We start from the raw sequence: 115343 nt of genomic DNA, 5'->3' as shown, positions 1-115343 counted from the left end.
GCCGACGCCGACGCCACCGCCCATCACGATGCCGTCCATCAACGACACGTACGGCTTGACGAACCGGGCGATTTGGCCGTTGAGCAGGTACTCGCTGCGCCAGAACCGTCGTGCCGCGACCCCGTCCGCCCGGGCGCTGTGATAGATCGCCACGACATCACCGCCGGCGCACAGTCCGCGTTCCCCAGCTCCAGATAGCACCACCGCGTGCACCGCGTCGTCGTCTTCCCAACGGGTGAGTAGGGCGGTCAACGCGTCCACCATCTGCTGGTTCAGCGAGTTGATCGCCTTGGGCCGGTTAAGCGTGATAAGGCCGACGCCAGCCTCAACGCGGGCCAGGACCTCATCCGATTCGCCAGCCACGCCCTAACCTCCCGCTCATTGGAGAATCCGACCGAAAATGCTGCCCAACGCATTGATCAGCAATCTAGATCGTTGCTAGCTCGATGGTGCCCGCGGGTAAGGTTTATGTTTATCCAGACAACAACATACGAGCCCGGCAATATCGAAGAAAACTGCAGCTCGATGGGAACTCGGGCGAGCGATTGATCGTTGAAAGCTCGAAGCCACAGCCACAAGAGAGGATCCGACGGTGCGCGAGACAAGCAACCCGGTATTTCGTTCGCTGCCTAAGCAGAGGGGCGGATACGCGCAGTTCGGCACTGGCGCGGCCCCGATGCAGCAGGGGTACTACCAAGCCGATCCCTACGCCGCGGCTCCCTACCAGGAGACTCGTGCGGCTCGGGTCTCGCGGCCACTGACCATCGACGACGTCGTTACCAAGACCGGCATGACGCTGGCGGTGTTGATGGCCTCGGCCGTGGTCTCCTTCTTCCTGGTGGCATCGAATCTCGCACTAGCCGCCCCGCTCACCCTGGTCGGCGCTTTTGGTGGCTTGGCGCTGGTGCTGGTCGCCACCTTTGGGCGCAAGCAGGACAGCCCGGCAATCGTGCTCAGCTACGCCGTCCTCGAGGGATTGTTCCTCGGCGCGGTTTCGTTCCTCTTCGCCAACTTCCGGGTGTCGTCCGCCAGCGCCGGCGCGTTGATCGGCGAGGCCGTTCTGGGCACCTTCGGGGTGTTCTTCGGGATGCTCGTCGTCTACAAAACCGGGGCCATCCGGGTCACCCCGAAGTTCACCCGAATGCTGGTCGCAGGGATGTTCGGGGTGCTAGCCCTGATGCTCGGCAATTTCGTGCTGGCGATGTTCGGGGTGGGTGGCGGAACAGGTCTCGGCCTGCGCAGCGGCGGACCGGTGGCGATCATCTTCTCGCTGGTGTGTATCGGCATCGCGGCATTCAGCTTCCTGATCGACTTCGATGCGGCCGACCAGATGATCCGCGCGGGAGCGCCGGAGAAGGCGGCGTGGGGGATTGCTCTGGGCTTGACCGTCACGCTGGTCTGGCTGTACCTGGAGATCCTGCGTCTGCTGAGTTATCTGCAGAACGACTAGCGACCAAGGATCGCTAGCTGGCTGGCCCCGAGAGGATCGTGTACTTAGCGGTATTGCTGCGCTGGGCTGGTTCAGTTCCTGTGGTCTGTGAGTACAAGTAGGTTCCCGTGGTGCTGGTCGCGCACGTGAGGGTCTGCGTGTACTGCGCTGGCGTGCCATTGAAAACTTCTGACGCACTGATGACGCCGGCAATCGGTGACGTAGTTTGGTAAGTGTAGGTCCCGGCGTGCTGTGAGCCGTCGTTGAGGATTGTGTACTCGTACGTGCCATCCGGATGGAAGGTCATCTGCCACTGGGTGCCCGCATACGGATTCTCGGGCGTCTTGGTTGCATCGTCGTCGAAGAGGAACGTTACCTCGTCTAGGCTCTCCGGGACTGTGCACTGACTATTGGGATCGGCAATTACACTAGGCGCTGCTGCCATTGCGCCGACACCGAACATCAGAGCGGTCGCCGCCAGGGCATACCCGATCGTGGTCTTCCTTGTCGATTTCGTCTGCATGGACCACCGTAATACCATACCGCGCAGCATTACTTGACGGACCCCGAGCGCCAGATCAATGGGTGGAGTCCCGTAGATGCCGAGTGACCGGGCCCCTGAATTGGTCGCCGTGTTGTTGGTCCACGGTTATGAGAGTCGAGGGTAGAGTGATCATCAGGAGGTCACGCCCCGGATGTACTCGTCATCGGTGCGCCGGCGAATCGTCGCTCGGTCGCGATCGGGCGAACCGGTTGCCGAATAACAGGATTGGCGCGTTTCCTATTGCACTACCATCGGCGACGGCTGGTGTCGGATCGTGGGACGTGTCCGCGCCGCTCTGCTAGCCGACTACGACACGAACGTCAACCGCAAACTGGCCAACGCGATCATGTCCGAGCAGGTCGCTACGTAGTACCACGACCAGGACGCCGCACGCCCAACCTCATCCACGTGGATATTCCCGCGGACCTGATCAATCGGCAGTTCACCGCGACCCAGCCCAACGAGCTGTGGTGTGGACTGCTTCTCGCGGGTGATCGTGCGTGCGCGTTTTCTACTACCGTCGATACCGCGATGGTCAACAGTGCAGTCAGTATGGCTGTGTCTGCCAGGAAACGTTGGTGCACAACGGCTCTGCACGCTGGCCACGGAACACGAGTTCATGTCTTGGAGCTTTGGGGAGAAGTCTCAACGCACCTGGCTGCCGTCGAGACTGAAGCTAATATAGATTCTCAGCAATGTACACAGGCATCACGCGCGGCGTTTTCCCGGTAACCTTCGTTGAAACGCACCCAGGCTTCACGCGCTTCTCCGTCGAGCTGAGTGCGGAGCTCGCCCGCGACGTGCACGTCGGTGCCAGCGTGGCGATCGATGGCGTGTGCTGCACTGTCGTCTCGCACACGGCCACAACGCTTTCATTCGACGCGATGCAGGAAACGCGCTCACTTACGACACTCGGGGATTTGTCGGTCGGGCGCGGCGTGAGCGTTGAACGCTCCGCGCGCCACGGTGACGAACTCGGAGGACATGACGTGTATGGACACGTGATTGGCACGGGCACTGTGACGCGCGCTACCGCTGTCGGCGGCCAGCTGGATCTCACAATCCAAGTGCCGGCAGCGTGGATGAAGTACATTTTGTACAAAGGTTTCATCGCGCTCGATGGCTCAAGTCTCACGGTGGGACAGACGCGGAATGACGGAACATTCGACGTCCATCTGATCCCTGAGACGTTGCGCGTCACCAACTTCGCGCGCAAACAGGTCGGCGATCGCGTGAACGTGGAGCTCGACCCGCGCACCGTGGCGATCGTGGACACAGTTGAGCGCGTGGTGGCCGATCGCTTGCGCGACGAACACCTACCTCAACTACGCTAACCCCGATACCCGCCAGATGGTTGACGGGAGTCATTTATCCCACGATCGCCTGCGCCCATCAGCACACGACGAACGTCACACGCCACAGGGAGCTGGTTAGAGCCATCACCAGCTGGCTGCCCTATTCGTCGGACGCGGCGGCCCTAACTGAGCCGCTCGATCACCATCGCCATGCCCTGCCCGCCGCCGACACACATGGTTTCCAGACCCAGCGTCTTGTCGTAGCTGGTGAGGTTGTTCAGCAGCGTGGTAGCGATACGTGCGCCGGTCATGCCAAACGGGTGACCTAGCGCGATCGCCCCGCCCGACACGTTCAGCTTGTCTTCGTCGATTCCCAGCTCGCGGGCTGAGCCCAGGACCTGCACCGCGAAGGCTTCGTTGATCTCGACCAGGTCGATGTCGCTCACCGACATGCCGGCGCGTTGCAGCGCCTGCTTGCACGCCTCGACCGGGCCCAGGCCCATGATCTCCGGTGAGAGCCCGCTGACTCCGGTGGACACGATGCGCGCCAGCGGTGTCAGGCCCAGTTCCTTGGCTTTCGTGTCGCTGGTGATCACCAATGCGGCGGCACCGTCGTTGAGTGGGCAGGCGTTTCCTGCGGTGACGGTGCCATTAGGCCGGAACGCGGGTTTGAGCTCGGCGACCTTCTCGTAAGTAGTACCCGGTCGTGGCCCGTCATCGGTGCTCACCGTGCTGCCGTCGGGGAGGGTGACCGGGGAAATTTCGCGCTCAAAGAACCCGCTCTTGATTGCCTCCTCGGCCCGGTTTTGGCTGCGTACCCCCCAGCGGTCTTGGTCTTCACGGCTGATGCCGGTGAGTATGGCGACGTTTTCAGCGGTCTGGCCCATCGCGATATAGACGTCGGGCAGCTTGCCGTCGGTGCGGGGATCGTGCCATTCGTCGGCGCCCGCGGCGGCCGCTGCCGAGCGTTGCTGGGCCTCGGTGAAGAGCGGATTGTGGGTGTCCGGCCAGGAGTCGGAGTTGCCTTTGCCGAACCGCGACACTGTCTCTACACCCGCGGAGATGAACGCGTCGCCCTCACCGGCCTTGATCGCGTGAAAAGCCATCCGGGTGGTCTGCAGCGACGACGAGCAGTACCGGTTGACCGTGGTGCCCGGCAGGAAGTCATAGCCGAGTTCGACGGCCACCACGCGGGCCATGTTGAAACCGGACTCACCGCCTGGCAGGCCACATCCCAAGATGAGGTCGTCGATCTGGTGTGGGTTTAGCGCTGGCACTTTGTCGAGGGCGGCGCGCACCATCTGAACGGCCAGGTCATCGGGTCGCATACTGACCAGCGACCCCTTCATAGCGCGGCCGATCGGGGAGCGGGCGGTGGCAACGATGACGGCTTCCGGCATGGTGATTCCCTCCATTGGGGTGCAGGCTCACAGACAGGTGGTAGGCCACCGGCGACGAGCCGTAAGAAGACGTAGCTAAATCTAGTCGCTGCCCTCTGGTTCGGACGGCCCGGGCCGCAAGGGCGACTGCGGCACCGGGGGGTTGCTCTTGTCGCCCAGCGCGTCGCACAGCACCCGCAGCAGCTGGTCGGCCGCCAGCGCATATGCCGTCGCCGAGGGGTGGTAACCGTCGGCGGAAAACATCTGCTCGGGCGTGGCCCGGAATTGGGGGGCCAGCAGGTGCGCCAGCGGTACCGGCACACCGCCGGCTGCCCTGACGGCCGCGGCTTGGGCTCGGGCCAGCCGCAGCCCCCGAGTGCTTGCCAGCCAGCGCAGTGGCTGCGGGATGGCGGAGATGACCCCCAGATCCGGGCAGGTCCCAACGACCACCACCGCACCCCCGGTGTGCAATCTGTGCACCGCCAAGCCCAGCCGTCGCGCCGACTGGCTGACGCCGTTGAGTGCGGTGACGTCGTTAGCGCCGATCATCATCACCGCCACGTCCGGCGGCGGTCCCGCCACGAACATCGCATCGACTTGGCCGCACACGCCTTTTGAGGTGGCGCCGACAATAGCTTTGGTGCTCAGCCGGATCCGCTTACCGGTCTGCTCTGCCAGTCCGCGCGCGATGAGCACGCCCGGCACCTGCTCGGCGCTGCCGCAGCCATACCCGGTCGCCGTGGAGTCACCAAAAATCATGAGATGCAGGTCGGCAGGCACGCCGCGCTGCCAGCGCTGCCCGGGCCCGCCGTCGGGGGCGTACACGCCGTCGGCGCGTGGCGGGATATCCCAGGATTTAGGGATGACAGTGCGCGCGTGTGTCGCCTGGCCAACCAGCAGATTACGTGCGCCCAGATAGGCCGTGCCTGTCGAGGCGAGTGCACCCGCTGTGGCCAGAGCGATCATCGACCGCCGCGGCACCCTTACGGTCACGCCACTAGTTTAAGACGGCCACGATGACATTTGCTTGAGGAGCTGAGAAATAACGCGATTACGGTGTGGATCAATTGTGGTATCGAATCAGACTCTTCAAACGTTTTACTCAGAAACGGCTGGCAAGCTAAGTCCGAGAGGTTGGTTGAACGCCCCGGGGAGCGGTTTGAACCGGACGCTTAGCCGCCTCGTCACATAACTACAAAGGCGTAGGAAGTGTCGACATGACCGCACTCAGCAAGGTATCCGGCTCACCCCGTGATGCCATCCGCCCACATGAGGTATTCACGGCACGTAGAGTTGAGGCCCGCAGATTCGCGATCAGTGACGGTGCCCCGGTCGAGGTTCTCGAATCCGGGCCCAGCGTTGCTGCGCGAGTTGCCACGCTGGCGTCACGACTCACGATCCGGCCAGCTTTGGCGGTCGGCAGCTACATTCCTAGCGTGCCGTGGCCGTGGGGCCTCATCGATGTGGCGTCCAGCGTTCTGCTCCCCAGGTCCGCAGCCATTCGGGCCGCGGTGAGCTTGCCCAACGCGTCAGCTCAGCTAGTGCGAGCGCCTGGAGTGCTACCCGCGGACGGCAGCCGGCGGGTAATTATCTACTTGCACGGCGGTGCGTTCTTGACCTGTGGAGCAAACTCGCACGGCAAGCTCGTCGAGACGCTGTCGAACTTTGCTGACTCGCCGGTTCTTGTGGTCAATTATCGGCTGCTGCCTAAGCACTCGATCGGGATGGCCCTCGAGGACTGTTACGACGCGTACCGGTCGTTGCGGGTGCGCGGATACCACCCCGGGCAGATTGTGCTGGCTGGGGATTCCGCCGGTGGATATCTCGCGCTTGCGCTCGCGCAGCGGCTGCAGGACGAAGGCGAGGAGCCAGCAGCGCTGGTGGCTATCTCGCCACTGCTGCAGCTAGCAAAGGAATACAAACAGGCGCATCCCAACATTAAGAGCGACGCAATGTTCCCGGCAAGGGCATTCGACGCGCTTGTCGCATTGGTTGCTAGCGCGGCTGCGCAGTGCAAAGTCGACGGCAAGCCAGAAGAGATCTATGAACCCTTGGAACACATCAAACCCGGCCTGCCGCGGACTTTGATTCACGTTTCTGGATCTGAGGTGCTGCTGCACGACGCGCAGTTGGCCGCCAGCCGGCTGGCGGCGGTTGGTGTGCCGGCCGAGGTACGGGTCTGGCCTGGCCAGGTCCACGACTTTCAGCTGGCCGCGCCACTGGTGCCGGAGGCGGTCCGTTCGCTGCGCCAGATTGGCGAGTACATCCGCGAGGCCACCGGATAGCGGATCGGGGTGGCCCGCCATCACCCCGAGTGGTTGTCGGTGGCAAAAATTCGCCTGAGACGATGAACGCATGCGGATTGCGCAGCACATCAGTGACCTCATCGGCGGCACGCCACTGGTCCGCCTGAATTCCGTCGTCCCGGCCGGCGCCGGAACCGTGGCGGCAAAGGTCGAATATCTCAACCCCGGGAGTAGCTCCAAGGACCGGATCGCGGCCAAGATGATCGATGCGGCAGAGGCCAGCGGTCAGCTGAAGCCGGGTGGCACCATCGTCGAACCTACGTCGGGCAATACCGGTGTTGGTCTGGCTTTGGTCGCCCAGCATCGCGGGTATAAGTGTGTGTTCGTCTGCCCCGACAAAGTCAGCGAGGATAAACGGAATGTCCTGCTGGCCTACGGCGCAGAGGTCGTCGTGTGTCCGACGGCCGTCCCGCCCGACGACCCGGACAGCTACTACAGCGTTTCCGACCGGTTGGTCGCGGAGATCGACGGTGCTTGGAAACCCGACCAGTACGCCAACCCAGCAGGACCGGCCAGCCACTACGAGACCACCGGCCCCGAGATTTGGGCCGACACCGACGGCAAGGTCACCCATTTCGTCGCCGGCATCGGTACTGGCGGGACGATCACCGGCGCGGGCCGCTACCTCAAGGAGGTGTCCGGCGGATCGGTACGCATTATCGGTGCCGACCCGGAAGGGTCGGTGTATTCGGGTGGTACCGGCCGGCCATATCTGGTCGAGGGGGTGGGCGAGGACTTCTGGCCGGCGGCGTACGACCCGACGGTGCCCGATCAGATCATCGCGGTGTCTGACTCCGACTCGTTCAATATGACCAGGCGGTTGGCCCGCGAAGAAGCGATGCTGGTCGGCGGGTCGTGCGGCATGGCGGTTGTGGCCGCCTTGCAGGTGGCCGAGGAAGCTGGGCCGGACGCGTTGGTCGTGGTCTTGCTGCCGGACGGCGGCCGTGGCTACATGTCGAAGATCTTCAATGACGCCTGGATGTCGTCGTATGGGTTCCTGCGTAGCCGCCTGGACGGGTCGACCGAGCAGCCCACGGTGGGTGATGTGTTGCGCCGGAAATCGGGCGCGCTGCCCGACTTGGTGCACACCCATCCGTCGGAGACGGTGCGTGACGCCATTGGCATTCTGCGTGAGTACGCGGTCTCCCAGATCCCGGTTGTCGGCGCCGAGCCGCCGGTGATGGCGGGCGAGGTCGCCGGCAGCGTCTCTGAACGGGAACTGCTTTCGGCCGTGTTCGAAGGTCGTGCCAGCTTGGCCGACGCCGTCTCGGAACACATGAGCCCGCCGCTGCGGCTAATCGGCGCCGGTGAGTTGGTCAGTGTGGCCGGCAAGGCGCTGCGCGACTCGGACGCGTTGATGGTGGTGGAGAAGGGCAAACCGGTTGGGGTCATTACTCGATACGACTTGTTGGGTTTCCTCTCGGAGGGCGCGCCGCGACGCTAGCGGGGTGATCGGGCCGCAAATTAATTCGGCTACAAACAAATACGGCGACCGCTGATGCGCCGAAGCCCTCGCCCGCTCGCTGCGCGAACTCGTTCTCAGGTAGGGTAATGCGGCCTAGTTCAGCTCCTCCGCAGTGGAAGGTTGCCCATGACCGATCAACCGCCGCCTAGCGGGTCTAACCCGCCACCTGCTCCGCCCCCGCCTGGGTCATCCGGTGGGTATGAGGCTGCGCCTGCCCCGTCTGAGCCGGGCGCTGCCTACCCGCCGCCTCCGCCGCCCGGCGGTTCGTACCCGCCGCCTCCGCCACCCGCCGGCGGGTACGCGCCGCCCCCACCTGGACCGGCGATCCGCGCACTGCCTACGGAGGCCTACACACCCTGGATTACCCGGGTGCTGGCCTACATCATCGACAACATTCCGGCCGCGGTTGTGCTCGGCATTGGCCTGTTGATTCAGACGCTGACGATGCAAGAGGCGTGCGTCACCGACATCACGCAATACAACGTCAACCAGTACTGCGCCACCCAGCCCACCGGCATCGGCATGTTGGCGTTCTGGTTCGCATGGCTGGTGGCGATGGCCTACCTGGTCTGGAACTACGGCTACCGCCAGGGCACCACCGGCTCTAGCATCGGCAAGACGGTGATGAAGTTCAAGGTGGTCAGCGAGACCACTGGGCAGCCCATCGGTTTCGGGATGTCGGTGGTGCGCCAGCTGGCACACTTCGTCGACGCGATCATCTGTTACATCGGGTTCTTGTTCCCGCTGTGGGACGCCAAACGGCAAACCCTGGCGGACAAGATCATGACGACGGTGTGTCTGCCGATCTGATCGTCGATGAGCGAAGATCACCAGGGACACCACGGCAGCATCGGACTAGCCACCAAAGCTATCCATGCTGGCTATCGCCCGGATCCGGCAACCGGGGCGGTGAACGCCCCGATTTATGCCAGCAGCACGTTTGCCCAAGACGGCGTCGGCGGGTTGCGCGGCGGATTCGAATACGCACGCACCGGCAACCCGACTCGCGCCGCTTTGGAGGCATCCCTGGCCGCGGTCGAAGACGGCGCTTTCGCGCGGGCCTTCAGTTCCGGGATGGCCGCAAGCGACTGTGCTTTGCGGGCAATGCTGCGACCGGGCGACCACGTGGTCATCCCGGACGACGCCTACGGCGGCACCTTCCGGCTGATCGACAAGGTCTTTACCCAATGGAACGTCGCCTACACGCCGGTACCGCTACCTGACCTTGACGCGGTCCGCGCCGCGATCACGCCACGGACCCGGCTGATATGGGTGGAAACACCGACCAATCCGTTGCTGTCCATCGCCGACATCGCGGCCATTGCCGAGGTCGGCCGGAAAAATTCGGCAAAGGTGTTGGTGGACAACACCTTTGCGTCACCCGCGCTGCAACAGCCGCTGACGCTGGGGGCGGATGTCGTGTTGCATTCGACCACCAAATACATCGGTGGCCACTCCGACGTGGTGGGCGGCGCCCTGGTCACCAACGACGACGAGCTGGACCAGGCTTTCGGCTTCCTGCAGAACGGAGCCGGAGCGGTGCCAAGCCCGTTCGACGCGTACCTCACGATGCGCGGCTTGAAGACGTTAGTGCTGCGGATGCAGCGGCACAACGAAAACGCCATTGCGGTAGCAGAATTCCTGGCCGGGCATCCCTCGGTGAGCGCCGTGCTGTATCCGGGCTTGCCCAGCCATCCCGGCCATGAGGTCGCCGCACGGCAGATGCGTGGCTTCGGCGGCATGGTTTCGCTGCGGATGCGTGCCGGCCGGCAAGCCGCCCAGGATCTGTGCGCCCGCACCAAGGTGTTTATCTTGGCTGAATCCTTGGGTGGGGTGGAGTCGCTGATCGAGCATCCCAGCGCCATGACGCACGCGTCGACGGCCGGATCGCAGCTGGAAGTCCCCGACGACCTGGTGCGGCTTTCGGTCGGCATTGAGGATGTCGACGACCTGCTGGGTGACCTCGAGCAGGCGCTGAACCAACTGCGCCGACTGTGAACCTGACGACGCGACACGCCGCTTAGCCGTCGCAGGATTCACGCTCGCGGTACTTACGAGTGATACGGCTCCGCGCTGACCAACGTCACCTTGACGGTGTTGCCGTTGGGCACGGTGTAGCTGCGGGTCTCACCCACCTTGGCGTCGATCAGGGCGCCACCCAGTGGTGAGTTTGGTGAGTACACCTCGAGCTTGCCCTCGTTGACGCCCTCCTGGCGAGTGGCGATGAGGAATGTCTCGGTGTCGGACTTGTCGCCGTTGTAGTAGACCTTGACCACCGAGCCGGGCAGCGCCACGCCGGACTGCTTGGGTGCTTCGCCGACCTTCGCGTTGTTGAGCAGGTCCTGCAGTTGGCGAATGCGGGCTTCCTGCTGGCCCTGCTCCTCGCGGGCGGCGTGATATCCGCCGTTCTCGCGCAGGTCACCCTCCTCGCGGCGGTCGTTGATTTCCGCGGCGATGACCGGACGATTCGCGATCAACTGGTCGAGCTCGGCCTTGAGTCGGTCATGTGACTCCTGGGTCAACCAGGTCACCTGAGTATCCGTCATCTCGTCGCGCTCCTTGTGTTCTCGGCTCCGCGTAATTCGCGTAAGTATTTGATCCCCCGCTGCCCGGGACGTATCCGGGTCGCCCCGTGTGCCGCTGCTTCATTCCGCTCACGGCCACTAATGCAGCAATACACGGTCCCAGTAGGAACCGTGCATTTACTCATGTTACCACCGCGAAAATAGCTGGGTGACGTCATATTCGTCGGCTAGCATTTGTCGCTCGGTCAGGCTGGGCGCAGGTATCCCGGCACGTCGGTGCCGCAGCCATAGATATCGGCCATCACCGGTGGTCGGGCGGATTTGACCGTCGTCGTCACCTGCACCGTGGTCGCCTCGGATGGCGCGACCAGCACCTCACGCCTACCTGTCTCGCTGCCGTCTTTGGACCGAACCCGCACAATGCAATCCACCGGACGCGACGGGTCGGAGCGCGTCACGCTGATCGTCACCAACACCGTCTCGTCGTCGATCACTTGGTAGCCGGCCAGCGAGCCCGCGACGTCGCTGGTGCCGAGCCGTTGGTAGCCGATGACAGCGATGGCGGTGCCGGCAGTGACGGCCAACACGGCCAGGGCGATGACGCCGCGGCGCCGCGATTTGGCGGACAGTCGGGGACGTCCGTAACGGGTCTCGGGAAGCGGGAGGGCAGCTGGGTTCATCTGCGCCGCTCCTCTCCCCCGCAAGCGGGAGGTGCCCCCACATCGCTCTTTGCTCTGCATCGTCGTCAGCGCGGTTCATGGGTGGCTTGTCGGGTGCCGCACCCCTGCCGACGGGATGCATCGATCGAGAACTGGAATTATAGGCTCAGGCGGTCGACCGGCGAACGGACAAGGGGGCATGTGAGCGAACTGCGGTTGATGGCGGTACACGCCCACCCTGACGACGAGTCCAGCAAGGGCGCTGCCACTCTCGCCCGCTACGCTGACGAGGGTCATCGGGTGCTGGTGGTGACGTTGACCGGCGGCGAGCGCGGCGAAATTCTCAACCCGGCGATGGACCTACCCGATGTACATGGACATATCGCCGAAATCCGCCGCGACGAGATGGCGAAGGCAGCCGAGATCCTCGGGGTTGAGCACACCTGGCTGGGCTTCATCGACTCTGGCCTCCCCAAGGGCGACCCGCCGCCCCCGCTGCCCGACGACTGCTTTGCGCTGATGCCGCTGGAAGTATGCACCGAGGCGTTGGTGCGGGTGATTCGTGAGTTTCGTCCGCACGTGATGACCACCTACGACGAGAATGGCGGGTACCCGCATCCCGACCACATTCGCTGCCACCAGGTTTCGATCGATGCCTACGAGGCGGCCTGCGACTATCGGCGTTTCGGCGACGCCGGCGAGCCGTGGACGGTGTCCAAGCTGTACTACAACCACGGCTTTCTGCGGGCGCGGATGCAGGTGCTGCACGACGAATTCGCCAAGCATGGCCAAATTGGTCCATTCGACAAGTGGCTCGCGCAGTGGGACCCCGAGCACGACCCGTTTGAGTCCCGGGTGACGACGCGCGTCGAGTGCTCGGCGTATTTCAGCCAGCGCGACGACGCGTTGCGGGCGCACGCCACCCAGATCGACCCCAAAGCCGAATTTTTCGCGGCGCCGATCTCCTGGCAGCAGCGGCTCTGGCCGACCGAGGAATTCGAGTTGGCACGCTCGCGGGTCCCCACCCGGGTGCCGGAGCACGACTTGTTCGCCGGAATCGAGGCAGACGGGTGAGCCATATTTTTCTCACCGTGATTGCTGATGGCGCACCGCAGCACCACGGGCCCGATTTTGGCAAGGCAAGCCCGATGGGCCTGCTGGTTATCGTGCTGCTGTTGATCGCCACGTTGTTGCTGTTGCGGTCAATGAACCGGCAACTAAGAAAGGTCCCCAAATCGTTCGACCCTGAGCACCCTGAGCTTGATCAGGCCGCCGACGAGGGCACCGACCTGGGCGGTGAGCTTGGTGAAGAGCCCCCCGGCACCGATCGCAACGGATCCGCGCGACCACCGGGACCCGGCAATGACCCCGGCTGATTCGTCCCGCGCAAATACCCTGGGCCTGGCCGCCAGCCCATATTTGCGCCAGCATGCCGACAACCCGGTGCATTGGCAGCAATGGACGCCACGGGCACAGGCAGACGCCGCTGCGCGCGATGTGCCGATCCTGTTGTCCGTCGGCTACGCCGCGTGTCACTGGTGCCATGTCATGGCGCACGAATCGTTCGAGGACGACGAGGTGGCCGCCGCGATGAACGCGGGATTCGTCTGTGTCAAAGTCGACCGCGAGGAACGGCCCGACATCGACGCGGTCTACATGAACGCCACCGTCGCGCTCACCGGACAGGGTGGCTGGCCGATGACATGTTTTCTGACGCCCGACGGCCGACCGTTTTTCTGCGGCACTTACTATCCGAAAGCCGCTTTCTTACAGCTTCTTTCGGCTATTTCCGACACCTGGCGGGACCGCCGCGCCGACGTCGAGGAGGCGTCCGACCACATCGCCGGCGAGTTACGCTCGATGGCCGGGGCATTTGGAGCGCTCCCGGGGCCGCCCGACGGCGGTTCGGCGGTGACGTCGACGCTGTGCGACCACGCCGTGGCAGCCGTGCTGCGCGACCAGGACACCGTTCGTGGTGGTTTCGGCGGAGCGCCCAAGTTCCCGCCGTCGGCGCTGCTGGAGGCGCTGCTGCGAAGCTATGAGCGCACCGGGTCGCCGGCCGTGCTACAGGCGGTCGCACGTACCGGCAGCGCGATGGCCCGCGGCGGCATCTACGACCAACTCGCCGGCGGGTTCGCCCGGTACAGCGTCGACGACGCCTGGGTGGTGCCACATTTCGAGAAGATGCTGTATGACAACGCGCTACTGCTGCGCGCATACGCACACTGGGCCCGTCGTACCGGAGACCAGCTAGCTCGCCGGGTCGCCACGCAGACCGCCCGTTTTCTGCTCGACGAGCTGCGCTCCAACGTCGGAGCGGGAATGTTCACTTCGTCGCTGGATGCTGACGCCGACGGTCGCGAGGGTTCGACCTATGTTTGGACGCCGGCGCAGCTGACTGAGGTGCTCGGCGCCGAAGACGGCCGTTGGGCCGCGGACGTTTTCGCCGTCACCGGGTCCGGCACCTTCGAACACGGGACGTCGGTGCTGCAGTTGCATGGGGATCCGGATCCGCAACGACTGCAACGGATCCGGACCGCGCTGTTGGCTGCGCGGGGAACCCGCGCCCAACCCGGCCGCGATGACAAGGTCGTCGCGGCCTGGAACGGGCTGACGATCACCGCTTTGACCGAGGCCAGTGTGGCCTTGCAAAAACCCGAGTTGGCGCGAGCCGCGCGGGACTGCGCGACGGCGTTGCTGGACCTGCATATGGTCGACGGCCGGCTGCGGCGGACCAGCCTGGGCGGGGTGGTCGGTGACAGTGCCGCGATCCTGGAAGACCATGCGATGTTGGCCACCGGACTGCTGGCGCTCTACCAGCTGACCTCCGACAAGGTCTGGCTGGCGACGGCGACCGACCTGCTCGACACCGCGATGCGGCACTTTGCCGACGCAGCGCACCCTGGCCGCTGGTTCGACACCGCCGACGACGCCGAGCAGCTGATGCTGCGGCCTGCCGATCCGCAGGATGGGGCGACGCCGTCGGGGGCATCGTCGATCACCGAAGCGCTGCTGACCGCTGCGCACCTGACCGATGGTGCGCGCGCCGAGCGCTATTTGCTGGCCGCGGGTAACACGCTGAGCGCGCATTCGGTGTTGCTGGCGCGTGCGCCGCGCTCAGCCGGGCATTGGCTGGCCGTGGCCGAATCCGTGGTGCGCGGACCGCTGCAGATCGCGGTCGCCTGTAACCCCTCAGAACCCGAGCAGTCATCTCTGCTGGCTGACGCGCGCCGGCTGGCACCGGGCGGGGCGATCGTCGTGGGCGGCGAGATGAACTCGTCAACGCTGCTGGCTGGACGGGACCGCGTGAATGGTTCTGACGCCGCCTACGTGTGCCGCGGCCGGACCTGCGATCTGCCGGTGACCAGCGAAGTCGAACTCGCGGCGGCCCTGGGTGCGCCCGGATCGTTTGCATCGCGAGCGTGAAGCTGGCTTCACGCTCGACAGCCAACGTGAAGCTGGCTTCACATTGGCCGGTGAAGACCGCTCAGAAGACCACGAACCACATGGCGATGTAGTGGCAGATCGCCGCGATCGCGGTGCAGGCGTGGAAAAACTCGTGGAAACCGAATGTCGCCGGCCACGGGTTGGGCCAGCGCAGCGCGTAGAGAATGCCGCCGATGCTGTACAAGGCGCCGCCAACGAACAACAGCACCATGGCGGCCACCCCGGCGTTGTGCAGGATCGTGCCGGTGTACCACACCGCCACCCAACCCAGCAGCAGGTAGAGCGGCACCCCCACCCAGCGCGGTGCCGACGGCCAACACACCTTCAGCAAGATCCCGGCCAGCGCGCCGCCCCATACGATCCACAACACCACTCGCCCTGCCTCCGGCGGCATGGCCAGCAGCGCGAATGGGGTGTAGCTGCCCGCGATGAACACGAAGATCATCGAATGATCCAGCCGCCGCATCCATTTCTGAGCGGTCGCGGACTTCCAGTGGACGCGGTGGTAGGTGGCGCTGACGGTGAACATCAGCACCGTGGCCGCGGTGTAGGCAAACGTTGCCAGCCCGGCGCGGGTGGATGCCACCGCCCACGAGACCGCGACCAGTGAGGCACCCGCAAGGACGGCGACTCCCGCGGAATACATGTGGATCCAGCCTCGAAAACGAGGCTTGTAGCGCGGTTTGGTCAGGACGCGGGTGACCCCTTCGACGATCTGATGACCGGCACTAGCCGACGCCGAGCCCGGCGATTCAGTCTCCGCGTTGCTGGCCGTGCCGGCCTGACCGCTCATATCCTCTGCCTGCCCCCGCGTTGAGTTGCCATTGGCCGATGTGAATCACAGTAACCCGGAATGCTTAACGCACCGACCCGACATAACAAGCCGGAAATGCGGACCGGAATTTGTTGCTTGCCACAGTAGGGTAGATGCTCGTGGAGATCATTCCGCCGCGGCTCAAAGAACCGTTATATGCGCTCTACGAGCTGCGGCTGCGGCAGGGTCTGGCGGCCTCGAAATCCCAACTTCCCCGCCACATCGCAGTCCTGTGTGACGGAAACCGGCGGTGGGCCCGCGACGCCGGATACGACGATGTCAGCTACGGCTATCGGATGGGTGCGGCCAAGATCGCCGAGATGCTGCGGTGGTGCCAAGAAGCCGGCATCGAAATGACCACCGTCTACCTGCTATCCACCGAAAACTTACAACGCGATCCCGATGAACTCGCCGCACTGATCGAGATCATTACCGACGTGGTCGAAGAAATCTGCGCACCTGCCAACCGCTGGAGTGTGCGTACCGTCGGCGATTTAGAGCTGCTTGGCGAGGAACCGGCCCGTCGACTGCGCGGCGCAGTGGAATCCACACCGGGCGTCGCGCCGTTCCATGTCAACGTCGCGGTGGGCTACGGAGGTCGCCGCGAGATCGTCGGCGCGGTACGCGCGTTGTTGGGTAAGGAACTCGCCAACGGCGCCACCGCCGAGGAGCTCGTCGAGGCGGTGACCGTCGAGGGCATTTCCGAGAACCTGTACACCTCTGGCCAACCCGACCCCGATCTGGTGATCCGCACCTCAGGCGAGCAACGCCTGTCCGGGTTTTTGCTGTGGCAGAGCGCGTATTCAGAGATGTGGTTCACCGAAGCGCACTGGCCCGCATTCCGGCGGGTCGATTTCCTGCGCGCGCTGCGCGACTACAGCATGAGGCACCGCAGGTACGGCAAGTAGCGACAGGCATAACCACAGGTCGTCGCGTGCGTGCCACACTGGATGCGTGGCTGCGCTGTCGGCGGTGGTATTCGCGCTCAGCGGGTGGCTCGGGTTGTATCTGCTGGCTCGTAATCCGCGCAAGTTGTTCTCCCCGGCGTGGCGTGGTTCGCAGTACTCGTCGAGCTGTCCCGGCCGCCTGACACCGCTCGGGCGCGCACCGCTGAACTGTTGCTGGTCGGCGCGGTTGGTGCGCTCGCACTGCTCGGCGCGACGATGGCCGGCAGTGTTAACGGACCGCTGCGGCCGGGCCATTGGTTGATGTGCGCGGTGATCTCGATATCCACGCTGGGCGCCATGGTCACCGCGATACGGCGGCCTGCCCAGCCGGTGCCCGTTGGCCGCAGTGGCCTCGGACTGGTCATTGTCGCCAATGCCATCCTGATTATTTCGCTCGGCTTGGTGCCCAGCTGGCTGGCCCTGGCGTCGACGGGGGTCGACGTGCTGCTGCTGGGTGTGGCCGTGGCCCTGTGGGATGCCTTTGATGAGGGGCCAGGCGCTGCGTGCCGACATGCTGCGCCCGTTTGCTGGCTGTTCGGTGGTGGCGGCGCTGTTTGGTGGCCAGGCCCTGATCGGCCTGGCGGCAACCCGCCACGAACCCACCGCGCATATCGCGCTGACCGTGTTGCTGTTCACAAGCCTGGCGATCTCGATCACGGTACAGGTGCTGGCCGATCCCTTGGCCGGGATCCTGGACCGCCTAGCGTTCTCCAAGTCGCCCACGCTGCGCGCCGACCGGGCCGCGCTACGGCACACCGGTGCGGCATTGCCGCTGCGGTCGGTTGATCCCCTGGCCGATGTCGACGAGGACGCGTTTGTCAGGCTTACCCGCCGGGCGCTGGGCCACTACGGTGACCTGACCAAACTGGTTACCAGCCCGCTGACCGCGTTGCCGGTGATTGATGAGCGACTTGCCGCCCGCGGCGCGCCCGACCATCCGCTGGAGCGGACCAACGAACTCAAGACTGTTCTCGCCGACGGCATTGGGAGGCTCAAGCCGCGCGACGCCGGCGACTTCGGAACCACCGAGCAGTGGCGCTACTACAACTCGCTGTATTTCCCCTACGTTGTCGGTGTGCGCGCCTACGCCCAGAACGCCACTGCCTCCGGTTTGGATCCGACCGCGCGTCTTGCCTGGCAATGGTTGGTCACCGAGGTTCCCCAGCGTTCGTTGCATAACTGGCAAAACGCCGCGGCCCGGCTGATCGCCGCCGATCTGCGCGGGCGTGTCGCTGCGTCCAGTGACTAAGCCCGGTGAGCTGGCGCGTCCGCGCAATTTAGTCCGAGTGGGAATAGCCGGATGAACTGCCTAGTCCTTCTATGGGTGGCAGTACTTGGCAGCGCCGCGAGTCGATCTGGCAGTGCTTCGCCGGCACCCTCAAACCTGTTCGACCCAAACCGCCATCCTGAGGGAGTAATCACATGACCGCTATCCCTGGTCAGCGAACCAGACCCCTATACGACTCGACCGACTCGCTGCTGCGTTTTGCCATGCGTGCCGACGCCACGTTGACGGGATTGCTCGGTCTGGCCGTCGCCTTCGCCGCCGACGAGTTCTCGTCGCTGACCGGGCTGACGTCCGGTCAGGAATACGCTATGGGCGCCTTCTTCGTGCTCTACGGCTTGGTGGTGTTCAGCCTCGCGGCGTTGCCGAACTTGCGGCGGGTCGGGATCAGTGTCGTCGTGGCCAATATCGTGTACACGCTGGCGGCGATCGTGGCCGCTGAAGTAGTGCCGATGACCACCACTGGGGTCGCCGCGACGCTGGCGAGTGGTGTCTATACCGCGGTGTTCGCGGGACTGCAGTACCTGGGAGTGCGTCGTCTGGCGACGTAACCGTCCCGCGTCGACAGCTACAGCTTGCGCAGGCGCAGCCGGTTAATGGAATGGTCGGCGTCTTTGCGTAATACCAGGGTGGCGCGGGGGCGGGTGGGCAGAATGTTCTCCACCAGGTTGGGCCGGTTGATCGACCGCCAGATCTCGCGGGCGGCGGCGACCGCCTTGGTGTCGTTAAGGGCCGAGTAGTGGTGGAAGTGTGACTCCGGGTCGGCGAATGCCGTGCCGCGCATCGCCAAAAACCGCGATATGTACCACTGCTCGATGTCTTGGATCCGGGCGTCCACATAGAGCGAGAAGTCGAATAGGTCCGACACCATCAGGGTAGGGCCGGTCTGCAATACGTTGAGGCCCTCCAAGATCAGGATGTCGGGATGGCGGACCACGTGCTTGGCCCCGGGGATAACGTCGTAGCGCAGATGGGAATACACCGGTGCGCACGCGTAGTCGGAACCGGACTTCACAGAGGTCACGAACCGCATCAGCGCTCGGCGGTTATAGCTTTCCGGAAAGCCTTTGCGGTGCATGAGATTGCGTCGATCCAGCTCGGCGTTGGGGTAGAGAAAACCGTCGGTGGTCACCAGGTCGACCCGGGGATGGTGATCCCAGCGAGCCAGCAGTGCTTGCAGCACGCGGGCGGTGGTTGATTTGCCGACTGCCACGCTGCCGGCTACCCCAATGATGAACGGCACCGGCCGGTCCGGGTTTTGTTGCGGCTCGCCGAGGAATTCCGCGGTGGCGGCAAACAATCGCTGGCGGGCGGCGACCTGAAGATGAATCAGCCGGGCCAGTGGTAGGTAGACCTCTTCAACTTCGAGTAGGTCGAGCTGTTCACCAAGACCACGCAGGCCGATCAGTTCCTCTTCGGTGAGTGCTAGCGGCGTCGACATGCGGAGCGCGCGCCACTGCTTCCGGTCGAACTCGACATACGGGCTCGGCTCGCTCAGCCGCGGCATGGTGTCAGTCTTGCAGGCAGGAACGCGTGCCCGACGGCTGGGCTGTCGAAAGGCCCCCGAAGGCGACGCTGGATAGACTGGCGCCCGTGACTGCCGCACCCGACGCCCGCACCCCTATCCCCGACACGGCCTCCCTGATGTCCGCCCCGCTCGCCGACATCGACCCCGATATTGCCGAGCTGCTGGGCAAAGAACTCGGCCGGCAACGGGACACCTTGGAGATGATCGCTTCGGAGAACTTCGTGCCGCGCTCGGTGCTGCAGGCCCAAGGCAGCGTGCTGACCAACAAGTACGCCGAGGGGTTGCCCGGCCGGCGCTACTACGGCGGCTGCGAGCACGTCGACGTCGTGGAGAACATCGCCCGCGACCGGGCCAAGGCGCTGTTCGGTGCCGACTTCGCCAACGTGCAGCCGCACTCGGGAGCCCAGGCCAACGCCGCGGTGCTGCATGCGCTGATGTCACCGGGGGAGCGGCTGCTGGGCCTGGACCTGGCCAATGGCGGTCATCTGACGCACGGCATGCGGCTGAACTTCTCCGGCAAGCTGTATGAAACCGGCTTTTATGGCGTCGACGCGACAACGCATCTCATCGACATGGACGCGGTGCGAGCCAAGGCGCTGGAATTCCGCCCGAAGGTGCTGATCGCTGGCTGGTCGGCCTACCCGCGAATTCTGGACTTCGCTGCCTTTCGGTCGATCGCGGACGAAGTCGACGCCAAGCTGTGGGTCGACATGGCGCACTTCGCGGGCCTGGTGGCCGCGGGACTGCACCCGTCTCCGGTGCCGCACGCCGCGGTGGTTTCCACCACGATCCACAAGACGCTTGGGGGCGGCCGTTCCGGAATGATCCTGGGCAAGCAAGAGTTCGCTAAGGCCATCAACTCAGCGGTGTTCCCCGGCCAGCAGGGCGGACCGCTGATGCATGTCATCGCGGGCAAGGCGGTCGCGCTGAAGATCGCCGCCACGCCCGAGTTCGCCGACCGCCAACAGCGCACGCTGGCCGGCGCCCGGATCCTCGCCGATCGGCTTACCGCCGCCGATGTCGCCAAGGCTGGGGTGTCGGTGGTCAGCGGCGGCACCGACGTCCACCTTGTGCTGGTCGACCTGCGCAACTCCCCGCTCGACGGCCAGGCAGCCGAAGACCTTTTGCACGAGGCCGGCATCACCGTCAACCGCAACGCGGTTCCCAATGACCCCCGGCCGCCGATGGTGACCTCAGGCCTGCGGATCGGGACCCCCGCGTTGGCGACCCGGGGGTTCGGCGACGCGGAGTTCACCGAGGTCGCCGACATCATCGCCACCGCCCTGGTGGCGGGCAGGTCGGCCGATATATCCGCGTTGCGGCAGCGGGTGACCGAGCTGGCCAGGGAGTTCCCGCTCTACGAGGGACTCGAGGATTGGACGCTGGCCGGTCGCTAATCCGCCGACGACGCAAACCGTCGACGACACGGGGCGTCGGATTTCACGAAACCTGTGTACACGGGTTACAGTTACCGCATGGCACAGAAACCTGTAGCTAACGCGCTGATCCTCGAGCTCGAGCCGGTGGTGGAAGACAACATGGCTCGACACCTCGCCAACGAGGACATCTGGTTCGCCCACGACTACGTGCCGTTCGACCGGGGTGAAAACTTTGCCTTCCTCGGCGGCCGCGATTGGGACCCGTCCCAGGCGACGCTGCCCAAGGCCATCACGGACGCCTGCGAGATCCTGCTGATCCTCAAAGACAATCTCGCCAGTCATCACCGCGAACTCGTCGAGCACTTCATTCTCGAGGGATGGTGGGGCCGCTGGCTCGGCAGGTGGACCGCGGAGGAGCACCTGCACGCCATCGCGCTGCGCGAATACTTGGTAGTGACCCGCGAGGTCGACCCGGCGGCCAACGAACAGGTTCGAGTCGAGCACGTAATGAAGGGCTACCGCGCCAACTCGTACACCCAGATCGAAACATTGGTCTACATGGCGTTCTTGGAGCGCAGCCACGCCGTTTTTTGCGGCAGCCTGGCAGCGCAAGTTGAGGAGCCCGCCTTGGCCGGACTGATCGACAAGATCGCCAAAGACGAAGTACGTCACGAGGAGTTCTTCGCCAACCTCGTCGCGCACTGCCTGGAGTTCGCCCGCGACGAGACGATCGCCGCGATCGTCGCCCGTGCAGCCAGCCTCGATGTCCTCGGTGCTGACATTGACGCCTACCGCGACAAAGTAGAAAACATCGCCGCGGCGGGCATTTTCGGACCTGCCCAATTGCGGCAAGTGATCTCCGACCGCATCATTGCATGGGGCTTGACAGGCGAACCGCAACTAGCGCAATTCGTCACCAGCTAAGTCGCTATTCCTCCCGACGTGCGCCGGGCATCCTCGCGAATCCGGTCTCGGCGCGCCTGCGCGGCGGCGGTGCCGCCACGAGAGTAGCGTCGCATTCGATGGCCAGCGACATGCTCTGCTGCCAGGGCGGCACTCCCGGTTTCTGCACGGGGCACTACACCGGCAGGACCGGCCCCGGTCCTGGTGCCGCGGCCCCCGCCACGATGCCTGTGTGGGGCCGCACGGGCTTATCGAGGAGCGCTCCGTGACCGAGACCCGGACGTACGTGCTCGACACCTCCGTGCTGCTGTCTGATCCCTGGGCGTGCAGTCGGTTCGCCGAACACGAAGTGGTGGTGCCGCTGGTGGTAATCAGCGAACTGGAGGCCAAACGTCACCACCACGAGCTGGGGTGGTTCGCCCGCCAGGCGTTGCGGCTGTTCGATGACCTTCGGCTCGAGCATGGACGGCTGGATCAGCCGATACCGGTCGGAACGCAAGGCGGGAGGCTGCATGTCGAACTCAACCACTCGGACCCCACGGTGCTGCCCGCCGGCTTTCGCACCGAGAGTAACGATTCCCGGATTTTGAGCTGCGCCGCCAACCTCGCTGCCGAAGGTAGGCGGGTCACGCTGGTCAGCAAGGACATTCCACTTCGGGTCAAGGCCGCCGCGGTCGGACTGGCCGCCGACGAGTACCACGCGCAGGATGTCATCGCTTCCGGCTGGTCCGGGATGCACGAGATCGAGACCTGCGCTGACGACATCGACGCACTGTTCGCCGAAGGAGAGATCGACCTGGGTGAAGCCAGGGACCTGCCTTGTCATACCGGGATTCGGCTGCTGGGCGGCAACTCCCATGCACTGGGCCGCGTCAACGCCGCCAAACGAGTCCAGCTGGTTCGCGGTGACCGCGAAGTGTTCGGGCTGCGTGGTCGTTCCGCTGAGCAGCGTGTCGCGCTCGACCTGCTCCTTGACGAGTCGGTGGGCATCGTGTCGTTGGGTGGCAAAGCCGGCACCGGCAAGTCGGCGCTGGCACTATGCGCCGGTCTAGAGGCAGTGCTGGAGCGGCGGACTCACCGCAAGGTAGTGGTCTTCCGCCCGCTGTACGCCGTCGGCGGCCAAGAGCTGGGTTATTTGCCCGGCAGCGAAAGCGAGAAGATGGGCCCGTGGGCACAGGCCGTGTTCGACACTCTCGAAGGCCTGGCCAGCCCCGCGGTGCTTGAGGAGGTTCTCTCCCGGGGCATGCTTGAAGTGCTGCCGTTGACCCACATTCGGGGTCGCTCGTTGCATGACTCATTCGTCATTGTCGACGAGGCACAGTCACTCGAGCGCAATGTCTTGCTGACGGTGTTGTCCAGGCTGGGTACGGGATCGCGGGTGGTGCTGACCCACGACATCGCCCAGCGCGACAACCTGCGCGTCGGCCGCCACGACGGTGTGGCGGCAGTGATCGAGAAGCTTAAAGGCCATCCGCTGTTTGCTCACGTCACCCTGCAGCGCAGCGAGCGGTCGCCCATTGCGGCGTTGGTCACCGAGATGCTTGAGGAGATCACCGGGCCGCACTGACGGCGCCCAGACTGCAAACTCACTGGCGGCGGGCTGCTCTTCGGTAGGCTGCCATCGTGCCGAAACGACCGGACACCCAGGCCTGGCGCTATTGGCGGACCGTCTTCGGCGTCGTCGCGGCTGGGGCAGTGCTGGTGATCGGCGCACTCACCGGTCACGTGACGCGCGCCGACGACATGAGTTGCGCGCACGTCACGTGTGTCGCATTGACGTTCGACGACGGGCCGGGGCCGTACACCGACCGGCTTGTGCAAATCCTGAAGGACAACGACGCCAAGGCCACGTTTTTCCTGATCGGCAACAAGGTGGCAGCTAACCCGGCGGGAGCCAAGCGCATCGCCGACGCGGGCATGGAAATAGGCAGCCACACGTGGGAACACCCCAATATGACGACGATCCCTCCCGAGGACATCGCCGGCCAGTTCTCCCGAGCTAACGACGCGATTACCGCGGCAACCGGGCGGACGCCGACGCTGTGGCGTCCTGCCGGCGGCTTGTCCAATGACGCGGTGCGCGAAATCGCCGGCCGCTATGGACAAGCCGAAATCCTTTGGGATGTAATCCCTTTCGATTGGGCTAACGACTCCAACACGGCCGCAACGCGCTATATGTTGATGACGCAGATCAAGCCGGGGTCGGTAGTGCTGTTCCATGACACCTACTCGAGCACCGTCGACCTGGTGTATCAGTTCATCCCGGTGCTCAAGGCCAACGGCTACCGGCTGGTGACAGTCACCGAATTGCTTGGACCGCGGGCGCCCGGTAGCAGTTACGGCAGTCGGGAGAACGGTCCACCCGTCAACCAGCTTCATGACATCCCGGCCAGTGAGCTCCCGGCGTTGCCCAACACCCCGTCACCCAAGCCGATGCCCAACTTCCCGATCACCGACATTGTCGGCCAGAACTCGGGCGGGCCGAATGACGGTGCCTAAGCCGGGCCCGCGCCACCTGCGGCTAACTTGTTAGCGTGAGCAAGGCGGGGCGTGCTGTGGGTTGGGGCACGCGGCGACGGCGGAATCTCGCGGCCAGATCCGGTGGGAAGCACAAAGGCCAGCGAAAGACGGTTGGCGGGTTGTCGATTCACTATGCCGTCGACCTCGCCATGGCCTATGTCCTTGCCGTCATCAGCGTGTCCGCCATTTTGATTCCGCTACGGGGCCACACCTACCTCGACTTCGTCCAGAAGAACATGGGCGCCATCGTGACTCTGCTGGTGCTGGGGGCCATCGGCGTCGCGGTTGGGGGTGCGCTGCTTCTGTTTCCCACGCTGGGCTGGTTCGTCGTGGGGGAGGAACCGACCCCGGATCAACGCGACTCCGTAAGGAAAATTCCGGGGCGTCAGTCGACCATCCTGTTGGCAGCATGGGGGCTGGGTGGCGGCATCCTGATGCTGCTGAATCGTGCTGGCGGGGCCGCGCTGCTGCTGCCCATATTGCTCGGTGTGCTGCTCGGCGGACCGGCTGCCGCGGGCACCGGTCTGCTCCTCACCCAACGCACCCTGCGGCCGATCATGCGGGTCGCCACGCTGGGTTCCGAGCCTCGTCTGGCGGTGCCCGGTGTGTTGGCGCGACTGATTCTCCTGTGGTTCCTGTGCAGCGCACTTCCTATCGGGGCCACCGTAGCCTTTGTTGTTTTGCATAAATACGGCTGGCTCATTCAGAAGTCTGCGTCATTGGATGTGCCGCTGTTAGTGGTGTCGCTGGCAGCGCTGCTTCTTGGGCTGCCGATCATGATCCTGACGTCGAAGTCCATATCGGACCCAATCGGTGAGGTCGTCGACGCGATGGCGGAGGTCGAGCGTGGCCACATTGGAACGTATGTCGGCGCCTACGAGCGCTCCCAAATTGGGCGCCTGCAAACCGGATTCAACCGTATGGTCGCCGGCCTTGCCGAGCGTGACCGGTTGCGTGATCTGTTTGGGCGTTACGTCGGGACGGACGTTGCCCATCGGGCCATCGAGGAGGGCGCGTCGCTGTCGGGCAATGTGGTTGAGGCCGCAGTTCTTTTCATCGACCTGGTGGGCTCGACGCAGCTGGCGGACAGCCGCCCGCCGCAAGAGGTTGCCGAGGTGCTCAACGACTTTTTCCGGATCGTGGTCGGCGCCGTTGGCGACCATCAGGGGCTGATCAACAAATTCGCAGGAGACGCCGCGCTGGCCGTGTTTGGCGCGCCGCTGCGGACCAACGAACCCGCCTCGGCAGCCTTGGCAGCCGCACGTGCTCTTGGTACTCAGCTGCGCCAGCTTCCGGTGATGGACTTCGGCATTGGCGTTTCGGCAGGTCGAGTCTTTGCGGGCAACATCGGTGCTGAAAACCGGTATGAATACACCGTGATCGGGGACGCCGTCAATGAGGCTGCACGGCTTGCCGACCTCGCCAAAACCTCAGACCGCCGGATCTTGTGTTCGTCGGCGGCCATCGACCGAGCTAGCGAAGCTGAGCGCGAGCACTGGGCCGAACGCTATTCCACGGTGCTGCGCGGGCGCTCGGAGGCCACACAGGTCTTGGCGCCGGCTGGCCTCGACTGACTCCTGAGACGCGAAAGTGCAACTGGCGACGGCTGCACTCGAGAAGCAGGTCGGCAGCTGCACTTTCGCGGCATTAGGAATTGGCCGGTTTGGCCCTTGTCATCGCCAGCACATCAAGTCGACGATCCAGCTCCTCGAGGGACAGCTTGTCCCCGATCAGGCCGCGGTCGATGACGGTCTGGCGGATGGTCTTGCGCTCCTTGAGCGCTTGTTTGGCCACCGCGGCGGCCTCCTCGTAGCCGATGGCCGAATTCAAGGGCGTCACGATCGACGGCGACGACTCGGCCAGCTCACGCAGGTGCTCGACATTGGCGGAAAGCCCCTTAATGCAGCGCTGGGCAAACAGCCTGGACACGTTGGCCAGCAGCTGGTACGACTCCAAGATGTTGCGGGCCATCATCGGGATGTAGACGTTGAGCTCAAAGGCGCCATTTGCGCCACCCCAGGCAACGGCGGCATCATTGCCGATCACCTGCGCGGCGACCTGTGTAACCGCCTCCGGCAGAACCGGATTCACCTTGCCTGGCATGATTGAACTACCCGGCTGCAGATCTGGTAGTCCGATCTCCGCCAGGCCGGTCAGCGGGCCGGATCCCATCCACCGAATGTCGTTGGCAATTTTAGTCAGTGACACCGAGATAGTGCGCAGCGCCCCGGATGCCTCTACCAACCCGTCGCGGGCGGCCTGAGCCTCGAAAGAGTTTGCCGCCGTTCGCAATTCGGTCAGACCTGTCGCAGTGACCAGTGCCTGGACTACCTTAGCGCCGAAGCCATCGGGAGCGTTGAGGCCGGTGCCCACCGCGGTGCCACCGATCGCCAGTTCACCCAGCCGCGGTAGCGTGGCGCGTACGCGCTCGATTCCGGCTTCGATTTGGCGGGCGTATCCGCCGAACTCCTGGCCGAGCGTCACCGGAACGGCGTCCATCAAGTGGGTGCGACCTGATTTGACCACCGTGTGCCACTCGCGGGCCTTGGTCGCCAGTGCTGCGTGCAGCTCTTGCAGCGCCGGAATCAGATGGCGTACCGCGGCTTCGGTGGCTGCGATGTGGGTCGCGGTCGGGAAGGTGTCGTTGGACGACTGCGACATGTTGACGTCGTCGTTGGGATGCACAGTGACACCGCCCGCCGCCGCGATGCTGGCGATCACCTCGTTGGTGTTCATGTTGGAGCTGGTGCCGGACCCGGTTTGGAAAACGTCGATCGGGAACTGATCGTCGTGGCGGCCGTCGGCGATCGCGGCCGCCGCGACGATGATCGCGTCGGCCTTCTCCGGCGCCAGCAATCCCAGGTCTTTGTTGACCTGCGCGCAGGCGCCCTTCAGCAGGCCCAACGCGCGGATTTGGGTGCGTTCCAAACCCCGACCGGAGATTGGGAAGTTCTCCACCGCGCGCTGGGTTTGCGCGCGCCACAACGCTTTTGCCGGTACCCGTACCTCACCCATGGTGTCGTGTTCGATGCGGTATTCGGCGCTGTCGGCCATGAATTGGGTCCCGTCTTTTCAGGTTCGGTGAGTGGTATTACGGCAGGGGGTAGGCGGCGTTGCTGTCGCCAGTGAAGTCGATGGCGGAGTATTCGTTGAGCTTGGAGAGTCGGTGATAGGCCTCGATCATCCGAACGGTGCCCGATTTCGAACGCATCACGATTGACTGGGTGGTGCAGCCGCCGGCGTAGTAGCGCACCCCCTTGAGCAGGTCACCGTCGGTGACCCCAGTGGCGCAGAAGAAGACGTTCTCGCCGGAGACCAGATCTTCGGTGGTCAAAATCCGGTTTAGGTCGTAGCCGGCGTCGAGAGCCTTGCGGCGTTCGACGTCGTCGCGTGGCGCGAGTTGGGCTTGGATCGCCCCGCCCATGCACCGGATCGCCGCGGCCGCGATGATGCCTTCCGGGGTGCCGCCGATGCCGGCCAACATGTCGGTGCCCGATTGGGGGCGACACGCGGAGATTGCGCCGGCGACGTCGCCGTCGGTGATCAGCCGGATTCGGGCGCCGGTGGTGCGGACGTCGTCGATCAGCTGGGCGTGCCGTGGCCGGTCCAGGATGCACACGGTCATGTCCCGCACCGACAAGTCCTTGACCTTGGCGACTGCCCGGATGTTCTCGGCGATCGGCGCGGTGATGTCCAGTACGTGCGCGGCGTCGGGCCCCACGGCGATCTTGTTCATGTAGAACACCGCCGACGGGTCGAACATCGCGCCCCGATCGGCGACCGCCAGCACCGAGATGGCGTTGGGCATGCCTTTGCTCATCAGCGTGGTGCCGTCAATCGGATCGACAGCAAAGTCGCAGTCCGGGCCGTCACCATTGCCGACTTCCTCGCCGTTGTACAGCATCGGCGCATGGTCTTTCTCGCCTTCGCCGATGACAACGACGCCGCGCATCGAGACCGTGTTCACCAGTTCGCGGATCGCGTCGACGGCCGCGCCGTCGCCGCCCTCCTTGTCGCCGCGGCCTACCCAGCGGCCGGCGGCCATGGCACCGGCTTCGGTGACCCGGACAAGTTCCATGGCCAGGTTGCGATCTGGCGCTTCACCGCGCGGCCGCGCCAGCGAACCGGGTCCGAACGAGCCGTCGCCCTCAGCTGTCATGGTTGGTGATTGTCCCAGAAGCAGATCCGCCACCTGGAGCTGGGCTCTAGCCGGTGATAAGCCAGTGATAGTGGTCAAGCAGCAGGGCTGGGATACTCGGGGGGTGACCGTGGAGCGGCAGCCAAATTCCGAGGTCGCCGGCCAGGCGGGTCCGGCGTCACGGCCGGCTAAACCGCGGCTGCTGCAGGATGGTCGTGACATGTTCTGGTCGCTGGTGCCGCTGGTGGTTGGGTGCATCATGCTGGCGGGCATGGTCGGGATGTGTGCGTTTGCGCCGGGCGGCACGACCAAGGGCCCGGTTCCGTCCTACGACGCGGCAGCGGCGTTGCGAGCAGATGCTCGGGCGTTGGGGTTTCCGGTTCGGCTGCCGCAGCTCCCCGCGGGTTGGCGGCCCAACTCCGGCGCTCGCGGCGGTATCGAAGGTGGGCGGACGGACCTATCCGGTCAGCGGCTGCACGCGGTCACCTCGACCGTCGGATATATCACCCCGACGGGAATGTATCTGAGCCTGACCCAGAGCAACGCCGACGAGGACAAGCTGGTCGCCTCGATCCATCCGTCTTCATATCCGACCGGCACCGTCGATGTGGCCGGCACCAACTGGGTGGTCTATCAAAGCTCGGACCAGAACAAAGACCGCAGCGGGGCGGCCGCCGAGCCGGTGTGGACCAGCAGGCTCGCCAGCCCGGTCGGTCCCGCCCAGATCGCGATCACCGGGGCTGGCAGCCCCGACCAGTTCCGGACGCTGGCGTCGGCGACGCAATCGCAGCCGCCGCTGCCGGCGCGTTAAGGCCGGACCAGAAAGGGGCACCCGCGTGACCGCACCCCAAGCGGACCTGTCTGGGTGGTCGGTGAAACCGTTCACCGGCGCCGGCTACACCCATGACGTCTACCGCAACGGCGCCGGCCCGGGGGTGGTGCTGATTCCCGAGGTGCCTGGGATCCATCCCGGTGTGCTGGCCCTGGGTAATCATCTGGTGGATAACGGGTTCACCGTCGCCATTCCGTCGCTGTTCGGTGAGCCAGGCAAGCCGGCGTCGGCCGGCTACACCATCGCCACCATCGCGCGCGCTTGTGTGGCAAGGGAATTCGCGGCGTTTGCGACCAACAAGCAGCGGCCGGTGTCGCTGTTTCTGCGCGCGCTGGCTCGTGACGTTAACGCGTCAACACCGGGCAAGGGCGTCGGCGTGATCGGCCAATGCTTCACTGGTGGCTTCGCGCTGGCGGCCGCAGTTGACGACAGTGTGCTGGCGCCGGTGCTCAGTCAGCCGTCGCTACCCATCCCGCTGACCGCCGCGGGCCGCAGCGATCCCGGGTTGAGCCAATCCGAGCTGACCATTGTCGCCGACCGCTGTGCCAACGAAGGCTTGTGCGCCATGGGCCTGCGGTTTAGTGCGGATAAGATGTCGCCGCGCGAACGGTTTACGACGCTCAAGCAGCGGCTCGGAGACGCGTTCGAGGTGATCGAGATCGACTCGCACCCGGGCAACGCACACGGTTTCGGCCGGACGGCGCACTCGGTGCTGACCGACGAGATCCGCGAAGTTGACGGCCAGCCAGCTTACGAGGCCCGTAAGCGGGTGGTTGAGTTCCTCACCCAGGCTCTGACTTAAGCCGAAGATTCGCACTGCTTGAAGTTTCGATGCCGGTGCAGCGCTACTCGGGCGGCGGGGTGGCGACGAGGGACGCCAAATGCGGCTTGGCCGCCGCCTTGATCTGTTCGAATAGCTCTGTGTAATAAGGCAGGCATTCGATCATGGCCTGCTCGGTCGTGAACAGCGGCCGATATCCCAGATCCTTGTGCGCCTTCGCGATGGAGAAGTAGTTGTCGAGGTAAACTCGTTCCACCGCAACGGGTTCCAGCGGTGGCTTCGGTAGCCCGAAGCGGAAGTACAGCCGCTGCCACACCGCCATCACGTCGCGCACCAGCCGGCCGGAGACCCGCATCCGCGGCCAATTTTCACCACACGCCTTGATGATCGGCTCCGCGAAGTCGAAGAAGTTTGTCGGCTCGCCGTCGTTGATGAAGTAGGCTTGTCCAGGTGCGGTGCCGCCCGGGACCAGGTGCTCGGCAGCCAAGATGAAGCCGTGAACCAGGTTGTGCACGTAGGAGTTGTCCAGTTTGGCGTTCTTACTGCCGATGAGTACCTTGACATGACCGGAGACGATGCTTTCGAATGCCTTGCGGAACATGGTCTGGTCGCCGCGACCCCAGATGCTGCTGGGCCGGATCGAACATGTCAGCATGCCCCGACCATCCGGGACGCCGTTCTGTGAGAGCACGAATTTTTCGGCGACCACTTTGGTTTCGGTGTAGAGGTCGTTGAACCGCTCGGTGTAGGGCAGTGTTTCGTCGCCGTCGGTGATGGGCGTGCCGCCCATCACCACACTGTTGGATGCGGTGTAGACGAATCGTTTGACTCCGGACTTTTGTCCCGCGCGGACCAGGTTTTCGGTACCGCCCACGTTGACTGCGTAGCTGCGCTGTCGATACTCGTCGGTCACCGAAGCGCCGCCCATCAGCTCGATGATCGCCGCGGTGTGAAAGACCGTGTCGATGCCGTCCATCGCTGTGGTGCAGATCGTCGCGTCGGTGATGTCACCGTGCAGTACCTCCAGCTGCGGGTGCTGCGGCAGCGGCGACGGGGCGCGGTCGAAGGAGCGTACCCGGTATCCGCGGTCTAGCAAGGTGGTCACCAGATTGGCGCCGACGAAGCCCGAACCGCCGGTGACCAGGATGCGACCGAGTTCGGTCGTCAACGATGCGTCACCCATGCCGCGAAGCATCACTGACACGTGTTTCAGTTGAAAGAAAACTGGTCCTTATTTCGGTTGTCATCAGGCTTCCTCGGCCTCGCTAGCGGCGAGGGTGTCGGCGACTCGCTGGCGAGCGCCAGCTAAGTGTTCATCGCATCTTTTAGCGAGTTGTTCACCCCTTTCCCAGAGTTTCAGCGACGCATCAAGATCCAGCCCACCCTGCTCTAAGAGTCGCACAACGTCGATCAGCTCGTCTCGGCAAGCTTCATAGCCAAGTTGACTAATGGGTGTAGTTGAGCGGGTCTTGCCGCTATCGTCCTCAGGGACCATCGGCCCGTCCTTCACTAATCGCCACTATGGCGCCATCAGAAACCCGCACCCGCAGCCTGGTGCCTGCGGGTGCGTCATCGACCGACCGCAGCACTGCCGCAGGACCGGTCTGCGCCCCGTCTTCGAGGCTTTGCACAATGGCATAGCCGCGGGCCAATGTGGCCGCCGGACCCAGCGTGGCCAGCCGGGCGGTCAGATGACCGACCCGCTCGGCCTCGGCGGTGACCAGTCGGGTGATGTCGCGACGCAGCGCCGAGCGGGCGCGGTGTATTTCTTCGGTGCGCGTCGTCAGTGCCCTGAGTGGGTCGGCCAATGCTGGGCGGCTGCGTAGTTGGGCCAGCGCCCGTTGTTCGCGGGATACCCAATTGCGGAGTGCCTGCGCACTGCGCCGCTGTAAGTCATCGATCAGCCGCTGCTCGGCAGCGGTGTCCGGGACGACCTTCTTGGCGGCGTCGGTGGGTGTGGCGGCGCGCAGATCGGCGACCAGATCGCACAGCGGGTTGTCGGGTTCGTGACCGACTGCGCTGACCACCGGCGTGCGGCACGCCGCGATCGCCCGGCACAGCGTCTCATCGGAAAACGGCAGCAGGTCCTCGACGCTGCCGCCGCCGCGGGCCACCACGATCACCTCGACATCAACGTCGCGATCCAGTTCGCGCAACGCCTCGACGATCTGGCCGACAGCGTTGGGCCCCTGGACAGCGGTGTTGCGAACAGCGAAACGCACCGCAGGCCAGCGCGCGCTGGCCACGGTCGTCACATCGCGTTCGGCAGCGCTGGCCCGGCCAGTGATGAGCCCGATCACGTTGGGCAGGAAGGGGATCGGCCGCTTAAGTCGCGGGTCAAAGAGCCCCTCAGCGTCCAACAGCCGGCGTAGCCGATCGATGCGTGCCAGCAGCTCTCCGACGCCAACTGCGCGAATCTCGCTGAGACGCAAAGAAAATGTGCCGCGCCCGGTGTAGAACGAGGGCTTGCCGCATACCACTACCTGAATGCCTTCGACCAGTTTCACCGGCGCGCGTAGCACCAAGTCGCGCGAACAGGTCACGGTCAGCGACATGTCGGCCGCCGGGTCACGCAACACCATGAACACGGTCTTGGTGTCGGGCCGCATGGTGATCTGCGCCAATTGTCCCTCTACCCAGACGGTGCCCAGCTTGTCGATCCATCCCGCGACCCGGATCGCCACCGCGCGAACCGGGAACGGGTTCTCAGCCGAGTTTGCCTGCGAACTGGTCCTCGAGTTCACCGAGTCAGCCGGCACCGCTTCCGTCACTTCGCAGTCGCGCGGGTGATCCTGTTGGCGAGCAGCGTCTGGAACGGAGCACGGGCCTTGGTGGCCTGCTCGTAAGCCAGCAGGGCTTCGAGCTCGTCGAGATCCAGCGATTGCAGCCTGGCCCGCAGCTGGGCCAGCGTCAGCGCCGGATAGTCGAGATCGGCTGCGACCGCCGGTGCGGGAACTGTCGGCTTAGCCGCCGTCTTCTTCGCTTGCCTAGTGGGCATCGACTGGGTCAACGGATTGGTGGCCTCAGGCTCAGATGAGTCGGACACCGAGTACAAGGCGAATCGTCCCTCGGATCGGCGATCGATGTCGATGACATCGACTCCGGGCAATGGGGCGGGGGTTGCGTCGACCGTGTCAGTCACGTCCTCATCAAACGTTGCCCATTCCGGTTGCTCGCTTTTCGGTGGAAACAGCGTCTCTAGGGTGCCGTCGCCCTTAGTCACCAGCTCAGCCAGGTTCTGCTGAAATCTCATCACAATGTGTGCCGCCTGACTGGCCAACGTCATGGGGCACATCAGGACGGTTCGCGGCAACTTCAATGTCTCTTCGACAGCGACTGTCGCCGCGCCGACCAAAAGCCGAACCCCATACGGTGCAGTAGCCATACGTCCAAGATTGCCTCAACCGACGGCCAACTCCAAGCTGCGGGTCGCCACTCATGAAGCCAGTGGCGATCGCAAGCGCGGCGGGGCCGGGTGCAGCGGGTCGCCGCTCATCAGGCCTAGGTGCCGTCGAGGTCGGCAGAAAGTACCCTGAAGGGCATGCCGCCGACTGTCAACATGGGAATTCCCGGTGCTTCGAGGTCGGTAGTTGAAAACCCAACGCGCAAACGGGTACTGCTGGCCGAACCGCGTGGCTACTGCGCAGGGGTGGATCGTGCCGTCGAAACGGTCGAGCGGGCACTGCAGAAGTACGGCTCCCCCGTCTACGTGCGCCACGAGATCGTGCACAACCGGCACGTGGTCGAGACCTTGGAAAAGGCCGGCGCGGTTTTCGTCGAGGAGACCGACCACGTTCCCGAGGGCGCCATCGTGGTTTTCTCCGCACACGGGGTCGCACCAACGGTGTATGCGGCCGCGGCCGAACGGAACCTGCGGACCATCGACGCCACCTGTCCGCTCGTCACCAAGGTGCACAACGAGGTCAAGCGGTTCGCGCGTAACGACTACGACATCCTGCTGATCGGCCATGAGGGCCACGAAGAAGTCGTCGGAACCGCCGGGGAGGCGCCCACGCACGTGCAGCTGGTCGACGGGCTGGCCGCCGTGCAGCAGGTAGCGGTCCGCGACGAGAACAAGGTGGTCTGGTTATCGCAGACCACGCTGTCGGTGGACGAGACCATGGAGATCGTCGAGCGGTTACGACAGCGCTTCCCGAAGCTGCAGGACCCGCCCAGCGACGACATTTGTTATGCGACCCAGAACCGGCAGGTCGCGGTCAAGGCGATGGCGCCCGAATGCGAGCTGGTCATCGTCGTCGGGTCTCGAAATTCCTCGAATTCGGTGCGGCTGGTCGAGGTGGCAGTGGGCGGCGGGGCCGGGGCCGCGTACCTGGTCGACTGGGCCGACGATATCGACCCGGCGTGGCTGGCCGGTGTCACGACGGTGGGTGTCACCTCGGGGGCATCTGTCCCCGAGATACTGGTGCAAGGTGTGCTGACGTGGCTGGCTGAACGCGGCTACGACGTGGTTCAGTCGGTGACGACGGCCAACGAGACACTGGTGTTTGCGCTGCCCCGGGAGATCCGGTCCTCGCACTAAGCGACCGGACTCAGACGTCGAATTCCCAGGATTCAGCCGCGGGTCGGCGGGGTGCCTGCGATCGCCGGCGGTCGGCACGAGGTTCGTCTCGAGCGGCTGACCCGCGATAGCGGACCTGCGAGATCGGGTGATGTGTCGGGTTGACGCCGCCTGCCCCGGGCGGCGTGGCCCGACGGCGCGGCTGCTCGTAGCGTTCGTAGGGCGGCTGCCCGTACCCAGTGAAGTGCTCGGGTGGCCCGGGCTGCTCGTACCTCCCGTACGGCTCCAAGCGGCTGCTGCGGCTGGCCGGCCGCTCGTAGGGGCTGCTACGGCGCCCGTAAGCGTCTCGACGGATTTCTCGTGGCGGCTGGCCGTGCAGCTCTCGAGCACTTGGTGGCGGGGGGCGGCGACGCGACCGACGGGGTGGCTGGTCGGCGTCAAAGTCGCGGGCTTGCGCCGAGCCGCGGCGGCTTGAGTGTCGCCGCGGCTCGACCGATGGGTCGCCGGTGTCCTCCACCGGACGTCGAGCATGTCTGGAGTGGGTTCGGGTGGGGCGCTGGGCGGACCGACCTTCCCGGGCCGCTCGCCGGGTTCTGGGGGGACGGTCTGAATGCATCCGCTGCGAGCCGGCGGAGTCCTCGTCGGCTCGATAGTCCTGGTCGTTGGAGTCGATGCGGAGAATCGAGTTCAGTACCGCAGTGATGCCGCTGATCAAAGAGTTTGGCTTGCTGACGGTGCCAGCCGTGTCGTCGTCGCTGTTTGATGATGCGGTCGTCCGGTGCGTCAGCCCAAAGAACCACCTGGCCAGGCCGATCAGCAGCACGCTGCCGGCGGTACCCAACATCAGCGGGAAACGCTCGATAAGGGGATAGCCGCAGTTGATCAGGAGGTCTTTGAGGCTGCCGATCTTGCCGCCGTGGAACAGCCAGTAGGCGCCAGGCACCGCGCAGAACAGGATCAGCGGCGGTTGAATGACCGCGGTGAACAGGCCCGACTGCCGCACCGCCAGCACTGCTGCAACACACCCCGTAAAGTAGAAGCCGGCGAAGACGGCAGTCAGGTCCGTATTGCCCGCGTCGATTGCGTACCCGATGGCCGACGCGGCCGTGGCGATAAGCAGGGCTGCCCACCACGGCACACCTGGGATATTGGGGAGGATCGAGCGGTGGGTAGGCTCCACCGTTGACCGAGCCCGCTGTGTCGACACATGTTGACCGTACCGGCAATGGGCCGAAAGGCCCGTAAATACCTAGTCGCGGCCCCTGGTGTGCCACGCATTTCACACTCAGGTGTTCTATCTCGGCCGGGGCCCCGACCATTATCCGGCTGAGCTCTAGACTTGGTTCCCTGTGAGCTTGAGTCTGGGAATCGTGGGTCTGCCCAACGTCGGCAAGTCGACATTGTTCAACGCGTTGACCCGGAACAATGTGGTGGCTGCCAACTATCCGTTCGCAACGATCGAACCGAACGAGGGCGTCGTTTCGCTGCCTGATCCGCGGCTGGCCAAACTGGCTGAGCTGTTCGGATCGGAGCGCATCGTGGCGGCCCCGGTGACCTTCGTCGACATCGCCGGCCTGGTCAAGGGTGCGTCCGAGGGGGCCGGGCTCGGTAACAAGTTTCTGGCCCATATCCGCGAATGCGACGCCATCTGCCAGGTGGTTCGGGTGTTCTCCGACGACGACATCACACATGTCACCGGCCGGGTGGATCCGCAATCCGATATCGAGGTCATCGATACCGAGTTGATCCTGGCCGACCTGCAAACCCTGGAGCGGGCCCTGCCGCGGCTGGAGAAAGAAGCTCGCAACAACAAGGAACGCAAACCTAGCTACGACGCGGCAATCAGCGCACAACAGGTATTAGATGGCGGGACGACGTTATTCGCCGCCGGTTTTGACGGATCGGCGCTGCGGGAGCTGAACCTGCTGACCAGCAAACCGTTCCTCTACGTTTTCAACGCCGACGAGGCTGTGCTGACCGACGCCGCGCGGGTAGCTGAGCTGCGCCAGCTCGTCGCGCCCGCGGATGCGGTGTTCTTGGACGCCGCCATTGAGTCCGAGCTGGCTGAACTCGATGACGAGTCGGCCGCCGAGCTGCTGGAGTCGATCGGGCAGACCGAGCGGGGGCTCGATGCGCTGGCCCGGGCCGGTTTCCACACGCTGGCGCTGCAGACTTTTCTGACGGTGGGCCCCAAGGAGGCACGGGCATGGACCATCCATCAGGGCGACACCGCGCCGAAGGCCGCCGGGGTGATCCACACCGACTTTGAGAAGGGCTTCATCAAAGCCGAGATCGTGTCGTATGACGACCTGATCGCCGCCGGGTCCATGGCGGCTGCCAAGGCGGCCGGCAAGGTCCGGATGGAAGGCAAGGACTACGTGATGGCCGACGGCGACGTGGTGGAGTTCCGGTTCAACGTGTAACTCGATTGCGCTTCAATGTCTCCAGCAACGGCAGAGCGATTTCGACGCGAAACGCTAGAATTCTGTATATGGATAATCTTCCCCTGCCGAGGTTCGTGCGAATCTGTCGCGCCTCGTGGAGGAAGCGGTGCGGACCCACGCCCGGATCGAGGTCACTCGCCAAGGCCGACGAGTGGCAGTCATCTTGAGTGCTGAGGACTATGACTCGATCATCGAGACTCTGGCGATACTCGGCGACCAGGCATTGGTAGATGACCTCCGACAGGCTGAAACCGAGGCGAACCGGGGCGAGTTGTACTCGCTGGAAGACGTCACCGCGGACATGCGGGCCCGCGGCCGGCTTCCCGTGTGACGTACGAGATCCGACTCACCAGGTCGGCTCGTAAAAGCACTGACAGAAATGCTTCCCAAGTCGGTGGCGGTTGCTTGCTGGGAGTTTATCCAGGGTCCGCTCGCTCAGGATCCGTTCCGGGCGGGCCAGCCGTTGGGCGAACGGGAACAAGCGCGGCTGGGACGTCGGAGTGGACGTTTTTCCGACCTTGCCTGGTATGGCTCGACCGGCAACCGACCACGACGAACTCCCGATTCAACGGGTGAAGACGCAGTTCAGCGACTGTTCTCGCGGTCGTCGACGCTAGATAGCAGCCGACGGCTTTCCTGTACGGCAAGCCAACTGCCGGCTTTCATGGAACACTCCCTTGGCGTGAGCACAGAACCTCGGTGGACCGAAGCCCAAAGGGTTGCCACCCTCGCGGCGATCGACATTGTGAAGACGTTCTTCAAGGCGGACCGAGACGCCGCGGGCGCCAAGATCAACGAGTATCTAAGGCAGATCGGCAGCGAGGGCGTCATCGCGGGTTACAACGGCCTTTGCGGGATGCTCGTCAAGCACGTTGCCGAAGTGACCGGCGAGGATCCTATGGCGGTCGTCTATCGGGCCGAGGAGACTGCACGCAACGTGTTGCCGGAAGAGGAAGAGTGATCGGGCGCGCTGTTTGCGTGGGACCTCAAGACCACGCTGCACCTAGGGGTCTCCAAAGCTGGTCAAAGCCGATTGTGCCCACGGTCAGCCGGACATGTTAGCCGCACACGCGGGGCGCTGAAGGCGCGGTACAACGATTTGGCAACATTTGCTGTACACACTGGAATGAAATTCGTTTCAACGTCTATCGCTATGCATGATTATTTTGCTGTACCCCCCGGTAAACGCCATTATGCAATTCACTGTGACGCCGGACACAAATTTTGATTTCCTATGGAAAGTGTTGATAGCGTCCCGGCGCATGATTGCTCTCGCTGCGCTGTGGTCGCTTATCAATCAGGTCTCCGGGACTCCCTACATTCCGGGTGGGGATTCTCCCGCCGGGACCGACTGTTCGGGACTGGTTTCGTGGATATCGAATGCAGCGACTGACCGGCCGATATTCGGAGATAGATTCAATACCGGGAATGAGGAAGCCGCTTTGGTACAACGGGGCTTTCACTATGGAACTGCTCCGAACGCTTTGGTGATTGGCTGGAATGGTCGCCATACCGCGCTGACCTTGCCGGATGGGACTGCAGTATCCAGCGGTGAACACGGCGGTGTACATATCGGTGGCGGCGGCGCCTACCAGGCCCAGTTCACCCATCACATGTATCTGCCGATGTCGCCCGACCAGGGCGCCGGCGCGTTGCCGCCCGATCTGATGCCGTGATCTGACATATCGAGCAAATCTTTCCGCGACTTGGATCACAATTATTGGGGTTTCTCATCGGCTTACGGCTGATAACCGAAGTCCTGGCGGCGTCTTAGATCCATTTGTGGGACATATTACTCTGGCCGTCACGTGCGTCGGTAACCGATTGACACGGCATCGCGACAAATTTGCTGCAGGCAGGAGAACATTCGACGAACACTGCCCGGTAGCAGATTTGACCCGATAACCACGTATCCTGGTCCTGCCCGCAAAGATAATCGCGCAGGCGGGCGCAATGGGAGCTGCGAGCATAACGGGGGCTGGCAATGATCTTCATCGTCGTCAAGTTCGAAACCAAACCTGAGTGGAGCGACCGCTGGCCGGATGTAGTCGCGTCATTCACCGCTGCCACCCGTGCCGAAGCGGGCAACCTGTGGTTCGAGTGGTCCCGCAGCCTGGACAACCCGGCAGAGTACATTCTGGTGGAAGCTTTCCGTGACGGTGATGCGGGCAGCCTCCACGTCAACAGCGATCACTTCAAGCAGGCGATGCGCGAGTTGCCGCAGGCGCTGACGTCGACGCCCAAGATCATCAGCCAGACGATCGAGGCGACGGGATGGTCGGCAATGGGGGAGATGTCGGTCGATTAACCGCTGACAATCGCGATTTCATCACCCAGCCGATAACCCGGTGCCAGCGGAAGTGTGTCACCGCTCCAGAACGAGCCCGGGTCGAACCAGTTCGAGTCCTTGTCCGTGACAAGCAATCCCATGTCCTGATAGGTGATCGCCACGGTTTCCGCGCAATATGCCGTCTCTAGACCTATGGTGCGCCGTTGGTCCCGACGCCGCTGCGTCTTCGCCCGAATCTTCCCGTCCAGCAACGGAAGTCCCCGCGTCCAGTCGTTGAGGGTTGGGACCCGGCCGCGCAGCCAGCGGCCGGTCAACCGTACGGTAGTCGGAAACGCGGTGCCGTCCATCCGCGCGATCACGCGCAGTAGTTCATTTTCCTGTTGACGGCTGGCGTATGGCGTCAGCTGGCGCAGCCAGCACCGCTGGTGGTAGCGCTGGGTCCACTGCAAGACAGCTTGCCGCAGATCGTTGAGCTGGACGCCGCGGTGGTTGGTTCCGGTCCACATGTCGACGAGCTTGTCGCCCAGTTCGGCATGCCAGATCAATGGCGGCAAGTCGTCAATGGCCACCGCCATGCCGACGTGGTTCACCGGACTATTCGTCAATGTCTGGATGGCACGGTCGGGCCGCGAACTGCCTCGAAATAGCCAGAGGTCCCCGGTCCGGGTTTCGTTGAGCGCTTGGTCCAGGGTGAGTGTGCTCGAGTCCACATCAGCACGATAGGCGCAGCTAGCCTGTTGTCATGCGTAGCATTTGGAAGTGGATCGGGCTGGCCGGTGTTGCCGGCGTCGTCGCTGGCGGCGTGCTGGTAGTGCGCGATCAACGGAAACGACGTGCCTACACGGCCGACGAAATCCGGGCTCGGCTGCATCAGCGGCTGGCTGAATCCGAGGCGGAGGGTTCTCAACCCAAATCGGGGTCGGCCGCCGTTTCGACGGCAAACAAGCGATAGTCACCGGAAGCGCGCCGCACGGCTACCGATTCGCACTCGAACTCCGTTGTACTGCTTACGCTTTGTCTTGTTATCGAGCGCGTAGCGGACGTCGATACCATGAATCTGTCGCTGTAATCCTTTGTCACATGTCCGGCTCGCCGCGGCAAGGCCGCCTCAATGCATGTGGGCCATCAGGTTGTCGGGCCTAGGGGCAATGTCTAGGGTTAAGTTCGGCCACCGCAGGTAGTGAGTTTCACGTGAGCCGACTAGGTGACTTTCGGGAGGTGCGGCCTTGGCCGACGACGGTGGTAGTTCCGCAGATCTGCTAGTGATATTCGGAATTACCGGCGACCTGGCCCGCAAGATGACGTTCCGGGCGTTGTATCGGCTCGAGTCGCGCGGCTTGCTGGATTGCCCAGTTTTGGGTGTGGCCAGTGATGACATGTCAATCGAGCAGTTGGTCGAGCGTGCGCGGGAGGCCATCAGCGAGTCCGGTGAGACGTTCGACGACGCGGTGTTCGACAGACTGGCGGCCCGATTGGACTACCTGTACGGCGACGTTACCGATAGCCAACTCTATGACTCGCTGGCCGAACTGATCGGGTCGGACTACCGACCGCTGTACTACTTGGAAATGCCGCCGGCCTTGTTCGCACCGATTGTGGAGAACCTCGGGAAGGTAGGGCTGCTGCGGCGGGCACGCGTCGCGGTGGAAAAGCCGTTTGGCCACGACCTGGGCTCGGCGCGGGAACTCAATGCTCGGCTGCGTGCGGTGCTCGACGAAGAGCAGATCCTGCGGGTGGACCACTTTTTAGGCAAACAGCCCGTTGTCGAAGTGGAGTACCTGCGGTTCGCCAACCAGGCGCTCGCGCAACTGTGGGACCGCCACAGCATTTCCGAGATCCACCTCACCATGGCCGAGGACTTCGGTGTGGAGGCCCGTGGCAAGTTCTACGACGCGGTCGGCGCTGTGCGTGACGTCGTACAAAACCATCTGCTGCAGGTGCTGGCACTGATCGCGATGGAGCCTCCGGTGGGCCCGAGCGCCGATGACCTGAACGACAAGAAGACCGAGGTGTTCCGCGCGATGCCGGCGCTGGACCCACAGCGTTGCGTACGTGGTCAGTACCGCGGCTATACCGACGTCGCTGGGGTGGCAAAAGATTCACAAACCGAGACTTACGTCGCACTGCGGACCGAGATTGACAACTGGCGGTGGGCCGGAGTGCCGATCTTCCTGCGCGCGGGAAAGGCGTTGCCGGAGAAGGTCACCGAGGTGCGGCTTTTTCTGCGTCATGTTCCCGGGTTGGCTTTCCTGGGCAACCGCCGACCAGCTGAACCCAACCAGATCGTGCTGCGCATCGATCCCGATCCGGGTATGCGTCTGCAGCTATCCGCCCAACTTGGCGACTCGTGGCACGACGTTCACCTCGACTCCTCATTCGCGGTGGACCTCGGTGAACCGGTGCGGCCCTATGAACGGCTTCTCTACGCCGGATTGACCGGTGATCGGCAGCTTTTCGCCCGGGAAGACGGCATCGAAGAGACGTGGCGCATCGTGACACCGCTGCTAGACAACCCGGGCGCAATCCACCCATACGACCGCGGGTCCTGGGGACCCGAGGCTGCGCAGTCACTGCTGCGGGGCCACCGCAGTTGGCAAGAACCTTGGTTCCCGCAGAGCACGCCCACAGCACGGTAAGGAGACCGAAGAAGATGCAGATGGGGATGATCGGCCTGGGCCGGATGGGCGCCAACATCGTACGCCGCTTAGTCAAGGACGGACATGAGTGCGTGGTGTACGACCACAACCCTGATGCGGTTACGGTGCTGGCCGATGAGCAAGGAACGACCGGGGTGTCGTCGCTGGCCGAGCTACGCGACAAACTCTGCGCCCCACGAGTGGTCTGGGTGATGGTGCCCGCGGGGGACATCACCACGTCGGTGATCACGGACCTGGCCGACACACTGGAGTCCGATGACATCGTGATTGACGGCGGCAACTCCTACTACCGCGATGACATCGCACACGCAAAAATCTTGTCCGAAAAGGGGATTCATCTATTGGACTGCGGCACCAGCGGCGGCGTGTGGGGCCGGGAGCGTGGCTACTGCCTGATGATCGGCGGTGACGACTACGCTTTCGCGCACGCGGAACCACTTTTCATTACCATCGCGCCGGGTGTTGACGCAGCACCGCGCACGCTGGGCCGACACGGCGAGCTCGCGCAAGCCGAGAAGGGCTACTTGCACTGTGGCCCGTGTGGAGCGGGACATTTCGTCAAGATGGTGCACAACGGCATTGAGTACGGGATGATGGCCTCGCTGGCCGAAGGGCTGAACATCCTGCATAACGCCGACATCGGTACCCGCATGCAGAAAGGCCTCGAAACCGGCGACGCCGAAACCGCGCCGCTAGAAAATCCGGAGTTCTACCAGTACGACATCGACATCCCAGCGGTCGCCGAGGTGTGGCGACGGGGCAGCGTGATCAGTTCGTGGCTGCTGGATTTGACCGCGTCAGCGCTGCACGAATCGCCCGCGTTGAGCGAGTTCGCCGGGCGGGTGTCCGACAGTGGGGAAGGCCGGTGGACCGTTATTGCGGCGATCGACGAGGGGGTACCGGCGCCAGTGTTGACGACCGCCCTGTATGCCCGCTTCGCCTCGCGCCAGCTCTTTGAGTTCGGTGCCAAGGTGTTATCGGCGATGCGCAAGCAGTTCGGCGGGCACGACGAGAAGCCCTGAACGCTCTCGGGGCTGACCACGTCGGAGAGTTTGCCGCGGATCAACAGGATCGGGATCTTCAGGTCGACGGCGGCGGCTGCCTCGCCAAGGGAGGCAAAACCGTTGGGGTGGCTGAACATGAAATCGCGGATGCGGGCGCTGTTGTCCTTCTCGTAACGCGGCACCACGTCGACCAACACCAACTCGACAACTTCGAGGGCGTAGTCGGCGTCTGGCGCACGGTCGCTGTCACCGTGTCCACGCGTGTCGATCGCGACGACGTGGTAACCCTGGTCCGCGAGGATCTGGCCGGTGGCTTTCCAAGAAAGCGGTGTTGGCCCCCACCGTGCAACATCAGGACGGTTGGCGCGACAACGATTCGACAATGATTCTTTTCGAAGATTCTCTTCAAAGGTTCTTTGCAAACGCCCGACGTCGAATTGACGGTGGTGTTAATCTCCGCTTAGGCGCGGGCAATACGCATTCTCCAACCGTTCGGTCAGCACGTTGTTGCGTTAGGAACGCTGATGTCATTCGTATCCGCAGTACCGGAGTTTGTTAGCGCGGCGGCCGCCGATTTGACCAATATTGGGTCGACTATCGCCGAGGCCACAACCATAGCGTCGGGTCCGACGACCGCGATGCTCGCCGCAGGGGCTGACGAAGTGTCGGCGGCCATCGCGGCGCTGTTCGGCGCCCACGGTCAGACTTACCAGGCGCTCAGCGCGCAGGCGGCCGCGTTCCATCAGCAGTTCGTGCAGGCTCTCACCGGCGCAGCGAACGCGTATGCGTCCGCCGAGGCTGCCAACGCGTCGCCGTTGCAAATCCTCGAGCAGGACGTGCTGAGTGCGATCAATGCGCCCACCCAGGCGATTTTCGGACGCCCGCTGATCGGCAACGGCGCCGCTGGGACGGCTGTTAATCCCAATGGTGGAGCTGGCGGGCTTTTGCTCGGCAACGGCGGCAACGGCTACACCCAAGCAAGCGCCTCCGGCCTAGCCGGCGGTAACGGCGGAAGCGCCGGGCTGATTGGCAACGGCGGGGCTGGCGGTGGCGGGGGATACGGCGCGAACGGTGGCTCCGGCGGCGCCGGCGGCCTCCTGTATGGCAGCGGCGGGGCCGGCGGAAGTGGCGGGGCCGCCAACGCGGCCTTCAACGCCGGCAATCCCGGCGCCGGCGGCGCTGGCGGCAGCGCCGTGTGGTTCGGCAATGGTGGCGAGGGCGGGCACGGCGGCACCGGGCTTGCCGGGACGAACGCCACCACCCCCAGCAACGGTACGGCCGCCACCGGTACCGTCGGCGCGAATCACACGGACGCTGGCCCAGGAGGAACGGGCGCTATGGGTGGGGACGCGAGCGCCACCGTCGGCCGGGTTGGCGGTACCGGCGGCGCCGGCGGCTGGGACGTTAACGCCAGCACCGGCTCGGGGCAAACGGCCACCGGTGGCACCGGCGGCGGCGGCGGCCATGGGGGCGGCGGCACCAACGCCGCTGCGGCCAACGCCGGCGGAGTCGGTGGTGCCGGGGGTCTCGGCGGCAACGGTGGGCTGCTCATTGGGAATGGTGGCGCTGGTGGTGCCGGTGGCACCGGCGGGATCGGTGGTGCCGGTGGCACCGCCGCGGCGGGTGGTGTCGGCGGCACCGGGGGCTTCGGCTTCACTTCGGACGGCACCCAAATTGCTGCCGGAGGCACCGGAGGGGGCGGCGGAACAGGCGGTACCGGCGGTACCGGCGGGACGGGTGGGACTGGCGGTGTTGGGGGCACCGGCGGCCGTGGGGGGCTGCTGATCGGCAACGGCGGCGCCGCTGGCAACGGCGGTGTCGGTGGTGAAGGTGGTGTCGGTGGCACTGGCGGTGTCGGTGGCACTGGCGGCGTCGGCTATTGGGGCCAATCCGGCTTCACTAACTCACCCACGACGACGGCTTTCGGCGGCCACGGCGGTCAAGGCGGTACTGGTGGCCAAGGCGGCCACGGTGGCACCGGCGGTGCGGGCGGCGCTCCCGGCACAGCCGGCCAGGGCGGATTCCTCGGCTTCTCCGGCTCCGACGGCCTTACCGGCGTGGGCGGCGCCGGGGGCGCCGGTGGTACTGGCGGCGCCGGTGGCAACGGCGGTGCCGGCGGCAACGGCATCTTGGATAACGGTGTCGTCACAGGTTTCGCGGGCGCCGGCGGCGCTGCCGGCACCGGCGGCGGCCCTGGTGTCGGCGGCAGCGGCGGCGCCGGGTCAACCGCTGGTGTTACCGGCGCCGACGGCAGCTCCGGCGTCGGGGGCAGCGCAGGCGCAGCGGGCCCGTCGAGCTAACCGGCCGGAGGTAACGGCGCATCAGGAAATAGCTCGGCGAAGCTGCCGTATAGAACTCGGTTCCTGGTCGTCTCGTCGACGCCGTCGAACAGCTGGTGCAGCGTTTCCTGGGTGTGGCCGAAGGTGCCCTCCATATGCGGGTAGTCGCTACCCCAGAGCACATTGTTGTAGCCCATCGCGCTCATCGCCGCGACTGCCGACGAGTCGTGTTGGAACGACGCGTACACCTGCGAGTAGATGATCTCACGTGGACCGCGATTGAGCTTGGGCCGCACTACCATTGCGTGCTGGCGGTAGCCCTCCTGCATCCGGTCGGCGATGAACGGGACCCAGGTCGCGCCGCCCTCGGACACCAGAACCTTGAGCTTCGGGTGCCGATCCAATGCCCCCGAGGCGACGAGCTTGGCCACCGCGCGCTGGCCACCGAATGATGTCTCGGTGTAGTTGAGTACCGCACCGCCCGGGCCATGATAGGTCACTCCGATCGAGCCGCCGGCGGCGAAATCGATTGGCTCGGTGCCGATGTGGAACGCGATCACCATACCGATGTCTTCAGCAGCGGCCCAGAACGGCTCCCACTGGTCGCGGTTATAGTCGCGCTGCGTGGGGTGCGGCGTGACGGGAAGAAACACCGCCTTGAAACCCATTGCGCCGCAACGCTTAAGCTCGCTTACCGCATCGTCGATATCCAGTGTCGACACTTGCGCGGTGGGAATCAGCCGCGGCGAGTAGTCCATAATTGTGTCTTTGGACCAATCGTTGGATGCCCGCATAGCCTCGCGCAACAGCTCCGGCGTGCGAAACGAGCCGGACCACATGCCCAATGACGGGAACACCAATTCCGACCAGATGCCCTCGCCGTCGAGATCGGCAAGCCGCTTTTCGACGTCGCGGGCGCCCGGCGCGGCCGCCGTAGCCTGCAGAAACTGCTGTTGCGCGGCGGTGGGCAACCGGCGGCGGAACACCTGGCCGTCGACGCAGATGGTCTCCCACTGACCGTCGGGATCCTGCACGCTGCGCGGCACCAAGTCGGCCAGCCGCGTGGGCAGCCGTGAGCGCCACAGGTCGGCAGGTTCGATGAAATGAGAGTCGCCCGAGTTAGCCCATAGTTTGAGGGGCGCGGCCATGAGTCCAGATATTAGAATTGTGTTCTAATACTGTCAACGTTGTCGACACCGCGTCGGCCGCCGTGGGCGGCATCGGCGGTGCGGTGATTTTCCGCTGTCGCCGTGGTCTATCCATGTCAAAAGGCCAACGATGCCAACCACTAGGAGACCCACGTGTGCTCACCCCGGCCAGCGATCACGCCGGCACTTTGGTTCGACGACAACCTGGAAGAGGCGGCCCAGTTTTACACCACGGTGTTCCCGAACTCACAGATCGAGGGATTTAACCGGTACACCGAAGCGGGCCCGGGTGAACCGGGCCAGGTGGTGAGCGGCACCTTCGTACTGAACGGCGTTCGCTTCATCGGGATCAACGGCGGTCCCCAATTCCGGTTCACCGAGGCGGTCTCGTTCATGGTCAACTGCAAGGACCAGGACGAGGTTGACTACTACTGGGACCGGTTAACCGACGGCGGAGAGGAATCGCAGTGCGGGTGGTGTAAAGACCGTTTCGGCCTGAGTTGGCAAATCATCCCGGACCAGCTCTATGAACTGATCAGCGATCCGGATCCGGCCCGCGCGACGGCGGCCACCAAGGCGATGCTCGGTATGCGCAAGATCGTCGTCGCCGAGCTGGAACGGGCGGTTGCCCACCGGTGTGTCGAAGGGTGAGCTCACTCGGTGAGCCGGTCGATCCAGTCGATCGTCGCGTCGATGATCGCCGGCACATCGTCCGGGTTGTCACATCCGGCCACCATCAGCGACGCCTCCGCCATGGTCGCCACTAGCACGCGGGTCAGCAGTTGGCCGCGTAGCGACGTGTCCAGCTCCAGCACCGCCATCCAACTGCAGAACGCGGCCATCATGCGGTCGCGACGGGTGATCCCGAAGCCGGCCGGTGTGTCGCCAGACGACAGCACCCTGGCCAGGCGGCGGTTCTCCCACATCGCCTCGAGGTAGGCCCGTACGTGGACCTCGAATACCCGCCGCCGGTCGATCTCCGCTGGGACGGACTGGTCCGCTTGCCGCATCGCCGCGTCGATGCGGCGGTCGACGGCGTCGGCCATTTGCTCGAAGATCGCCAGAAACAGCTCGCGCTTGCCCCCGAAGTGGTGGTAGATGCTGCCGATGCTGGCGCCAGAGCCGGCCACCACGTCGGCCATCGTTGCCGCGGTGAAGCCACTGGTCGCAAATACCTCGATTGCTGCGTCGAGGATCCGCCGCTGGGTGGCGCCGGTCTTGGCCCAGCGGCGGGTCCGCGCGGAGGTCGCCATACCTAAACGCTAACGGGTACGCCGCGCCGCTAGTCGGGCCTGGCATTGTCCAGCCGAGACCGCACCGGTCGGGATCGACGGGCCCGCGTTACGTTGTTCGGGTGCGCGTCCCGTCGGGCAAGCCAGCCGGACGCGCCGAACAGGAGTAAACATGACTGAGCCGCGCTGGATCGACGTGCCAGGTCCCGCTGGGGACCTCAAGGCCCTGACCTGGGGGCCGCCCGGTGCCCCGATCGCGTTGTGTCTGCACGGCTTCCCTGACACCGCCTACGGTTGGCGCAAGATCGCTTCCCGGCTGGCCGAGTCGGGTTGGCGGGTCGTCGCCCCCTTCATGCGTGGGTACGCGCCGTCGTCGATACCGACCGACGGCAGTTACCACGTTGGTGCGTTGATGGATGATGCCTTGCGCGTGCGCCTAGCGGCGGGCGGCACCGAACACGATGTGGTGATCGGTCACGATTGGGGTGCCATGGCTGCCACCGGCCTGGCCGCGATGCCCGACAGCCCGTTCGCCAAGGCGGTGATCATGTCGGTACCCCCGGCGGCGGCGTTTCGCTCGCCGGGCCGGCTAACCGACCGCGGCCGGCTGGCGCTGGCGCTACCGCATCAGCTGCTGCGCAGTTGGTACCTTCTCTACTTTCAATTGCCTTGGCTGCCTGAGTATTCCGCTTCCTGGGTGCTGCCGTTGCTGTGGCGGCGGTGGTCACCGGCCTACCGCGCAGAGGAGGATCTCCGCCACGTCGACGCCGCGATTGGGACACCGGAGGGCTGGCGGGCCGCGTTGGGACCGTACCGGGCCATGATCCGCAACACGCGACCACCGGCGCGGTATGCCGAATTGAACCGGCTGTGGGTCGAGGTGCCCATCCTGCCGAGCTTGTATCTGCATGGTCGCGACGATGGATGCGCCACACCGGCTTTCGCACATTGGGTGGAAAAGGTGCTGCCGCCGGGCAGCAAGGTGGCAATCGTGGAGCATGCTGGGCATTTCCTGCAACTCGAACAACCGGACAAGGTTGGCGAGTTGATCCTGGCGTTCATCGGTTCGCCCGGCTAAAGCCATGACGGCGCACCGGATGGCGGCCGTCGACGCGCAGTTCTACTGGATGTCAGCCAAAGTCCCCAACGACCAGTTCCTGCTCTACGCCTTCGACGGCCAACCCGCTCGGCTCGATCGCGCCATCGACGAGGTCCGCCGCCGCGCCCGAGCCTGCCCGGACCTGGCGATGCGCCTCGACGACGGATCTGCCCTGACCTACCCACGGTGGGTCTCGGCGGCCGTCGAGCCCGCGCAGCTGGTTGAGCATGAGCTCGCCGATCGCTCGTGGCGCGGTTGTCTGGCCGCGGTGGTTGGTCTTGCCGACGAGCAGTTAGATATTCGCCAGATGCCGTGGCGGCTCCACGTTTTCACGCCGGTGCTCGGCATCCCGGGGACCACCGGTCGGGGCGCCGTTGCGGTCATGCAGGTCGCGCATGCGCTGGCCGACGGAGCCCGCGCTTCGGCAATGGCTGCCTGGCTTCTCGGTCGGCCGGCCCCGGTGCCCAGGGTGGCACGGCTGCCGGCAGGCTTTGTGCCGTGCCGAGCGATCGATGCGGCCCGCACGCACCGCCGGATGGTGCGCGATACCCGCGCCGGGCTGCTGGTAGCGCCGCTAGGCTCGCGGCCGCCGCTACCGACCAACGCCCGCCCGGCGGGTACCCGCGTGCTGCGCACGCTGGTACGGCACCGCGCGCAGCTGCCTGGTCGCACGGTCACCGTCGCGGTGCTGGCCGCGGTGTCCAGGGCAATGTCCGAAATGTTGGGTGGGTCGTCCGACAGCCTAGGCGCTGAGGTGCCCATGTCCAAACCCGGTGTGCCACATGCGCATAACCATTTCGGTAACGTCGTTGTGGGGCTATACCCGCAGCTTGGCCACGATGCTCGGATGCAGCGGATCGCGACCGACCTGGCCAACGGCAGGCGCCGCTTCCAGCATCCGGCTATGCGCGCAGCCGATCGGGCTTTTGCCGCGATGCCGGCGGCGCTGTTGCGTTGGGGTATCTCGCTGTTCGACCCGTGTTCCCGGCCAGCTTTGGTGGCCGGGAACACGGTGGTGTCCAGCGTGCACCGCGGAGCAGCGGACCTGAGCTTCGGGGCTGCGCCGGTGGTGCTGACGGCCGGCTACCCGGCACTGTCGCCTGCGATGGGCCTGACCCATGGCGTACACGGTATCGGCGACATCGTCACGATCAGTGTGCACGCGGCAGCGTCGGCGGTGGCCGATATCGACGCCTATCTGCAGCTGCTGGACGCGGCGCTGTGACGGCAGTTCTGTAGCAAACCGTAGCGTAATACGCTACGGTTGGGTGGTGGCTAGGACGATCCCGCAGCGCGACTTGCGCAATGAGAATGCGAAGGTGATCGACGCTGTCAGCGCAGGCGAGACATTCGTCGTTACTCGCAACGGCGAGCCGGTAGCCGAGCTTCGCCCGATACGAGTCGGTCGCCGCACCTTCATCACGCGCGAAGAAGTTGCGACGCTGGCCGGTGTCGCGGTGCGCATTGACCATCGGCAGTTCCGCGCCGACCTTGACCAGTCGATCGACCAAGATCTTTAGGATGATGCCCGGCCTTCTGGATACGTCGGTCGTGGTCGACTGGCACGATCCGGCGGTGGTAGCCGCACTGCCCGACGAGATGGCGATCTCGGCCATTACGGCTGCTGAGCTGGCGGCCGGTCCGTTGTTGGCCACGACACCGATGGAGGCGGCTAAACGGCAGGCCCGGTTGCAAGAGATCGAATCGACCTTGGAGCCAATCCCTTTCGACGGGGCCGCGGTACGTAGTTACGGACTAATTGTGGCAGCCGTGGTGCGCGAAGGAAGAAAGCCGCGAAGCAGGTTCGCTGATCTATTGATCGCTGCGACGGCGCACGCCAACCGCTTAGACCTCTACAGTCGCAACGCGGATGACTTTACCGGCCTCGAGGAACTGATCCGCGTCGTCGCCATCTGATTCCGGTAATGCACCTGAGTTTGCTGCGCGGTATCGGGGTTGGGTTGGAGTCTACGGAAATTACTGCGCATCACCGGATCTCGCGGCTTCCTCGCGGGTAAGGCCAGCAGCGAGGATCAGCTCCTCGTGCAGTTCGAACCACACCGTGTGGTAAGAGTCGATGAGCGGCTTAGTCAGCCAGGCGATCTGTCCAGCATGGACGTTGTCCAGCGCCGCACGCAGTTTCGTCAGGTAAGCATTCAACCGTGGCAGCCGCGTCGCAGCCGCCTCGATGATCGGTACCACCCGCTCGTGCACTGCATCGAGGCGCGACACTATCCCGGCGTCGTATTCAGGGTCCTCGTGGGTGTTGGGAATGCCGTCTTTGACCTGCCAGTCCGTGGCCAGGGCTTTGAAATCAAGGTTAACGGAACGGAATTCGCGATAGATAGCGGCCAGCGCGGCTACGTCGATACCCTTGCGCTCCTTGTCGAGCAACGCGTTCAGCCTGGCGCGGCCCGTGGGGCTGATCCTCAACGTCGTTCCCTCGACCAGTAGGCCGGCGGCGGTTAGTTGTTCGACGATTTTGGCGAGCTCGACATGATCGTCGTCCAAAGTCGCGGCCAAGCCGGCAGGGCTTACCCGGCCCTTCAGTCGAACCGCCTGCAGCACTGTCAATTCGGTCACGGCTTGGCTCTTGAATCCGTTGAGCCTTGCAGCCGCAGCGCGGTCATCATAATGATCAGCGGGGCGGCTGACACCACGTCGGTGTGCCCGGTGTCCATGGCTGCGCGCACCGCGGCATCGGAGGAGTCATCCAGCTTCGGGTGGTCTCCAGTCGCGTGCGCACGCAGCGGGCTGATGCGTCGCGCGATGTCAGCCAGCTCGCGCAGCTCCGGCGTGTCGTTCTCTGACCACGCGGACAGTGTCAGATTGCCCTGGCGCACCTCGCCTTCGTCGCCGTCGACGGTGATCTGTTTGCCAGCCAGCGATGCGGCGATTCCCTGGCCGCAGCCCACCACGGCGACCCGACCGAGTTCGCGGCTGACCACTGCCGCATGGCTGGCGGCGCCGCCGACCTCGGTGACAACGCCCTGTGCGGCCAGCATGCCGAGGACGTCTTCGGGCTTGGTGTGGTCGCGCACCAGGATGACCTGCTCGCCGGCCTCGGCGGCGTCTAGCGCCTCATCAACTTCGGTGTACGCCTTGCCTGATACCACGCCCGGGCAAGCGGGCAGACCTTTGGCTAAAAGTGGTGCAGCTAACCGTATTTCCGGCTGCAGTGCGGGTAGCAGCACGGTCTTGACGTGCGCCGGGGTCACCCGGCGCAGTGCCTCGGTGTCGTCGATGAGCCCCTCACGCCGCAGTTGCAGCGCCAGGCGCACTGCCGCCTGCGCCGAGCGCTCTGCGGCCCGCGTCTGCAGTAGCCACAACTTGCCGTCCTCGACGGTGAACTCGATCTCTTGCACGTCAGATCCGAGCCGCTCCAAGCAGCCAGCGGCATCCACCAGCTCGTCGTAGACAGCCGGTTGCTCGTCGCGCAGGTCCGTAATCGGCTGTACATCAACCAATCCCGACACCACGTCATCACCTTGGCCGCCGGGCAGCCACTCGCCGAACGGTTCACTGGCGCCGGTTATAGGATTGCGGGAAAATAACGCTCCGGCTCCGGAGTTGGCGCCTTGGTTGCCAAATACCATCGCCTGCACAATCACAGCGGTACCACTCTGATCGTCCATGCCGTAGTGAGCGCGGTAAGCAACTGCACGAGGCGAATTCCATGAGGCGAAAACGGACTCGATGCCCGCGCGTAACTGGGCATAGGGATCGGCGGGTGGGGGAGCTGACTCACCCACGACGCGCCGATACCTGCGAGTGAACCGCAAGCGGGTGTCGCGGGCGAAGGTTTGGGCGCTCGGCGAGGTGCTGGACGTGGCCAGCGCCTGCTCGACGGGATCATTCATGCCCAAGTCCAGAATCGTGTCCATCATGCCGGGCATTGACTGGACCGACCCGGAGCGAACGCTGACCAGCAATGGCCGCGGCCCCCGCCCAAACGTGCGTGAGGTTTCGGCTTCCAGCCACCGCATCCGATCCAGCACATCGTCCCAGATCGCCTCCATCGTGGGCCCAGGGTCGGCCAAATACCGGCGGCCGACCTCGGTGGTGATGCAGAACGCCGGGGGTACCGGCAATTGGTGTCGGCACATCGCGTTGATGCCATGGCCCTTGCCGCCCAGGATTTCCCGCGGTTGATGCGCGTCGCCGTTCAGCAACACTACGGAGTGCTCGGTGGTCGCGCCTGCGTGGTCGCTTGACGTCGTGATATGCACCCCCTCGTACTGCGGTGTGTCCTGATGGGCCCGAGCCAGTCGTGCCGAACCCGCAGCGTATCGCCACGTGGATGCGCAGCAGTGCGGAGGGCTCGAGCAGCCTGGCTAGTGACGGGTCGCCAGGTTGACGGTCGGCAAACCCGTCCGCAGGTCTAGGTTTGACTCTATGACTCCCTATGACGTTGGGTTATTGATCCTGCGGCTGGTGCTGGGGTTGACACTCGCCGCGCATGGCTACAACAAGTTTTTCGGCGGCGGTCGGATACCGGGAACGGCGCGGTGGTTCGAGAGCATCGGCATGAAGCCGGGGAGGTTTCACGCTGTCGTGGCCGCGACGACCGAGATGTCCGCCGGGCTGGGTTTGGCCGCTGGCTTGCTGACACCGATCCCGGCGGCGGGCTTCGTCTCGCTGATGTTGGTTGCTGCCTGGACGGTGCACCGACCCAACGGCTTTTTCATCGTCAAGGAAGGCTGGGAGTACAACCTGGTGCTGGCGACCAGCGCGGTCGTGGTTGCCACGTTGGGTGCCGGGCGGTTCAGCCTAGATTGGCTGATCTTTGGCAAGAATTGGTTCGAGGGTTGGAATGGGTTGCTGATCTCGGCGCTGCTGGGTCTCGCCGGGGCGCTTGGCCAGTTGCTGATCTTCTACCGGCCGCCGGTCAAACAAACCCAGTAGCCGGCGGCGCCTCGTGTGCTAGCACTTCGGCCGCGGCGCGCTCTCCGGAGCGAACGGCTCCATCGACCCATCCGCACATGATGGCCGAGCTTTCCGTTCCGGCCCAATGGATGCGACCGCACGGCTCACGCAGCGTGTAGCCGAATTCGGTCAGCACCCCGGGTGGGGCGTGGCTGATCATCCCGCCACCGGAATAGCGTTCGGTAGACCAGTTCTGCTCGTGGTACTCGATGGGCAGGCTCGCCTTGGTGCCGAACCGATCGACCAGTTCGCCGACGATCACCGCTTTGCGGTCGGCATGGTCGAGTTTCGCTAGCCGACGCGCGGCGGGTCCCTCGGTGATGACGCACATGATCCCCGGCACGGCGGTGTCCGTGCACGCGTCGATGGTCAAGGTGGCCGGCGATCCCGGCGAGGCGGACTGGCCGCACAACCCATCGGCACGCCAGAACGGCTCGTCATAGCAGACCGAGATCTTAAAGACGGCGCCGCTTGGCATGCGCTGATGCAGCAAAGCTCGATCCAGCGGCAGCGTCGGCTCGTAGCCGATCGAGGTGGCGATTGCCAGTGGAATCGCCACGATGACTCGGCGCGCCCGCACTGTCAACTCATCGGCGCGCACCGTGACGCCGTCGCGGTCCTGTTCGATGTGCCGGACCGGCTGCGACACCTGCAGCGCATCACCGAGTTCGGCGGCTATCGGTCGATAAATGGCGCCCATCCCGCCCACCGGCCGAGCATCCTGAGCGCCGCCCTCACCGGAAATGACAAAGTTGGGACCGCCGGCCGACCCCATCTGCAGCAGCATCCACAGCAAAGACACCTCCGACGCCGCCGACGTGTACGGGCCGGCTAGTGCCATGTCCAGCATCTGCCGGGCCGGCTTGGACAACGTGCTCCTATCGAGCCATTCCGCCAGGCTGATGCGGTCCCATTCGGCGGCCTCCTTGGCCTCCCACGGGGCTTCGCGCGGAACAGATTTGCACATCCTCTCCACCGCGAGCAAACCCAGACCAAGGTTGGTGACTGCCCACTTGCTCATTGTCCATGGGATGGTGCCGCCGTATCGGTGCTTCTTGCCGTCGACGATCATCATCGCTTCGCCGTCGCTGTACTGCTTGTATTCCGGCACGCCGAACTCCTCCATCAGCGCGTAAATCCGATCCTGGCCCGGCCCGATCCATGCGCCGCCACGGTCAATCCAAACCCCGTCCTGGCGAGTTTCGGTGAAGGTGCGGCCACCGACCCGGTCACGTGCCTCCAACAAGGCCACCGAACGGCCCGCTTGTTTGAGCCGCAGCGCGGCAGTCAAACCAGCGAATCCCGCTCCAACGACGCAATAGTCGAACTCCGCCATGACTGGCTCCCGTAGTTTGCAGTGGTGCCGCGTCCCAGCAGCAAACTACACGGGTCGAAGACCCGCAAATCCGGTTCCGGCGGATTTCTGCGGCGATTCAATCCGGTTGGCCAGTGCACGAATAGGCCAAACTGCTGCCCTACTTCTCGTCGACCATGACACGGCCGCCAACCTAGGGAAGGTGTCGGGCATATCTCGGCCGGCACTCTACGGTGGCGCACCGCCTCGCAATCCGCCTTCGAATCGGCGCCCAGGATGGTCGACACCACAGCTTAATTCCGCGGTATTCCGCCTCCAGGCCGGCTGGCAAAGGATTCGCCGGGGCGAGCCCGAGCGCGGGTTCTAGGGTGTAACACCATGGGATTTCTCACACCCGACCTACCGCAGGTCGACATGGTCGAGTGGAGCAAGGGCACGCGCAGCGAAAAGATCCGCCCGATGGCCAGGCACTGGGCCGAAGTGGGTTTTGGGACGCCGGTCGCAGTGCACTTGTTCTACGTGGTCAAAATCCTGCTCTACATCCTGGTGGCCTGGCTGATTGTGCTGACCACCACTGGCATCAATGGGTTCGCCAGTGTCCTGTCGTGGTATTCGGAGCCGATCGTGTTCCAGAAGGTCGTGCTCTACACGATGCTGTTCGAGGTGATCGGGCTGGGCTGTGGCTTCGGGCCGCTCAACAACCGGTTCTTTCCGCCGATGGGCTCGATCCTCTACTGGATGCGGTTCGGCACCATCCGGCTGCCACCGTGGCCGGATCGCGTCCCGTTGACGAAGGGCACTGCGCGCAAGCCGGTGGATGTCGTGCTGTATGCGGCGCTGTTGGCGATGACGTTGGGGGCGTTGTTTTCCGATGGCACCGGCCCGATTCGAGAGTTGGGCACCACCGTGGGGGTGCTGCCGGTGTGGGAGATCGTGCTTATTCTGGTAATCCTTGCGATGCTTGGGCTTCGCGACAAAGTGATCTTCCTGGCCGCCCGCGGCGAGATTTACGCGACGCTGACGGTGACCTTCTTGTTCGGCGGCTCGAACGCCACAGACATGATCGTCGCGGCCAAGCTGGTGTTCCTGGTGATCTGGATGGGCGCAGCGACGTCAAAGCTCAACCGGCACTTCCCGTTCGTGATCTCGACGATGATGTCTAACAACCCGCTGCTGCGGCCGCGGTTTGTCAAACGGATGTTCTTCGAGAGGTTTCCCGACGACCTGCGGCCCGGACGATTGTCACGGATCTTCGCCTACGTCAGCACGTTCATCGAGATGTGTGTGCCTATTGTGCTGTTTTTCGCTCACGGTGGCTGGCCAACCGTGGTGGCCGCGACGGTAATGGTGTGCTTCCACCTGGGGATCCTGACGGCGATCCCGATGGGCGTGCCGCTGGAGTGGAATGTCTTCATGATCTTCGGTGTGCTGTCGCTCTTTGTCGGCCATGCTCAGCTGGGTCTGAGTGACCTGAGAAATCCGGTGCCGGTGGCGATTCTGATCGCTCTGGTCGCGGGAATCGTCGTCGCGGGTAACGTGTTCCCGCGCAAGATCTCGTTTCTGGCCGGCATGCGCTATTACGCCGGCAACTGGGACACCACGCTGTGGTGCGTTAAACCCTCGGCCGACGAGAAGATCAAGAGGGGCATCGTGGCGATCGCGAGCATGCCGCAGGCTCAGCTGGAGCGCTTTTACGGCAAGGAGCGGGCGCAAATTCCGATGTACCTCGGATATGCGTTCCGCGCCATGAACACCCACGGCAGGGCGCTGTTCACCCTGGCGCATCGGGCGATGGCTGGCCACAACGAAGATGACTATGTCATCACCGACGGAGAACGGATCTGCAGTACCGCCGTCGGGTGGAATTTTGGCGACGGCCACATGCACAACGAGCAACTGATCACCGCGATGCAGCAGCGCTGCCACTTCGCACCCGGCGAGGTGCGTATCGTGCTACTCGACGCGCAGCCGATCCACAAACAAACCCAGGCGTACCGGCTGGTGGACGCGGCGACAGGCGAATTCGAGCGCGGTGTGGTCAGGGTGGCCGACATGGTGACTCGGCAGCCCTGGGCCGACGATGTGCCGGTCCAGGTGCTGTCCGAGCCAGCCGACGAGTCCGAGGTGACTTAGGCCCCGGCCCGCACCTGGTGCGCTGCCGCAACCATGTTCTGCAGCGACGCGCCCACCTCTTCGACCGATCGGGTCTTCAGCCCGCAGTCAGGGTTAACCCAAAGTCGTTGCATCGGTATAGCTTTCAATGCTGCGTGCAGCGACTTGGCCATCTCGTCGGTGCTTGGTACCCGCGGCGAGTGGATGTCATAGACGCCCGGGCCTACGCTGTTGGCGAAGCCGACCGCGTTCAGGTCGTCCAATACCTCCATGTGTGAGCGCGCCGCCTCGATGGATGTGACGTCGGCGTCCAGGTCGGCGATAGCTCCAATCACCTCGCCGAACTCTGAGTAGCACAGATGAGTGTGGATCTGCGTCGAGTCGGCAACCCCCGAGGTCGCTAGGCGGAAAGCCCTTACCGCCCAACGTAAGTACTGGTCTTGATCAGCGCGGCGCAGTGGCAGCAGCTCACGTAGGGCGGGCTCGTCGACCTGGATGATCGCGATCCCGGCGGACTGTAGATCCACGGTCTCATCGCGAATCGCCAGTGCCACTTGGTTCGCGGTGTCGGCCAGCGGCTGGTCGTCGCGAACGAACGACCAGGCCAAGATCGTGACCGGTCCGGTCAACATGCCCTTCACCGGTTTGTCGGTCAGGGACTGTGCGTAGGTGATCCACTCGATTGTCATCGGGTGGGGCCGGGACACGTCGCCGTAGAGGATCGGCGGACGTACGCAACGGCTGCCGTAGGACTGCACCCAGCCGTGCTGTGTGGCGACGAAGCCCTCCAGCTGCTCGGCGAAGTACTGCACCATGTCGTTGCGCTCCGGCTCGCCATGGACCAGTACATCGAGCCCGAGTTGCTCCTGCAGCTTAATGACTTCGGCGACTTCTTTTTTCATCCTGCTGATGTACTCGGCCTCGTCGATCTCAGCGGCCCGCAGCGCCGCGCGCGCCTTGCGGATCGTCGATGTCTGCGGGTAGGAGCCGATCGTCGTGGTCGGCAGCGGCGGCAGGTGTAGGCGCGCGTCCTGGCTGGCGCGGCGCTGCGCGGCCTCGCCGCGGTGCGCACCGGACGAGACGATCGAGTCGATACGCGCACGGACCTGCCCGTTGTGCAGCCGCGGATCGCTGCGCCGCGAGGCAACGGCGGCATTGGACGCCGCGATTTCATCGGCGACCGCGTCGCGCCCGTCGCGAAGTGCGCGTGCCAGCACGACGACTTCGGCCACCTTTTCCGCACCGAACGCCAGCCAGCTGCGCAAGTTGTCGTCCAGGTCGGTTTCTAGTTCCAGCGAATACGGCACGTGCAGCGTGGAGCACGACGTCGAAACAGTAACGGTGGCTGCCGAACCCAGCAGGGTCGCCAGCTTGCCCAACGCAGATTCCAGGTCGGTGCGCCAGATATTGCGTCCGTCGACGATGCCGGCGACCAGAGTCTTGGTAGACAGCTCGGGCACGGCGGCCACCGCGGTCTGCGCACCGGCGACCAGGTCGATGCCAATCGCCTCGATGGGTGTGCGGGCCAGCCCCGCCAAGGAAGCACCGGGATCACCGAAGTAAGTGGCTACGTAGATGGCGGGTCGGTTGCTCACTGAGCCGAGCGCGTTGTACACCGCCTCCGCCAAGGCCGGCGCATCGGGGGACAGATCAGCCACCAGCGCCGGCTCATCGAATTGCACCCATTGCGCGCCATTCTCGGCGAGTAGCGACAGCAGCTCGGAGTAGATTCCCACCAGCTCCTGCAGCCGCTCGACCGGTGCGCCCCCGCCATTGATGCCCTTGCTCAGCAACAGAAAGGTGACCGGCCCGATAACGACCGGGCGGGCCGGAATCCCTTGCGCAAGTGCTTCTTTCAGCTCAGAAAGCACCTTGTCCGGGTTCAGTGTGAACGTGGTCGCGGGCTCGATCTCGGGAACCAGGTAGTGGTAGTTGGTGTCGAACCACTTCGTCATCTCCAGCGGCTCGATGTCGTCGTTGCCGCGCGCGAGCGCGAAGTACCGATCCAGGTCGTCGGGGACTTTTGTTGCCCGGGCCGGCAGCGCGCCCAGCATGACCGCGGTGTCGAGCATCTGGTCGTAGTAGGAGAAGGTGTTCACCGGTACCGAGTCCAGGCCGGCGGCGGCCAAGTCCGACCACATGTCGCGGCGCAACGACGCGGCAATGGACTCTAGTTCTGATCTGCTGATACGTCGGGCCCAATAGCCCTCGGTCGCTCGTTTGAGTTCGCGGCGCGGACCGATGCGTGGGGAGCCAGTAACTGTTGCGGTGAATGGTTGAGCGGTCACGAGTTCGTCCTTTAATTAGCAGGGTGGTCACCGCCAGCGGACGCACAGCCGATCCGATGCGGCAGCACCTAATCTATTTAGAGGTACTACCGCTAACGGCTCCGGCCAAACGCCCATTCCACGAGGCGGTGAGCCGTCGGACGCGGCGCGCCCGACACAGCCGGCAGGTCTTCGGACTCGCAGGCGCGCACCGGTAGGTGCTCCTAAAGGCCGTCGCTTCCCAGTCTCGGATTTCCTAAGACCAGTGCTTCTAGACGGCGGTCGTTCCTGCATACCGCTGCGGGACAGTCCCGGATTCTCACCGGGTTCCCTCTCGCGATGCTTCGCTAACATCACTCGATGCTGGCGCCGCGTGGTGCGGCGACAGCAGACCAGCTGCATCATCCAGGCTACCCTGCGCGCTTGGCGTGCGAAATCGATGGTTCGACAGATGGTCGAGTCACCGTCTAGTGCCGCAGCTATGGTCCACTTTAGTTCGCTGGCGCGTAGATGGGCATTCGCGGCCGCCTTGGCTTACGGGTACGGGAAGAACGGCGCTTCGGGCGATACAACAATGCTTCGGCCGAAGCAAGGGTTTACTGGCGCTGCATGTTATTGGCAGGGTCTGCGTTGTCGAGTTCGATTACGGCGCTGAGTGATTCGGCGATCTCGTCGTTGTTGTTAGGCGTGTTGGCGATGATCGCCGGTGCTGTCGTGTTGTGGTGCAGTCGCGCTGCGCACGGACTGTGGCCGCATCGGGCAAACAGTCACCACCGAGGGCGACCGCGATACACCACATCGAGCAGCATCTTGCCAGGGTCATGGCGAGCCCGCCTTGACCACCATGGCACCGCTCTCGACAGCGCTGGACGCAGCCTGGCGACCGACCGACAGACAGAGTGTCTTCCAACGCGCAGATCTTGAGATTTCAGCAGTCCAAGAATCCCCTGCAGGACAGGAACTTCCGTGCATTACCCGCAGTCAAAACCCAATGACATGAAACGTCGAAGCTAAGGCGATCTCCGTCTTAAGGGCAACGTCAGCGACTGCCTCACCGGACCGCAGTCGTCGACCAATTTGCCGACGCACATTCGACCTACGATACGGGTGCAGCTCGCACGGACCAATTCACGGGGCTGGTCGGTCCCGGCCTCGTGCCCAAGATAGGCGCCGTAGACGCGCCAACGCTGTCCTGGTCGCTGGTGTCGTGTTGCTCCTCGCTTGGTCGGCTTGGTTGAGCATGGCATTGTTGCTGGACCACTAGACCGTGGCGGCGTCCTTGAACAACCCGGCCGCGCTGGCGATCGGCGGCGGCTCCCACGAAGGCAGCTTCGACAACTCATCGGACACCTGAGCGGCATAAGTCATCATCGCTTCTTGGTTCTTGGCGCAGTACTTGCTGTATTGGTCCTCAAGGTCGGCGATGTCCGCAGCGTTTTGCCCGGCCACGTTCGTCAATATCTGCTGCACCTTCGCCGTACGGTTGCGGTACATCCTTTCCGGATGCACCGTCATCTCACGCGCACACGAAAAGGCGTCCACGAGGCACTCGATCTGTTCGTGAGTCGCAAGGATCTGGCGGATGAGGGTATCCAGCCAATCGCGAAACTTCACGGCCACCTCGGTCATCCGTATCGCTGACGTGCCTGACCACTGCTCTTCCAGACTATGGAGAGCTTGCTCGAACGGCTCGATTAACCGACTCAATCTCAGCGAACATCCAGTTTCACACAGTGTAGGCGGCACACATCGAGTTGGTACTCCGGCCGTTCCACATTGTGACGGAGAGATGCGGGTGGCGCTGAACCTGCTGTTCCGAGAGGACGCGGCCGAACACCGGGCTTTGCTGAGGAGATACTGCGGACCGAAAGCCCGGTCAAGTGCCACTTCCGCATGGCACGCACCTCGACGTCGATCGGTGACGTGCAGATTCCGCCCGGAAGCACGGTGATGCTGCTGCTGCCCGGCGCGAGCAACCGGGATGCGCGTAAATTTCAGCAACCCAACGAGTTTCGCGTTGACCGCGCCAACGTTCGCGAACATGTAGCGTTTGGGCGGGGCAACCGTTCCTGCCCCGGTGCGCCGCTGGCTCGAGCAGAGGGGCGAATTTCGCTTTACCGCATCCTCGATCGGATGTCAGACATCGCCATTCTCGAGGTGATGCACGGCCCACCGGACGCCCGTCGCGGCAACTATGACGCGACCTGGCAGCTGTGCGGGCTCACCGAGCTGCACATGGGATTTACCTCGATCGGCTGAACGCTCACCGACGTGTCCATCGGACACAGAATGAAATCACTTGTGTCACTTCGGTATCAGTGGTCACGGGCGGGGATTCTGTCGGTGGCCTCCGATAGTTTCGGGGGCATGGGTTGTGGCGCGGTCGTGGATCGGGAGGCGATCACGGCGGCCTTTGATGCGTTGGATGCTGCGGTTGATGGTGTGGCCGCGCTGGATTTTGATGCGCTGTGCGCCCGGGAGTGGTTGGTGTTGTTGGAGCGCTGTGAGCGGGTGCGCCGCAGGATACCTGCCGTCGAACACCCGATGATCAATCAGCTTGCCCGCCAAGCGACCCCCGAAGAGTTGGGCGGCACGCTTTCGCATGCGATTGCTGAGTGGACGCTGATCAGCCGCGCCGAGGCCGCCAAGCGTATCCGGGAGGCCGCCGATCTGGGGCCGCGTCGGGGCTTGACCGGTGAACCGTTGCCACCCGTCTTGGCCGCGACCGCCGCAGCACAACGCGCCGGGAAGCTCGGCGCCGGTCAGGTGGCGGTGATTCGGAAGTTCTGCCACGGGTTGCCCGGCTGGGTCGATACGGCAACCCGCGAACACGCCGAAGCGCATCTTGCGAAACTGGGCTCCCAGTTTCGGCCCGAACAATTGGCCGGGCTGGCCGATCGGCTCGCCGACTGCCTCAATCCCGACGGCACCTACAGCGACACCGACCGCGGCCGGCGGCGCGGCGTAACCTTAGGCAACCAGCAGACCGACGGCATGACGGCGCTGCACGGCTGGCTGACCCCCGAGGCCCGCGCCACGCTGGAGGCTGTGCTGGCCAAACTGGCCGCGCCCGGCATGTGTAACCCCACCGATGACACCGCATGTGTGGACGGCGCACCCAGCCAAGACGCGATCGAGCGGGATACCCGCAGCCCCGCCCAACGCAACTATGACGCCCTCACTGCCGCGTTGCGCGCCCTGCTGGCGTCGGGAAAGCTGGGTCAGCACAATGGGCTACCGGCCTCCATCATCGTGTCCACCACCCTGGCCGAGCTCGAGGCCACCGCCGGCACGGGCCTCACCGGCGGTGGCAGCATTCTGCCGATGAGTGATGTGATCCGCCTAGCGCGGCATGCCCGGCACTATCTGGCGATTTTCGACAAAGGCAAGGCGCTGGCGCTCTACCACACCAAACGGCTCGCCTCTCCCGGGCAGCGAATCGTGTTGTACGCCAAGGAACGTGGCTGCTCCGCGCCCGGCTGCACGGTGCCTGGGTACTACTGCGAAGTGCATCATGTCACCGATTACGCTCAATGCCGCAGTACCGACATCAACAACCTCACCTTCGGCTGCGGCCCCCAACACCGCCTCCTGCAACCCGGCGGCTGGACCACCCGCAAAAACACCCACGGCGACACCGAGTGGATCCCGCCCCCACACCTCGACCACGGCCAACCCCGCACCAACACCTTCTGGCACCCCGAAAAACTCCTCCGCACCGGAGACGACGATAGGGACGACGACGAAGGCGACTAGGCGTGGCCCCCCTGTGCCAACCCGGGCTCGTTAGTGATCTGCGGCGCCTCCGCAAACGGGGTCAGCAGCGACATTCATCCAATGCTTCACCTGCATAGACGTTCATCGCCCGGGCATTCTGGGCCCAGTACCGCATATATTTGGCATCCAAGGCCGCGATCGTTGGAGCGTTGTTTCCGAGTAGGTTCGTCTGGATCAGCCACGCTCTTTTGGCAACGTTATCGGCGATCACCGCTGAGGGCACTATAGAAAATGTGCCGTCTGATAGGCACGCGCGTGCGCCTGGTCAGCTTGGCTGTCGCCTCGGCAAGATTTGAGACCTCCACCAGCCAAGCCCGATACGACAGGGCGGCCTCGGCCATCCGTATCGCCGCCGGGCCCTGCCACACCTCCGTCAGCGCCTCGAGCACTGCACCGATATTCTCCGTTGCTGCACCCAGGTCACTCGCCAATTGAGACCAGTTGCGGGCGGCGGCCAGCATCGTGTTCCTTATCGGTTGGTACCGATATCTGCCGTGCTGGTGTCGTCTGCAGCTATATCTGTGCGGCGTTGGTAACCTCGGCGATTGAAAACTTATCTGTGGCGTTCGATATGGAGCCGGCAAGCTAGTCATAAATTACCGGGGTGACAATCTCCTCGACGCTCGGGTCCGTGACACCGCGAATCTGGATCGCCTGCTGCGCAGGCCCAAGGCCACCGCGGGGGCGTTGCGCAAACGCGCATCGCGCTTCTCGCTGGGCACCTCAGTGCCCCAGGATGTTCACCGCCTGGCCAAACACGCCGGGCAGTAACGCACATGCTGGGACTAGGGCACGGCGCGTCGCGCGTGGTGTGGTGGCTACCACTAACGCGCGGGTAAGCAACCGGTAATCGCGGGTAACCCGATGCCACGCAGCCTCATACGACGACGGTGCATCATCGACGATGGCGTGGACCGCGGCACCGGCTTGCTTAACGGCGAGGCTGACGCCCTCACCTGTCAGGGCGTCCTCATATCCGGCCGCGTCGCCCACCAACAGGACCCGTCCGGCGACGCGACGCGAGACAACCTGTCGCATCGGGCCGCTGCCGCGTGCCGGCCCGCGGCTGGCATTGCGCAGATGGCTTGCCAGCCATGGGAACCAGGCAAGCTCCGGTTTGCTGCGGGACAAGATCGCGACGCCGACGAGGTCCGGCTCGACCGGCGTCACGTACGCCTCACCCCAACGGGACCAATGCACTTCGACGAATTCCGACCACGCCGGTACCCGGTAATGCCAGCGCACGCCGTAGCGCCGCGGCGTTCCGGGTGTTGCGCTGATTCCGACGGCACGTCGTACCGTGGAATGTAGTCCGTCGGCCGCCACCAACCATTTGGCGCGGACACCCGCGGCCGTCACACCATGCGCGTCTTGCTGGACAGCGGTTACTCGCGCTCGGATCCATTCCGTATCTTGCTCTTTGGCGCGTGCTGCCAGCGCGGCGTGCAACGTAGTGCGCCGCACACCCCGCCCCGGCCCGGTGTGAAACCGTGCCTGCACCCGGCGATGGTCGCTCAAATAGGCGATCCCGTGCAGCGGGATGCCGGCCGGTTCGACGCCGAGCGACGTCAGTTCGGCCAGGCCGCCGGGCATCAGCCCCTCGCCGCAGGCCTTGTCGATGGGATCCTCACGCGGCTCGGCCACGATCACCGAAAGCCCTTGGCTGCGAGCGTGTAACGCGGTGGCGAGGCCTCCGGGGCCGCCGCCAACGATCAGCAGGTCGGTGTCATAGGTGGTCGTCATGTGTAGCCCAACGCGGAGTTCTCCACCCGAATTCGCACGCTCAACAACAACGCGTTAGCCAGGGTGAAACCGAGCGCCGTCAGCCACGCGGTGTGCATTAGCGGCAACGCCAAACCCTCGGCCACCACTGCAACATAGTTCGGATGGTGCAGCCATCGGTAGGGCCCGAGTCGTACCAACGGAGCATCCGGTAACACGATCACCCGAGTGTTCCACCGTCGGCCCAGCGTCGTGATGCACCACCAGCGCAGCACCTGGCTGAGCCCTGCGACTCCGAGCATTGGCCAGCCCAGCCAGCCGATGAACGGCCGGTGCAGGGCCCACGGTTCGACGATGCAACCGAGCAGCAGGGCAGTGTGCAGGCCGACCATCACCGGATAGTGCGAGTGTCCAAACTCCTTGCCGCCGTTGGCAAAGGCCCATCGCGCGTTTCGCTTGGCCACGATCAGTTCGACCAGCCGTTCGACACCTACCGCCAGGATCAGCAAGTAATACATAGCGTTACCAGCGGAGCAGGACCAGTTCGGCGGAGAAGCCCGGGCCCATGGCGATCATCAGCCCGATCGAACCCGGCGGCGGTGGGTCGGCCACGGTGCTGTTGAGGATGTCAAGTACCGAGACCGACGACAGGTTTCCGTTGTCACGCAATGAGTTCCTGGTGCGGTCGAGGGCATCTGCCGGCAGATCCAGCACATCTTCGACCGCGTCGATCACCTTGGGGCCGGCGGCGTGCAACAGCCACGTTGAGACGTCCGCTGTGGTCAGCCCGTGGTCGGCAAGGAAGCTGCGGACGTCGTCGCCCAGGTATTTCTCGACGATGGTCGAGACCTCGACGGACAGGACGATCTGAAACCCGTTGCTGCCGATGTCCCAGCCCAACACGTCTTCGGTGTCCGGGTAGGTCCGGCTGCGGGTAGCCAGCAGCTTTGGTCCGTTCGGTGCCCGGTCGGCTCCGGCAGCGACGACGACGCCGGCGCCGTCACCAAAAAGGCTGGAGGCGACGAGATTGGCCATCGAATGGTCGTCGCGCTGAACGGTCAGCGAGCACAGCTCGACCGCTAGCAAGGCGGCCACCTGGTCGGGGAAGCCGCGCAGGTAGTCATGGACACGCGCCAGCCCGGCTGCGCCAGCGACACAGCCCAAACCAAACAGGGGCACACGTTTGACATCTTGGCGCAGTCCGACCCGCGTGGCTAGCCGCCCTTCCAACGACGGAACAGTAAGCCCGGTAACCGTTGTCGAAAAGACGATATCGATCTCCGACGGCCGGACCTTGGCCTGGTCAAGCGCCGCGAGCAGCGCCTGTTCGGCCAGATCGAGGGCGATTTCGAGGAAGGCATCGTTCGCCTCGGTAAAGCTGCTCAGCTGGCCGTACCGCGACAGCGGCAGCGCGGTGTTTCGAAACTCGACCCCGCTGCTGAGAGCAAAGCGGCGAAATTCCGGACCGGCGAACTCGGTCAGTGCACTGATGGCTTCGTCCTGCGTGTACCGGTTTGGTGGGAATTTCACGGCAACACCCGCAATCGACGGATCTGCGACGGCTGTTGGTGTTTTCAAAGCTAGGCGCATTGAACCCCCCCTGTGGTCTGATTTATACAGGAAGTCACGTTGGTACCGCTGGAAGGGTTCAAACGGTTGGCGTGTTGGCCACCGCCCACCGCGCCTCAACGCACTGAGCCGACACGCCCCAGCGATTTGCTCTATTCGACTGCGGATCTTCCGATTAGGTTGGATGCTGTGCGGATTCTGCTGACCGGTGCTACCGGCAATGTGAGTTCGCGCCTGGTCGCGGCGCTGTTTGCGAGCCGCCGCCAGGTGCTGGCAGCCACCCGAAACCCGGGTCTTCTCAAGCATTTCGACTGGTCCAACCGTGTCGCACCGGTCATTTCTGACGCGTCTGATCCGGCGTTGGCGCGGGCGCCGTCTTCCCTTGCAGCAGACACCACGGGTCATCTACCTGGGTGGATTGGTGTCCAATAACGACGCGCTGTCCGATCTTGACCGCCTCGCCGAACGCGCTGCGCATTCGGCGGCTCGCAGTGGGGCTGGTGAACATCGTCTCCGGCCCGATCACCGGTGCGCTGCGTACCGGCCTCGTCATCCTGATCACCTTGATTCCGAAAGTACATCCTGCATGAATCAGCCCAGCACTTCCTCCCGGACCGACATGCGCGCTGAGCTGCGTCGCGCGATCACCAATATCGCTGTGCCACACCATGAACCACCCTCAGTCGTACGCCGACGACGCATCGTCGTCGGCGTTACATTAGTGGTTGGCGCGGCGGTGTTGGGGTTGTCGCTGCGACGCGCACCGGGTGAGTCGAGCTTCTATTGGCTGACATTGATCCTCGCGGTTGTGTGGATCACCGGTGCGGTCGTCTCGGGGCCGCTGCATCTCGGCGGCATCTGCTGGCGCGGCCGCAACCAGCGTCCGGTCATCACGGGGACGACCATCGGTCTACTGCTCGGCGGCATTTTCCTGCTGGGCGGGCTGGTCGGCAAGCAAGCTCCGGGTGTTTCGGGCTTGATCACCCGCGTGCTGCAGTTCGCCGACCACGGATCGTTTTTGCTGATCGTGCTGATCACCGTGGTCAACGCTGTCGCCGAGGAGCTGTTTTTCCGCGGCGCGCTCTATACCGCGCTGGGCCGCCACCGGCCGGTGCCGATTTCGACCGTCCTGTACGCCGCCGCGATCATGGCCGGTGGGAACCTGATGCTCACCGGTGCGGCGATCGTTCTCGGGACCGTATGCGCGTTGGAGCGCCGAGCGACCGGTGGGGTGCTGGCATCGATCCTGACCCACGTCGTGTGGGGCCTGATCATGGTTCTCACGCTTCCCCCGTTGTTCGCCGTCTAATCCTTGGGAGGCCGGTGCAGAGCGGTCAACGGTGGCTGCGAAGATGGCGAAGATGTCAAGGACCGGATTGTTCGCTTCGGCGTGGGCCGACGGCGTCCGGGTTGACGAGAGGTCGGTCAATCATGGCGGGACCGCTGCACGGGGTGCGTGTTGTTGAGCTGGCCGGCATCGGGCCGGGCCCGCACGCCGCGATGATCTTGGGGGACCTCGGCGCCGACGTGGTGCGCGTCGATCGCCCGTCGTCTGGTGCCGGGGGAGTCGTTCAGGACGCGATGCTGCGTAACCGGCGCGTGGTGATCGCCGACCTCAAATCCGACGCGGGACGCGAGCTGGTGCTCAAACTCGTCGCCAGAGCCGACGTGTTGATCGAGGGCTACCGTCCCGGCGTCACCGAACGACTTGGCCTCGGCCCCGAGCACTGCGCCGAGGTTAACGACCGGCTGGTCTACGCCCGAATGACTGGCTGGGGCCAAACCGGACCCCGCAGCCAGCAGGCAGGTCATGACATCAACTACATCTCTTTGAACGGCGTCCTGCACGCCATCGGCCGGGCGGGCGAGCGACCGGTTCCTCCACTGAACTTGGTGGGTGACTTCGGCGGCGGCTCGATGTTTTTGCTGGTCGGTATTCTGGCGGCGTTGTGGGAGCGGCAGACCTCCGGCAAAGGTCAGGTCGTTGACGCCGCGATGGTCGACGGCTCCAGCGTGCTGGTGCAGATGATGTGGGCGATGCGTGCGTCGGGCATGTGGTCCGACACGCGCGGCAGCAACATGCTCGACGGTGGCGCGCCCTACTACGACACCTACGAGTGCGCTGATGGCCGCTATGTCGCCGTCGGCGCCATCGAGCCGCAGTTCTACGCGGCCATGCTGGCCGGGCTGGGTCTGGACGCCGCCGAGCTGCCGCCGCAAAACGACCGCACCCGCTGGCCCGAAGTGCGGGCACGCTTGACCGCGGCGTTCGCTAGTCACGACCGCGATCATTGGACCAAGGTGTTCGCTGGTTCTGACGCTTGTGTGACGCCGGTGTTGGCGTTCGGCGAGGTGCGCACCGAGGCGCATATCACCGAGCGGTGCACCTTCTATGAGGTGAACGGCGGTCTGCAGCCGATGCCCGCACCGCGGTTCTCCCGCACCGCGCCGGACCGGCCCTGCCCCCCGGGCGCGCCGGTAGCCGACATCGAAGCGGTACTCAATAGTTGGGACGATTAGGGAAGGTTCGCATGGAGATCAGAGACGCCGTCGCAGCAGTCACTGGCGGTGCATCAGGTCTGGGCCTGGCGACCACCAAGCGGCTGCTGGATGCCGGGGCGCAGGTCGTGGTGCTGGACATCAAAGGCGACGAGATAGTTCGCGAGCTCGGCGGTCGTGCGCATTTCGCGCCGGCCGATGTCACCGACGAGGCCGCCGTATCGAGCGCGCTGGACACGGCGGAGACGTTGGGCCCGCTGCGCATCGTGGTCAATTGCGCCGGCACCGGCAACGCTATCCGGGTGCTGAGCCGCGACGGCGTGTTCCCGCTAGCTGCCTTCCGCAAGATCATCGACATCAACCTGGTCGGCACCTTCAACGTGCTGCGGCTAGGTGCCGAGCGGATCGCCAAGACCGAACCCATCGGCCCAGATGGAGAGGAACGTGGCGTCATTATTAATACCGCTTCGGTGGCGGCCTTCGACGGTCAGATCGGCCAAGCTGCCTACTCCGCGTCCAAAGGGGGCGTGGTGGGCATGACGCTGCCGATCGCACGGGACCTGGCTAGCCACCGCATCCGGGTGGTCACAATCGCGCCCGGCCTGTTCAACACGCCGTTGCTGGCGTCCTTGCCTGAGGAGGCCAAGGCGTCGTTGGGTAAGCAGGTGCCGCATCCGGCGCGGCTAGGCAACCCGGATGAGTATGGGGCACTGGCCGTGCACATCGTCGAAAACCCGATGCTTAACGGAGAGGTCATCCGTCTGGACGGCGCCATCCGCATGGCGCCACGTTGAGCCATCCGGATTCCGACCCGATAACCCGGATAACCCAGAGAACAAAGAAAGCCCCTCGCGTTGCGAGGGGCTGACTTGGGATACCAGAAACGAATTTAGCGACGGAACCATCGAGTGATAGCGGGTTCGGCCATGAGTAGCCGTGCGAGCACGCTCATAAGCCGCGGTCAGCTTGCCGTAGGCAGCGGTTGCCAGTCTTCGAACTGTTCTGAGGTCTCGCCTTCCACCAGCATGTCGCCGTGGTAGAGGGCCTCAAAGTCAGCCTTGATGACGTCCGCACTTGAGTCGTCGATCCACATGGCACTGAGCCTATGGGTCGCCATTAAGGAAATGTTGAGTCACGATTCGGAAAATGGTGGCAATTCTTACCAGCGGGTAGGTTGGCGCCCGGCGTTGGGCGCTTCGCCTGCCCGCCGGCAGCAACGGTGCCGAGATCGGCAGCGCAGTGAACCATCCCAGCATCCGCATCCGTGCCTAGGGCAGGTGTTGTTAGACGCCTGTAACTTATCGTTGATAAGTTACCGCGAACAGGTGCCGGGGCTAGCGTGACCGGCGCCGGCGGTGGAAGGACGCGGCCATGCTGCAGAGGATCGCTCGACTGGCCATTGCAGCACCGCGACGAATCATGGCAGTTGGAGTTTTCGTCTTCATCGCTGCGGCGATCTTCGGCATCCCCGTCGCTAAAAGCCTGTCTCCCGGCGGTTTCCAAGAGCCGAACTCGGAGTCGGCGCGCGCAATCCAGGTGTTGACCGACAAGTTTGGGCAGAGCGGTCAGCAGATGCTCATCGTGGTAACCGCATCCGCGGGTGCCACCAGCGAACAAGCCCGCAGGGTGGGCACCGACCTCGTTGACCAGTTACAACGGTCGTCATTGGTATACAACGTCACGTCGGCGTGGACTCGGCCTCGCTCCGAGGCACCCGAGGCCCCAAACGATCTGGTCAGCATCGACGGCAAGTCGGGGTTGATCGTGGTCAACCTCAAAGGCGGTGAAACCCACGCACAGGACAACGCCCAAACCCTGTCCGACGAACTCGTCCACGACCGTGACGGCGTCACGGTACGCGCTGGCGGCCCGGCGATGCAGTACGCGCAGATCAACAAGCAGAATCAGGACGACCTGCTGGTCATGGAGATGATCGCGATTCCACTGAGCTTCCTGGTGCTGGTCTGGGTATTCGGTGGGCTGCTGGCGGCGGCTTTGCCGATGACCCTCGGTGCATTAGCCGTCGTCGGCTCCATGTCGGTGCTGCGGCTCGTTACCTTCACGACCGAAGTGTCGATCTTCGCGCTCAACCTGAGCACAGCGATGAGCCTGGCGTTGGCCATCGACTACACGCTGTTGATTGTCAGCCGCTATCGCGACGAGTTGGCCGAGGGCAGTGACCGCGATGAGGCACTGATCCGGACCATGGTCACGTCCGGTCGCACCGTGCTGTTCTCCGCGGTCACCGTGGCGTTGTCGATGTCGGCGACGGTGGCCTTCCCGATGTACTTCCTGAAGTCGTTCGCCTACGCCGGTGTGGCCAGCGTGGCCTTCGTCGCGACGTCGTCCATCGTGCTAACCCCGGCCGCGATCGTGCTGCTGGGCCCGCGGCTGGACGCACTCGACGTCCGCCGCTTGGTGCGTCGGGTGTTACGCCGCCCCGATCCGGTGCATAAGCCTGTCGAGCAGCTGTTTTGGTACCGGTCGAGCAAATTCGTGATGCGCCGCTGGGTGCCGATCGGTCTGGCTGTAATCGCGCTGCTGGCGCTGCTCGGATTCCCGTTCACTGGCGTGAATTGGGGTTTCCCAGACGACCGGGTGCTGCCGCGTTCGGCGTCGTCGCATCAAGTCGGTGACCGATTGCGCACCGGTTTCGCGCACGATACTGCGACGGCGGTGCCGGTAGTTGTCCCCGATGCCCGCGGCCTGAACCCAGCGGATCTCGACACCTATGCCGCCGCCTTGTCGCGGGTTGCGGAGGTGTCGGCGGTAAGCGCCCCGGGTGGGACGTTTGTGGGTGGAAACCGGGTGGGACCACCGGCGGCCGCCACCGGGTTGGCCCACGGCAGTGCATTCTTGACTGTGGACAGCTCGGCGCCGCTGTTTTCGCAAGCCTCCGACACTCAGCTCCAGCGGCTGCACGCGGTGGCCGGACCGGCCGGTCGGTCCGTTGAGATGGCCGGTGTCGCGCAGGTCAACCGCGACAGCGTCGACGCGGTGACGAACCGACTTCCGTTGGTGTTGGGGCTCATGGCCGCCATTACCTTCGTGTTGCTGTTCGGCCTCACCGGCAGCGTGCTGCTGCCGGTGAAATCGTTGATGTGCAATGTCCTGTCGCTAACCGCAGCGTTTGGCGCGCTGGTGTGGATCTTCCAGGACGGCCATCTCGGCGCGCTGGGAACAACCCCGAGCGGGACGCTGGTGGCCAACATGCCGGTGCTGTTGTTCTGCATCGCGTTTGGGTTATCCATGGATTACGAGGTGTTCTTAGTGGCTCGGATTCGTGAGTACTGGCTGGCTTCGGGGGCCGCTCGACCGGGGCGACCCAGCGCAGCCCAGGCCCACGCCGCTAACGACGAGAGTGTGGCGCTAGGCGTGGCCCGTACCGGCCGGGTGATCACCGCGGCTGCATTGGTGATGTCGATGTCGTTCGCTGCGCTGATCGCCGCCCACGTGTCGTTCATGCGGATGTTCGGTCTCGGCCTGACATTGGCCGTGGCCGCGGACGCCACCCTGGTGCGGATGGTTCTGGTTCCGGCGTTCATGCATGTGATGGGCCGGTGGAATTGGTGGGCGCCCAGGCCCCTGGCGTGGTTGCATGATCGGTTCGGTATCAGCGAGGGACCAGCAGAACCTCCGTTCCCATCCGTGCAGCCGGCCAAGGTGTCGGTGCAGCACAACGAGCGTCCGATCCGAGAGTCGGTGACACACATTGGTTAGCGCGTCGATGGAGGGCCTGCCCCGCGCCCGTGCCCCCCGCGGGTCGGGGGATCGGCTGCGCTGGCGGTCGGGAAACAACGTCGATATCGCCCTGGATAGCTCGGCGTTCAAGCACATGTGTGCCTCGGCGCATCGCCCGCCGGAAGAGTCGCGGGCATGACGTCGGCTGCGGCGGCTTCGTCGGCTTCGTCGGCAAAGGTCGACAACCCCTTCTTCGCCCGCGTCTGGCCTATCGCCGCGGCCCACGAAGCCACCGCGGTACGGGTCCTTCGCCGGGAGAACCTGATTGGCTTGTCAGGCCGGGTGCTAGAAGTCGGTGCGGGTATAGGCACAAACTTTGCTTTCTACCCGGCGGCCGTCGAACAGGTCATCGCCCTCGAGCCCGAGCCGCGCCTGGCCGCCCGCGCCCGCGCTGCGGCCGCTGGTGCGCCGGTTCGGGTTGTCGTGATCGGCACGATGGTGGAGGAATTCAGCGGCAAGCAGCCGTTTGACGCGGTGGTGTGCTCGCTCGTGCTCTGCTCGGTTCGCGACCCCGACGGGGTGCTGCACCGGCTGCGTTTGTTGCTTCGGCCGGGCGGGCAGCTGCGCTATCTCGAACATGTGGCCAGCCCCGGCGCCTGGGGCCGGTTGCAACGGTTTGCCGACGCGACGTTCTGGCCGAGGCTGCTGGGGAACTGTCACACCCATCGCGACACCGAGCGCTCGATCGTTAACGCCGGGTTCGAGGTGGACACTTCGCGGCGGGAGTGGACGTTGCCGGTCTGGGTGCCCCTGCCGGTGTCGGAGTTAGTGCTGGGCCGGGCGCATAGGCCTTAGTCCGGCGACGGCGAGCGCCGCAACGGCGCGAGCAAGGAGCCGGACAATCCAGCCCTAGAGTCGGCGACGGCGAGCGCCGCAACGGCGCGAGCAAGGAGCCGGACAATCCAGCCCTAGAGTCGGCGACGGCGAGCGCCGCAACGGCGCGAGCAAGGAGCCGGACAATCCAGCCCTAGCGCGGTCGCCGAGCCGCCTACTTCAACAGGGCGGGCAGCCGCTGCAGCAGCCCTGGCAGTGCCTGACTCGCTGTTTCGCGAATGCTGATCGTGGCGTTCTTGGTAAGCGGTGTGGGCTCGGGATTGACTTCGATCACGACCGCGCCACGCGACAGCGCCAGCTCGGGTAGCCCGGCCGCCGGGAAGACGATCGCCGATGTCCCCACCACCACCATGACGTCGGCGGTTTCGGCTGCCTCCACCGCGCGTCGCCACGGCTCATCGGGTAACGGCTCACCGAACCACACGATGTCGGGCCGGACCAGACCGCCGCAGTGACAGACCGGCGGGTCCACCTCCAGTGCGGGTTCGGGCATCTCGGGCAGCGCACCGGTGTAGGCCACACTGCATCGCGCACAACGGAATTCGAAAAGGCTGCCGTGCAGGTGGTGCACCGGCGTGCTGCCGGCGCGCTCGTGCAAATCGTCCACGTTTTGCGTGATAACGCTGACCTCGATCTGCTCCTGCCAGGCGGCGATAGCGCGGTGCCCGTCATTGGGTTCGACGTTGGCCACGAGGTAGTGCCGCCACAAATACCACCCCCAGACCCGTTCGGGGTTGCGCTGCCAGCCTTGTGTGCTGGACAGCTCGTAAGGGTCGAAGCGTGCCCACAATCCATTCTTGTCGTCGCGGAATGTCGGCACGCCGCTCTCCGCGGAGATCCCCGCGCCGCTCAGCACCGCCACTCGCATGCCACAAAGATAGCCGGGTGTGGGCGATACTGGGTGAGTGGAGCTGCGGGACTGGTTGCGGGTCGACGTGAAGGCGGGCAAACCGTTATTCGACCAGCTCAGAAACCAGGTGATCGACGGAGTCCGGGCTGGTGCATTGCCGCCCGGCACCCGCCTGCCGACGGTGCGTGACCTGGCCGGTCAGCTCGGCGTCGCGGCCAACACCGTGGCCCGTGCCTACCGTGAGCTGGAGTCGGCGGCGATCGTTGAAACTCGGGGGCGTTTCGGCACGTTCATTTCCCGCTTCGATCCGACCGACGCTGCGATGGCGGCTGCTGCCCGCGAATATATCGAAGTGGCCCGAGCTCTGGGACTGGCCAAGTCCGACGCCATCCGCTATCTCACCAACGTGCCCGATGACTGAGATCCGTGTCAGATCGGTTAGCTGCCGGGAAATCTCTTGGCGCACTGGGGAATCAGCTCGAACGAGCGACTGCTCGGACTGTGGGTTTCATCAGCAGTCGGTAGCAGGTCGACTGTGATTCAACGGGTACCTAGCCCGGCCTGGCCTGCAACACTTTAGCTAGCGTGCGCAGATTACGAGTCGTGGTCGACGACTTGTAACGCGGGTTGCCCATCGTCTTGCCGATGGTGCTGTCCAGGGTGCTGCCCTTGGGGACCTGCCAGTAGATGACGCCGTCACCGCGGCTAATTTTCTGGTCCGGGCTCGTATTGTTGTCGGCGAGTGCGGCTAACTCATGGAGCGCCGCTTCGTCGGCGACGAACGTGACGTAGGACTGATACCCGTCGACCTCGCGCTCGAAAGGGTAAGCCTCGAAAATGGTCCGCACGGTATCGATGTCGTAGACCAACACCCAGGCTTGGTAACCGAACTGCTGGCGCAACGCGGCTTCGGCCTTCTTTCGCACCGCGGCAACACCGAGAGACGACTGCAGCAGCACGTTGCCGCTGGCCAGGATGGTGCGCACCTGGGCAAATCCGGCGGTCGTCAGCGCGGTGGCCACCTCGGCCATTTTCAGATTGACGCCGCCGACGTTGACACCGCGAAGGAATGCCGCGAACTGGGCCATGATCTGCAATTTCATCAGGCCGCCGGGGAGCGACGCGATTCGGGGCCGTCCTGCTGTGTGTGCGACGTAGGCTTTCGGCATGGGACGCCAAGTCTTCGACGACAAGCTGCTGGCCGTGATCAGTGGGAACTCCATCGGGGTGCTGGCCACCATCAAACGCGACGGGCGTCCCCAGCTGTCGAACGTGCAGTATCACTTCGACCCGCGTGACGTGGCGGTTCGGGTCTCGATCACCGAGCCGCGGGCCAAGACGCGTAACCTGCGTCGGGACCCACGGGCTTCGATCCTGGTCGACGCCGACGACGGATGGTCCTATGCCGTCGCGGAGGGCACGGCGGCGCTGACCCCGCCCGCTGCCGCACCCGATGATGACACCGTCGAGGCGTTGATTGCCTTATATCGCAACATCGCCGGTGAACATCCGGACTGGGACGAATACCGGCAGGCGATGGTGACCGATCGGCGGGTGTTGCTGACGCTGCCGATCTCGCACATATACGGTCTGCCCCCAGGAATGCGGTAGCGGTTAGTCTGCTCGTATGGCTGAATCGAACTCTCCGCAAGATACAAAGTCTTCTGAGTCTTCGGGGTCTTCCGGGTCAGACGACGACACCAAGCGCAAGTTCCGTGAAGCCCTCGACCGTAAGATGACGAAATCGTCAAGCGGATCCGATCACAAGGACGGCGGCGGCAAGCGGTCGCGGGCTCATGGTCCGGTGGAGAACCGTCGGGAATTCCGGCGCAAGAGCGGCTAACCCGTCGCAGCGTCTGATCATAGTTATTGGCGGACGACGCATTTCGTCCGGTTGTCGGCTGGCGTGCTAGCTGAGTCGGCGAAAAGTGGGGCCACAACGCCGAATTCGTCTAACTTGCTGAGCCATCTCGAATTAGGGATGTCGTCCGCCCCCGATTCCGGGGTGCTGTGCCTACGGCTCTAAAATACCTGGGTGCCGAAACTGCAGCTTGTCCAAGATCCGGCCGCCGACGCGTTGCTGGGCGCCAACCCCTTCGCGTTGCTGGTCGGGATGCTGCTCGATCAGCAAGTGCCGATGGAAACCGCCTTCGCGGGACCCAAGAAGATCGCGGATCGGATGGGCGGTTTCGACGCCCGCGACATCGCCGACCATGACCCGGACAAGTTCGCCGCGCTGTGTTCAGAAAAACCTGCAATACATCGGTTTCCAGGATCAATGGCCAAGCGTATCCAGGCCCTCGCGCAGATCATCGTGGACCGCTACGACGGCGATGCGGCCGCTTTGTGGACGGCCGGTGAACCCGATGGAAGCGAGCTGCTACGGCGGCTCACGGGGCTACCCGGCTTTGGTGAACAGAAAGCGCAGATCTTTCTGGCGTTGCTTGGCAAGCAGTACGGCGTGACGCCGAAAGGCTGGCGGGCGGCGGCCGGAGAGTTCGGCCAGCCCGGTACGCATATATCTGTCGCCGATATCGTCGACGCCCGTTCGCTCGGTCAGGTGCGATCGCATAAGAAGCAGATGAAAGCATCTGCGACTGGGAAAGCGAAGGGAAAGGCGGCAACGTGAAGACCCATATAACGTGCCCATGCGGTGAAGCCATCGTCGGTAAGGACGAAGACGAGCTGGTCGAACTCACCCAGGCCCACTTGGCCAGCGTGCATCCGGGCCTGGAGTACGACCGCGACGCAATTTTGTTCATGGCCTACTAACTGCATTGCCGCGAGGGCGCGTGTCGGTACAGCGACACGCCGTAAGAGGCGTACATTTACGCGCGCTCGCGGCTCAGAACGTTACGGCACCACCGTGGAGCCGATCGTGGGCATGAACTGGCACTGCTTTTCCGTGGTGGTGACCTGCCCGAAGATCGTCGACATGATGCTGCCCGAACCGGTGTCGGCGATTACCGTCAACGTCGTTGGCCCGTCTGGATTGATGTCTGGGCGCGGCTTGAGCGTGGCGCTCCCGGACTTGCCGGTCGTCAGGTTCACCCAGGTGACGTTCAATGGCAACTTCTGGACATCGGCGGGCCCAGGCGTGCCGACAGCGGTAAACACATAGGCGGTCTGACCGGGACCGGGACCGGGCAGCGGGATCTTCGCCGGCCCCGCCACCGACAGCGCTGTCGCAATCGAGCTACTGCCGTCTGCAAGGCAATTGGTGCCGATCGAGGGGTAGATGAAGTCCTGCGTCGGCGGGGCGTCGGGTCCGAAACCCGGGGCCGCCGCGGTCGGCGCCGGAGTGACAGCTGCGGGTGCTGGTACCGGCGCGGGCTGGGCAGCGGGCTGGGTAGCGGGGGTCCCGGGTGCCGGCGCCGCAGCGGTCGCCGGGCCGGCCGCGTGAGCTGGATCAATACCCGTCGGCAGGTGCGCCTGGGCGCCAGGCGCCATATCTGCCGGTGGCAGGTGAGGCACTAGGACGGCGTCCGGCGGCGGCCCGGGATTCGTATTGGTCGGCTCCTGCACGAACTGGTTTACCGATGCGGCCAGGTTCTTGGCTTCGGTGGGCGCAGTCGGATTCCGGGTGAACGCTGACGCCGCCGCCATGAGCAGCTGTGTCGCTTGCGCAGGGTTGCTGGCCGCTTGCTGGATTATCGGACTCAACTGAGCCAACGCTGGCAGGCCCGGCAGCTGTTGGGTGGGGTTCGGCGGTGCGCCAGCGGGGTCATAGGGGGTGGTCGGGTCGGCTGCCGCGTGCGGGCACAGCCCGAACCCGGCAGCCGACGCCGTGACGACGGCAACCAAACCTTTGGCCAGGCTCCAAGCGCTTGCCACGGTGTCCTCCGGTCCTCAGTGATGGGTTAGCCGTCTCATCGATTGCTTACGGCAGGGCGGACAGCAGCGTCGGAGCCGAGACCGGCGCGGCTACCGCTGGTGCGCCCGAGGCGAGCGCCTGCAGGTCACTTGGCAGCGAAATTTGCGGTGGCACATTCACCGGCAAGAACGGCATCGCCGGCATATCCACCTTGGCTTGTGGGACCCCCGGGGTGGACGCCGGCACGGCGGCGGCAGGAGTAGCCGGGCCGGTGACGCCGGGGATGGACGCCGGCAATCCCGGGATCGCCGGGGTGGCTGGTGTTGCAGGTGCCGGTGCGGTGAGTCCCGGAATCAGAGCGCTCAGGCCGGGAATGGTGGGGGCGGTCGCCGGGCTGGCGTTGGTGGCCGCTGGTGCCATGATCCCGGGAAAGGACGACGGGAGTGTCGCCGCGGGGGAGGTGGGTACGGTCGCCGCGGCCGGGGCCAGTCCGGGAAAGCTGATCCCGGGTGCGGACGGCGCGGTGACCGGCGGGGTGGCGCCGAGGGCCGTCGCCAGGTTCTGCAGAATCTGAGGCGCGTTGGCCGCCGAACTGATCAGCTGCTGCGGAATGTTCAGTGCAGGCGCAGGTATCGGCGCCGGTGCCGGCATGGTGTCGGCGTGGGCGATACCGCCGGTCAATAGTGCGGCGGATGAACCGACGACGACGGCGGTTGCGCGCAAGTAGGTCCAGATGGTTGTCATGACTCTCCTGGTGATCGACGACAGGTCCGGGCCCGAAGCTACTTTGATACGGATGTGACTCAAGTGACACGTGTGGCATTTATTCGATCGTTACCCAGATGAGTGGTGGCAGTGACCATGGCAAAAGCCCCCACTGCGGTCGCTAGAGTCGGGCAGATAGACACCATCACCAACACCGCAGCCGCCGCGCCGGCACCCCTCGCCCGACGGCTGGCGAGCCAGTTGAATGCTGTCGCGCCGTTGTTGTTGGCCCTGAGCGTCGCGGCGCGACTGGCCTGGACCTACCTGGCGCCCAACGGTGCAAACTTTGTCGACCTGCACGTTTACCTGGGCGGCGCGGCCGCCATCGACCATCCCGGCACCCTGTACAGCTACGTGTACGCCGACCAGACGCCGGACTTCCCACTCCCGTTTACCTATCCGCCGTTTGCAGCGGTCGTCTTCTACCCGCTGCATCTATTGCCGTTTGGTCTGGTGGCATTTTTTTGGCAGCTTGCCACGATCGTCGCGTTGTATGGCGCGGTTCGGATCAGTCAGCGCTTACTGGGGGTTTCTGCCGATACCGGTCACCGCGGTGCGCTGTTGTGGACGGCGATTGCCATCTGGATCGAGCCGCTGCGCAGCACCTTCGACTATGGGCAGATCAATGTGCTGCTGATGCTGGGGGTGCTGTGGGCGGTTTACACCACGCGTAGCTGGCTATCGGGACTGCTGGTCGGCGTGGCGGCCGGAATCAAGTTGACGCCGGCGATCGCGGGTGTCTATTTCCTCGGCGCTCGACGCATTCGCGCCGCCGCGTTGTCGGCGGCCGTGTTTGGTGCCACCGTTGCGGGGTCGGCTCTCGTCGTTGGCGATCAGGCCCGCTACTACTTCACGGAGCTGCTGGGTGACGCGCACCGAGTTGGTCCCATCGCGACCTCGTTCAATCAATCGTGGCGTGGCGGCCTCTCACGGATCCTGGGCCATGACGCCGGCTTGGGACTGTTGGTCCTCGCCGCGATTGCCGTCACGGCGGTAGTGGCGGTTGGTGCCTGGCGAGCGCTCGATCAGCCCGACCGGCTGGGCAAGCTGCTGGTGGTCGAGTTGTTCGGGCTGCTGCTTTCGCCGATTTCTTGGACTCATCACTGGGTGTGGCTGGTGCCGCTGATGATTTGGCTGATTCACGGGCCACTGGGCAAGCGCCCCGGTGCGCGGATTGTGGGTTGGGGTTGGTTGGCGCTGAGCCTGGTCGGCGTGCCGTGGCTGCTCAGCTTTGCCCAACCGACCATCTGGCAACTGGGCCGACCGTGGTACCTGGCCTGGGGCGGGCTGGTCTATATCGTGGCGGCGCTGGCGACCTTGAGCTGGATTGCTGTCATCGGGAAACGCCCCGCTGCGGTAGCCCTGGTGCCGGGCGCCTCGAATTCGCGATAGACCTTGCTGCTGCCCGCGGTGGGCCCGGTGGTAACGGAAGGTTCGACAGTTTGGGAAAGGACATCGGTCATTGTCATCTCCCTATGCCGGCATTACCGGGCGTGCGCTCCCGCGTGGTTTTCGATTAGACCGCACCCACGCTAGCGCAGCGGGGATTCGGTGTGCAGGGGCGTCAGCCGTGCGGACCGGGTACGCCGGGCGTACCGAACAGCTGTCCGCGGCGACCGCCGTTGCCGCCGTTGCCGCCGGCACCATTGGGACTGCCGGGCCCACCGGCGCCGCCGGCCCCGCCGTTACCGCCGTTGCCGATCAGCCCACCGGCGTCGCCGCCGTCGCCGCCGATGCCGCCGTGACCGCCCGCCCCACCGGTGCCGCCGGCGCCGGCGGCGGCACCCGCCCCGCCGAATCCACCATTGCCAAACAGTCCGCCGCCGTGACCGCCGGCCCCGCCGTTACCTCCCCTACCGCCGATTCCGTTGGGCCCGGCTTGGTCGCCGGTTCCGCCGGCGCCGCCGGCCCCGCCGTCGCCGATCAGCGTGGCGTCGCCGCCGGCCCCGCCGTTGCCACCGGGCCCGCCGGTCCCGAACGAGGCCGAGCTGGCCGCGCCGTTTCCGCCCGCCCCGCCGGCTCCACCGTTGCCGATCAGCCCGGCGATACCGCCGCGACCACCTGCGCCGCCGCCCCCGCCGTTGTCATCGGTGGCAGTGCCGCCGTTTCCGCCGGCCCCGCCGGCTCCACCATTGCCGTACAGCAGGCCCCCGTTGCCGGCGTTACCGCCGTGCCCGCCGTAAGCGCCGGCGGGAGCTGAAGCGTCGGCATTGCCGCCGTGCCCGCCGGCCCGCCGGCGCCGATCAGCGAGGCGCTGCCGCCGTCACCGCCGATCCCGCCGAGCAGGCCGATCGTGTCGCCGCCGGCCCGCCCGCACCGCCATCGCCATACAGGAACCCGCCGCCACCGCCGTGACCGCCGTGACCGCCGATGCCGCCGATGCGCTGATGGCGCCTGTGGCCGCGGTCCCGCCGGCTCCTCCGGCCCCGCCGGCGCCGAACAGCCAGGCCGCACCCCGGCCCGCCGGCGCCACCGTCACCGCCGAGCCCGATGGCTCCAGTTAAGGTGCCGCCGGCCCGCCGGTGCCGCCGGCCCCGCCGTTTCCGTACAGCAGCCCGCCGGCGCCACCGGCTCCGCCACCCCCGCCGGGTCCGCCCTGGCCGGGGGACATGTCGAAGGTCCCGCCCATCCCGCCGACTCCGCCGGTACCGCCAGTACCCCAGAGTCCGGCGCCGCCGCCGCTGCCGCCTGCTCCCCCGGTTCCGCCGTTGCTGTCGGTTCCGCCGTCGAGCACGCCCGCTCCACCTGTTCCACCGGCGCCGCCATTGCCGAACAACCAGCCGCCGGTGCCGCCGTTACCTCCCGGAGCGCCCGCGCCGCCGGTCGCGCCGTTACCGCCGTTGCCGATCAGCCCGGCGGGTCCGCCGCTGCCCCCAGCCTGGCCCGCCCCGCCCGGCGCGCCGTTACCGCCGTTGCCGAACAGGATGCCGCCGGCCCCGCCGTTACCGCCTGGGGCCGTCGCGTTGGTGCCGTCGCCGATCAGCAGACGGTTGAACAGGGTCTCGGTCGGCGCATTGATGGCGTCGAGCAGAGCCTGCTGAACGTTGACGGCCTCGGCGCTGGCATACGATCCGGCTCCGGCTTGCAGAGCCTGCACAAACTGGTTATGAAACGCCGCGGCCTGGGCGCTCAGCGCCTGATAGGACTGGGCGTAGCTGCTGAACAGCGCCGTCACGGCCGCCGAGACCTCGTCGGCGCCCGCGGCCAGCACCGCCGTCGTTGAGTTTGCCACGGCGAAATTCGCTGCACTGATTGTCGAGCCGATGTTGGCCAGATCCGTTGCCGCCGCCGCCATCGCCGCCGGGGCAGTCGTCACAAACGACATCTCTTGCCTCCAACACGCTCCGCCCCCAGGGCTGGAGCCTAGCCCCGCTGGCCAGCGGATTTGTCGGATTCAGGCAATTGCGTCAGGGTTGCGACAGGTAGCGGCGATCGCGGCCTAGTTTCCGATAATCCCGTCGATATCGTGCGCCATCGCGATGTCATTGTTGGTGATACCGCCGGCAGAATGTGTCACTAGAGCGAAAGTTACTGTCCGCCAACGGATATCGATATCTGGATGATGATCCTTGGTTTCGGCGTGCTCGGCCACCCGGCGCACGGCGTCGATGCCGGCGAGAAACGTCGGAAATTTGATCGACCGGCGCAGTGCGCCGTCGGCACGTTTCCAGCCGTTGAGGTCGGGCAGTGCCGCGTCTACTTGCTCATCCGTTAACACAGCCATAAACCGACGGTATACCGTCACTGGCGATGTCGAACCAGATCGTTGTTGCCGGGGCGATCATCTGCGGCGGGGCGGTGTTGGTGGCCCAGCGGGTGCGGCCGCCGGAGCTGGCGGGCCGCTGGGAACTGCCTGGCGGTAAGGTCGCGGCCGGCGAAACCGAGCCTGCGGCGTTGGCTCGCGAGCTGGCCGAGGAGCTGGGCCTTGAGGTCACCGACGTCGCGATAGGTGACCGGCTAGGTGGCGACATTGCGGTGAATGACACGACGCTGCGGGCCTATCGTGTGCGTCTGATTCGCGGCGAACCGCACCCGCGGGACCACCGCGCATTGCGGTGGGTGACGGCGGCGGAACTGGGCGATGTGGACTGGGTGCCGGCCGATCGGGGCTGGCTATTCGACTTGTCTCGGGTCCTTTGAGCGAGCATCGGGAAAGTCAACAGTCACTATTCAGCTAACGCACAGCGCTATTGAAGCTAACCGGCGTGAACTAGACAGTAATAACGTCACAGAACCTTAACCTGGGTTTGCATGCCGGTAGCGATTCCGATGGTTGTCTGGACGGCGTGGTCAACGGCTTCCGCGCCGGGTATCGGCGTATCTACATGCGGAAACCCAATGTTGATGACACGGGATTCTGTTAACGGGCTGCGCGTCGCGGGCGCGGTCGGCCGGGCACCGCGACCTATGCTGGTGGACCATTGGGTCCCGGGCCATTGCCGAGCAGTCAACCAGTTCGAGGCACGACGCGAGTGACTAGGAGGGTCATCCGTTGACTGTCACACCGCACGTTGGTGGAAGGCTCGAAGAACTCCTGGAACGCAGCGGGCGCTTCTTTACCCCCGGTGAGTTCTCCGCCGATCTGCGCACCGTCACTCGGCGCGGTGGCCGTGAAGGTGACGTGTTTTACCGCGACCGGTGGAGTCACGACAAAGTGGTCCGGTCCACCCACGGGGTCAACTGCACCGGATCGTGCTCGTGGAAGATCTACGTCAAGGACGGGATCATCACCTGGGAAACCCAGCAGACCGACTATCCGTCTGTGGGTCCAGACCGGCCTGAATACGAGCCGCGTGGCTGCCCCCGCGGTGCGTCGTTCTCCTGGTATAGCTACTCGCCCACCCGGGTGCGCTACCCGTATGCCCGCGGCGTGCTGGTCGAGATGTTCCGTGACGCCAAAGCCCGGCTCAAAGACCCGGTGCTGGCATGGGCCGACATCCAAGCCGATCCCGAGCGCCGTCGCCGCTATCAGCAGGCCCGGGGTAAGGGCGGGCTGGTTCGGGTGAGCTGGGCCGAGGCCAGCGAGCTGATCGCCGCGGCCCACGTGCACACCATCAAGACCTACGGCCCGGACCGGGTCGCTGGATTCTCGCCGATCCCGGCGATGTCGATGGTCAGCCATGCCGCGGGGTCGCGGTTCGTTGAGCTGATCGGCGGCGTGATGACGTCGTTCTACGACTGGTACGCCGACCTGCCGGTGGCCTCGCCGCAGGTGTTCGGCGACCAGACCGACGTTCCCGAATCCGGAGATTGGTGGGACGCTTCGTATTTGGTCATGTGGGGCTCCAACGTCCCGATCACTCGGACGCCCGACGCGCACTGGATGGCTGAAGCCCGCTACCGCGGCGCCAAAGTCGTTGTGGTCAGCCCGGATTACGCCGACAATACCAAGTTCGCCGACGAGTGGATGCGGTGCGCTGCTGGTACAGATGCGGCGTTGGCCATGGCAATGGGCCACGTGATCCTATCGGAATACTATGTAAACAAACAGGTTCCGTTCTTCGTTGACTATGTTCGCCGCTACACCGACCTGCCGTTCTTGATCAAGTTGGAAAAGCGCGATGACTCGTTGGTACCTGGAAAGTTTTTGACCGCGGCCGACATCGGTGAGGAAGTCGAGAACTCGGCATTCAAACCGGTATTGCTAGATGAGGTTACCGACACCATCGTGGTACCGCAGGGCTCACTGGGATTTCGCTTCGGCGAGGACGGTGTCGGGAAGTGGAACCTGGACCTAGGTCCGGTGGTACCCGCGCTGAGTGTGACCGGCACGGATGAAACCGAACTGGTTGACCTGCCCAGCTTCGACACCGTCGACGGTCATGGTGAGTCCGTGTCACGTGGCGTGCCGGTGCGTCGGGTCGGTAAGCATCTGGTGTGCACGGTGCTCGATCTCATGCTGGCTCATTACGGGGTGGCGCGCCCGGGATTACCCGGCGAGTGGCCCACCGGTTACGGTGATCCCACCCAGCAGAACACCCCAGCCTGGCAGGAACCCATCACTGGGGTCCCGGCCGCGCAGGCCATCCGGATCGCTAAGGAATTCGCCTGCAACGCAGCCGAATCCGGCGGGCGATCCATGGTCATCATGGGTGGCGGCATCTGCCACTGGTTTCACAGCGACGTCATCTACCGCTCGGTGCTGACGCTGCTGCTGTTGACCGGCTCGATGGGACGCAACGGCGGCGGATGGGCCCACTACGTCGGTCAGGAGAAGGTGCGTCCGCTGACTGGATGGCAGACCATGGCCAATGCCACCGACTGGGTGCGGCCACCGCGGCAGGTACCTGGCGCCTCGTACTGGTATGCGCACACCGGCCAGTGGCGTTACGACGCTTTCGGCGCCGATAAGCTGGCCAGCCCGGTGGGCCGCGGCAGGTTCACCGGAAAGCACACGATGGATCTGCTCACCTCGGCGACGGCGATGGGCTGGAGCCCGTTCTATCCGCAGTTCGACCGCTCCAGTCTTGACGTCGCCGACGAGGCACAGGCCGTGGGGCGTGATGTCGCCGACTACGTCACCGAACAACTCGCCCAGCGCAAACTCAAGCTCGCGATCACCGATCCCGACAACCCGGTGAACTGGCCGCGGGTGCTCACCGTCTGGCGGGCCAACTTGATCGGCTCGTCAGGCAAAGGCGGCGAGTATTTTCTGCGGCACCTGCTGGGCACCGACTCCAACGTGCAAGCGCAACCCCCGGCCGACGGCGTCCACCCGCAGGACGTGGTGTGGGACTCCGAGATTCCGGAGGGCAAGCTCGACCTGATGATGTCGATCGACTTCCGGATGACGTCGACGACGTTGGTGTCCGACGTGGTACTGCCCGCCGCGACCTGGTACGAGAAGAACGACCTGTCCAGCACCGACATGCACCCCTACGTGCACGCGTTCACCCCGGCGATTGACCCGCCGTGGGAAACCCGTTCGGACTTCGACGCATTCGCTACCATCGCCCGTGCTTTCAGCGCGATGGCCAAGCGTCATCTTGGTACTCGTCGCGATGTCGTGCTGACCGCGCTGTTGCATGACACCCCGGACGCGATGGCGTATCCGGATGGCACCGAACGCGATTGGCTGCATACCGGACAGGTGCCAGTGCCAGGAAAAACGATGAGCAAGCTTACCGTCGTGGAGCGTGACTATGCCGCGACTTACGACAAGTGGGTGACGTTGGGACCGCTCATCGACCAGTTCGGGATGACCGTCAAGGGCTACACCGTCCATCCCTTCCGTGAGATCAGCGAATTGGCCGCCAAGTTCGGAGTGATGAATTCCGGTGCGGCCGCTGGTCGTCCGGCGATCACCACGGCCGCGCGGATGGCGGACGTGATACTGGCCTTGTCCGGGACGTGTAACGGCCGACTGGCCGTCGAGGGCTTTCTGGAACTCGAGAAGCGCACCGGGCAGCGGCTGGCTCAGCTGGCCGAGGGCAGTGAGGAAAGACGTATCACCTACGCTGACACCCAGGCGCGTCCGGTTCCGGTGGTCACCAGCCCGGAGTGGTCCGGCAGCGAGACCGGTGGCCGTCGCTACGCCCCGTTCACAATCAACATTGAGCACCTTAAGCCGTTCCACACGTTGACCGGACGCATGCACTTCTACCTCGCCCATGACTGGATTGAGGAGCTTGGCGAACAGCTGCCCGTCTATCGGCCGCCGCTGGATATGGCGCGGCTATACGATCAGCCCCAGCTGGGGCCAAGCGATGATGGCATCGGGCTCACGGTGCGATACCTGACGCCGCATTCGAAGTGGTCGTTCCACTCCACCTACCAGGACAACCTGTACATGCTGTCGTTGTCTCGCGGCGGCCCGACAATGTGGATGAGCCCTTCGGATGCGGCGAAAATCAAAGTGCGTGATAACGATTGGGTTGAGGCGGTCAACGCCAACGGCATCTATGTGTGCCGGGCGGTCATCAGCCACCGCATGCCGGACGGTGTGGTGTTCGTCTACCACGTGGCCGAACGCACCATCGACACGCCGCGCACTGAGACCAACAACAAGCGCGGCGGCAACAACAACGCGTTGACTCGGGTGCGAATTAAGCCCAGCCACCTGGCCGGTGGCTACGGCCAGCATGCGTTCGGGTTCAACTACTTAGGCCCGACTGGCAACCAGCGCGATGAGGTGACCGTGGTGCGTCGTCGCAGCCAGGAGGTGACCTACTGACCATGAAGGGCCCGAGCGACGCTTGCGGAGCGAGACGATGAAGGTCATGGCGCAGATGGCGATGGTGATGAACCTCGACAAATGCATTGGCTGCCATACCTGCTCGGTAACCTGCAAGCAGGCGTGGACCAATCGCTCCGGTACCGAGTATGTGTGGTTCAACAACGTCGAAACCCGGCCGGGCGTCGGCTATCCGCGCACCTACGAGGACCAGGACCGGTGGGGCGGGGGATGGGTACGCGACAAGAAGGGCCGGCTGCGACTGCGCGACGGCGGCCGCTTGGCCAAGCTGTTGCGGATCTTCGCCAACCCTAACTTGCCCACCATCGGGGACTACTACGAGCCGTGGACCTATGACTACGAAAACCTGACCCAGGCACCGGCCGGGGACACCTTCCCGACGGCGGCGCCGCGCAGCCTGATCACCGGCAAGCCGATGAAGGTGTCGTGGGGCTCGAACTGGGACGACAACCTCGCGGGATCGCCGGAGATCGTGCCCAACGACCCGATCCTGAAGAAACTCAACCAAGTCAGCCAAGACGTGAAGCTGAAGCTCGAAGAGACCTTCATGTTTTACCTGCCGCGGATTTGCGAGCACTGCCTGAACCCGTCGTGCGTGGCCTCGTGTCCGTCGGGGGCGATGTACAAGCGCACCGAGGACGGCATCGTGCTCGTCGACCAGGACCGTTGCCGCGGCTGGCGGATGTGCGTGTCCGGATGTCCTTACAAGAAGGTGTATTTCAACCACAAGACCGGCAAGGCCGAAAAGTGTACGTTGTGCTATCCGCGCATCGAGGTCGGGTTGCCGACGGTGTGCTCGGAGACGTGCGTGGGACGGCTGCGTTACCTCGGACTGGTGCTCTATGACGTCGAGAAGGTGCTTGCGGCGGCGTCGGTGGAAAACGACGCCGACCTGTATGAGGCGCAACGACAGATCCTGTTGGACCCGCGCGATCCCGAGGTAATTGCCGGTGCGCGTGCCGAAGGGATCTCCGATGAGTGGGTCGAGGCTGCGCAGCGGTCACCGGTGTACGCGCTGATCAACACCTACCGGGTGGCGCTGCCACTGCACCCGGAGTACCGGACCATGCCGATGGTCTGGTACATCCCGCCGCTGTCACCGGTGGTCGATGCGGTCAGCCGCGACGGGCATGATGGGGAGGATCTAGGTAACCTGTTCGGCGCGCTGGACGCACTGCGCATCCCGATGGCCTACCTGGCCGAACTGTTTGCCGCAGGCGACACCGAAGTCGTTGCAGGAGTGCTGAAGCGGTTGGCGGCGATGCGGTCTTACATGCGTGACATCAACCTGGGCCGCGAAACCCAACCGCACATCCCGCACTCCGTTGGTATGTCCGAAGAACAGATATATGAGATGTACCGGCTGCTGGCCATAGCGAAATATGAAGAGCGCTATGTTATTCCGACGTCGTACGCGGCAGAGGTTCCGGCCGCCGCTGGCCTTTCCAGGGTCGACGAAATGGGGTGCTCGTTATCGTTTGATGGCGGGCCGGGAATGTATGAATCCGGTCCCTTCGGCGAGGGTAGCGGCGCCCCGGTGCCGGTCGCCGTGGAGACCTTTCATGCCTTGCAACAACGTCAGATCGGCGAAGCCGAAGCGGCAGCGGGGCACGGTGGGGGCGGTCGCTCCCGGGTGAACCTGCTCAACTGGGACGGCAATGGCCTGCCCGCGGGCCTGTTTCCCGAGCCCGACACCGAAGCGGTCAAATGATGAAGCTGCTGCCCAGCGTCCGGGAGCGCTCGAATACCCGCGTGATGCGGGATCGGCTGGTGTGGCAGTCGGCCTCACTGCTGTTGTCCTACCCAGACGACGGGCTGACGCAGCGGCTCGACATCGTCGAGGAGCTGCTGGGTCATATCAGCGGGCCCGCAGCCGAATTGCTCGGACGGACCCTCGACGCGTTGCGTGCCCACCGGCCAATGGCCGCGGCGATCGACTACGTCACGACCTTTGACCTGCGACGGCGCGCCACCATGTACCTGACGTACTGGACCGCCGGGGACACCCGCAACCGAGGTCGCGAGATGTTGAGGTTTGCCACCGCTTACCGGGATGCGGGTGTCGAGCCGCCGCAGGCCGAGGCGCCGGATCACCTGCCCGTCGTGCTGGAATTCGCCGCCACTGTCGACCCCGACGTCGGGCGCCGGTTACTCACCGAGCACCGAGTCCCGATCGACGTGCTGCGGGGCGCTTTGGCCGACGCTAACTCGCCCTACGAACACACCGTGGCAGCGGTCTGCGAGACCTTGCCGGCCGCAACCGATCAGGAGGTGCGCCGCGCGGAGCGGCTAGCACAGGTTGGACCACCTGCGGAAGCCGTTGGGTTGCAACCGTTTACCTTGACCGTGCCGCCGAAGCGCGGCTAGGGGGCCGACGTTGGTGCACATGAAGTTACTGGAGATCTTCTGGGACGACGTGCCCTACGTTGTGCTGGCGATCGCAGCGGTCGGCACCTGGTGGCGGTATCGCTACGACAAGTTCGGCTGGACCACCCGTTCGTCGCAGCTGTATGAGTCGAAGTTGCTGTCGATCGGCAGCCCGATGTTTCACTTCGGCAGCCTGATGGTGATCATGGGCCACGTCGTGGGTCTGTTTATTCCAGAGTCGTGGACCGAGGCGCTTGGGATGAGCGATCACCTCTACCACCTGCAGTCGCTGCTGCTCGGCGCGCCCGCCGGGCTTGCTGCCCTGACCGGTATTGCGTTGCTGATCTATCGGCGCCGCACCCGTGGCGCGGTGTTCATGGCCACCACCCGCAACGACAAGTTGATGTACCTGGTGCTGGTGTGCGCGCTGGTGGCGGGTTTGGGCTGCACCCTGATGGGTGCCACACACTATGGCGAGGTGCACGACTACCGCCAGACGGTGTCGATCTGGTTCCGGTCGATTTGGATCCTGGACCCACGCGGTGATCTGATGGCGCAGGCGCCGTGGTACTTCCACGTGCACGTGCTGATCGCTCTCGCCTTGTTCGCGCTGTGGCCGTTTACCCGGCTGGTGCACGCGTTCAGCGCGCCGATCGGCTACCTGTTTCGGCCTTATATCGTGTACCGCAGTCGCGAGGTGGCGCAAAAGCATGAATTAATCGGTTCAGCGCCACGTCGTCGCGGCTGGTAACCGGCGCCGCGGCTAGCGCTGGCGAGCGGTCGCAGAATCGCACGCGGAAGGCTCGCACAGTGCGATTCTGCGTCTGCTGGTCAGACCTGCCACAATCACCGACGTGCCATTCCGCAATGTCGCCATCGTCGCGCACGTCGACCACGGTAAAACCACGCTGGTTGACGCGATGCTGCGGCAGTCCGGCGCGCTACACGAACGCGGTGAAGTTCAGGAGCGTGTGATGGATACCGGTGACCTGGAACGGGAAAAGGGCATCACGATCCTGGCTAAAAACACGGCCGTCCACCGCCATAATTCGGACGGCACGGTGACGGTGATCAACGTGATCGACACGCCCGGCCACGCCGACTTCGGCGGTGAGGTGGAGCGTGGGCTGTCCATGGTGGACGGAGTGTTGCTGCTGGTCGACGCCTCCGAGGGTCCGTTGCCGCAGACGCGGTTCGTGCTGCGCAAGGCGCTGGCCGCGCATCTGCCGGTGATCCTGGTGGTCAACAAGACAGACCGGCCCGACGCACGCATCGCCGAGGTGGTGGAGGCCAGCCACGACCTGTTGCTTGACGTCGCGTCCGATCTTGACGACGAAGCGGCCGCGGCCGCCGAGCGTGCGCTGGGCCTGCCGACGTTGTATGCGTCCGGGCGTGCCGGCATCGCCAGCACCGAGCAGCCCGCTGACGGTGCGGTGCCCGCGGGCGACAACCTCGACCCGTTGTTCGACGTGCTGATGGAACACATCCCGCGGCCGAAGGGCGACCCGGAGGCGCCGCTGCAGGCGTTGGTGACCAACCTGGACGCCTCGGCCTTCCTCGGCCGGCTCGCGTTGGTCCGCATCTACAACGGCAAGCTGCGCAAGGGTCAGCAGGTGGCGTGGATGCGTGAGGTAGATGGGCTGCCCGTCATCACCAACGCCAAGATCACCGAGTTGCTTGCGACAGAAGGCGTCGAGCGCAGCGCCACGGAGGAAGCGGCGGCAGGGGACATCGTGGCCGTCGCCGGGCTGCCCGAGATCATGATCGGCGACACGCTGGCCGATCCCGAGCATGCCCATGCGTTGCCGCGCATCACCGTCGACGAGCCGGCCATCTCGGTGACAATCGGCACCAACACCTCGCCGCTGGCAGGCAAGGTGTCGGGCCACAAGCTGACCGCACGGATGGTCCGCAACCGGCTGGACGCCGAGTTGGTCGGCAACGTGTCGATCCGCGTGGTGGACATCGGCCGGCCCGACGCGTGGGAGGTGCAGGGCCGAGGCGAGCTTGCGTTGGCGGTGCTGGTTGAGACGATGCGTCGGGAAGGGTTCGAGCTCACGGTCGGCAAGCCGCAGGTGGTCACCCGCACGATCGATGGCAAGCTGCACGAGCCGTTCGAGGCGATGACGATTGACTGTCCCGAGGAGTTCGTCGGCGCGATCACCCAGTTGATGGCCGGCCGCAAGGGCCGCATGGAGGAGATGGCCAACCATGCTGCGGGCTGGGTGCGGATGGACTTCGTGGTGCCCAGCCGTGGCTTGATTGGCTTCCGTACCGACTTCCTCACGCTGACTCGCGGCACCGGCATCGCCAACGCTGTGTTCGACGGTTATCGGCCGTGGGCCGGGGAAATCCGAGCCCGGCATACCGGGTCGCTGGTCTCCGACCGGACCGGCACCATTACGCCGTTCGCGCTGCTGCAGCTCGCCGATCGGGGCCAGTTCTTTGTCGAGCCCGGCCAGGACACCTACGCGGGCATGGTCGTCGGAATCAACCCGCGCCCGGAAGATCTCGATATCAATGTCACCCGCGAGAAGAAGCTGACCAACATGCGGTCATCGACCGCGGATGTCATCGAGACGTTGGCCAAACCGCTGGAGCTGGACCTGGAGCGGGCGATGGAATTCTGCGCGTCCGACGAATGTGTTGAGGTGACGCCCGAGATTGTGCGGGTGCGTAAGGTCGAGCTGGACGCCACCGCTCGGGCCCGCAGCCGGGCACGAGCCAAGGCCCGGGGCTAATTCGGTGTCGGCCCGCGAGCGTAACGCCACGGCGAAAAACCGGGCCAGATTTCGCCGTGGCGTTACGCTCGTGGCGCTGGTGGTGTCGGCGTGCACCGTCAGCCCGCCACCGGCGCCGCAAAGCACCGAAACGTCGCGAAGCTCACCGCCGCCGCCGCGGATCACCCAGATCATCATGGGCATTGACTCGATCGGCGCCGGTTTCAACCCGCATCTGCTGTCCGATCTGTCGGCGGTGAATGCGGCGATCAGCGCGCTGGTGTTGCCGAGCGCATTTCGGCCGGCGCCCGATCCCAGCTCGCCCACCGGCTCACGCTGGGACATGGACCCGAACCTGCTGGTGTCCGCGGAGGTCACCAACCAAACTCCGTTCACGGTGACCTACAAGATTCGGCCCGAGGCGCAGTGGACTGACAATGCCCCGATCGCGGCGGACGACTTCTGGTACCTGTGGCGGCAGATGGTCAGTCAGCCCGGCGTCGTCGATCCGGCCGGATACGACCTGATCACTGGTGTGCAGTCGCTCGAGGGTGGTAAGCAGGCCGTCGTCACCTTCGCGCAACCGTATCCGGCTTGGCGGGAGTTATTCAGTAACATCCTGCCGGCGCACATCGTCAAGGACGTGCCGGGCGGTTTCGCGGCCGGGTTGGCTCGGGCGCTGCCGGTCACTGGCGGACAGTTTCGGGTGGAGAACATCGACCCGCAGCGCGACGAAATCCTGATCGCCCGCAATGACCGCTACTGGGGACCGCCCGCCAAACCCGGGCTCATTCTTTTCCGCCGTGCTGGCGCGCCGGCCACGCTGGCCGATTCGGTGCGCAACGGCGACACCCAGCTGGCCCAGGTGCATGGCGGCTCCGCCGCCTTCGCCCAGTTGTCCGCAATTCCCGGGGTGCGGACTGCCCGGATTGTGACGCCGCGGGTCATGCAGTTCACGTTGCGCGCCAACGTGCCCAAGCTGGCCGACACCAGGGTTCGCAAGGCGATTTTGGGATTGCTCGACGTTGACCTGCTGGCCGCTGTGGGTGCCGGCAGCGACAATACCGTGACGCTGGACCAGGCCCAGATCCGATCGCCAAGTGACCCCAACTATGAGCCGACCGCGCCACCGGCGATGACCACTCCGGCGGCGATGGCGTTGCTGACCGCGTCCGGATTCCAGGTCGATCCCACCATGTCGGCTTCGCCGGTGCCGCCCAATTCCACGACACTGCCCAATTCGACGGCATCGGTGAGCACCAGACCGCCGGAAGTCATTCGCGGCCGGATCAGCAAGGACGGCCAACAGCTTTCGCTGGTCATCGGCGTCGCGTCGAACGACCCGACCTCCGTGGCCGTGGCTAACACGGCCGCCGACCAGTTACGCAATGTCGGTATCGCCGCGACGGTGCTGGCGCTGGATCCGGTGGTGCTTTATCGCGACGCGTTGAACGATAACCGGGTGGATGCGATCGTCGGCTGGCATCAGGCCGGCGGAAACCTGGCGACGCTGTTGGCCTCGCGGTACGGCTGCCCCGCATTGCAGGCGACGGAGGTATCGACCCCCAATGCTCCGACGGCCAGTCCCGCTGGCCCTGCCGGGCCTCCGCCGCCTGCTGGGCCGACACCGCCTGGCGGTCAGGCGCAGCCACCGACCCCGAACAGCCGCTCGCCCGAGCCCGGCGCGCTGGTTCGGGCGCCGTCGAATCTCACCGGCATCTGCGATCGCAGCATCCAGTCGAATATTGATGCCGCCCTCAATGGCAGCAAGAACATCAACGACGTGATTACCGCGGTCGAGCCGCGATTGTGGAACATGTCGACCGTGTTGCCGATCTTGCAGGACACCACCATCGTCGCGGCCGGCCCGAGCGTGCAGAACGTCAGCCTTTCTGGAGCGGTACCGGTCGGCATCGTCGGCGACGCCGGCCAATGGACCAAAACCGGGCCCTAAAACGCGCCGAGATTGCCGTCAAGGCTGTGCCCCGAGCGCCGATCGCAACCATAGCGGCAATCTCGGCGCAAACAGCAGCTAGCCCGTGCCGCGGTTGTGGCTGCCTTTGGCGGGGATCACGGTGTCGACGATAAGCGCCAGCTCGCGTCGGTTCGGCAGGAGCCCGGTGAGCAGAAAGTGCTGGTTAATCAACGCGGGCCCGATCCGTGCCGTCAGCGGGGTGATGGTGGCCGGATCGATGTCGCCATAGTGGACGGCGGTTTGCAAGATCGAATCGATGATCTTGAGGCGCGGCGCCACCACTGCGTCGGCGAAGATGGCGCGCATCTCCGGTTCGTGAAGGAGCTGGTGGATGGTTTCCAAGCCGGGAAAGGCGGTCTTGCCGGCCAGCACGTCGCGGTGGGCGGTCAACACCGTCAGCAGGTTCTCCCTAGCCGACCGGCCGGCACGCGGCTCGGGGAATGGCGGCAGAACGTGCCACAGCGCGGCGTGCACCAGGTCATGCTTGCTGGCCCAGCGACGATACAACGCCGCCTTGCCGGTGCGGGCGCGCACCGCGATGCCCTCCATAGTTAGCCCGCCATACCCGGTTTCAGCCAGTTCGGCCAACGTGGCCTCGTAGAGGGCATGTTCAAGAACCTCGCCTCGCCGGCGGCTCCGGCCGGCGTTCGGGGTCGTTTGGGTGGGCTGCGCCATTTTTCGATAGTAGCCGCTGGCGTTCCTATTTGCTGTTGCCGGATCCCGCAGCGCGGACCGCTCGACATGGTAGCTGGCTCCGGTAGGGTGCGTCCATGTCCGAGACGCCGCGGCTGCTGTTCGTACATGCCCATCCCGACGACGAGAGCCTCAGCAACGGCGCCACCATCGCGCACTACACCTCGCGCGGGGCTCAGGTGCAGGTAGTGACATGCACACTCGGCGAGGAAGGCGAGGTCATCGGTGACCGCTGGGCGGAGCTGGCCGTCGATCACGCGGACCAACTCGGCGGCTACCGAATCTTTGAGCTCACTGAGGCGTTGCGGGCGTTGGGGGTCGGCGCACCCATTTATCTCGGCGGCGCGGGTCGCTGGCGCGACTCGGGCATGCGCGGCACCGCGCCGCGGCGTCGTCAGCGGTTCATCGACGCCGACGAACACGAGGCCGTCGGGGCCCTGGTCGCGATCATCCGTGAACTGCGTCCGCACGTCGTGGTGACCTACGATCCCCACGGCGGATACGGCCATCCCGACCACGTCCACACCCACCGTGTCACCACAGCCGCGGTGGCCGCCGCTGGCTCAGGCACCGAATACCCGGGGGCGCCGTGGACAGTACCAAAGTTCTACTGGTCCGTCTTCGCCCTCAGCGCATTCGAGGCCGGGGTGAACGCGCTGCAGGGCAACGATTTGCAGCCCGAGTGGACGATCCCGCCGCGTGAAGAGTTCGACTTCGGATATTCCGACGAAGACATCGATGCCGTCGTCGAGGCAACCCTAGACGCATGCGCCGCCAAGGCGGCCGCGCTGGCCGCGCACGCCACCCAAGTCGTCGTCGGCCCGACCGGCCGGGCCTGCGCCCTGTCGAACAACATGGCGCTGCCGATTCTCGCGCAAGAGCACTACGTTCTCGCCGCCGGCTGCGCGGGGGATCGCGATGAGCGTGGTTGGGAAACCGATCTGCTCGCGGGACTGGGCCTGGATGGATCTGATGCGCGGTAGGCTGCCAGTCAGATAGCTTGGCAGAGCGGGTGGAAGGAACTTGGTATGGACCCCGACCTGGACCCTAACCTGCAGCATTGGCAGGACCGACTCGACAGCCTGCAGTGGGAAATCGCATCGGTGCTCTCGCAGATCGACAGTGTCCCGACCTGACCGAAACCAAGCCACGCGCCGCGTCGGTTGAGGACAGCGACGCGTCAGATCCCGCCATTCGCGTCGTTGTCCTGGCGCTCTTGGCTGTCGATGGGGTTTTGTCTGCATTGGGCGGGGCGATGCTGCTACCTCTTTATATCGGCTCTGTTCCGTTTCCCATCAGCGGGTTGATCAGCGGATTGGTCAATGCGGCGCTGGTGTGGGCCGCCGGACGCTGGACGAGGTCACCGCGGTTAGCTGCGTTGCCCTTGTGGACATGGCTGCTCACCGTCGGGCTACTCAGTCTGGGCGGTCCCGGCGATGATGTCGTTTTGGGGGGCAAGGGGGTCATGGCCTACGGAGCGCTGTGGCTGATTTTGTTGGGCGTCTCGCCGCCGGTGTGGGTGCTGTGGCAGCGCAACCGCTACGGCTGACGGATCGGTTTTACGGGAGTGGCGGCAGCGGTGGGAGGAAACTCAGCACCCAGTTGACCTCGGTCTGGATGAATTGGTTGACCGACGCCGTGGTGGCCGCCCAGAAATTGCTCAGCCCTTGACTGAAGGTGATTGTTCCGCCCAGCCAGTCGATTGTGTTGAACAGGGCGCTTTGCACCATGGGCTCGAACAGGTAGTAGAAGAAATTGATCTGCGGCGCCAAGATACCGATCCAGGGCACCCAACCCACCACGTAAGACAGCAAATTGAAGCCGTACTGCACCCATGGCTCAACGGCGAGGTAGAGATTCTCGATCGCGGTGCCGATCGATCCGGCTGCCGCCGGCGCTGCCGCAGCGTTGGTCAGATTCGCCGGCTGCAGCAGGGCGTTCGCGGCAGCGGTGAGGCCCCTGGCACCGCCGGTAGGCCGGAGCCCCAACACGCTGGCGCCAGTGTGATTCGCGGCTGCTCCGCTACCGCCGGGGAGACCGAACGCGTTGCCGATCAGCCCGGCCCCACTGTTGCCCAACAGCACACTCTCGATGCGTCCCGCGACGTTCGACCAGACGCCGCCGGCCGCCGGGTGACCGCCCACGTGGGCGCCGCCGCCAAGCAACGGGTGCCCCAGCAGCAGCTCGGCGGGCCTGTTCACCGCATTGACCAGCGTCTGCACGGCGTTGGCCTCCGCCGCGGCATATGTGCTGGCACTGGTGCTCATAGCCTGCACGAACTGCTCATGAAACGCGGCCAGCTGCGCGCTCAGCCGCTGATACCCCTGCGCATGCTGGGAAAACAGCGCAGCGATCTGCGTCGACACCTGATCCGCGGCGGCGGCCAGTATTCCGGTTGTCGGGGCCGCCGCTGCTGCATTGGCGGCGTTAAGCGTGGAACCAATACCGGCCAAGTCCGAGGCCGCGGTAACCAGCGCATCTGGCGTGGCGAGTACGAAAGACATCCCGTACCTCCCCCGTGCGTCCGCAACAACGCGGCTATCGCCTAGTGGTGACCGATTGAAGGAATCGTATCGCGATCCCCGGCTGATTAGCGGCGATGTCCGCGAAACGGTTAGCCGAGCGTTCGCCGCGCGGCGATGACACCGGGATACTCGACCGCGTGCCAGCTATGGTCTGGCGCTAGTGTTGCGAATATGTTGGGGACGTCGCGGATGAAATTTGAGTGTGGGGAAGTTACACCAACGTGCCGCTGACTGAAGGCCAGGATCCCATGAAGCCCACAGCTCTTTCTAGCCCTGTCGTTCCGCCCAAGCCCAATCCGTCGGCGCTACGGCGGGTATTGCGGCGGGCTCGAGACGGCGTCGCGCTGAATATCGACGAGGCGGCCGTCGCGATGACCGCACGTGGCGAGGAGCTGGCTGACCTCTGCGCAAGCGCGGCGCGGGTACGCGACGCGGGTCTCGAGACGGCTGGGCGACGCGACGCAGACGGCCGGTTGCCGATCACCTATTCGCGGAAGGTGTTCATCCCCGTCACCCATCTGTGCCGCGACAGCTGTCACTACTGCACCTTCGTCACCGCCCCAGGTACGCTGCGCGCCCAAGGCGCCGGGATGTACCTGGAGCCCGACGAGATCCTCGACATCGCCCGTCGCGGAGGTGAACTCGGTTGCAAGGAAGCGCTATTCACCCTCGGCGACCGGCCTGAGGATCGCTGGGCGCAAGCGCGCGAGTGGCTCGCCGAACGGGGTTATGACTCCACGTTGTCCTATCTGCGGGCGATGGCGATTCGCGTGTTGGAGGAGACCGGGCTGTTGCCGCACTTGAATCCCGGCGTGATGAGTTGGTCGGAGCTGTCGCGACTCAAACCGGTGGCGCCGTCGATGGGCATGATGCTGGAGACGACGTCACGACGGCTATTCGAAACGAAAGGCCTTGCGCACTACGGCAGCCCAGACAAAGACCCGGCGGTGCGGTTGCGGGTGCTGACTGATGCGGGCCGGTTGTCTATTCCGTTCACTACCGGTCTACTGGTGGGCATCGGCGAGACGTTGGCTGAGCGTGCCGAAACCTTGCACGCGATTCGCAAGTCGCACAAGGAGTTCGGCCATATCCAGGAAGTGATCGTGCAGAATTTCCGGGCCAAGGAACATACTGCGATGGCCGCGGCGCCGGATGCCGGGATCGAGGATTACCTGGCAACCGTGGCCGTTGCGCGGCTGGTGCTGGGTCCAGGGATGCGTATTCAGGCGCCGCCGAACCTGGTGTCGCGCGACGAGTGTCTCGCGTTGGTCGCTGCCGGTGTCGACGATTGGGGTGGTGTCTCACCACTGACGCCCGACCACGTCAACCCGGAACGGCCCTGGCCCGCTTTGCGTGAATTAGCTGCTGTCACCGCGGAGGCTGGTTACGCCTTGGTGCAGCGGTTGACCGCCCAACCCAAATATGTGCAGGCGGGCGCGGCATGGATCGACCCACGGGTGGCCGGTCATGTGGCGGCACTGGCGGATCCGGTGACCGGCATGGCTCGCGATGTCAATCCAGTGGGCATGCCCTGGCAGGAGCCCGACGACGTGGAGTCCGCCGGTCGGGTGGATCTGGGTGCGGCGATCGACACGCAAGGCCGCATCACCGAAGCCCGCAGCGACCTCGACAGCGCATTCGGCGACTGGGAATCAATCCGTGCCCACGTGCACGAGCTGGCCTCGCAAGGCGCCAAAGCGCCAGAACGCCTAGACACCGATGTGCTTGCCGCGCTGCGCTCAGCTGAACGCGATCCCGCCGGGTGCACCGACGACGAATATCTGGCGTTGGCCACCGCCGACGGTCCTGCACTGGAAGCTGTTGCTGCACTGGCAGATTCGTTGCGGCGTGATGCGGTGGGTGACGACGTGACGTTCGTGGTGAACCGCAACATCAACTTCACCAACATCTGTTACACCGGTTGCCGGTTCTGCGCGTTCGCCCAACGCAAGGGTGATGCCGATGCCTACTCGTTGTCCAGCGAGGAGGTCGCCGATCGCGCGTGGGAGGCACACGTTGCCGGTGCCACCGAGGTATGTATGCAGGGTGGTATCGACCCCGAGCTACCGGTCACCGGCTACGCCGATCTGGTGCGCGCCGTCAAGGCCCGGGTCCCGTCGATGCATGTGCACGCGTTTTCCCCGATGGAGATCGCCAACGGGGTGACCAAGAGCGGGTTGAGTATTCGTGAGTGGCTGATCAGCCTGCGCGAGGCTGGCCTGGACACCATTCCCGGCACCGCAGCCGAAATCCTGGACGACGAAGTGCGCTGGGTGCTCACCAAGGGCAAGTTGCCGACGTCGATGTGGGTCGAGATCGTCACCACGGCTCATGAGGTGGGCCTGCGCTCTTCGTCGACCATGATGTACGGCCATGTCGACGGTCCACGACACTGGGTAGCTCACCTCCAGGTCCTACGCGACATCCAGGACCGCACCGGTGGCTTCACCGAATTTGTGCCATTGCCTTTCGTGCACCAGAATTCGCCGTTGTACCTGGCCGGCGCGGCGCGTCCCGGGCCCACCCATCGCGACAACCGCGCCGTGCATGCGCTGGCGCGAATCATGCTGCACGGCCGTATCTCTCACATTCAAACCAGCTGGGTGAAGCTAGGTGTGGCGCGCACGCAGGTAATGCTCAACGGGGGCGCCAACGACCTAGGCGGCACGTTGATGGAGGAAACCATCTCGCGGATGGCCGGTTCGGAATACGGCTCCGCCAAGACCGTCGCCGAGTTGATCGCGATCGCGGAGGGCATTGGCCGCCCCGCACGCCAGCGCACCACCACCTATGCTCCGCTAGCGGCGTAACCCTCAGGTGCGCGCTCGCCGCGGAGCTAACCCGCGGCTGCGCGGCTCAGTAGTTGTTGCAGGTGCCGGCAACCGACTCGACCAGGCCGAGGTACTGCCCAGCCCCGGGCATTACCTGCAACTGCGCGGCCATCTGTGCGCGTCTCGGTGGCGGAGCGGCGAGGAACTGGTGCAAATAAGACTGCGCGATCGGCGATGCGTTCAATTGCGCCGCAGCACCCGGATCCGTCGCGTTGAGCGCTGCCACCACTTGCCCGTAATTGCAGCTCGTGTTGATGACCCCATCCAGTGGATCTGCGGATGCGATCCCGGCCGCAGCGGCCAGCGCCAGCGCCACACCGCCCAGGGTGGCAGCCAATTTGGCCAAAGACCTAACCATGTGGACACCTTCCCCAGTTAGTGCACCGCCAACAAGACGGCGACGGCATCTACCCGGTGGTTGCCGTCTGCGGTCGAGGTTACCAGGCCTTCCGGGTTCGTGGTCAGCGAAATTGGGCGCACCCGCTAGAGCCGGGCCGCCAGCTCGGTGCCCTGCTTGATGGCGCGCTTTGCGTCCAGCTCCGCGGCAAAGGCCGCCCCGCCGATGATGTGTGGGTCAATACCCGCAGCTCGTAGCGCATTCTCCAGATCGCGGACCGGCTCCTGGCCCGCACAGAGCACCACATTGTCAACCGCGAGCAGTCGTGGGCGCTGTCGGTTCGCTCCGAAACTAATGTGCAGCCCGTCGTCGCTGATCCGCTCGTAATTCACCCCGCAGAGTTGGTGCACCCCTTTGGCCTTCAACGACGCCCGGTGCACCCACCCGGACGTCCGGCCCAGCCCTTTGCCCTGCGGGCCCGTGCTGCGCTGCAGCAAAAACACCTCACGCGCAGCCGGCGCCGGCAGCGGAGCGGTCAGTGCACCGCGTGCTTCTGGTGGATCCGCGGCGCCCCATTCGGCCTTCCATTTTTTCAGGTCCTTTGGTTCATGCGTCGGCGAAGCGTCGGTGACCAGGAATTCACTGACGTCGAAGCCGACGCCGCCGGCGCCGACAACCGCCACGGTTTTCCCGATCGGCTTGACGCCGGTGATCGCCTCGGCGTACGTCAGCACCATCGGGTGATCGATGCCTGGGATGGTGGGAATTCGCGGCACCACACCGGTGGCCAGCACAACGTCGTCGTAGCCGGTCAACTCGTCGGCCGTGACTCGGGTGCCCAGCCGCACCACGACGCCGTGTTTGTCCAGCATCGTGGTGAAGTACCGGATGGTCTCGTTAAATTCCTCTTTGCCGGGAATGCGGCGGGCCAAGTCGAACTGGCCGCCGATGAAATCATTGGCTTCAAACAGGGTCACCTGGTGGCCCCGCTGGGCGGCGTTGACGGCTGCGGCCAGTCCGGCCGGACCGGCCCCGACGACGGCCACTGAGCGGGCGCGCCGGGTCGGGGACAACACCAGCTGCGTCTCGCGCCCGGCCCGCGGGTTGAGCAGGCACGACACCATCTTCTTTGCGAATGCGTGGTCGAGGCAGGCTTGATTGCAGGCGATGCAGGTATTGATCTCCTCGGAACGGTCCGTCGCGCTCTTGTGCACCCACTCCGGGTCGCTCAGCAGCGGTCGGGCCATCGATATCAGCTGCACCCGGGTCTTGGCCAGGATCTGTTCGGCGGCTTGCGGCATGTTAATCCGATTGGACGCCACCACGGGGATGCTGACGTGTTGGGCGACAGCGTCGCTGATGTCGACGAAGGCGCCGCTCGGCACCGAGGTGACGATCGTCGGTACCCGGGCCTCATGCCAACCGAAGCCGGAGTTGATGATGGTCGCGCCCGCGGCCTGCACCTCGGTCGCCAACGCGACGATCTCGTCCCAGCTTTGGCCGCCCTCGACGTAGTCGGCCATCGACATCCGGTAACAGATAATGAAATCGGATCCGACGGCGGCGCGGATGCGGCGCACGATCTCGACCGGGAGCCGGCGGCGGTTGGCCGGTGTGCCACCCCAGGAATCGGTGCGTTTGTTGGTGCGCGGTGCCAGGAACTGGTTGAGCAGGTATCCCTCACTGCCCATGATTTCGACTCCGTCGTAGCCGGCCTCGCGAGCCAGTTGCGCGCAGCGGGTGAAATCGGTGATCGTTGCTTCGACGCCCCGGGGCGACAGCGCTCGCGGCCGGAACGGGTTGATCGGCGCCTTGATTGACGACGCGCTGACCGAAAGTGGGTGGTACGCATAACGTCCCGCGTGCAGGATCTGCAGCAGGATCTTGGCGCCCGATTCGTGGACGGCCCCGGTGACACGACGATGCCGGCGGGCTTGCGGGGCGGAAACCATTTCCGAGGCGAACGGCAGCAGCCAGCCGGTGCGGTTCGGTGCGTAGCCACCCGTAATGATCAGCCCGACCCCTCCGCGTGCGCGTTCGGCGAAGTATTCGGCGAGCCGATCGATATGGCGAGCTCGGTCTTCCAGTCCGGTATGCATCGAACCCATGACCACCCGATTGCGCAACGTGGTAAAGCCAAGGTCCAACGGGGACAACAGGTTTGGGTATGAACTCGTCATGATGTCTGCTGAAGTGCCGCAGCGACCTCGTCGAGCCCGTCGATCGTGCTCTCCTCGGCTCGGATGCCGCCGCGCAGCAGTGACGGGTCGGGGAAGGTGTGTTTCTCGTGCCCGCGATAGCTGGCGAGCGTGTCGACGCGGTTGGCCCGCAGCGCGGCGATTTGGGTACGCAGCGCCGCAACGGTCCCGTCTTCGGAGCCATAAACGGCACCACGCAGCTTGACGGCGATATCGCGCGTCACCTTGGACAGCTCCAGGGTGAACGGCAGCACGCACGGCACGCCGCAGCCGCGGGCCAGCTGCACCGCCCGGTTGATCAGCTCCTGGTGTCCTCTGTGTACCCCGTCGAACGCCCCGATGGTCGCCACGCAACGACTCCAGCCACTCGGCAGGCTGTCCAGTCCACGCCACCGCTGCACGAGCCCGAGCCTAGCCCGGCTCACGGGACGGCGAACACTGCGACGGAGCGGGCCGTCTGGCCGTCGTCGACCATCAGCGCGATTGCCTGGCGGTGGTTGCCGATCACGACGAGCTCCGGCGGCACCGGCGTGCGCGCCCGCTTCGAGGTCCCCGCTGAGGTCACGGGGAAATCATGCCGGGTACCGCCCAGCGACCGGAGCGCAGGCGGCCGAGCACGGTGGCCAGCCGGATCAGCATGAACGCGGTGAGCCCTGTCCAGATGCCCATCAGTCCCCAGTCGAGCGCGAGCGAGAGCCACGCCATCGGCAGGAAGCCGAGCAGGGCCGCGGTGAGCGTCGCGGTGCGCAGGAACGCCGCGTCGCCCGCACCGAGCAGCACGCCGTCCAGCGCGAACACCACGCCGGCCACCGGCTGCAACGCGACGAAGAACCACCAGGCGTTGGGAATCTCGCCGAGCACCGCCGCGTCGGAGGTGAACACCTTGGGCAGCACAGGGTACAGCACGCAGAACACCGCGGCGAGCAGCAGGCCGAAGATCAGCCCGTAGCCGGTGACCTGCCTGGCCAGCGCACGGGCACTCGTCTCGTCGCGGCCGCCGAGCGCCGCGCCGACCAGCGCCTGCGCCGCGATGGCCAGCGAGTCCAGCACGAGCGAGAGGAACACCCACAGCTGCAGCACGACCTGGTGCGCGCCGACCGCGGCTGCGGAGGTCCTCGCGGCGACGGCGATGGCGGAGACGAAGCACGCCTGGAACGCGAGGCTGCGCAGCACCAGGTCCCGCCCGGCGGTGAGCTGGGCACGCAGCCGGGCCGGCTCCGGGCGCAGCAGCACCCGTTCGACGGCGAGCGCCCGCAGGAACAGCGCGGCGGAGATCGCCTGGGCGACCACGTTGGCCACCGCGGAGCCGGTAAGGCCCATGCCGGCGACGTGCACCAGCAGCGGGCACAGCACCGCGGAGATGCCATTGCCGGCCAACACGTAGCGCAGCGGCCGCGCGGTCTCCTGCACGCCGCGCATCCAGCCGTTGCCGGCCATGGTGACGAGGATCAGCGGCACGCCGAGCAGCGCGATCCGCAGCCAGCCGACGGCGGCGTCGGCGACCTGCCCCGGCCCGGCGAGCAGCCGGACCACCGGCCCCGCGAACAGCTGCCCGACCCCGACCAGCACGAGCCCGACGGCCAGCGCGAGCCAGGTGGCGGCCACCCCCTCAGCCACCGCGCCGGCTCGCTGGCCGGCGCCGTGCTGGCGGGCGGCGCGCGCGGTGGTGCCGTAGGCGAGGAAGGTCAGCTGGGTGGACAGCTGGGCGAGCACGACCCCGCCGACGGCGAGCGCGGCGAGCGGGGTGCCGCCGAGATGGCCGACGACCGCGGTGTCGACCAGCAGGTACAGCGGTTCCGCCGCGAGCACGCCGAGCGCCGGGACGGCCAGCCCGAACAGCCGGCGAGGCGCGACACCCCGCCGGCCCGGTAAGGTACAAGAGCCTTGTTCACCCATGACAGCCGTCAGCGTATGGGTAAGGATCGACAGTGGACAACGCCTATTACCTGGACGTCGCGCTCCGGCTCGCCAACAGCAACCCCGACGGGGCGACACCAGGGTTCGGCCCGCACTCGGTGACGGACTGATGGCGGAGTCGTTCACCGCGCTGGAGCCGGGGCAGCATAAACCGCAACGTTAGACCCTATGCAACTAGGTGCATAATGCCTCAGCGTTTGACAGGTGCGCCCAGTGGTTGACGTGTATGTGCAACGTCTAGTATCAGTAATCGAACGCTTTGTCCGGCGAGCGGCTCGCGGACGCCGCGGCGAGGCGAACAGCATCCCACATTGAGCAGTACACGGAGGAGACGTTTGTGACGTACACGATCGCCGAACCCTGCGTCGACATCAAGGACAAGGCATGCATTGAGGAATGCCCGGTCGACTGCATCTACGAGGGCGCTCGGATGCTGTACATCCACCCTGACGAATGCGTCGACTGTGGGGCGTGCGAACCGGTCTGCCCTGTCGAAGCGATCTACTACGAAGACGATGTGCCCGAACAGTGGAGCCAGTACACGCAGATCAACGCCGATTTCTTCGTTGAGTTGGGATCGCCCGGTGGCGCGGCGAAGGTCGGTATGACCGAGAACGATCCGCAAGTGGTCAAGGACCTTGCGCCGCAGGGCGAAGGCAACTGAACCGGCCGGTGGCCGATGAGCTAGCAGGGGGAGTGCGTCGCCTGCGCGGGCGAGTGTCGGCGTCCCTGCCGGTGTTTCCCTGGGACACCTTGGCCGACGCGAAAGCCGTGGCCGCAACCCATCCCGACGGCATCGTCGACCTGTCCGTTGGCACCCCGGTCGATCCCGTCGCGCCGCTGATCCAAGCGGCTCTTGCTGCCGCGAGCTCCGCAGCGGGATATCCCGCCACCGCCGGCACCGCGCGGCTGCGTGAGTCGGCCGTGGCCGCGTTGGACCGCCGCTACGGCATCACCGGACTCACTGAGACGGCCGTGCTGCCCGTGATCGGCACCAAGGAACTGATCGCCTGGTTGCCGACCCTGCTGGGCCTGCGCGCCGGCGACGTGGTTGTGGTGCCGGAACTGGCGTATCCGACGTATGACGTTGGCGCCCGGCTGGCTGGAGCACAGGTGCTACGCGCGGACTCGCTGACCCAGCTGGGCCCGCAGTCCCCGGCGCTGCTCTACCTCAACTCCCCGAGCAACCCGACCGGTCGAGTACTCGGCGTGGACCACCTGCGCAAGGTGGTGGGATGGGCACGCAATCGTGGTGTCGTGGTGGTTTCTGACGAGTGCTACCTGGGTTTAGGTTGGGACGCCGAGCCGTTATCGGTGCTGCATCCGTTGGTCTGTGACGGCAACCATGCCGGGCTGCTGGCGGTGCACTCGCTGTCAAAGAGCTCGTCGCTGGCCGGGTATCGGGCAGGCTTTGTCGCCGGAGATCCGGGTCTGGTCGCTGAACTACTGGCGGTGCGCAAACACGCCGGGATGATGGTGCCGACGCCGGTGCAGGCGGCCATGGTCGCCGCCCTCGAGGACGACGCTCATGAACACGAGCAGCGAGATCGCTACGCGCGCCGAAGGGATGCGTTGCTGCCCGCGGTCGCATCAGCCGGTTTTACCGTCGACCATTCCGAGGCCGGCTTGTACTTGTGGGCCAGCCGCGGCGAGCCTTGTCGGGACAGCGTCGTGTGGTTCGCTGCGCGTGGAATCCTGGTGGCGCCCGGCGAGTTCTATGGCACCGGTGGTTGTCAGCATGTGCGGGTGGCGCTGACCGCCAGTGACGAGCGGATCGCTGCCGCCGTCGCGCGGCTCAGCTAAGCGCTTCACTGTTGGGTAAGGAATGTGGTCGTGACATCTTCGGCTGGTAGTTCGGCTGGCAAGCTGCGCATCCCGCTGTCGTTTGGTGACATAGCCAAGCGTGTCTTGCTGGGCAAGCCACTGATCACCGAGGAACTGCGATCCGAGAAATTATCGAACCAGGTTGCGCTGGGGGCACTTTCACCAGATGCGATTTCGTCGACCGCTTACGGTCCTGAGCAGATCCTGATCGAATTGCTGCCGCATGCCGGGTTGGCGGCGTTCGTCTTGTTACTTCCCGTCACCGGTGTCATCTTGCTGATTCTGGTGCTGGTGGCCGCGTCGTATCGGCAGGTCGTCATGGCTTACACCCGAGCGGGTGGGTCCTATATCGTCGCGCGGGAAAACTTCGGGCCCCGAGTGGCGCAGGTCGCCGCGGCCGCTCTGCTGATCGACTATGTGGTCACGGTGGCGGTGCAGTCGGCGGCTGGGACGGTTGCGGTGGTGTCGGCGATCCCCGTGTTGGGCCCGTACAGCCTGGAGATCACCGTCGGTGTGGTGCTGCTGATCTGCTACGCGAACCTGCGTGGCCTCCGCGACGCTGGGATGCCGTTCGCGGTGGCGACCTATGCGTTCATCTTCATGATCGCCTTGACAATCATGGTCGGTGTCATCCGCGAAATAGTCGGGGAATTACCGACATACGATCCGCATCAGCTGGCCGGAACGGTGCCGGTGCAGCAGGGGAGCGGGCTGGTGATGGGCGCGACGATCCTGACCTTGTTGCGTGCGTTCGCCAACGGGGGTTCGTCACTGACCGGTGTTGAGGCGATCTCCAATACGGTCGACGTCTTCCGAAAACCGCAGGGCCCCAACGCGTGCCGCGTGCTTACTGTCATGGCAGCGGTTCTTGGATTCTTGCTGGCTGGTGTTGCGTACCTGGCGTTTGTGACCCACGCAACGCCGTATGTCGATGAATATCCGTCAGTCTTGTCGCAGGTTGCCCGCGCGGTCTTCGGTAACGGGGTAATCGGCACCATCCTCTTTATCCTCGTTCAGGCGGCATCGGCTGCCATCTTGTTCACTGGTGCCAACACCAGTTTCAACGGATTCCCGGCGCTGGCCAGCTTTGTGGCCGAAGACCGCTTCCTGCCGCGGCAGCTGATGAAACGCGGTCACCGCCTAGTGTTTTCGAACGGCATCATCGCGCTCACTGCGCTGTCGGTGGCATTGCTGGTGACGACCGGCGGCTCGGTCAACGCGCTGGTCCCGTTTTACGCGATCGGCGTGTTCACCGGATTCTCGATGGCCGGCTACGGGATGACCAAACATCATCTGACTCACCGGGAACCCGGTTGGCGACACCGACTGGCGATCAACCTTTCCGCGGGGATCCTGTCCACGATCGTTGTGGGGATCTTCGCGGTGGCGAAGTTCACCGAAGGCGCGTGGCTGGTGGTCGTGGTCTTCCCGGTGCTGGTGTTTGTGCTGATGCGACTCAACCGGGAATATCGAGCCGAGGCCGCCATTCTCGAGACGTTTCGTACCGACCGGCCCGAGTTGGTGAAGTACGCGCGACACCGGGTGTTTGTCCTGGTGAACTCGGTTGACCTCGCGGTGATCGAAGCGCTGCGGTACGGCAAAGGATTGCGGGCCGACGATCTCATCGCGGTGCATTTCATGGTCGACGAGACCTACGCCGCGCAGTTGCGAAAGCGTTGGGATCACTACGAACTCGACACCCGGCTGCGGGTGGTGGACTGTCCAGACCGGCGGATCAACCGGGCCGCGCAGCTGCTGGTCGCCAAGGCGCGCGACGAACATCCCGATACCAACGTGACGGTGTTGTTGCCACGTCGCACCTATGCGCCGCTGCTGGGGCGGCTGCTCCATGACCGCACCGCCGACAAGATCGCGCGGGCCATCAGCCTGATCCCGGACGCCGCGGCGACCATCGTGCCTTATGACGTGCAGTCCCGGATCCAGGAGGCCTACCCCGAACGGTTTGAGCAGCGGGTCGCGCGCGAACTCGGCAAGGTCGAAGCCTGGGTGTCACAGGGCGAGGACCGCGACATCGACGCCTACGAGCACCCGGCACCCGCCGAGCGGCCGTCGTCAGTGGTCAACGTGGCCGGCTTGGTACCCGGACAACGCGCCACCGTCGAAGGACGGGTCCGTCAAGTCGAGGACATCAGTCAACGCAGACGCACGCTTCGGTGGATCGTCGTCGGCGACAGCACCGGCGAGATCAGCGTGACGTTCCATCCTGGGCGTGGGGGTGCCGACATCCAGCCCGGTCAGCTGTTGCGGATCACCGGCAAAGCCCGCCAGAGCGGTAACCGACCCATATCGATGATCGACCCGGCGTATCACGTGATGGAGGAGCCAGTGGAGAACAGGCAAAGCGGGGAAACACGGTGAAGCGGCTGGCAGCAGTGTTGGTGTCCATGCTGGGGTTCGCGGTCACCGCTAATGGTTACCGGCCGTTGACGAGGCATGGTTACGGCTCGGCGTACGCGTTCGGCTACGGCTTGCTCGCCTCGGAGCTTCCCGCTCAGGTGTTCGGTGTCCAGCTAGCGGCGCTGACGGCGGTGTCGCGCCGGCTGCCAGTGCGGATACGTCGATTCAGCTGGCTGGTATCGGCACTGTCTTGGCTGGGGCTCTTGGGTCTGCGCCGCATCGGGCACCGGGCCAACGAGCCGTTGACCGCGGCACTGGACGCGGGGTTGGGCCCCGGCCGTCGCACCGACGTGGGCGACTTGTGGACGCCGCCCGCGCCCGGGGGCGCCACCGCGAAGAAACCCGGCGTTGCGCGGATGCTACGGATCTACCGTGACTACGCGCACGACGCCGACGTCAGTTACGGGCAGTGCGGCTCCAGGAACCATCTCGACATCTGGCGACGTCCCGACCTGGACCGCGGCGGACGGGCTCCGGTGCTGCTGCAGGTTCCCGGGGGTGCCTGGATGGTCGGAAACAAACGTGGACAGGCACATCCGCTGATGAGTCATTTGGCCGAGCTGGGTTGGGTTTGCGTGGCGATCAACTACCGGCTCAGCCCACGCTCCACCTGGCCCGATCAGATCGTCGACGTCAAGCGCGCGATCGCGTGGACAAAGGAGCACATCGCCTCCTACGGCGGTGACCCGGACTGGATTGCGATCACCGGTGGCTCGGCCGGCGGGCATCTTTCTTCACTTGCCGCGCTAACCCCCAACGATCCACGGTTTCAGCCGGGCTTCGAGAAGGCCGACACCCGGGTGCAAGCGGCTGTTCCGTTCTACGGTGTTTATGACTTCACTGGCCCGATCAACTCGATGCATCCGATGATGCTGCCGCTGGTGCAGAAGTACGTGTTCAAGTGCAAGCGCAGCGACCATCCGCACGATTTTCGCGTCGCGTCGCCGATCGCGCACATCGGTCAAGACGCACCGGCGTTTTTCGTGCTACACGGCAGCAACGACTCGTTGGTCCCGGTCGAACAGGCGCGCAGCTTCACCGCGCGACTACGCGAGGTTAGCCGCCAGCCCGTCGTCTATGCCGAATTGCCTTGCGCGCAGCATGCTTTCGACATCTTCGGGTCGGCCCGGGCGGCGCATGCCGCGGTGGCCGTCGAGCAGTTTCTTGCCGAGATATATGCCTCGCGTCAGGCCGTCGCGTAGCCCCGGGTGCGGTCGCCGTCGGAGGCTCGTCCGCGGTGGGATCTGTCACGTCGCATCGGTGTCGTCACTAGCTCGAAGGTGTGTTCGATCTCGGTGCTGATGGACGGTCCGCGCAAGTTTGTCGCAACTTGTGCACCAAGCACCGCGGTGAGCCGGTAAACTATCACCCGCAACAGCTGTCGATCCTGAGCCCGAACGTGCCGTACATAGTGGTACGCAGTCGTGTCGGGGCCTCTTTTCCTGTGTTTACGTGGCTAGACTGCCGAGCGCCAATTGGGCTATCTAAGAGGAGACTGCACTTTGCGATCCGCAAATGTCACGCCGGTTGCTGTCATTGGTATGGCCTGCCGGCTCCCCGGTGGGATCGACTCTCCGCAACGCCTGTGGGAGGCGTTGTTGCGCGGCGACGACTTGGTGACCGAGATTCCCAAGGAACGCTGGGACGCGGATTTGTATTACGACCCAGAACCCGGGGTGCCTGGCCGGTCGGTATCGCGATGGGGTGCCTTCCTGGACGACGTTGGTGGCTTTGACTGCGACTTCTTCGGCATGACTGAGCGTGAGGCCACCGCGATCGACCCGCAGCACCGCCTGTTGCTGGAAACGTCGTGGGACGCCATCGAGCATGCGGGCCTTGACCCGGCGACGCTGGCTGGATCACAGACCGGTGTCTTTATCGGACTGACACACGGCGACTACGAGCTGCTGTCCGCCGATTGTGGCGCCGCGGAGGGACCGTACGGCTTCACCGCCACCAGTAACAGCTTCGCGTCCGGGCGAGTCGCCTACACGCTGGGGCTGCATGGTCCGGCGGTCACGGTGGACACCGCGTGCTCGTCGGGCTTGACGGCCATACACCAGGCCTGCGGCAGCCTGGATGGCGGCGAAAGCGATCTCGCCCTGGCCGGCGGTGTCGCCGTGACGTTGGAACCGCGGAAGTCGGTGTCGGGTTCGCTGCAGGGCATGCTGTCGCCCACCGGTCGCTGCCACGCCTTCGATGTCGCGGCCGACGGATTCGTGTCCGGCGAGGGTTGCGTGGTGCTGTTGCTCAAGCGGTTGCCCGACGCGGAGCGTGACGGTGACCGGATCCTGGCGGTGCTGCGCGGCACCGCGGCCAACCAGGATGGCCGCACCCCAAACATCGCGGCGCCGTCGGAGCAAGCGCAAGTCGCGGTGTATCGAAAAGCGTTGGCCGTGGCTGGCGTTGACCCCGCTACGGTGGGCCTGGTCGAAGCGCATGGCACCGGGACTCAGGTGGGAGACCCGATCGAATTCGCGAGCTTGGCCGCGGTGTACGGGACCGCGGGACGTTGTGCGTTGGCATCGGTGAAGACAAACTTCGGCCACATGCAGTCGACATCGGGGCCGCTGGGGATGATGAAGGCGATCCTGGCGCTGCAGCATGGCGTGGTTCCGAAGAACCTGTACTTCACCCGGCTGCCCGATCAGCTGGCCGAGATCACGACTGAACTCTTTGTGCCGCAAGACAGTACGACCTGGCCCGTCGATGGTGAGCAGCCCCGGCGTGCCGCGGTGTCGTCGTATGGAATATCGGGCACCAACGTGCACGCGATCTTGGAAGAAGCACCGGCGGCCTCCGGGGATTCAGCTAAGGAATCACCGGCAGCAGCCAAAGGCGATGGCCCGCTGTTGTTTGCGGTGTCGGCCACATCGGCCGAGCAGCTGCATGCGACGGCTGCCCGACTGGCGGATTGGGTCGACGAGCACGGCAGCCGGACTAAACGCGCCGGGCTGTGGGATTTGGGCTACACCCTGTCGCGCCGCCGTGGCTACCGGCCGGTGCGGACGATGGTCCCGGCGAGCAGCGTTGCTGAGCTCAGCCGGGGACTGCGTGAAATCGCCGGCAGTGAGATCCCGTATCAGCCCGCCGTGGGGCAAGACGACCGCGGGCCGGTGTGGGTGTTCTCCGGGCAGGGTTCACAGTGGGCCGGGATGGGCGCTGAGCTGCTCGCCAAGGAGCCGGTTTTCGCCGCGACTATCGCGGCGATGGAACCGGTGATCGCCGAGGAATCAGGGTTTTCGGTAACCGAGGCGCTGACGGCGGCGGAGAAGGTAACCGGTATTAACCGGGTCCAGCCGACGATCTTCGCAATCCAGGTGGCGTTGGCCGCCGCGATGAAGTCCTACGGGGTGTATCCGGGTGCTGTCATCGGACATTCGCTCGGTGAGGCCGCGGCAGCCGTCGTTGCGGGCGCACTGTCGTTCGAAGACGGCTTGCGCGTCATCTGCCGTCGCTCGCGGCTGATGTCGCGCGTCGCGGGTAGCGGTGCCATGGCGTCGGTGGAGCTGCCGGGCCAACAAGTGCTTTCCGAACTCTCTATTCGCGGGCTCTCGGATGTTGTGCTGGCCGTCGTAGCCTCACCGACATCGACCGTCGTCGGTGGTGACACCCAGGCGATTCGCGACCTGGTGGCCGCCTGGCAGGAGCAGGACGTGATGGCGCGTGAGGTGGCTGTCGACGTCGCTTCGCATACGCCGCAGGTCGAGCCGATCCTTGACGACTTGGTCGAAGCCCTCGCCGATCTCAAACCAACTGAGCCGGAAATCCCGTACTACTCCGCGACCCTGTGGAACCCTCGTGAGCGGCCGTCGTTCACCGGCGAATACTGGGCGGAAAACCTGCGCTACACGGTGCGATTCGCGGCGGCCGTGCAGGCGGCACTCAAGGATGGATTCCGAGTCTTCGGGGAGCTGGCGCCGCATCCCCTGCTGACCTACGCGATTGAGCAAAACGCCGCCAGTCTCGACATGCCGATTAGCGCGCTGGCCGCCATGCGCCGAGAGCAGGAGCTGCCGTTCGGGTTACGTGGCTTCGTCGCCGATGTGCACAGCGCCGGCGCCCTGGTCGATTTCTCCGTCCAGTACCCCGATGGGTGCCTGGTGGATGCACCATTGCCTACCTGGACCCACCGGGAGCTGATGCTGAGCCGCGAGTCGGCGGACCACCCGGCGCACGGCGCCGCGGTCCAGGCCGTTCATCCGCTGCTCGGAGCGCATGTGCACCTGTTCGAGGAACCGGAGCGCCACGTGTGGCAGGGCGGGGTCGGTACCGAGGCACACCCATGGCTGGGCGACCACCAGATCCACAACGTGGCCGCGCTTCCCGGTGCTGCGTACTGTGAGATGGCCTTGGCCGCCGCGCGCGCGACTCTTGGCGAAGCGTCAGAGGTTCGCGACATTAAGTTCGAGCAGACGCTGCTGTTGGATGACGAAACGATGGCATCGTCGGCGGCGACGGTTTCAGCGCCTGGCGTCCTCGAGTTCGCGGTGGAAACCCATGAGGAAGGCGAACGTGTGCGGCGGGCAAGCGCGGTCCTGCACGCCCTAGAGGCTGGAGCGGATCTGCAGCAGCCGCCCGCACACAACATCGACGCGCTGATCGCCAGCCATCCGTCGCGCATGGAAGGCGCCGATTTGCGGACGGCCTTTGACGCCGTCGGCATTCAGTACGGCCCGGCCTTCTCGGGCCTCGCCGCCGTACACACTGTCGACGGGACCAATGTGGAAGTCGCCACGGTGCTCGCCGAGGTCGCGCTGCCCGGGGCCATTCGCTCGCAGCAATCGGCATACACCAGCCACCCCGCGTTGCTGGATGCCTGCTTCCAGTCGGTCATCGTTGCGCCCGAGGTGCAAAAGGCGGGTGCCGGCGGTCTGCTGCTGCCCGTAGGTGTGCGCAGATTGCGTAACTACCACTCGATGCGCAACGCGCAATATTGCCTCACCCGGGTCACGGCGTCGCGAGCCGGTGAATGTGAAGTCGATCTGGAAGTTCTGGACCAGTCCGGAACGGTGCTGTTGCTGGTCGAGGGGCTGCGCCTGGCCGGCGGCGCTTCGGAGCACGAACATGCCAATCGAGTACTTGACGAGCGGTTGTTTACCGTCGAATGGGAGCCGCGCGAACTGCCGGAGGTGACGCAGCGCGAGCGCGGGTCCTGGTTAGTGCTCGGCGCATCCGACCCCGCTACGTTAGAAGATCCGTTGGCCAAGCAACTCGGTGATGCCCTAAACGCCGATGGCGGGTATTGCACCGCGGTGCCGTTGCCGCTCGGACAAATAGATACTGCGCAGCTGCGTTCGCTGCTGTCCGGCGACGGCGTGAGCCCTGCCGATGGTCACGGGGCCCTCAAGGGGCTCACCGGCGTCGTCGTGGTGACCGCTCCTCCTGCCGCCGCGGCAGGAGCGGGGGCAGAATCGCCAGCATTGCGGCGCGGCCGGGACTATGTGTCCCACATTGTCACCATCGCCCGCGAGATCTCTGAACTCCCCGGCGAGCGGCCCCGCCTTTTCGTTGTGACCAGAAACGCCGCCAGCATCAAGACGGGTGATCTGGCCAACCTGGAACAGGCCGGGCTGCGCGGGCTGATGCGGGTGATTGACTCCGAACACCCGTACTTGAGCGCCACCCAGATCGACGTCGACGGAACCAACCACGCGACGATCGCCACCCACGTGGCCCGGCAACTGCACAGCGGCTCCGATGAGGACGAGACCGGCTGGCGGGACGGCGAGTGGTACACCGCCCGACTGCGACCCGGTCCGGTGAGCCAGGCCGAACGGCGAACCGCCGTCGTGCAGCACGAACGAGACGGCATGCGTCTCGAGATTCGGACCCCGGGTGACTTGGAATCGCTGGAGTTCGTTGCCTTCGATCGGGTACCGCCGGGACCGGGAGAGATCGAGGTCGCGGTCACCGCCTCCACCATCAACTTCGCCGACGTTTTGGTCGCCTTCGGCCGGTACCCCACTTTCGAGGGCTACCGCCAGCTGTTGGGTATCGACTTCGCCGGAGTGGTGTCGGCCGTCGGGCCCGGTGTCACCGAGCACAAGGTCGGCGACCGGGTCGGCGGTATGTCCCGCAACGGTTGCTGGACCACATTTGTGATCTGCGACGCCCGCCACGCGGTCACACTGCCGCCCGAGGTGCCGCTGGAAGAGGCCGCGGCCGTGCCTACCGTGGCTGCGACCGCGTGGTACGGCCTGCACGATCTGGCCCGGATCTCGTCGACCGACAAGGTGCTGATTCATTCGGGGACCGGCGGTGTCGGACAGGCGGCGATCGCGATCGCACGCGCCGCCGGGTGC

100 protein-coding genes, 10 pseudogenes and 1 riboswitch (2 of these 111 only partly in view) are annotated in these 115343 nt (G+C 64.9%); of the genes and pseudogenes, 64 read left to right on the top strand and 46 right to left on the bottom strand.

Annotated features, from left to right (window positions below; all coding sequences use genetic code 11):
- Positions 1 to 363 carry the 5' end (the start) of an enoyl-CoA hydratase/isomerase family protein gene (locus B586_RS15325; RefSeq protein ID WP_054879504.1) on the bottom strand. It extends 684 nt beyond the left edge of the window, so only the first 363 of its 1047 coding nucleotides appear in the window; the start codon lies at positions 361 to 363; its stop codon lies beyond the left edge, outside the window.
- A 229-nt stretch (positions 364 to 592) separates the two neighbouring features.
- On the opposite strand from B586_RS15325, the gene B586_RS15320 reads away from it, so the two are divergent.
- Positions 593 to 1450 (top strand): Bax inhibitor-1/YccA family protein, encoded by an 858-nt coding sequence (locus B586_RS15320; RefSeq protein ID WP_054879505.1) that lies wholly within the window; start codon positions 593 to 595, stop codon positions 1448 to 1450.
- A 13-nt stretch (positions 1451 to 1463) separates the two neighbouring features.
- Here B586_RS15320 and B586_RS15315 read toward each other — a convergent pair whose 3' ends face one another.
- Positions 1464 to 1952: a hypothetical protein gene (locus B586_RS15315; RefSeq protein ID WP_156166542.1), complete on the bottom strand. Its 489-nt coding sequence runs from the start codon at positions 1950 to 1952 to the stop codon at positions 1464 to 1466.
- Between the two features lie 716 nt (positions 1953 to 2668).
- Between B586_RS15315 and B586_RS15310 the strand changes: the two genes are divergently transcribed.
- Positions 2669 to 3307 (top strand): riboflavin synthase, encoded by a 639-nt coding sequence (locus B586_RS15310; RefSeq protein WP_054879506.1) that lies wholly within the window; start codon positions 2669 to 2671, stop codon positions 3305 to 3307.
- Positions 3308 to 3450: 143 nt separating this feature from the next.
- Here the strand turns inward: B586_RS15310 and B586_RS15305 are convergent, their stop codons facing one another.
- Together B586_RS15305 and B586_RS15300 are read right to left on the bottom strand one after the other, a co-directional pair.
- The gene (locus tag B586_RS15305) at positions 3451 to 4668 is read right to left on the bottom strand and encodes an acetyl-CoA C-acetyltransferase (protein ID WP_054880885.1); all 1218 of its coding nucleotides are present in this window, start codon (positions 4666 to 4668) and stop codon (positions 3451 to 3453) included.
- A 93-nt stretch (positions 4669 to 4761) separates the two neighbouring features.
- Positions 4762 to 5628: pseudogene (locus B586_RS15300) on the bottom strand (SGNH/GDSL hydrolase family protein); the annotation flags it as partial.
- A gap of 236 nt (positions 5629 to 5864) precedes the next feature.
- On the opposite strand from B586_RS15300, the gene B586_RS15295 reads away from it, so the two are divergent.
- From B586_RS15295 to B586_RS15280, 4 genes are all read left to right on the top strand, one after another.
- Positions 5865 to 6932 (top strand): alpha/beta hydrolase, encoded by a 1068-nt coding sequence (locus B586_RS15295; protein WP_054879507.1) that lies wholly within the window; start codon positions 5865 to 5867, stop codon positions 6930 to 6932.
- 70 nt (positions 6933 to 7002) lie between these two features.
- Positions 7003 to 8397 carry a cystathionine beta-synthase gene (locus tag B586_RS15290; RefSeq protein ID WP_047316049.1) on the top strand — a complete coding sequence of 465 codons (1395 nt, stop codon included), beginning with the start codon at positions 7003 to 7005 and terminating at the stop codon, positions 8395 to 8397.
- Positions 8398 to 8544: 147 nt separating this feature from the next.
- On the top strand, positions 8545 to 9228 hold the full coding sequence (locus tag B586_RS15285) for an RDD family protein (RefSeq protein ID WP_047316048.1): 684 nt from the start codon (positions 8545 to 8547) through the stop codon (positions 9226 to 9228).
- Positions 9229 to 9234: 6 nt separating this feature from the next.
- On the top strand, positions 9235 to 10416 hold the full coding sequence (locus B586_RS15280) for a cystathionine gamma-synthase (RefSeq protein ID WP_054879508.1): 1182 nt from the start codon (positions 9235 to 9237) through the stop codon (positions 10414 to 10416).
- Between the two features lie 53 nt (positions 10417 to 10469).
- Here B586_RS15280 and greA read toward each other — a convergent pair whose 3' ends face one another.
- Entirely contained in the window at positions 10470 to 10964 is a 495-nt protein-coding gene (greA, locus tag B586_RS15275) for a transcription elongation factor GreA (protein WP_047316046.1), read from the bottom strand.
- A 224-nt stretch (positions 10965 to 11188) separates the two neighbouring features.
- Positions 11189 to 11623: a DUF4307 domain-containing protein gene (locus B586_RS15270; protein ID WP_054879509.1), complete on the bottom strand. Its 435-nt coding sequence runs from the start codon at positions 11621 to 11623 to the stop codon at positions 11189 to 11191.
- A gap of 180 nt (positions 11624 to 11803) precedes the next feature.
- Between B586_RS15270 and mca the strand changes: the two genes are divergently transcribed.
- From mca to B586_RS15255, 3 genes are read left to right on the top strand one after another with little or no spacing between them, the layout of a single operon-like run.
- Complete coding sequence (gene mca / locus B586_RS15265; protein WP_047316044.1) at positions 11804 to 12676, top strand: mycothiol conjugate amidase Mca; 873 nt, start codon at positions 11804 to 11806, stop codon at positions 12674 to 12676.
- Positions 12673 to 12978, top strand: coding sequence for a hypothetical protein (locus B586_RS15260; RefSeq protein ID WP_054879510.1), 306 nt, complete (start codon positions 12673 to 12675; stop codon positions 12976 to 12978). Before mca ends, B586_RS15260 begins: the two co-directional genes overlap by 4 nt.
- Positions 12965 to 15028 (top strand): thioredoxin domain-containing protein, encoded by a 2064-nt coding sequence (locus B586_RS15255; RefSeq protein WP_054879511.1) that lies wholly within the window; start codon positions 12965 to 12967, stop codon positions 15026 to 15028. Before B586_RS15260 ends, B586_RS15255 begins: the two co-directional genes overlap by 14 nt.
- A gap of 61 nt (positions 15029 to 15089) precedes the next feature.
- Here the strand turns inward: B586_RS15255 and trhA are convergent, their stop codons facing one another.
- Positions 15090 to 15842, bottom strand: a complete 753-nt coding sequence (gene trhA / locus B586_RS15250) for a PAQR family membrane homeostasis protein TrhA (protein ID WP_047316041.1) — start codon at positions 15840 to 15842, stop codon at positions 15090 to 15092.
- Between the two features lie 140 nt (positions 15843 to 15982).
- Between trhA and B586_RS15245 the strand changes: the two genes are divergently transcribed.
- From B586_RS15245 to B586_RS15235, 3 genes and pseudogenes are all read left to right on the top strand, one after another.
- Positions 15983 to 16771: a (2Z,6E)-farnesyl diphosphate synthase gene (locus B586_RS15245; protein WP_047316082.1), complete on the top strand. Its 789-nt coding sequence runs from the start codon at positions 15983 to 15985 to the stop codon at positions 16769 to 16771.
- 46 nt (positions 16772 to 16817) lie between these two features.
- A pseudogene (locus B586_RS15240) lies at positions 16818 to 18059 on the top strand (hypothetical protein).
- 173 nt (positions 18060 to 18232) lie between these two features.
- The gene (locus tag B586_RS15235) at positions 18233 to 18646 is read left to right on the top strand and encodes a hypothetical protein (protein WP_047316039.1); all 414 of its coding nucleotides are present in this window, start codon (positions 18233 to 18235) and stop codon (positions 18644 to 18646) included.
- A 17-nt stretch (positions 18647 to 18663) separates the two neighbouring features.
- Here B586_RS15235 and coaA read toward each other — a convergent pair whose 3' ends face one another.
- Complete coding sequence (gene coaA / locus B586_RS15230; protein ID WP_047316038.1) at positions 18664 to 19602, bottom strand: type I pantothenate kinase; 939 nt, start codon at positions 19600 to 19602, stop codon at positions 18664 to 18666.
- Between the two features lie 137 nt (positions 19603 to 19739).
- Here coaA and glyA point away from each other — a divergent pair, with 137 nt between their 5' ends.
- From glyA to B586_RS15205, 5 genes are all read left to right on the top strand, one after another.
- Positions 19740 to 21020 (top strand): serine hydroxymethyltransferase, encoded by a 1281-nt coding sequence (gene glyA, locus B586_RS15225; RefSeq protein ID WP_054880886.1) that lies wholly within the window; start codon positions 19740 to 19742, stop codon positions 21018 to 21020.
- Positions 21021 to 21098: 78 nt separating this feature from the next.
- Positions 21099 to 21926 (top strand): acyl-ACP desaturase, encoded by an 828-nt coding sequence (locus B586_RS15220; protein ID WP_047316080.1) that lies wholly within the window; start codon positions 21099 to 21101, stop codon positions 21924 to 21926.
- Between the two features lie 244 nt (positions 21927 to 22170).
- Complete coding sequence (locus tag B586_RS15215) at positions 22171 to 23472, top strand: PhoH family protein (RefSeq protein WP_047316037.1); 1302 nt, start codon at positions 22171 to 22173, stop codon at positions 23470 to 23472.
- A gap of 56 nt (positions 23473 to 23528) precedes the next feature.
- Positions 23529 to 24404 (top strand): polysaccharide deacetylase family protein, encoded by an 876-nt coding sequence (locus B586_RS15210; protein WP_047316036.1) that lies wholly within the window; start codon positions 23529 to 23531, stop codon positions 24402 to 24404.
- Positions 24405 to 24574: 170 nt separating this feature from the next.
- Positions 24575 to 25999 carry an adenylate/guanylate cyclase domain-containing protein gene (locus tag B586_RS15205; protein WP_054880887.1) on the top strand — a complete coding sequence of 475 codons (1425 nt, stop codon included), beginning with the start codon at positions 24575 to 24577 and terminating at the stop codon, positions 25997 to 25999.
- 73 nt (positions 26000 to 26072) lie between these two features.
- On the opposite strand, the gene B586_RS15200 is transcribed toward B586_RS15205, so the two are convergent.
- Together B586_RS15200 and glpX are read right to left on the bottom strand one after the other, a co-directional pair.
- A complete protein-coding gene (locus tag B586_RS15200) occupies positions 26073 to 27479 on the bottom strand; it encodes a class II fumarate hydratase (protein ID WP_054879512.1) in 1407 nt (468 codons plus the stop codon).
- A gap of 37 nt (positions 27480 to 27516) precedes the next feature.
- Positions 27517 to 28584, bottom strand: a complete 1068-nt coding sequence (gene glpX, locus B586_RS15195; protein ID WP_047316033.1) for a class II fructose-bisphosphatase — start codon at positions 28582 to 28584, stop codon at positions 27517 to 27519.
- A gap of 103 nt (positions 28585 to 28687) precedes the next feature.
- Here glpX and B586_RS15190 point away from each other — a divergent pair, with 103 nt between their 5' ends.
- Positions 28688 to 29374: a DUF4245 domain-containing protein gene (locus B586_RS15190; protein WP_236971415.1), complete on the top strand. Its 687-nt coding sequence runs from the start codon at positions 28688 to 28690 to the stop codon at positions 29372 to 29374.
- A 25-nt stretch (positions 29375 to 29399) separates the two neighbouring features.
- Positions 29400 to 30197 carry a dienelactone hydrolase family protein gene (locus B586_RS15185; RefSeq protein ID WP_054879514.1) on the top strand — a complete coding sequence of 266 codons (798 nt, stop codon included), beginning with the start codon at positions 29400 to 29402 and terminating at the stop codon, positions 30195 to 30197.
- Between the two features lie 43 nt (positions 30198 to 30240).
- On the opposite strand, the gene B586_RS15180 is transcribed toward B586_RS15185, so the two are convergent.
- The 4 genes from B586_RS15180 to B586_RS15165 are packed head-to-tail and all read right to left on the bottom strand — an operon-like array spanning position 30241 to position 33561.
- Positions 30241 to 31371, bottom strand: coding sequence for a 3-beta-hydroxysteroid dehydrogenase (locus B586_RS15180; RefSeq protein ID WP_054879515.1), 1131 nt, complete (start codon positions 31369 to 31371; stop codon positions 30241 to 30243).
- Positions 31372 to 31422: 51 nt separating this feature from the next.
- Positions 31423 to 31671 (bottom strand): exodeoxyribonuclease VII small subunit, encoded by a 249-nt coding sequence (locus B586_RS15175; RefSeq protein ID WP_054880888.1) that lies wholly within the window; start codon positions 31669 to 31671, stop codon positions 31423 to 31425.
- Positions 31661 to 32947, bottom strand: a complete 1287-nt coding sequence (xseA, locus tag B586_RS15170; RefSeq protein ID WP_047316029.1) for an exodeoxyribonuclease VII large subunit — start codon at positions 32945 to 32947, stop codon at positions 31661 to 31663. Before xseA ends, B586_RS15175 begins: the two co-directional genes overlap by 11 nt.
- Entirely contained in the window at positions 32944 to 33561 is a 618-nt protein-coding gene (locus tag B586_RS15165) for a lipid droplet-associated protein (RefSeq protein ID WP_054879516.1), read from the bottom strand. The genes xseA and B586_RS15165 overlap by 4 nt, the downstream gene beginning before the upstream one ends.
- A gap of 156 nt (positions 33562 to 33717) precedes the next feature.
- Here B586_RS15165 and B586_RS15160 point away from each other — a divergent pair, with 156 nt between their 5' ends.
- Positions 33718 to 34716 (top strand): 4-hydroxy-3-methylbut-2-enyl diphosphate reductase, encoded by a 999-nt coding sequence (locus B586_RS15160; RefSeq protein WP_047316027.1) that lies wholly within the window; start codon positions 33718 to 33720, stop codon positions 34714 to 34716.
- A gap of 10 nt (positions 34717 to 34726) precedes the next feature.
- Here the strand turns inward: B586_RS15160 and B586_RS15155 are convergent, their stop codons facing one another.
- Positions 34727 to 35902 (bottom strand): DUF6542 domain-containing protein, encoded by a 1176-nt coding sequence (locus B586_RS15155; protein WP_211141502.1) that lies wholly within the window; start codon positions 35900 to 35902, stop codon positions 34727 to 34729.
- Positions 35903 to 36044: 142 nt separating this feature from the next.
- Here B586_RS15155 and ychF point away from each other — a divergent pair, with 142 nt between their 5' ends.
- From ychF to B586_RS15130, 5 genes and pseudogenes are all read left to right on the top strand, one after another.
- A complete protein-coding gene (ychF, locus tag B586_RS15150) occupies positions 36045 to 37118 on the top strand; it encodes a redox-regulated ATPase YchF (protein WP_054879518.1) in 1074 nt (357 codons plus the stop codon).
- Positions 37119 to 37212: 94 nt separating this feature from the next.
- Positions 37213 to 37470, top strand: a pseudogene (locus B586_RS15145) (type II toxin-antitoxin system Phd/YefM family antitoxin); the annotation flags it as partial.
- Positions 37471 to 37821: 351 nt separating this feature from the next.
- Complete coding sequence (locus B586_RS15140) at positions 37822 to 38100, top strand: hypothetical protein (RefSeq protein ID WP_231584681.1); 279 nt, start codon at positions 37822 to 37824, stop codon at positions 38098 to 38100.
- Between the two features lie 244 nt (positions 38101 to 38344).
- Positions 38345 to 38803 (top strand): annotated as a pseudogene (locus tag B586_RS15135) (hypothetical protein); the annotation flags it as partial.
- Positions 38804 to 39123: 320 nt separating this feature from the next.
- Positions 39124 to 39447, top strand: coding sequence for a putative quinol monooxygenase (locus tag B586_RS15130; RefSeq protein ID WP_054879520.1), 324 nt, complete (start codon positions 39124 to 39126; stop codon positions 39445 to 39447).
- On the opposite strand, the gene B586_RS15125 is transcribed toward B586_RS15130, so the two are convergent.
- The gene (locus B586_RS15125) at positions 39444 to 40139 is read right to left on the bottom strand and encodes a guanylate cyclase (protein ID WP_054879521.1); all 696 of its coding nucleotides are present in this window, start codon (positions 40137 to 40139) and stop codon (positions 39444 to 39446) included. The two genes, B586_RS15130 and B586_RS15125, sit on opposite strands and share 4 nt — an antisense overlap.
- A 32-nt stretch (positions 40140 to 40171) precedes the next feature.
- Here B586_RS15125 and B586_RS15120 point away from each other — a divergent pair, with 32 nt between their 5' ends.
- The 3 genes from B586_RS15120 to gnd all read left to right on the top strand — a co-directional run bounded on the left by B586_RS15120 (position 40172) and on the right by gnd (position 43108).
- Positions 40172 to 40381, top strand: coding sequence for a hypothetical protein (locus B586_RS15120; protein WP_054879522.1), 210 nt, complete (start codon positions 40172 to 40174; stop codon positions 40379 to 40381).
- A 274-nt stretch (positions 40382 to 40655) separates the two neighbouring features.
- Positions 40656 to 42065, top strand: a complete 1410-nt coding sequence (locus tag B586_RS15115; RefSeq protein ID WP_054879523.1) for a glucose-6-phosphate dehydrogenase — start codon at positions 40656 to 40658, stop codon at positions 42063 to 42065.
- Positions 42066 to 42079: 14 nt separating this feature from the next.
- Complete coding sequence (gene gnd / locus B586_RS15110; protein WP_054879524.1) at positions 42080 to 43108, top strand: phosphogluconate dehydrogenase (NAD(+)-dependent, decarboxylating); 1029 nt, start codon at positions 42080 to 42082, stop codon at positions 43106 to 43108.
- Here the strand turns inward: gnd and B586_RS22180 are convergent.
- Positions 43084 to 43499: pseudogene (locus B586_RS22180) on the bottom strand (alpha/beta hydrolase); the annotation flags it as partial. The gene gnd and the pseudogene B586_RS22180 overlap by 25 nt on opposite strands.
- Positions 43500 to 43614: 115 nt before the next feature.
- Here B586_RS22180 and B586_RS15100 point away from each other — a divergent pair.
- Positions 43615 to 45390: a PE family protein gene (locus B586_RS15100; protein ID WP_054879526.1), complete on the top strand. Its 1776-nt coding sequence runs from the start codon at positions 43615 to 43617 to the stop codon at positions 45388 to 45390.
- Here the strand turns inward: B586_RS15100 and B586_RS15095 are convergent.
- A complete protein-coding gene (locus B586_RS15095) occupies positions 45387 to 46517 on the bottom strand; it encodes an amidohydrolase family protein (protein WP_054879527.1) in 1131 nt (376 codons plus the stop codon). The genes B586_RS15100 and B586_RS15095 overlap by 4 nt on opposite strands.
- A 153-nt stretch (positions 46518 to 46670) precedes the next feature.
- On the opposite strand from B586_RS15095, the gene B586_RS15090 reads away from it, so the two are divergent.
- Positions 46671 to 47168 (top strand): VOC family protein, encoded by a 498-nt coding sequence (locus tag B586_RS15090; RefSeq protein WP_054879528.1) that lies wholly within the window; start codon positions 46671 to 46673, stop codon positions 47166 to 47168.
- 2 nt (positions 47169 to 47170) lie between these two features.
- Here B586_RS15090 and B586_RS15085 read toward each other — a convergent pair whose 3' ends face one another.
- Positions 47171 to 47770, bottom strand: coding sequence for a TetR/AcrR family transcriptional regulator (locus tag B586_RS15085; protein ID WP_054879529.1), 600 nt, complete (start codon positions 47768 to 47770; stop codon positions 47171 to 47173).
- 151 nt (positions 47771 to 47921) lie between these two features.
- Between B586_RS15085 and B586_RS15080 the strand changes: the two genes are divergently transcribed.
- Genes B586_RS15080 through B586_RS15065 form a run of 4 tightly spaced genes read left to right on the top strand, consistent with a single transcriptional unit; the run spans position 47922 to position 50765 of the window.
- Positions 47922 to 48827: an alpha/beta fold hydrolase gene (locus B586_RS15080; protein ID WP_047316511.1), complete on the top strand. Its 906-nt coding sequence runs from the start codon at positions 47922 to 47924 to the stop codon at positions 48825 to 48827.
- A 4-nt stretch (positions 48828 to 48831) separates the two neighbouring features.
- A complete protein-coding gene (locus B586_RS15075) occupies positions 48832 to 50073 on the top strand; it encodes a WS/DGAT domain-containing protein (protein WP_054879530.1) in 1242 nt (413 codons plus the stop codon).
- Between the two features lie 46 nt (positions 50074 to 50119).
- Positions 50120 to 50368 (top strand): type II toxin-antitoxin system Phd/YefM family antitoxin, encoded by a 249-nt coding sequence (locus B586_RS15070; protein ID WP_047316538.1) that lies wholly within the window; start codon positions 50120 to 50122, stop codon positions 50366 to 50368.
- 1 nt (position 50369) lies between these two features.
- Positions 50370 to 50765, top strand: a complete 396-nt coding sequence (locus B586_RS15065) for a type II toxin-antitoxin system VapC family toxin (RefSeq protein ID WP_054879531.1) — start codon at positions 50370 to 50372, stop codon at positions 50763 to 50765.
- A gap of 60 nt (positions 50766 to 50825) precedes the next feature.
- On the opposite strand, the gene B586_RS15060 is transcribed toward B586_RS15065, so the two are convergent.
- Together B586_RS15060 and B586_RS15055 are read right to left on the bottom strand one after the other, a co-directional pair.
- Positions 50826 to 51431, bottom strand: a complete 606-nt coding sequence (locus B586_RS15060) for a hypothetical protein (RefSeq protein ID WP_054879532.1) — start codon at positions 51429 to 51431, stop codon at positions 50826 to 50828.
- Positions 51428 to 53077, bottom strand: a complete 1650-nt coding sequence (locus B586_RS15055) for a pyruvate, phosphate dikinase (RefSeq protein WP_168162552.1) — start codon at positions 53075 to 53077, stop codon at positions 51428 to 51430. The genes B586_RS15060 and B586_RS15055 overlap by 4 nt, the downstream gene beginning before the upstream one ends.
- Positions 53078 to 53243: 166 nt before the next feature.
- Here B586_RS15055 and B586_RS15050 point away from each other — a divergent pair, with 166 nt between their 5' ends.
- Positions 53244 to 53753, top strand: coding sequence for a DoxX family protein (locus B586_RS15050; protein WP_054879533.1), 510 nt, complete (start codon positions 53244 to 53246; stop codon positions 53751 to 53753).
- Here the strand turns inward: B586_RS15050 and B586_RS15045 are convergent.
- Entirely contained in the window at positions 53737 to 55110 is a 1374-nt protein-coding gene (locus B586_RS15045) for a flavin monoamine oxidase family protein (protein WP_054879534.1), read from the bottom strand. The genes B586_RS15050 and B586_RS15045 overlap by 17 nt on opposite strands.
- A 357-nt stretch (positions 55111 to 55467) precedes the next feature.
- On the opposite strand from B586_RS15045, the gene B586_RS15040 reads away from it, so the two are divergent.
- On the top strand, positions 55468 to 57222 hold the full coding sequence (locus B586_RS15040) for a DUF3556 domain-containing protein (RefSeq protein WP_054879535.1): 1755 nt from the start codon (positions 55468 to 55470) through the stop codon (positions 57220 to 57222).
- On the opposite strand, the gene metE is transcribed toward B586_RS15040, so the two are convergent.
- Together metE and B586_RS20360 are read right to left on the bottom strand one after the other, a co-directional pair.
- On the bottom strand, positions 57219 to 59489 hold the full coding sequence (gene metE / locus B586_RS15035) for a 5-methyltetrahydropteroyltriglutamate--homocysteine S-methyltransferase (RefSeq protein ID WP_054879536.1): 2271 nt from the start codon (positions 59487 to 59489) through the stop codon (positions 57219 to 57221). The genes B586_RS15040 and metE overlap by 4 nt on opposite strands.
- 145 nt (positions 59490 to 59634) lie before the next feature.
- Positions 59635 to 59873: riboswitch (cobalamin riboswitch) on the bottom strand.
- Between the two features lie 855 nt (positions 59874 to 60728).
- Positions 60729 to 61214 carry a PPE family protein gene (locus B586_RS20360; protein ID WP_236971295.1) on the bottom strand — a complete coding sequence of 162 codons (486 nt, stop codon included), beginning with the start codon at positions 61212 to 61214 and terminating at the stop codon, positions 60729 to 60731.
- A 78-nt stretch (positions 61215 to 61292) separates the two neighbouring features.
- Here B586_RS20360 and B586_RS15025 point away from each other — a divergent pair.
- Positions 61293 to 61727 (top strand): annotated as a pseudogene (locus tag B586_RS15025) (cytochrome P450); the annotation flags it as partial.
- 108 nt (positions 61728 to 61835) lie between these two features.
- The gene (locus B586_RS15020; RefSeq protein ID WP_054879539.1) at positions 61836 to 63224 is read left to right on the top strand and encodes an HNH endonuclease signature motif containing protein; all 1389 of its coding nucleotides are present in this window, start codon (positions 61836 to 61838) and stop codon (positions 63222 to 63224) included.
- A 61-nt stretch (positions 63225 to 63285) separates the two neighbouring features.
- Here B586_RS15020 and B586_RS22820 read toward each other — a convergent pair whose 3' ends face one another.
- From B586_RS22820 to B586_RS21460, 6 genes are all read right to left on the bottom strand, one after another.
- A complete protein-coding gene (locus B586_RS22820) occupies positions 63286 to 63456 on the bottom strand; it encodes a PPE domain-containing protein (RefSeq protein ID WP_168162550.1) in 171 nt (56 codons plus the stop codon).
- Positions 63443 to 63706, bottom strand: a complete 264-nt coding sequence (locus tag B586_RS15015) for a PPE domain-containing protein (protein WP_054879540.1) — start codon at positions 63704 to 63706, stop codon at positions 63443 to 63445. The genes B586_RS22820 and B586_RS15015 overlap by 14 nt, the downstream gene beginning before the upstream one ends.
- A 262-nt stretch (positions 63707 to 63968) precedes the next feature.
- Positions 63969 to 64988, bottom strand: a complete 1020-nt coding sequence (locus tag B586_RS15010; protein WP_047316520.1) for an NAD(P)/FAD-dependent oxidoreductase — start codon at positions 64986 to 64988, stop codon at positions 63969 to 63971.
- The gene (locus B586_RS15005; protein ID WP_054879541.1) at positions 64985 to 65485 is read right to left on the bottom strand and encodes an isoprenylcysteine carboxyl methyltransferase family protein; all 501 of its coding nucleotides are present in this window, start codon (positions 65483 to 65485) and stop codon (positions 64985 to 64987) included. Before B586_RS15005 ends, B586_RS15010 begins: the two co-directional genes overlap by 4 nt.
- A 4-nt stretch (positions 65486 to 65489) precedes the next feature.
- Positions 65490 to 66557 carry a type III polyketide synthase gene (locus tag B586_RS15000; RefSeq protein WP_054879542.1) on the bottom strand — a complete coding sequence of 356 codons (1068 nt, stop codon included), beginning with the start codon at positions 66555 to 66557 and terminating at the stop codon, positions 65490 to 65492.
- A 313-nt stretch (positions 66558 to 66870) separates the two neighbouring features.
- Positions 66871 to 67089 (bottom strand): hypothetical protein, encoded by a 219-nt coding sequence (locus tag B586_RS21460; protein ID WP_168162549.1) that lies wholly within the window; start codon positions 67087 to 67089, stop codon positions 66871 to 66873.
- A gap of 33 nt (positions 67090 to 67122) precedes the next feature.
- On the opposite strand from B586_RS21460, the gene B586_RS14990 reads away from it, so the two are divergent.
- From B586_RS14990 to B586_RS14980, 3 genes are all read left to right on the top strand, one after another.
- Positions 67123 to 67845: a CPBP family intramembrane glutamic endopeptidase gene (locus tag B586_RS14990; RefSeq protein WP_054879544.1), complete on the top strand. Its 723-nt coding sequence runs from the start codon at positions 67123 to 67125 to the stop codon at positions 67843 to 67845.
- A gap of 122 nt (positions 67846 to 67967) precedes the next feature.
- Positions 67968 to 69056: a CaiB/BaiF CoA transferase family protein gene (locus B586_RS14985; RefSeq protein ID WP_054879545.1), complete on the top strand. Its 1089-nt coding sequence runs from the start codon at positions 67968 to 67970 to the stop codon at positions 69054 to 69056.
- Positions 69057 to 69067: 11 nt separating this feature from the next.
- A complete protein-coding gene (locus B586_RS14980; protein WP_054879546.1) occupies positions 69068 to 69829 on the top strand; it encodes a 3-hydroxyacyl-CoA dehydrogenase in 762 nt (253 codons plus the stop codon).
- A 167-nt stretch (positions 69830 to 69996) separates the two neighbouring features.
- Here B586_RS14980 and B586_RS21070 read toward each other — a convergent pair whose 3' ends face one another.
- Entirely contained in the window at positions 69997 to 70152 is a 156-nt protein-coding gene (locus B586_RS21070; protein WP_168162486.1) for a hypothetical protein, read from the bottom strand.
- Between the two features lie 254 nt (positions 70153 to 70406).
- Between B586_RS21070 and B586_RS14975 the strand changes: the two genes are divergently transcribed.
- On the top strand, positions 70407 to 72755 hold the full coding sequence (locus tag B586_RS14975) for an MMPL family transporter (RefSeq protein WP_054879547.1): 2349 nt from the start codon (positions 70407 to 70409) through the stop codon (positions 72753 to 72755).
- 156 nt (positions 72756 to 72911) lie between these two features.
- Complete coding sequence (locus tag B586_RS14970; protein WP_054879548.1) at positions 72912 to 73571, top strand: methyltransferase domain-containing protein; 660 nt, start codon at positions 72912 to 72914, stop codon at positions 73569 to 73571.
- Between the two features lie 193 nt (positions 73572 to 73764).
- Here the strand turns inward: B586_RS14970 and B586_RS14965 are convergent, their stop codons facing one another.
- Positions 73765 to 74478 carry an NAD-dependent deacylase gene (locus B586_RS14965; RefSeq protein WP_047316529.1) on the bottom strand — a complete coding sequence of 238 codons (714 nt, stop codon included), beginning with the start codon at positions 74476 to 74478 and terminating at the stop codon, positions 73765 to 73767.
- Positions 74479 to 74515: 37 nt separating this feature from the next.
- Between B586_RS14965 and B586_RS14960 the strand changes: the two genes are divergently transcribed.
- Positions 74516 to 74881 (top strand): GntR family transcriptional regulator, encoded by a 366-nt coding sequence (locus B586_RS14960; RefSeq protein WP_047316530.1) that lies wholly within the window; start codon positions 74516 to 74518, stop codon positions 74879 to 74881.
- A gap of 130 nt (positions 74882 to 75011) precedes the next feature.
- On the opposite strand, the gene B586_RS14955 is transcribed toward B586_RS14960, so the two are convergent.
- A complete protein-coding gene (locus tag B586_RS14955) occupies positions 75012 to 75548 on the bottom strand; it encodes a DUF1697 domain-containing protein (RefSeq protein WP_047316543.1) in 537 nt (178 codons plus the stop codon).
- A gap of 79 nt (positions 75549 to 75627) precedes the next feature.
- Here B586_RS14955 and B586_RS14950 point away from each other — a divergent pair, with 79 nt between their 5' ends.
- The 4 genes from B586_RS14950 to B586_RS20340 all read left to right on the top strand — a co-directional run bounded on the left by B586_RS14950 (position 75628) and on the right by B586_RS20340 (position 77232).
- Positions 75628 to 76071, top strand: a complete 444-nt coding sequence (locus tag B586_RS14950) for a PPOX class F420-dependent oxidoreductase (RefSeq protein ID WP_047316531.1) — start codon at positions 75628 to 75630, stop codon at positions 76069 to 76071.
- Positions 76072 to 76087: 16 nt separating this feature from the next.
- Entirely contained in the window at positions 76088 to 76303 is a 216-nt protein-coding gene (locus B586_RS20345; RefSeq protein WP_082129422.1) for a DUF5302 domain-containing protein, read from the top strand.
- A 192-nt stretch (positions 76304 to 76495) separates the two neighbouring features.
- On the top strand, positions 76496 to 77089 hold the full coding sequence (locus B586_RS14945) for an HhH-GPD-type base excision DNA repair protein (RefSeq protein ID WP_054879549.1): 594 nt from the start codon (positions 76496 to 76498) through the stop codon (positions 77087 to 77089).
- Positions 77086 to 77232 carry a hypothetical protein gene (locus B586_RS20340; RefSeq protein ID WP_003875447.1) on the top strand — a complete coding sequence of 49 codons (147 nt, stop codon included), beginning with the start codon at positions 77086 to 77088 and terminating at the stop codon, positions 77230 to 77232. The genes B586_RS14945 and B586_RS20340 overlap by 4 nt, the downstream gene beginning before the upstream one ends.
- 81 nt (positions 77233 to 77313) lie before the next feature.
- Here B586_RS20340 and B586_RS14940 read toward each other — a convergent pair whose 3' ends face one another.
- Positions 77314 to 78294: an Rv1157c family protein gene (locus B586_RS14940; protein ID WP_054879550.1), complete on the bottom strand. Its 981-nt coding sequence runs from the start codon at positions 78292 to 78294 to the stop codon at positions 77314 to 77316.
- Positions 78295 to 78340: 46 nt separating this feature from the next.
- Positions 78341 to 79018 (bottom strand): hypothetical protein, encoded by a 678-nt coding sequence (locus B586_RS14935; RefSeq protein ID WP_054879551.1) that lies wholly within the window; start codon positions 79016 to 79018, stop codon positions 78341 to 78343.
- A gap of 105 nt (positions 79019 to 79123) precedes the next feature.
- Between B586_RS14935 and B586_RS14930 the strand changes: the two genes are divergently transcribed.
- On the top strand, positions 79124 to 80431 hold the full coding sequence (locus B586_RS14930; RefSeq protein ID WP_418001109.1) for a mannosyltransferase: 1308 nt from the start codon (positions 79124 to 79126) through the stop codon (positions 80429 to 80431).
- Here the strand turns inward: B586_RS14930 and B586_RS22175 are convergent.
- The 3 genes and pseudogenes from B586_RS22175 to B586_RS14920 form a co-directional block, all read right to left on the bottom strand.
- Positions 80395 to 80502, bottom strand: a pseudogene (locus B586_RS22175) (hypothetical protein); the annotation flags it as partial. The gene B586_RS14930 and the pseudogene B586_RS22175 overlap by 37 nt on opposite strands.
- Positions 80503 to 80603: 101 nt before the next feature.
- Positions 80604 to 82364, bottom strand: a pseudogene (locus B586_RS22815) (PE family protein).
- A 114-nt stretch (positions 82365 to 82478) separates the two neighbouring features.
- Positions 82479 to 82763 carry a 4a-hydroxytetrahydrobiopterin dehydratase gene (locus tag B586_RS14920; RefSeq protein WP_047314994.1) on the bottom strand — a complete coding sequence of 95 codons (285 nt, stop codon included), beginning with the start codon at positions 82761 to 82763 and terminating at the stop codon, positions 82479 to 82481.
- Between the two features lie 26 nt (positions 82764 to 82789).
- On the opposite strand from B586_RS14920, the gene B586_RS14915 reads away from it, so the two are divergent.
- The 7 genes from B586_RS14915 to B586_RS14885 all read left to right on the top strand — a co-directional run bounded on the left by B586_RS14915 (position 82790) and on the right by B586_RS14885 (position 94274).
- Positions 82790 to 83179 (top strand): (deoxy)nucleoside triphosphate pyrophosphohydrolase, encoded by a 390-nt coding sequence (locus B586_RS14915; protein ID WP_047314993.1) that lies wholly within the window; start codon positions 82790 to 82792, stop codon positions 83177 to 83179.
- 352 nt (positions 83180 to 83531) lie between these two features.
- The gene (locus B586_RS14910) at positions 83532 to 87212 is read left to right on the top strand and encodes a nitrate reductase subunit alpha (protein WP_054879552.1); all 3681 of its coding nucleotides are present in this window, start codon (positions 83532 to 83534) and stop codon (positions 87210 to 87212) included.
- 37 nt (positions 87213 to 87249) lie between these two features.
- The gene (gene narH, locus B586_RS14905) at positions 87250 to 88944 is read left to right on the top strand and encodes a nitrate reductase subunit beta (protein WP_047314991.1); all 1695 of its coding nucleotides are present in this window, start codon (positions 87250 to 87252) and stop codon (positions 88942 to 88944) included.
- Positions 88944 to 89600: a nitrate reductase molybdenum cofactor assembly chaperone gene (gene narJ, locus B586_RS14900; protein ID WP_047314990.1), complete on the top strand. Its 657-nt coding sequence runs from the start codon at positions 88944 to 88946 to the stop codon at positions 89598 to 89600. The genes narH and narJ overlap by 1 nt, the downstream gene beginning before the upstream one ends.
- A gap of 19 nt (positions 89601 to 89619) precedes the next feature.
- Positions 89620 to 90351 (top strand): respiratory nitrate reductase subunit gamma, encoded by a 732-nt coding sequence (gene narI, locus B586_RS14895; protein ID WP_047314989.1) that lies wholly within the window; start codon positions 89620 to 89622, stop codon positions 90349 to 90351.
- Positions 90352 to 90454: 103 nt separating this feature from the next.
- Entirely contained in the window at positions 90455 to 92341 is a 1887-nt protein-coding gene (gene typA / locus B586_RS14890; RefSeq protein ID WP_047314988.1) for a translational GTPase TypA, read from the top strand.
- Between the two features lie 70 nt (positions 92342 to 92411).
- Positions 92412 to 94274 carry an ABC transporter family substrate-binding protein gene (locus tag B586_RS14885; protein ID WP_156406798.1) on the top strand — a complete coding sequence of 621 codons (1863 nt, stop codon included), beginning with the start codon at positions 92412 to 92414 and terminating at the stop codon, positions 94272 to 94274.
- 78 nt (positions 94275 to 94352) lie between these two features.
- Here B586_RS14885 and B586_RS14880 read toward each other — a convergent pair whose 3' ends face one another.
- On the bottom strand, positions 94353 to 94970 hold the full coding sequence (locus tag B586_RS14880; RefSeq protein ID WP_054879554.1) for a TetR/AcrR family transcriptional regulator: 618 nt from the start codon (positions 94968 to 94970) through the stop codon (positions 94353 to 94355).
- A gap of 95 nt (positions 94971 to 95065) precedes the next feature.
- On the opposite strand from B586_RS14880, the gene mshB reads away from it, so the two are divergent.
- Complete coding sequence (mshB, locus tag B586_RS14875) at positions 95066 to 95971, top strand: N-acetyl-1-D-myo-inositol-2-amino-2-deoxy-alpha-D-glucopyranoside deacetylase (protein ID WP_054879555.1); 906 nt, start codon at positions 95066 to 95068, stop codon at positions 95969 to 95971.
- A 104-nt stretch (positions 95972 to 96075) separates the two neighbouring features.
- Entirely contained in the window at positions 96076 to 96537 is a 462-nt protein-coding gene (locus B586_RS22165; RefSeq protein ID WP_054879556.1) for a hypothetical protein, read from the top strand.
- A gap of 10 nt (positions 96538 to 96547) precedes the next feature.
- On the opposite strand, the gene B586_RS22530 is transcribed toward B586_RS22165, so the two are convergent.
- Positions 96548 to 97492 carry a PE family protein gene (locus B586_RS22530; protein ID WP_054879557.1) on the bottom strand — a complete coding sequence of 315 codons (945 nt, stop codon included), beginning with the start codon at positions 97490 to 97492 and terminating at the stop codon, positions 96548 to 96550.
- Positions 97493 to 97761: 269 nt separating this feature from the next.
- Between B586_RS22530 and B586_RS14860 the strand changes: the two genes are divergently transcribed.
- The gene (locus tag B586_RS14860) at positions 97762 to 100323 is read left to right on the top strand and encodes a bifunctional FO biosynthesis protein CofGH (RefSeq protein ID WP_168162598.1); all 2562 of its coding nucleotides are present in this window, start codon (positions 97762 to 97764) and stop codon (positions 100321 to 100323) included.
- A 46-nt stretch (positions 100324 to 100369) separates the two neighbouring features.
- On the opposite strand, the gene B586_RS14855 is transcribed toward B586_RS14860, so the two are convergent.
- The 6 genes and pseudogenes from B586_RS14855 to B586_RS14840 form a co-directional block, all read right to left on the bottom strand.
- On the bottom strand, positions 100370 to 100702 hold the full coding sequence (locus B586_RS14855; protein WP_047314981.1) for a hemophore-related protein: 333 nt from the start codon (positions 100700 to 100702) through the stop codon (positions 100370 to 100372).
- Between the two features lie 125 nt (positions 100703 to 100827).
- The gene (locus tag B586_RS14850; RefSeq protein ID WP_054879559.1) at positions 100828 to 102861 is read right to left on the bottom strand and encodes an NADPH-dependent 2,4-dienoyl-CoA reductase; all 2034 of its coding nucleotides are present in this window, start codon (positions 102859 to 102861) and stop codon (positions 100828 to 100830) included.
- Positions 102858 to 103100: pseudogene (locus B586_RS14845) on the bottom strand (PadR family transcriptional regulator); the annotation flags it as partial. The gene B586_RS14850 and the pseudogene B586_RS14845, both read right to left, overlap by 4 nt.
- 27 nt (positions 103101 to 103127) lie before the next feature.
- Positions 103128 to 103280: pseudogene (locus tag B586_RS22610) on the bottom strand (adenylyltransferase/cytidyltransferase family protein); the annotation flags it as partial.
- Positions 103281 to 103300: 20 nt separating this feature from the next.
- Positions 103301 to 103444, bottom strand: a complete 144-nt coding sequence (locus B586_RS21040; protein WP_156406796.1) for a hypothetical protein — start codon at positions 103442 to 103444, stop codon at positions 103301 to 103303.
- A complete protein-coding gene (locus B586_RS14840) occupies positions 103441 to 104775 on the bottom strand; it encodes an MATE family efflux transporter (protein ID WP_054879560.1) in 1335 nt (444 codons plus the stop codon). The genes B586_RS21040 and B586_RS14840 overlap by 4 nt, the downstream gene beginning before the upstream one ends.
- A 358-nt stretch (positions 104776 to 105133) precedes the next feature.
- Between B586_RS14840 and fdxA the strand changes: the two genes are divergently transcribed.
- From fdxA to pks2, 5 genes are all read left to right on the top strand, one after another.
- Positions 105134 to 105460, top strand: coding sequence for a ferredoxin (fdxA, locus tag B586_RS14835; RefSeq protein ID WP_047315021.1), 327 nt, complete (start codon positions 105134 to 105136; stop codon positions 105458 to 105460).
- 53 nt (positions 105461 to 105513) lie between these two features.
- Positions 105514 to 106599 carry a succinyldiaminopimelate transaminase gene (gene dapC / locus B586_RS14830; RefSeq protein WP_047314977.1) on the top strand — a complete coding sequence of 362 codons (1086 nt, stop codon included), beginning with the start codon at positions 105514 to 105516 and terminating at the stop codon, positions 106597 to 106599.
- A gap of 30 nt (positions 106600 to 106629) precedes the next feature.
- Positions 106630 to 108999 (top strand): APC family permease, encoded by a 2370-nt coding sequence (locus B586_RS14825; RefSeq protein ID WP_418001108.1) that lies wholly within the window; start codon positions 106630 to 106632, stop codon positions 108997 to 108999.
- A 26-nt stretch (positions 109000 to 109025) separates the two neighbouring features.
- The gene (locus B586_RS14820) at positions 109026 to 110240 is read left to right on the top strand and encodes an alpha/beta hydrolase (protein WP_054880890.1); all 1215 of its coding nucleotides are present in this window, start codon (positions 109026 to 109028) and stop codon (positions 110238 to 110240) included.
- Positions 110241 to 110540: 300 nt separating this feature from the next.
- Positions 110541 to 115343: the 5' portion of a sulfolipid-1 biosynthesis phthioceranic/hydroxyphthioceranic acid synthase gene (gene pks2 / locus B586_RS14810; protein WP_054879563.1), read on the top strand. It continues 1599 nt past the right edge of the window; only the first 4803 of its 6402 coding nucleotides appear in the window; it begins with the start codon at positions 110541 to 110543; the stop codon falls past the right edge of the window.

This window comes from Mycobacterium haemophilum DSM 44634 (genome assembly GCF_000340435.2).
GTDB lineage: Bacteria > Actinomycetota > Actinomycetes > Mycobacteriales > Mycobacteriaceae > Mycobacterium > Mycobacterium haemophilum.
The sequence above is the reverse complement of the archived record's forward strand: the minus strand, read 5'-3'. Positions and strand labels throughout refer to the sequence as shown.

Bases quoted from the DNA above. Each gene is read 5' to 3' on its own strand.
- B586_RS15005 (WP_054879541.1), bottom strand. From the start codon at position 65,485: ATGTATTACTTGCTGATCCTGGCGGTAGGTGTCGAACGGCTGGTCGAA.
- B586_RS15065 (WP_054879531.1), top strand. From the start codon at position 50,370: ATGATGCCCGGCCTTCTGGATACGTCGGTCGTGGTCGACTGGCACGAT.
- glpX (WP_047316033.1), bottom strand. From the start codon at position 28,584: ATGACAGCTGAGGGCGACGGCTCGTTCGGACCCGGTTCGCTGGCGCGG.
- B586_RS14965 (WP_047316529.1), bottom strand. From the start codon at position 74,478: ATGCGAGTGGCGGTGCTGAGCGGCGCGGGGATCTCCGCGGAGAGCGGC.
- B586_RS15315 (WP_156166542.1), bottom strand. From the start codon at position 1,952: ATGCAGACGAAATCGACAAGGAAGACCACGATCGGGTATGCCCTGGCG.
- B586_RS20345 (WP_082129422.1), top strand. From the start codon at position 76,088: ATGGCTGAATCGAACTCTCCGCAAGATACAAAGTCTTCTGAGTCTTCG.
- B586_RS14850 (WP_054879559.1), bottom strand. From the start codon at position 102,861: ATGACGAGTTCATACCCAAACCTGTTGTCCCCGTTGGACCTTGGCTTT.
- narJ (WP_047314990.1), top strand. From the start codon at position 88,944: ATGAAGCTGCTGCCCAGCGTCCGGGAGCGCTCGAATACCCGCGTGATG.
- B586_RS15235 (WP_047316039.1), top strand. From the start codon at position 18,233: ATGACCGCTATCCCTGGTCAGCGAACCAGACCCCTATACGACTCGACC.
- B586_RS21460 (WP_168162549.1), bottom strand. From the start codon at position 67,089: ATGACGAGGCCGGTACGCAGCGCACCGGTGATCGGGCCGGAGACGATG.
- gnd (WP_054879524.1), top strand. From the start codon at position 42,080: ATGCAGATGGGGATGATCGGCCTGGGCCGGATGGGCGCCAACATCGTA.
- B586_RS14860 (WP_168162598.1), top strand. From the start codon at position 97,762: ATGAAGCCCACAGCTCTTTCTAGCCCTGTCGTTCCGCCCAAGCCCAAT.
- glyA (WP_054880886.1), top strand. From the start codon at position 19,740: ATGTCCGCCCCGCTCGCCGACATCGACCCCGATATTGCCGAGCTGCTG.
- narI (WP_047314989.1), top strand. From the start codon at position 89,620: ATGAAGTTACTGGAGATCTTCTGGGACGACGTGCCCTACGTTGTGCTG.
- B586_RS14935 (WP_054879551.1), bottom strand. From the start codon at position 79,018: ATGACAACCATCTGGACCTACTTGCGCGCAACCGCCGTCGTCGTCGGT.
- B586_RS15310 (WP_054879506.1), top strand. From the start codon at position 2,669: ATGTACACAGGCATCACGCGCGGCGTTTTCCCGGTAACCTTCGTTGAA.
- mshB (WP_054879555.1), top strand. From the start codon at position 95,066: ATGTCCGAGACGCCGCGGCTGCTGTTCGTACATGCCCATCCCGACGAC.
- B586_RS15175 (WP_054880888.1), bottom strand. From the start codon at position 31,671: ATGGTCCCTGAGGACGATAGCGGCAAGACCCGCTCAACTACACCCATT.
- B586_RS14970 (WP_054879548.1), top strand. From the start codon at position 72,912: ATGACGTCGGCTGCGGCGGCTTCGTCGGCTTCGTCGGCAAAGGTCGAC.
- B586_RS14840 (WP_054879560.1), bottom strand. From the start codon at position 104,775: ATGGGTGAACAAGGCTCTTGTACCTTACCGGGCCGGCGGGGTGTCGCG.
- B586_RS15305 (WP_054880885.1), bottom strand. From the start codon at position 4,668: ATGCCGGAAGCCGTCATCGTTGCCACCGCCCGCTCCCCGATCGGCCGC.
- B586_RS15280 (WP_054879508.1), top strand. From the start codon at position 9,235: ATGAGCGAAGATCACCAGGGACACCACGGCAGCATCGGACTAGCCACC.
- greA (WP_047316046.1), bottom strand. From the start codon at position 10,964: ATGACGGATACTCAGGTGACCTGGTTGACCCAGGAGTCACATGACCGA.
- coaA (WP_047316038.1), bottom strand. From the start codon at position 19,602: ATGCCGCGGCTGAGCGAGCCGAGCCCGTATGTCGAGTTCGACCGGAAG.
- B586_RS15040 (WP_054879535.1), top strand. From the start codon at position 55,468: ATGGGATTTCTCACACCCGACCTACCGCAGGTCGACATGGTCGAGTGG.
- B586_RS15020 (WP_054879539.1), top strand. From the start codon at position 61,836: ATGGGTTGTGGCGCGGTCGTGGATCGGGAGGCGATCACGGCGGCCTTT.
- B586_RS15095 (WP_054879527.1), bottom strand. From the start codon at position 46,517: ATGGCCGCGCCCCTCAAACTATGGGCTAACTCGGGCGACTCTCATTTC.
- B586_RS14880 (WP_054879554.1), bottom strand. From the start codon at position 94,970: ATGGCGCAGCCCACCCAAACGACCCCGAACGCCGGCCGGAGCCGCCGG.
- B586_RS15220 (WP_047316080.1), top strand. From the start codon at position 21,099: ATGGCACAGAAACCTGTAGCTAACGCGCTGATCCTCGAGCTCGAGCCG.
- B586_RS15015 (WP_054879540.1), bottom strand. From the start codon at position 63,706: ATGCTGGCCGCCGCCCGCAACTGGTCTCAATTGGCGAGTGACCTGGGT.
- B586_RS15200 (WP_054879512.1), bottom strand. From the start codon at position 27,479: ATGGCCGACAGCGCCGAATACCGCATCGAACACGACACCATGGGTGAG.
- trhA (WP_047316041.1), bottom strand. From the start codon at position 15,842: ATGAGCGGTCAGGCCGGCACGGCCAGCAACGCGGAGACTGAATCGCCG.
- B586_RS15085 (WP_054879529.1), bottom strand. From the start codon at position 47,770: ATGGCGACCTCCGCGCGGACCCGCCGCTGGGCCAAGACCGGCGCCACC.
- B586_RS22530 (WP_054879557.1), bottom strand. From the start codon at position 97,492: ATGTCTTTCGTACTCGCCACGCCAGATGCGCTGGTTACCGCGGCCTCG.
- B586_RS14975 (WP_054879547.1), top strand. From the start codon at position 70,407: ATGCTGCAGAGGATCGCTCGACTGGCCATTGCAGCACCGCGACGAATC.
- B586_RS15050 (WP_054879533.1), top strand. From the start codon at position 53,244: ATGACTCCCTATGACGTTGGGTTATTGATCCTGCGGCTGGTGCTGGGG.
- B586_RS15295 (WP_054879507.1), top strand. From the start codon at position 5,865: ATGACCGCACTCAGCAAGGTATCCGGCTCACCCCGTGATGCCATCCGC.
- B586_RS14985 (WP_054879545.1), top strand. From the start codon at position 67,968: ATGGCGGGACCGCTGCACGGGGTGCGTGTTGTTGAGCTGGCCGGCATC.
- B586_RS15075 (WP_054879530.1), top strand. From the start codon at position 48,832: ATGACGGCGCACCGGATGGCGGCCGTCGACGCGCAGTTCTACTGGATG.
- B586_RS15285 (WP_047316048.1), top strand. From the start codon at position 8,545: ATGACCGATCAACCGCCGCCTAGCGGGTCTAACCCGCCACCTGCTCCG.
- B586_RS14855 (WP_047314981.1), bottom strand. From the start codon at position 100,702: ATGGTTAGGTCTTTGGCCAAATTGGCTGCCACCCTGGGCGGTGTGGCG.
- B586_RS15255 (WP_054879511.1), top strand. From the start codon at position 12,965: ATGACCCCGGCTGATTCGTCCCGCGCAAATACCCTGGGCCTGGCCGCC.
- B586_RS15100 (WP_054879526.1), top strand. From the start codon at position 43,615: ATGTCATTCGTATCCGCAGTACCGGAGTTTGTTAGCGCGGCGGCCGCC.
- B586_RS14820 (WP_054880890.1), top strand. From the start codon at position 109,026: ATGCTGGGGTTCGCGGTCACCGCTAATGGTTACCGGCCGTTGACGAGG.
- B586_RS14950 (WP_047316531.1), top strand. From the start codon at position 75,628: ATGGGACGCCAAGTCTTCGACGACAAGCTGCTGGCCGTGATCAGTGGG.
- B586_RS21070 (WP_168162486.1), bottom strand. From the start codon at position 70,152: ATGGCGACCCATAGGCTCAGTGCCATGTGGATCGACGACTCAAGTGCG.
- B586_RS15130 (WP_054879520.1), top strand. From the start codon at position 39,124: ATGATCTTCATCGTCGTCAAGTTCGAAACCAAACCTGAGTGGAGCGAC.
- B586_RS15120 (WP_054879522.1), top strand. From the start codon at position 40,172: ATGCGTAGCATTTGGAAGTGGATCGGGCTGGCCGGTGTTGCCGGCGTC.
- B586_RS14990 (WP_054879544.1), top strand. From the start codon at position 67,123: ATGAATCAGCCCAGCACTTCCTCCCGGACCGACATGCGCGCTGAGCTG.
- B586_RS14980 (WP_054879546.1), top strand. From the start codon at position 69,068: ATGGAGATCAGAGACGCCGTCGCAGCAGTCACTGGCGGTGCATCAGGT.
- B586_RS15000 (WP_054879542.1), bottom strand. From the start codon at position 66,557: ATGCGCCTAGCTTTGAAAACACCAACAGCCGTCGCAGATCCGTCGATT.
- narH (WP_047314991.1), top strand. From the start codon at position 87,250: ATGAAGGTCATGGCGCAGATGGCGATGGTGATGAACCTCGACAAATGC.
- B586_RS15290 (WP_047316049.1), top strand. From the start codon at position 7,003: ATGCGGATTGCGCAGCACATCAGTGACCTCATCGGCGGCACGCCACTG.
- B586_RS15045 (WP_054879534.1), bottom strand. From the start codon at position 55,110: ATGGCGGAGTTCGACTATTGCGTCGTTGGAGCGGGATTCGCTGGTTTG.
- B586_RS14920 (WP_047314994.1), bottom strand. From the start codon at position 82,763: ATGGCTGTGTTAACGGATGAGCAAGTAGACGCGGCACTGCCCGACCTC.
- B586_RS14955 (WP_047316543.1), bottom strand. From the start codon at position 75,548: ATGGCCCAGTTCGCGGCATTCCTTCGCGGTGTCAACGTCGGCGGCGTC.
- B586_RS14915 (WP_047314993.1), top strand. From the start codon at position 82,790: ATGTCGAACCAGATCGTTGTTGCCGGGGCGATCATCTGCGGCGGGGCG.
- B586_RS15080 (WP_047316511.1), top strand. From the start codon at position 47,922: ATGACTGAGCCGCGCTGGATCGACGTGCCAGGTCCCGCTGGGGACCTC.
- B586_RS15205 (WP_054880887.1), top strand. From the start codon at position 24,575: ATGGCCTATGTCCTTGCCGTCATCAGCGTGTCCGCCATTTTGATTCCG.
- B586_RS15160 (WP_047316027.1), top strand. From the start codon at position 33,718: ATGCCGCCGACTGTCAACATGGGAATTCCCGGTGCTTCGAGGTCGGTA.
- B586_RS15165 (WP_054879516.1), bottom strand. From the start codon at position 33,561: ATGGCTACTGCACCGTATGGGGTTCGGCTTTTGGTCGGCGCGGCGACA.
- B586_RS15010 (WP_047316520.1), bottom strand. From the start codon at position 64,988: ATGACGACCACCTATGACACCGACCTGCTGATCGTTGGCGGCGGCCCC.
- B586_RS15180 (WP_054879515.1), bottom strand. From the start codon at position 31,371: ATGCTTCGCGGCATGGGTGACGCATCGTTGACGACCGAACTCGGTCGC.
- B586_RS15270 (WP_054879509.1), bottom strand. From the start codon at position 11,623: ATGAACCCAGCTGCCCTCCCGCTTCCCGAGACCCGTTACGGACGTCCC.